Raw genomic sequence first — 111047 nt, 5'->3', positions numbered from 1 at the left:
GGGCACGGGGATCGTTCCCCGTGCCCGACGACGCGTGGCGGTCAGGAACCGATCGCGCCCTGGATGTCGGCGATCATCTTGTCCCACGTCGCGACGGGGTCGGCCCCGCTGACGATCGCGGCCTCGGTCACGCCCCAGAAGCTCCAGACGGACGCCATCTCCGGGATGGACGGCATCGGCAGCGCCTCGGCCCCGACCTCGCGGAACCCGGCGACGATCTCGTCCTCCGCCGACGCCGCGTCGGCGGCGGCGGTCAGCGCCGGCGGGCGGTTGCCCGCCTCGTACAGCGCGAGCTGGGCCTCCTCGGTCGACAGGAAGTTGACGAGGAAGTCGTTCGCGACGATCGCGTTCTCGCTCTCGGCGCTGAGGTAGAAGCCCTGCACGCCCACGAACGGCTGCGCGGGCTCGCCGCCCGCGGTCGGGACCGGGTCGATCGACAGCTCGAGGCCCTCGAACGACTCGATCATCCACGGGCCGCCGACGATGAACGGCGACTGGCCGTTCGCGAACGCCTCGACGGCGATGTCGTACGTCGTGTCCTGGCTGAGGACGCCCGCGGCGCCCTGCGCACCGAGCCACTGCGCGTACGCCTGGCCCTCGGGCCCGCCCATCGCGAGCTCGGACGTGTAGCTGCCGTCCTCGTTCTGCGTGAACACCGGGGCGCCGAACGACGTCTGGAACGGGTAGTGGGTGTACGGGTCGCCCTTGTCGCCGTCCGACTGCACGAGGATGGGGAACTGCGTGCCGGCGGCCTGGCCGGCCGCGACGGCGTCGTCCCAGGTCGCGGGCGCCTCGGGTGCGAGCGCCGTGTTGCGGATGAGGGCGATGTTCTCGATCGCGTACGGCAGGCCGTAGACCTGGCCGTCCTGCGTGAAGGCCTCGATCGAGACCTCCTCGAACTCGCCGGCGGTGTCGCCGAGCTCGAGCGGCGCGACGACGCCGTTGGTCGTCAGCTCGCCCAGCCAGTCGTGCGCGCCGACCGTGATGTCCGGGCCCTCGCCCGTGGGGACCTGGGCGATGAAGTCGGCGCGGATGTCCTCGAAGTTCTTCAGGACGACGTCGACGGCCGTCCCGGTCTCCTCCTCGAAGGACGCCGCGGCGGCGGTGACCGCGTCCTGGCGGGTCTCGTCGACCCAGACGGTGAGCGAGCCGGTGGCCGACGCGCTCTCCTGCGGGTCCGTGGTGGTCTCGTCGCCGCTCTCGCCGGACGAGCAGGCCGTGAGGGCGAGCGTCGTGGTCAGCGCGGCGGCAAGGACGATGCTCCGTCGCATCAGGGGCACTCCAAGCGTGTGAGGTGGATGGCCCGCTCCGGTGCCGGGCCTTGGTGCGACGACCGTAGAGCGGTGGGTGGCGATTGTGCAAGCCGTTGCGGTAACTTTCATGCAACACGTTACGAGGGCGCCCGACGGCGCCCGCTCGCCTCCCCCGGACGGCGTCGTCGTGCGCTGGAGCGCGCACGGCCACCGCCCGGACGACCAGGACGAGGAGGTCCGGTGTCCCCTACGCTTCCCCACGTGCGCACCCGTCTCAGCGATCTCGCCACCCAGGCCGGCGTCTCCACGGCGACGGTCTCGCGCGTCCTCAACGGGAAGCCGGGCGTCGCGAGCGAGACGCGCCAGGCCGTCCTCGCGGCGCTCGACGTGCTGGGCTACGAGCGCCCCTCGACGCTGCGCACCCGCTCGGCCGGCCTCGTGGGCCTCGTCGTGCCGGAGCTGACCAACCCCGTCTTCCCGGCCTTCGCCCAGACCATCGAGTCCATGCTGTCCGAGCACGGGTACACGCCGCTGCTGTGCACGCAGTCCCCGGGCGGCACCACCGAGGACGACTACGTCGAGATGCTCATGGACCACGCGGTCGACGGCATCGTCTTCGTCTCCGGTCTGCACGCCGACACCCAGGCCGACCACGAGCGCTACGAGCGGCTGCGCAGCCGCGGCATCCCGATCGTGCTCGTCAACGGGTACGCCGGGGGCATCGACGCGCCGTTCGTCTCGCCGGACGACGTGGCGAGCGTCGAGCTCTCGGTACGCCACCTCGTCTCTCTCGGGCACCGGAGCATCGGTCTCGCGATCGGTCCCCAGCGCTTCGTCCCGGCCCAGCGCAAGGTCGCCGGCTTCGTCGAGGCGCTCGTGCGGCACGGGCTGGCCGAGGACGCCGCCGCGGCGCGGGAGCACCTGGTGACCACGCTCTACACCGTCGAGGGCGGCCAGGCGGCGGGCGGGGAGCTGCTCGACACCGGCCACACCGCGATCGTGTGCGGCTCCGACCTCATGGCGCTCGGCGCGATCCGCGCGGCGCGCGCCCGCGGCCTGCGCGTGCCCGACGACGTGTCCGTCGTCGGGTACGACGACTCGCCGCTCATCGGCTTCACCGACCCGCCGCTCACGACCGTCCGCCAGCCCGTGGCCGCCATGGCGCACGCGGCGATCAGCGCGCTGCTCACCGAGATCCAGGGTGGCCGGGCGCCCCGTTCGGAGCTGCTGTTCCAGACCGAGCTCATCGTCCGCGACTCGACCGGCGCGGCGCCCGTGCGTCCCGCCGTCGAGCCCGGCTCCCCGGCCGCCTGACCCTCGGGAACCGCCCGCCCGGCCCGCGTGGTCGGGCACCCGGCACACCGCGCGACCGCGCTCCCCGACCGCACCATCCCCCGAAGAACCACGTGAGGACTCCACCCCCGATGTCTCGTACCGACCCCACCCTGCTCGCGACCACGGTCCCCCCGGACCCCGGTGCGCTCCTCGCCTCGGGCGAGCTCGTGCACGCCGGACCGGGCGAGACGCCCGAGTGGTGGCGCGACGCGGTGATCTACCAGGTCTACCCGCGCTCCTTCGCCGACGGCGACGGCGACGGGATCGGCGACCTGCCGGGCATCACGTCGAAGCTCGACCACCTCGCGGAGCTCGGGGTCGACGCCGTGTGGCTCAGCCCGTTCTACCGCTCGCCCCAGAAGGACGCCGGCTACGACGTCGCCGACTACCGCGACGTCGACCCGCTGTTCGGCACGCTCGACGACTTCGACGAGCTGCTCGCCCAGGCGCACGCCCGCGGCATCCGCGTGATCGTCGACCTCGTCCCGAACCACACGTCCGACCAGCACGCGTGGTTCCAGGCCGCGCTCGCCGCACCCGAGGGGTCGGTCGAGCGCGCGCGCTACGTCTTCCGCGAGGGCGAGGGCGAGCACGGCGAGCTGCCCCCGAACAACTGGCAGTCGATCTTCGGCGGACCGGCGTGGACGCGCGTCACCGCCGGCGCGGGCGCCCGTCCCGTCACCGGCGCCGACGGCGAGGTCCCGGGCCAGTGGTACCTGCACCTGTTCGACTCGTCCCAGCCCGACCTCGACTGGGAGAACCCCGAGGTGCGGTCCGAGTTCGAGGACGTGCTGCGCTTCTGGCTCGACAAGGGCGTGGACGGCTTCCGCATCGACGTCGCGCACGGCATGGTCAAGGCGCCCGGCCTGCCCGACTGGGACGGCAAGGTCGCGATGGTCGAGGGCACCGACGCGGGCGCGCCCGAGGACGGCTCGACCGGCGCCGGCAACTCCGGGCCGATGTTCGACCAGGACGGCGTCCACGAGATCTACCGCGCCTGGCACCGGGTACTCGCCGGGTACGACGGCGACCGTGCCCTCGTCGCGGAGGCGTGGGTCGAGCCGCTCTCCCGTCTCGCGCGGTACGTGCGCCCGGACGAGATGCACCAGGCCTTCAACTTCTCGTTCCTCACCACCCCCTGGTCGGCGGAACCCCTGCGCCGGGTCGTCGCCGCGTCGCTGCACGCCAACGACGAGGTCGGCGCGCCGACGACGTGGGTCCTGTCGAACCACGACGTCGTGCGCCACGCGTCGCGCCTCGGCCTGGCCGACCCGGGCCTGCGGCCGAACGGGATCTTCGCCCACGAGCCGCAGCCCGACGAGGAGCTCGGCCTGCGGCGCGCCCGGGCCGCGTCGCTCCTCATGCTGGGCCTGCCGGGGTCGTCGTACCTGTACCAGGGCGAGGAGCTCGGCCTGCCCGAGCACACCGCGCTGCCCGACGACGTCCGCGAGGACCCCGCGTTCTTCCGCACCCAGGGTGCCGAGGCCGGCCGCGACGGCTGCCGCGTCCCGCTCCCCTGGCAGGCCGACGCCCCGGGCTACGGCTTCGGCCCGAGCGGGAGGACGTGGCTGCCGCAGCCGGAGTCCTACGCGCGCTACGCCGCCGACGTCCAGCGGGGCGTCCCCGGGACGACGTACGAGACGTACCGGTCGGCGCTCGCCACGCGCCGGACCGAGCGGCTGGGGAGCGGCACGCTCGCGTGGGTCGACGCGTACGCCGGCTCGCCCGACGTCGTCGCCTTCCGCAACCGCGACGTCGTCGTCCTCGCGAACCTCGGCACGGAGCCGGTCGTCCTGCCCGCGGGGGCCGAGGTGCTCGTCGCGTCCGGCCCGCTCGTCAGCGACCGCTCCACCGAGCCGCAGGTGCGCGTCCCGTCCGACACGACCGTCTGGCTGCGCGCGCTCTGACACCCGCCTCACCATGACGGCCGGGCACCCGCGTGGGTGCCCGGCCGTCCGTCACGCAGCCGGTCGGCGGCGCCTGCCGGCCGTCACGGCTGGATGCCGTAGTGCTCGCGCACCTCGGACATCGCCGGCGTGCCGTTGAACCCGAGGAGCCCGGGGCCGACGGTGACGCTGCCGTCCTCGGTGACGAAGACGAGCACGGGCCCCGACGCGTCGTCGAGCTCCGCCGACGCGGCGTAGGTGCGCAGGACGTCCTCCATGACCGCGACCGCCTCTGCCTCCGTCGTCGCGGTGACCGTGACCTCGCCCTGCTCCCCCGAGTCGCCGAAGCTCCTGCGGCACTCGAACTGCGCCGCGCTCACCCAGTCGACCGACAGCGTCAGCGCCTCCAGGGTCTCCTCGCACGAGCGCTCCGCGCCGGCGCCGGTACCGCAGCCCGCGAGCGTCGCCGCGACCACGAGCACCGCCGCAACGCTCCGGGCCCCGTCCGCGCCCCACCGCATCCGTGCCACCTCGTCAGTCCTCTCGTCCCACGGTGACGTCCACCGCGCTCGTGCTCGGCCGGGTCCCGCCGAGGAACCCGCTGTCGCGCAGCTCCTGCGTGTACGCCGCGAGCGCCGGGTCGGCGCTCTGGCTGATCGACGCGCTGTACTCCTCGTGCGAGTGGTTCGTCGCGGCGTCGTACCACGGCCCGGGGTTCGGCAGCGTGACCGTGGTGTGCTGCGGGCCCGCCTGGTCGGAGAAGCTCGGCAGCCCGGGGAGGACCGGGAGCGCCGGACGCACGGGGTTCGGCACGTAGAGCCCGTCCTCCATGTCGAGCCGCGGCACGACGTCCGTCGCGTGCTGCACCTCGAGCACCGACACGCGCGGGTCGACGTGCTCGCTGTCGATCGGCGAGCCGAACGTCATCGCGTGCGTCACGCCGTAGCGCGAGACGAAGTCCGGGTCGGACGTGAGGTCCGCGACGGTCATGCCGCCCTGCGAGTGCCCGACGAGCATCACCTGGGCGCCGTCGGGGATGCCCGCGGTGCGCATGGCGAGCTCGACGCTCTCGGTCATCGTGGACGTCCCACCACCCGCCGTGACGAGGTTGCCCGTGAGATCCATCGGGTTCGACCCGGCGCTCGGGTTCCACGGCTGGGTCCCCGGGACGCTGACGACGACGCGCGGTCCGTCCGCCGTCTCCACCGTCGTGACGCGCACGACGCCGTCGCCCGCGTCGTAGGCGTCGGTCACGCTCGCCGTGAGGTCGTCGAGAGTTTCGGGGACACGCAGTGGTGGTGTGCCGGCGCGGTTCGCGTCCGTCGGCACGGCGCGGGGGTCGCCCGCGTACGGGTCGCCGTCGTCGAAGAGGTTCGCCTCGTCGCCCGTGACGGTGGTCCACAGCGCACCGCCGAACGCGCCGAGCGTGCGGATCTGCGACGCCACGACCTCCGTCGTGCGCGGCCACTCGCCGTCGAGGAGCGCGCCTCCCGTCGCGTCCCAGAGCTGCTCGGCCGCGTCGCCGACGTTGAGCCAGTCGTCCGACGTCGCGTCCCACCAGCTTCCGACGCCGTCGAGCGCGTCGCCGCTCGCGTCCCACAGCTCCTCGCCACGGTCGCGCAGCCGGTCGGGCCCGTCGCCGTGGTCGGCACGTCCGCCGCCACCCGCACCGCCGCCACCGGCGCTCGGACCTCCCGCACCTGCACCGCCGCCGGCACCGTCGCCCGAGGCGGAGTCCTGCTGGTCGGCGTCGCGCCGGACGTCGCCCGCGGCCGCGCGCAGCGTCGCGCACACGCGCGCGAGCGACGGCGCGAGCTCGCTGCTCCACCGCGCCCGGAACGCGTCCAGGTCGGGGCCCGCGCCGAACGACAGCGTCATGCGCGCGCCGACCTGGTCGCGCGCCGTCTCGAGCTCGTCCGCGGCACGGTCGAGACTGTCGCCGAGCCCGCGCACCGCGGCGACGTCCATGCCCCACATGCTCGTGGTCATCGCGCACCACCCGTGGTGGTCGCGGACCCGTCGGCGACGGGCGCGGTCGTGTCGACCGCCCCGACGAGCGCCCAGCGCAGCTCCGCGGCGACGGACCCCGGCGGCCGCTCGACGAGGTGCACGTCGTCGTCGCGGAGCTGGACGTCGAGGAGACGGCCGCCGGCGACGGACCACCAGCGCGACCACACCACGGTGGGTGTGGCAGGCGTGGGCCACGCCTCGACGAGCACGACGAGCGACGCCTCCTCGTCCTCGGCGACGGCGCGCGCGGCGGCGGGGAGCGCCGCCAGGTCCTCGCCGGCGCGCAGCCGCTCCACGTCCCGCGAGCCGAGGACGGTCCGCGGCAGGTCGGCGGGCCGCGGGCCCGGCCGCGCACCTGCGGTGAGCGGCTCCGACGGCGGGAGGAGGCGGACCAGGGCCGGCCACAGGTCGTCGACGCGCACGAGGACGACGTCGACGTGCGCCGAGACGTCCGTCACCTCGAGCTCGCGTGAACCGAGCTCGCCCCGCACCGCGTCGTGCACGAGCAGGACCCGGTCCTCGACGAGCGTCAGCCGGGTCGTCGCACCGGTCTCGCCGGAGCGGGCGCGGAGCGTCGCGCGGACCGGCGCGGCGAGGTGGTCGCGGAGAGCGGCGGCCCACGCCGCGGTCAGCACGCCCGTCTCATCGGCGATCCCGTGCTCGCGGAGCTCGGCCAGCACGGCCTCGTCGGCGCCGGTCCCGTCGACGACGGCGGCACCGGCGTCGACCCGTCCCCCGGCGAGCCCGACGGCACGAGCCCACGCCCCCCTCGTCACACGCAGCGCACGCACGGCGCCCCCTCGTCGTCTGGTCGCGCGTCGTCCCGTCGTGGGCCTGTCACCCGCCCCGCTCGCCGGAGGCTAGCAGCGCGGAGATCCGGAGGACGATGGGGACCGCTCCCCCGCGCACCGCGCCGGGTCGTCAGCCGCCGGAGACGTCGAGCTCCGCCTCGCGGAGGCGCTCGGCGAACTCGCCCTCGAGCTCGCGCGAGTCGAGCCAGCCGTACGGCAGGTGCGGGGTCTTGGGCGACCCGGCCCGCCCGCGCTGCCCCTCGGCCGGCTCGCCCGGGTACGGCGCGTCGAGGTCGAGGGCGTCGAGGAGCGTGCGCAGCTCCTCGAGCGTGGACACCATGGCGAGCGCGCGCCGGGCGTCGCCCCCGACGGGGTAGCCCTTGAGGTACCAGGCCATGTGCTTGCGCAGGTCGCGCATGCCCTTGCCCTCGTCGCCGTCGAAGTACTCGATCATCAGCTCGCCATGGCGGTAGATCGTGTCCGCGACCTCACGCATGCCGGGCCGCACGCGCTCGGGCCGCCCCGCGAACGCGGCGGCGAGGTCGGCGAAGAGCCACGGGCGCCCCTGGCAGCCGCGACCGACGACGACCCCGTCGCACCCGGTCTCGCGCACCATGCGCACGGCGTCCTCGGCGGACCAGATGTCGCCGTTGCCGAGCACCGGGATGCTCGTCACCGTCTCCTTGAGCCGCGCGATCGCCGACCAGTCGGCCGTGCCCGAGTAGTGCTGCGCCGCGGTGCGGGCGTGCAGGGCGACGGCGGCGACGCCGAGGTCCTCCGCGACACGGCCGGCCTCCAGGTACGTGAGGTGGTCGTCGTCGATGCCCTTGCGCATCTTCACCGTGACGGGGACGCCGGACGGGCGCGCGGCCTCGACGGCCTCGCGCACGATCGCGGCGAACAGCTCGCGCTTCCACGGGAGCGCGGCGCCGCCGCCCTTGCGCGTCACCTTGGGCACCGGGCACCCGAAGTTGAGGTCGACGTGGTCGGCCCGGTCCTCGTCGACGATGATGCGCACGGCCTCGCGGACCGTCGTCGGGTCGACGCCGTACACCTGGGCCGAACGCGGCGACTCGCCCTCGTCGAACGTCACGATCCGCAGCGCCTCGGGGTTGCGCTCGACGAGCGCACGGCTGGTGACCATCTCGGCGACGTACAGCCCGGCGCCGTGCTCGCGGCACAGCGTGCGGAAGGCCCGGTTCGTCACCCCGGCCATCGGGGCGAGCACGACCGGGGTGTCGACGGCGTGCGGGCCGATCTGCAGGGGCGGCAGCACACGTCCCGCCGCGGCCGGGACGCCCGCAGCGGTGGCAGCGAGGGTCGAGGTGGAGGCGCTCACGCGCCCCATTCTCCCACCCGCCTCCGGGACGCCCTGCGAGCGGACCGTGCAGACGTCGCGACCGTTCACCGCGCGCGGGCCGTGAACCCGTGGCAAGGTTCTTCCGGTCGGCATACCCGTCGACATCCGGACGAAAGGGAACTTCATGCCTCTCTGGCTGATCCTGGTCATCGTGGGCGCCGTGCTGCTCATCCTGGGCGTGGCGATCGAGGCCGCGAAGGTGCTCCTGTGGATCGGTGTCGCGATCCTCGTCGTGAGCCTCGTGCTCGCGGTGCTGCGCCGGGGCAAGGGCGCGCTGAAGAGCTAGCGCAGCCCCAGGAGGGCGCAGCGCCGCAGGGCGCGCACGACGACGGGGCGGGACCGCGAAGGTCCCGCCCCGTCGTCGTGCCCGGGGTGTCCGCCGTCAGGCGCCGAGCAGGTGCCCGCCCAGGTACTCCGTGACCTTGTCGAGGGCCACGCGCTCCTGGCTCATCGAGTCGCGGTGCCGGATCGTCACCGCCTGGTCGTCGAGCGTGTCGAAGTCGACCGTGATGCAGAACGGCGTGCCGATCTCGTCCTGGCGGCGGTAGCGACGGCCGATCGCCCCGGCGTCGTCGAAGTCGACGTTCCAGTACCTGCGCAGCTCCGTCGCGAGGTTCTTGGCCTTGGGCGAGAGCTGCTCGTTGCGGCTCAGCGGGAGGACGGCGGCCTTCACCGGCGCCAGACGGTGGTCGAGACGCAGGACCGTGCGGGTGTCGACCCCGCCCTTGGCGTTGGGCGCCTCGTCCTCGGTGTACGCCTCGACGAGGAACGCCATGAGGGAGCGCGTCAGGCCGGCGGCCGGCTCGATGACGTACGGGACCCAGCGCTCGTTCTTCGTCTGGTCGAAGTAGGACAGGTCCTTGCCGGAGTGCTCCGCGTGCGTCTTCAGGTCGAAGTCCGTGCGGTTCGCGATGCCCTCGAGCTCGCCCCACTCGGAGCCGGTGAAACCGAAGCGGTACTCGATGTCCACGGTGCGCGTCGAGTAGTGCGACAGCTTCTCCTGCGGGTGCTCGTACTGGCGCAGGTTGTCCCGGGAGATGCCGAGGTCGACGTACCAGTCGGTGCGCGTGTCGATCCAGTACTGGTGCCACTGCGTGTCGGTGCCCGGCTCGACGAAGAACTCCATCTCCATCTGCTCGAACTCGCGCGTGCGGAAGATGAAGTTGCCGGGCGTGATCTCGTTGCGGAACGACTTGCCGATCTGGCCGATGCCGAAGGGCGGCTTCTTGCGGCTCGCGCCCATGACGTTGGCGAAGTTCACGAAGATGCCCTGCGCCGTCTCCGGGCGCAGGTAGTGCAGCCCGGACTCGTCCTCGACCGGGCCGAGGTACGTCTTGAGCATCATGTTGAAGTCGCGCGGCTCGGTCCACTGCCCGCGCGTGCCGCAGTTCGGGCACGCGATCTCGGCGAGACCGCCCTCGGGCGCACGGCCCTTCTTCTCCTCGAACTCCTCGATCATCTGGTCCTCGCGGAACCGCTTGTGGCACGAGAGGCACTCGGTGAGCGGGTCGGTGAAGACGCCGACGTGGCCGGACGCGACCCACACCTGACGCGGCAGGATCACCGACGAGTCGAGGCCGACGACGTCGTCACGGCTCGTGACCATCGCCCGCCACCACTGCTTCTTGATGTTCTCCTTCAGCTCGGTGCCGAGCGGACCGTAGTCCCAGGCGGAGCGCGTTCCTCCGTAGATCTCGCCCGACGGGAAGACGAACCCGCGCCGCTTGGCGAGGGAGACGACGGCGTCGAGGCGGGCGGACGGTGAGGGCGCAGCGGCCACGGTCATCACTCCTGGAGCTCACGGCCCCGCACGTGGCTCGTGGGGGCTGGACGGGGTCGGACGGGCGCTCGCGGGCGCCGACCGACCAGCGTACCCGCCGGTGACGCGAGCCACAGGGTGCAATTTTGACATCGATTCTCACTAAGGCGGACACTGGGTGCCATGACCCGTCCCGCCCCGCGCCGCCGTGCGCTCGTCGCGTCCGCCGCTCTCGCCGCCACGACGCTCGTCGCCGCAGGCTGCTCCTCCCCTGGCGCGGGGGGCGAGGACGACGCCGACGGCCGCGTCCAGGTCCTGGCGTCCTTCTACCCGCTGCAGTACGTCGCCGAGCAGGTGGGCGGCGAGCACGTCCAGGTGTCGAACCTCACCCCGCCCGCGGCCGAGCCGCACGACCTCGAGCTCGCGCCGGCGCAGGTCCGCGAGATCGGCGACGCCGACCTCGTCGTGTACCTGTCCGGCTTCCAGACCGCCGTCGACGAGGGCATCGAGCAGCGCGACCCGGCCCACGTCGTCGACGCGGCCGGCCCGGCAGGCCTCGAGGAGCACCCCGACGGCGCGGGGCACGAGGGCGAGACCGCCGAGGAGCACGCCGCCCACGCGGAGGAGGAGCACGCGGAGGGCGACGACGAGCACGACAGCCACGACCACGGCGCGCTGGACCCGCACTTCTGGCTCGACCCGACACGGCTGGCCGCCGTCGGCGACGAGGTGGCGGACGAGCTGTCCGCCATCGACCCCGACCACGCCGAGGAGTACCGCGCGAACGCCGAGTCGCTCACCGCCGACCTGGACGCGCTCGACGCCGAGTACGCCGAGGCGCTCGCACCGTGCGCCGGCGCCACGCTCGTCACCTCGCACGAGGCGTTCGGCTACCTCGCCGAGCGCTACGACCTCCACCAGGTCGGCATCTCCGGGATCGACCCCGAGGCGGAGCCCTCCCCCGCCCGCCTGCGCGAGGTGCGCGAGGTGGTCCAGGACGCGGGCGTCACCACCCTCTTCTTCGAGACGCTCGTCAGCCCCAAGGTGACGCAGACCCTCGCCGACGACCTCGGCGTCGGCACCGCCGTCCTCGACCCGCTCGAAGGACTTGCGGAAGGTGCCACGGACTACCGTGGGGTGATGGAGTCCAACCTCGAGGCGCTCACGTCCGGTCTGGCGTGCTCATGACGGGCCCGGCACCGCTCGTCGCCGCCCGCGACGTGCACGTGAGCCTCGGGGGCGGCGAGATCCTGCGCGGGATCGACCTCACCGTCGGCGAGGGCGAGGTCGTCGCGCTCCTCGGGGCCAACGGCTCCGGCAAGTCCACGCTCGTGCGGGGTCTCGTGGGTGTCGTGCCGCTCAGCGCGGGGTCCGTCGAGCTGTTCGGCGCGCCGCTCGGTCCGCGCGTCCCGTGGCGGCGCCTGGGCTACGTCCCGCAGCGCCTCGCGGCGCCCTCGGGCATGCCGTCCACCGCCGCGGAGGTCGTCGCCTCCGGTCTGCTGGGCGGCGGCCGGCTGCGGCTGCCGCGCGGCTGGCGCGACCGCGTCGTCGACGCGCTCGACCTCGTCGCCCTCGCCGACCGCGCCGACGACTCCACCGTCGAGCTGTCCGGCGGGCAGCAGCAGCGCGTGCTCATCGCGCGCGCCCTCGTGCGCCGCCCCGACCTCCTCGTCCTCGACGAGCCCGTGGCCGGCGTCGACAAGCCGAGCCAGGAGGCCTTCGCCACGACCATGGCGCGGCTCGTCGGCCAGGGCCTGACCGTGCTCGTGGTGCTCCACGAGCTCGGCGCGCTCGCCCCGCTCATCCGCCGCGCGGTGGTGCTGCGGCACGGGCGTGTCGTGCACGACGGCGCCCCGCCGCAGCCCGCCGCGACGCACGCCGGCGCGACGCACCAGCACCAGCACCCGCACGAGCCCGCGAGCGCCGAGGCGGGCCCCACGACCGGCCTCGTCGGGACCCTGGACGCCGACCTCGCCGCAGGTCACGGACCGAGGACTGCGTCATGACCGACTTCTTCTCCGAGATCGGGGCGATGCTCACCGACCCGCTCATGCAGCGTGCGCTCGTCGCGGCGCTGCTCGTGGGGCTCTCCGCCCCCGTCGTCGGCACGTACCTCGTGCAGCGGCGTCTCGCGCTCCTCGGTGACGGCATCGGGCACGTCGCGCTCACGGGCGTCGCGCTCGGGTGGCTCGTGGGGTCGGCGATGGGGCTCGTGCCGAACGACGCGCTCGCCGTCCCGGGCGCCGTCGTCGCCGCCGTGATCGGCTCGGTCGCGATCGAGATGGTGCGCGAGCGCGGCCGCACGTCGGGAGACCTCGCGCTCGCCCTGCTGTTCTACGGTGGCATCGCGGGCGGCGTCCTGCTCATCGGGCTCGCGGGCGGCTCGTCGGGCAGCCTCATGCAGTACCTCTTCGGCTCCATCTCGACCGTCACGACGGCCGACCTCGTGCTGACGCTGCTGCTGGGCGCCGTCATCCTCGCGGTCGGCCTGGGGCTGCGCGCCGCGCTGTTCTCCGTGAGCCACGACGAGGAGTTCGCCCGCGCCTCGGGGCTGCCGGTGCGCGGGCTGAACATCGCCGTCGCCGTCGTCGCGGCGCTCACCGTGACGGTGTCGATGCGCGTCGTCGGGCTGCTGCTCGTCAGCGCGCTCATGATCGTGCCCGTCGCCGTCGCGCAGCTCGTCACCCGGTCGTTCCGGCGCACGATGCTCGTGGCGTGCGTCGTGGGAGTGCTGGTGTGCGTGGTCGGCCTGTCCATCACGTACTGGAACTTCCTGTCGCCGGGTGCGACGATCGTCGTCCTGGCCGTCGGGACCTACCTCGTGGTCGCGCTGCTCCGCCCGCTGTGGGCGCGTCGCCGCCCGCGGGTCACGCGCGACCCGCACCCCGACATCCCCGACGACGTCGACATCCCCGACGCCGGGCTCGTCCCCGCGGGCGCGGCCGGGGCCCGAACCACTCCCGGAGGTGACCCGTGCAGCGGATGACCCGCCAGCGCGCCGCGGTGTCCGACGCGCTCGAGGACGTCGAGGACTTCCGCAGCGCCCAGCAGCTCCACGAGATCCTGCGTTCGCGCGGCGACGCGGTGGGGCTCGCGACCGTCTACCGGACCCTGCAGAGCCTCGCCGAGGGCGGCGACGTCGACGTGCTGCGGACCGAGGAGGGCGAGAACCTCTATCGCCGCTGCGAGCGCCGCGAGCACCACCACCACCTCGTGTGCCGCTCCTGCGGGCGGACGGTCGAGATCGACGGCCCGACGGTCGAGGCCTGGGCGGCGCAGGTGGGCGGGGCGCACGGCTTCACCGACATCCAGCACACCATCGAGCTCTTCGGCACGTGCGAGCGCTGCACGCAGCGCGCGACGACCGGAGGGTCCGGCCAGGGCTGACCGGTGCCCGACGCGCTGGACGACGCCCCGTTCGCGGCGCTGTTCGCGTTCTTCTTCGCCGTCGTCCTCCTCCGCACGCAGGCCACCTACTGGGTCGCGCGGCTCGTGACGGTCTGGACGCTCGACCGCACCCGGCCCGTGCGCCCGTGGGTCGCGCGCGTGCACGCCTGGCTCTCCGGAGCCTCGACGGCGCGGGGCATCGAGGCGCTGCGCCGCTGGGGCCTCGTCGCCGTGCCGCTGTCGTTCCTCGCCACGGGCACGAAGACGGTGGTCAACGGGGCGGCGGGCGTCGTGCGGATGCCGTTCGGGCGCTACCTGCCCGCGATGCTCCTCGGCTGCGTCCTGCACGCGACGATCTACGCGACCGTCGGCTGGGCGGTGTGGACGGCAGCCCTCGCCGCGGCCACCGGCTCTCCCCGGGGCGTCGCGGTCCTCGTCGCGCTCGGTGCGGCCGGTGTCGTGGCCGTCGTCGTCAGGGCCCGGCGGCGCGCGGCCCGCGCCGCGGCGACGGTCCCGGCCGTGCGGGTCCTGGAGGACGGCGCGCAGGACGGCATCGGCCGTGTCGCCGAGGACGGCGCGCCCGCCGGCCGATGAGTCCGGCGCCGCCGACCGGTCGGGGCTGCATGACGACCTTCCTCCTCGTCCCGGGGGCCGGCGGGCACCCGGGGTACTGGCAGCGCCTCGTGCCCGAGCTCGCCTCGCGCGGGCACGACCCGGTCCCCGTGGACCTCCCCCAGCACGACGAGCGGCTCGGCTGGGACGACCTGACGGACGTCGCGCAGCGCACGCTCGACGCCTCAGCCGCCTCGGACGCGCCCGTCGTCGTCGCGCAGTCCATGGGTGCGTACGTGGGAGGCCTCGTCGCCGGCCGCGTCCCGGTCCGCCTCCTGGTGCTGCTCAACCCGATGGTGCCCCTGCCGGGCGAGAGCGGCGGGGCCTGGTGGGAGGCCACCGGTCACGATGACGCGCGGGCTGCCGCCGGTCTCGGGCCGCTCGACCCGGTGCGGGACTTCTTCCACGACGTCCCCGCCGACGTCGCGGCGCGCGTGCTGGCCGGCGAGGACCGCGCGCCGTCCGCGCGCTCCTTCGCCGAGCCGTGGCCGGCGCCGGCCTGGCCCGACGTGCCGACGGTGGTGCTCCAGGGGCGCGACGACCGGCTCTTCCCGCTCGCCTTCCAGCGGGCCGTCACGCGCGACCGCCTGGGGCTCGACGTCACCGAGATGCCGGGGGGCCACCTCGTGGCGCTGAGCCGCCCGGCCGAGCTCGCCGACCGGCTCGTCGCGCTCGCCGGGGCCGGGACGCCGACTGCGGCGCGGTGAGCGACGCCGCGAGCGAGCCGCCGTCAGCGGCGCTCAGCTGAGCGTCGTCGCGGAATCGTCGGGGGCCCCGACGCAGAACTGGTTGCCCTGCGGGTCGGCCAGGACCGACCACCGGTAGCCCGGGCTGGTGTGCTCGCCCACGAGCGTCGCGCCGTCGTGGAGCAGGACTGCCACGTCCGCCTCGCGGTCGGACGACCCGAGGTCCAGGTGCAGCCGGTTCTTGCCCGGGGTGGGGTCCTCGACCCGCTGGAAGGCGAGGGCGGGTCCCGTGCTCCCCTCCGGGGGGACGACCTCGACGAACCACCCGTCGGACTGGTCGACGACCCGTCCGCCGAGGCGGCGTGCCCACCACTGCGCGAGCGGGAGCGGGTCGGTCGAGTCCACGGTGACCATGCCGATGCTGAGCGTCATGCGCGGCACGCTAGCCGTCGGCACCGACGGCGTCGACCGCGCCCCCGTACCGCCGGTCGCGGCGCGCGTACTCCTCGACGGCGCGCCACAGGTGCCGGCGGTCCACGTCGGGCCACGGCTCGGGGAGGAACACGAGCTCGGCGTACGCGGCCTGCCACAGCATGAAGTTCGACGTGCGCTGCTCGCCCGAGCTGCGCAGGAACAGGTCCACGTCGGGCAGGTCGGGCTCGTCGAGGTACTTCTGCACCGTGCGCTCGGAGACCTTGGCCGGGTCGAGTCGCCCGGCGGCGACCTCGCGCGCGATCGCCGCGGCGGCGTCGGCGATCTCGGCCCGCCCGCCGTAGTTGACGCACATCGTCAGCGTGCAGACGTCGTTGTCCTTCGTCTGCTCCTCGGCGACCTGGAGCTCCTTGACCACCGACGCCCACAGGCGCGGCCGGCGCCCCGCCCAGCGCACGCGCACGCCCCACGAGTCCATCTCGTCGCGGCGGCGCCGGATCACGTCGCGGTTGAACCCCATGAGGAAGCGGACCTCGTCGGGCGAGCGCTTCCAGTTCTCCGTCGAGAACGCGTACGCCGACACGTGCTTGACGCCGATCTCGATCGCTCCCGCGACGACGTCGAGCAGCGCGGCCTCCCCCGCCTCGTGCCCGGCCGTGCGGGGCAGCCCCCGCGCGTTGGCCCACCGGCCGTTGCCGTCCATGACGACCGCGACGTGGTTCGGCACGAACTGGCGCGGGATGGCCGGCGGCCGCGCACCGGACGGGTGCGCGAACGGCGGCACGACGGGACGCGAGCGGGCCATCAGGCGTCCGCCCGCGTGTCGTCCCGCTCCACCATGCGCAGTGATCGCAACGTTCTCTCCAGGTGGTATTGGCCGTAGGCGGCGACGAGGCCGCTCGCCTCCTTGCGGTGCCGCGCGTCGGACGCGTCGGCGACGTCCCACTCCCCCGCGAGCAGCGCGGCGAGCAGCGTGAAGGTCTCGGGTGCGGGCGCCGTCGAGCCCGGAGGGCGGCAGCGCGAGCACACGGCGCCGCCCTGCGCGACGGCGAAGGCGTGGTGCGGCCCCGGCTCGCCGCACCGCGCGCAGTCCGTGAACGTCGGCGCCCACCCCGCGACGGCGAGCGCGCGCAGGAGGTAGGAGTCGAGCACGAGGTTCGGCGCGTGGGCGCGCTCGGACAGCGCCCGCAGCGCACCGGCGAGGAGCCAGTACTGCTGCACCGCGGGCTCGCGCTCGGCGGCCACGAGACGCTCCGCCGTCTCGAGCATGACCGTGCCCGCCGTGTACAGGGCGTAGTCCTCGCAGACGCGCCGGGCGTACGGGCCGATCGTCTCGACCTGCGTCACCGTGTCGAGCGAGCGCCCGGCGTGGAGCTGCACGTCGACGACCATGAACGGCTCGAGGCGCGCGCCGAACCGTGACGACGTGCGCCGGACCCCCTTGCCGACGGCGCGCACCTTGCCGTGCTCACGCGTCAGCAGGGTGACGATGCGGTCCGCCTCGCCCAGCTTCTGGGCGCGCAGGACGATCGCGTCGTCTCGGTAGAGGACCACGTCGTCATTCTCGCGCATCCCACCCACGTGCCCGACCGGGCGGGTGCTCGGGTCCGGGCGTGGGACGGCGAGACCGGGGTGGGGTCGCGGGTCTACCATCCGCGGCCTCGTCCCTCGGCCGCTCCCGCCAGGCCCGCCACGACCCGCCACCCCACCCCGGTCCCGCCTTCGCGTCGACCTCACCGCCGTCGCCCGGCGGACGGTGCACGCACGCGAGGCGGGGCCGGCGGCGCGTCAGGCCGCGCTGCGCTCCGCGCGGTTGACGGCGGAGACGATGGCCTTGAGCGACGCGGTCGTGATCGAGGCGTCGATGCCGACGCCCCACAGGACGTCGTCGCCGACCTGGCACTCGACGTAGGCGGCCGCGAGGGCGTCGCCGCCCTCGGACAGCGCGTGCTCGGCGTAGTCGAGGACGCGGACGTCGACGCCCACCTGCGCGACCGCGTCGACGAACGCCGCCACCGGACCGTTGCCCGTGCCCTCGAGCGTGAGCTCCTCGCCCCGGTCGACGACGTCGATGCTCAGCGTGTCGGGCCCGTCCTCGCTGGACGAGGCGCGCGTGGCGCGCAGCTTGAGGCGACCCCACGGGTCCAGACCCGAGCCGGGCTCGACGGGCAGGTACTCGTCGGAGAAGATCCGCCAGATGTCCTCGCCGGTGACCTCGGTGCCGTGCTCGTCCGTGTGGGCCTGGACGGCCTGGGAGAACTCGATCTGCAGCCGGCGCGGCAGGTCGAGGTGCCGCTCGGTCTTGAGCAGGTAGGAGATGCCGCCCTTGCCCGACTGCGAGTTGACCCGGATGACGGCCTCGTAGGACCGGCCGACGTCCTTGGGGTCGATGGGCAGGTAGGGCACGGCCCACACGAGGTGGTCGACGTCGGTGCCCTCGGACTCCGCGCGCGCCGACATCGCGTCGAAGCCCTTGTTGATCGCGTCCTGGTGCGAGCCCGAGAACGCCGTGAAGACGAGGTCGCCCGCGTACGGGTGTCGCTCCGGCACGGCGAGCTGGTTGCAGTACTCGACGGTCCGGCGCACGTGGTCGATGTCCGAGAAGTCGATCTGCGGGTCGACGCCCTGGCTGAACAGGTTCATGCCGAGGGTCACCAGGCAGACGTTGCCCGTGCGCTCGCCGTTGCCGAACAGGCAGCCCTCGATGCGGTCGGCGCCCGCCTGGTAGCCGAGCTCCGCAGCGGCGACGGCCGTGCCGCGGTCGTTGTGCGGGTGCAGCGACAGCACGACGTTCTCGCGGTGGTTCAGGTGCCGGCTCATCCACTCGATCGAGTCGGCGTAGACGTTGGGCGTCGCCATCTCGACCGTCGCGGGCAGGTTGATGATCACCTTGCGGTCGGGCGTGGGCTCGAAGATCTCGAGCACCTCGTTGCAGATCTGCGCGGCGAACTCGAGCTCCGTGCCGGTGTACGACTCGGGCGAGTACTCGTAGTAGACCGTGGTCCCCGGGACTGTCTCCTCGAACTTCTTGCACAGCCGCGCGCCGTCGGTCGCGATGCCGATGATGCCCTCGGGGTCGGACCGGAACACGACCTCGCGCTGCAGGACGGACGTGGAGTTGTACAGGTGCACGATGGCCTGCTTGGCGCCGCGGATCGCGTCGTACGTGCGGGCGATGAGGTGCTCGCGGGCCTGCGTCAGCACCTGGATGACCACGTCGTCGGGGATGCGGTCCTCCTCGATGAGCATCCGGACGAAGTCGAAGTCGGTCTGCGAGGCGGAGGGGAACCCGACCTCGATCTCCTTGTAGCCCATCTCGACGAGCAGCTCGAACATCCGCAGCTTGCGCTCGGGGTTCATCGGCTCGATCAGCGCCTGGTTGCCGTCGCGCAGGTCGACGGCGCACCAGCGCGGGGCCTCGGTGATGCGGCGGTCGGGCCACGTGCGGTCGGGCAGCGAGACCTCGATCTGCCGGTGGAACGGCAGGTACTTGTGGATCGGCATGCCGGACGGCTGCTGACCGTTGGTCCGGGAGCTGGCCTGCGAGGCGGCGGGAGCGGGGGCAGAGGCGTTCATCGTCGGTCCTTCGGGGTCGTCCTGATCGGTGTCAGCCGGCATACCGACCACCGCGACGAGGGACCGGCTAGAGAGCCTCGCCGCGGCGACGAAGGAGGAGCGGCCGCATCAGGTGCACGCTGTCACTGTACCCCCGCGCCCGGTGTGCGTCGCGGACGTCCGCCGACCGGGCACGGCCGCCCGACGGCACGAGGTGTCTCGCGCCGTCGGGTCGGACCGCTCCCGGCACGGTGCGCCGCCTCAGCCGCGCCGGGACCGCAGCGCGGCGTCGACGGCGGGGTCGCCGAGGTTGCCGAGCCACTCCAGGAGCGCGGGGTACGTCGACGGGTTGGACGCGACCTGCGGCCGCAGGTGCGGCGCGTCCTGGACGATCTGGGCGAGGACCTCGAGCGGCGTCGTCGGGTCGAGCGCCTGCTCGGGGGTGAAACCGGGCTGCTGCGGCGCGTAGCCCCGCGGTGCGGGGTGTGCGGGCGCGTGCTGCTGCTGCGGTGCGTAGGCCTGCATCGGCGCCGTCTGGTCCGGCGAGGCCTGCGCGCCGTACCCCTGCGGGGGCGCGTAGCCCTGCTGGCCGCCGTAACCCTGCTGGCCCCCGTAGCCCTGCTGGCCGCCCTGCTGAACCCCGTACCCCTGCTGGTGAGGCGCCTGCTGGTCGCCCGGGTAGGCCGGCAGGACCGCGGTGGTCTGGGCGTCGACAGGGGTGAGCCCGGGCCGCGCCGCGTACCCGCTGCGCTCGGGCTGCGGCGTCCCGACCGGCACGACGCCCGGGGCGCTCACCGTGCCGACGTGCACCGCGCCGTCCTGACCCGGGTACGTACCGGTGGGTGCCGCCGACGGAGCCGGCCGCGCCGGGCGGGGCGCCTTCGGGGCCGGCGGCTCCCAGACGTAGGCGCGGGTCGCCTGCTCCCCCGCGGCCATCGGCACGGGGCGGTGCTCCGCGAAGTACTCGCGCACCTCGCGGGGGACCGTCAGCGCGTAGGCGACGAGCAGCGGCAGGCCGAACGCGAGCAGCAGGTGCTCGACGCCGCCGCCGAGCCGCACCCGGTTGGCCGTCACCACGAGCAGGACGATGCCGAGGACGGCGACGACCCCGGCCGCGCCGAGCGCGAGCGGCCGACCGGTCGCGGCGTCGCGCGCCAGCGACCGGCGCGCCACGAGCGCGACGCCGACGACGAGGAGGCCCACGACGACGGACAGCACGACGTGCGCACCGCGGCGGCCGTCGGCCAGGTCCAGCACGCCGCCGAGCGCCAGGTAGCCCGCGACGACCACCACGAGGTCGAGGCCGCGCACGGCGACGCCGACCCAGGTCCGCACGGCCGGGACGGACGACATCGCCCGGCGCACCGCCGGGGAGGACGCGACGGCCGCGAGGGCCGGGACCAGCACGAGCCCGAACCGGCCCAGGTGCGTGCTCTCGAACGTGAGGATCCCGTTGTCGCCGGAGCCGAGGACGAAGGCGGACGCCAGGGCGATGCCGAGCCCGACGAGCGTGAGGCGCGCCGCCTCGGAGCGCCGCCACGTGCCCAGCACCGGCAGGCCCGCGAGCGCGAGCACGAACGCCGCGCCCAGCAGCACGAGCAGGACCCCCACCGCACCGATGCCGTCCGTGCCGGTGACCGTCAGCACGACCGTGAGCAACGTCGTCACGGCCAGGACCACCGCGAGCACCTCGAGGACCCGCAGCCACTGGGACGTGACCGCACGGTCGAGGTCCTGCGGTCCCAGCTCCGACTGGCGCGGCTGAGCGGCCAGGAGCGCGCCGGCGAGGCCGAGACCCACCGCGGAGCCGACCCCTCCCCAGCCGTCGGTGAGGTCGCCGCCGCCGCCGACGACGTCCACGACGAGGTAGATGCCGACGAGCAGGACGTAGGGGGCGTTGGCCAGCAGTCGCACGCGCCGCGTCGTGTGGACGGTCCACGTCGTGGGTAGCACGCCGGTGCGCGCCAGGTACGGCAGCGCGAGCGTCAGCAGGGACAGGATCGTCAGGAGGACGACCTCGACCTTGTCCGACGCGCGGTGGGCGACGTCCCACGGGAGGGCGAACGAGACGAGCAGCAGGACCGTCGCGACACCGTCGCGCACGTAGTCGCTGACCGGGATGCCGGCGAAGGGCGAGGCGGCGGCAGGAGGCTCCGGGTCGCCGGACGGGTCCTGCGGCGCCACGTCGGGGCCGTCGCCCGGCTCCTCGCCGGCCCGCGCGGCGGCCGTCGCGCCGCCGGGCTGCGGCGTCTCGCCGGTCCCGGTGTCGGGCGGCGCAGCCTGGGTCTGCGGCTCGCCCGCCGCTCCGGTGTCGTTGGTCATCGTGCACTCCCTACGGTGTCGCACGGTGCGGGGCCGCACACGCGCCGGGCCTGACCGCCCCGACCGTTTCTACCGGTTCATCACGTCCGGCTCAACCGGGCGGTCGGCGGCCGTCACGACACCGCCGTCAGACGGTCGTCGCCGAGCAGGAACAGTCTTCCCCGCGCGGTGAAGACGTGGTACACGCCCTCCGGGACGCGCCACGTCCACTCGACGTCGCCGTCCTCGAGCGCGACGGACACGAGCTCCGGCGGCCGCCCGTGCTCGGCTCGCGTGACGACGAGGGAGCTGCCGTCGGTGAGCGCCGGCCACCGCGCCCGGTCGGGCAGCCGCAGGGCCCAGTGCTGCTCCCCCGTCTCGACGTCGACGGCGTGGTACGAGCTCTCCGTCTCGAGCACCGCGAGCCCGTCGACCCGCGCCACCGCCCGGTACGCCGCGACGGGCAGGGTCCAGACCGTGTCGCCCGTCGCCGCGTCGACCCCTGCGACGCCGCCGAACGTGTTGGCGAGGAGCACGCCCGGCGCCGACCCGTCCGTGAGCGACGCCTCGAGCGCCCGGCCCGCGAACCGGAACGACTCCTCGCCGTCCTCGCCGTAGACGCTCGCCGTGCCGCTCCCGTACGCGGTCCCGACGTAGCGGCCGTCCGTCATCCGCACGACCGTCCAGATCTCGCCGCTCTCGATCGGCTCGCCGTCCTCGGTGAACGTCGCGACGACGCCGGGGGCGACGACGGCCACGACGCCGCGGGACACGTCGAGCGCGACGTCGGACTGCGGGACCCGTGCGGCCAGGCGCGCTCCGGTGGCACGGTCGTGCTCCAGCCGACGCTCCCAGCGCACGTCGCCCGTGGCCGCGTCCTCCCGCACGACGACGACGTCCCGCCCGGACGACCACGCCCGGACGACGTCGGCCTCGCCGACGGGCTCGACCGCGGACCCGGCGACGGCGGCGACGCGCGTGCCGACGGTGCGCCCGGTGTCCGACCGCACGGTCGTGAGCCGGACGTGGCCGCGTGCCGAGGTCGGCCGCAGGCACACGACGACGTCGCGGGCGACCTCCTCCGGCCCGGGCAGGCACGTCGTCCCGTCGCCGAGCGGCTGCGAGCGCCACACCGGTCGCCCGTCCTCGACCGCGTAGGCGGTGAGCCGGTCGCCGACCGTGACGACCGTGCCCGGTGCGACGACCACGCCCCCGTGCGGGTCGACAGGGACGGACCAGGCGGTGCGCGGCGGCGTCTCGAGCGGGTCCAGGCCGCCGGCGAGCGCGGTGAGGTCGACGGTGCGGGCGCCGTCGAGCACGCTCGCGGCGACGACCGAGCCTGCGAGCACGACGGCGACCGCGGCGACCGCCCAGGCGACGCGGTGCGCCGGACGGCCCGTGCCCCGGTCGGGTGCGCCTCGACGCCCGGAGCGCTGGTCGTGCTCCTGGTCGGCGTCGTCGTCGAGCACGGTGAGGTCGATCGTCACCGGCTCCGGCCGCGCGGCGTGCGCGCCCGCGGACCCGCCGGCCCCGCCCCGGGCCCGCGCCCCGTCGTCCCCTGCGAGCCGACGTCGCCTCACCCGTCCACTGTAGGCACGCGGCCTGGCGCACGCCGGTCCGGTCCGACGTCAGATCCCGAGCTGGTACACGCCCCAGTACGCGAGGATCGCCAGGAGGACCGTCGTCCCCACGAGCACGCACCACAGCATCACGCGGGCCGAGGCGCCCTCGGCGAAGAGCACCGAGCCGTCCGCCGCCGCGCCGAGGTGCTGCGTCCGGCCGTCGGGGTCGTCGTCGAGCTCGTCGGGGCGCCGCGCGTGCGCGCCGCGGGGACCGCGCAGCGCCGCCCAGCGGTCGAGGAGCAGCGCCGCGGCGACGAGCGTCGCGAGCCCGACGAGGCGCACGGCGACCCAGCCCCCCTGCACCACCCAGGCGTCCTTCTCGTAGTCGAGGGCCAGGCGCGCCACGGCCAGCAGGTAGACGACGAGCGCGACCGTCGTCGCGATCGCCCCCGCCCCCAGGGCGAGCAACGGTCCGCGCACCCCCGGCGCCAGGCCCGTGGGGCGGACCGTCCGGCCGACGACGCGACGCAGCCGCCCCACCAGCACCACCGCGAGCCGCACCACGGGTCCCAGGAGGAGCAGGCCGACCGCGGCGACGACGAGCGCGACGAGCACGTCGCCGTCGCCGAGCCACCGCGGGGTGGGGACGGGGCCGGCGAGGTACTGCTGGTTCGGCTGGGCGCCCGCGACCTGCGGCGGGGCGTCGGCGCTGGTCGGCAGGGAGAGCACCCACGTCGCGACGTCGCGCGGGAAGGCCGGGACCAGCTCGTCGTCGATCCTGATGCCGTGGTTGGCGCCCTCGTAGTACCGCACGGTCGTGCCCGCGCCGGGCTGGTCGGCCGTCGCCTCCATGATCTGGCGCGCCCCCTGCTCGACCGGCATCGACGGGTCCGCCGTGCCGTACACGACGAGCACGGGCTGGGACAGCTGCTCGAGGTAGGGCTGCACGTCGAAGTCGGCGTACTCGAAGCCGCCGCCCGGGAGCGCCATGCCCACGGCGCGCGGGATGGCCCGGAACACGCCGTGGGGCACGTCGGTGTTGCGCAGGTAGCTGTCGACGGCGAACGCCGCCTGCTGGCGCGGCGGCACCACCGGCGCGGACACCAGCACGGTGAAGGCGATGCGCGGGTCGTCGACCGCCATGATCGGCACGATCCAGGTGCCCTCGGACTCGCCGTAGACGCCCACGGCGTCCGGGTCGACGCCGGGCCGTCCCCGCAGGAGCTCCACCGACCGCGCGTAGTCGTCGGCCATCGCGGCGTAGTCGCGGTGGCGGGTCGTGTACGTGTCGAGGCGCTTGTCGGGCACCAGCGTCACGACGCCGGCGCTCGCCAGCTCGGTCGCGACGTCGACGAACGCCTCCGTGGACCTGCCCGTGCCGGCGCCGTGGACGAACACCATGCCCGGCCGGTCGTCGCCGGCCCCGACGGGCTCGCGGAGGAGGCCGTCGACGCTCGCACCGTCGAGCCGGACGGTCACCTCGGTCTCGCGCACGTCGTACGTGCCGACCTGTGCCACGCCGCCGGGCGGCACCCCGCCGATCGCGGTGTCCGACGTCGCAGGCTCCAGGTGGTCGCCGACGGGCACCGGGTCCCACTGGGGGCCCGTCACGGCACCGACGACCGCCAGCACGACCGCGAGGGCTGCCGTCGTCGCGGCGGTCCGGAACATCACCGACGCATCGTACGTCGCGGCACCCCGGCGCTCCCTGGTGCCGCCCCGACGCCCGCCGGGGGGATGTCCCCCCGGCGGGCGCTCGGGCGTCAGAACCCGAGGCGGTGGAGCTGCTTGGGGTCGCGCTGCCAGTCCTTGGCGACCTTGACGTGCAGGTCGAGGTAGACGCGCGCGCCGAGCAGCGCCTCGATGCCCCGTCGTGCGCGCGTCCCGACGTCGCGCAGGCGCGACCCGCCCCGCCCGATGACGATCGCCTTCTGGCTGTCGCGCTCGACGAACAGGTTGACCCGCACGTCGAGCAGCGGCGGTCGGCCCGTGCGCTCGTCGCCGCCGTCCTCGCGCGGCACGATCTCCTCCACCTGCACGGCGAGCGAGTGCGGGAGCTCGTCGCGCACGCCCTCCAGCGCGGCCTCGCGCACGAGCTCGGCCACCATGACCGCCTCGGGCTCGTCCGTGAGCTCGCCCCCCGGGTACAGCTCGGGGCCCTCGGGCAGGTGGGAGACGAGCACGTCGGTCAGCACGTCCACCTGGTAGCCGTCCTGCGCCGAGACGGGCACGATGTCCGCCCACCCGCCGGCCTGCTCGCCGAGCGCGTCGACCGCGAGCAGGTGCGCGGCGAGGGTGCCGCGGTCCACGAGGTCGGCCTTCGTCACCACGGCGACGACGGGCGTGCGGTGGCGGCCTCGCCGCACCTCGGCGAGCTCGTTCGCGATGAACCGGTCGCCGGGCCCGATCTTCTGGTCCGCCGGCAGGCAGAACGCGATGACGTCGACCTCGGTCAAGGTCTCGCGCACGAGGTCGTTGAGCCGCTCGCCGAGCAGCGTGCGGGGACGGTGGAGACCGGGCGTGTCCACGAGGACGAGCTGTGCGTCCGCGCGGTGGACGATCCCGCGGATCGTGTGGCGCGTCGTCTGGGGCCGCCCGGAGGTGATGGCGACCTTCTGGCCGACGAGCGCGTTCGTGAGCGTCGACTTGCCGGCGTTGGGCCGGCCGACGAGGCAGGCGAAGCCGGACCGGTGCTCGGGCGGGGTGGTGCTCACGGGATGTCCTCCGGGGTCGAGCGCGCGGCGTCGGACGACGCGGCGGGGGCGGATGGGCGACGACGGACGGCGGCCTCGTCGTCGGTGTCCTCGTCCTCGGCGCGGGGACGCGTCGCGCGCGACGCCACGAGCGTCGCGAGCTGCTTGCGGCGACCCTGCACGCGGTCGGCCTCGAGGAGCAGACCGTGCACCTCTGCGGACGAGCCGGGCAGCGGCACCTTGCCGAGCGCCTTGGCGAGCAGGCCGCCCGCGGTGTCGACGTCGTCGTCGTCGAGGCCGAGGTCGAACAGCGCGCCGAGCTCGTCCACGCCCAGGCGGGCGGGCACGCGCAGCCGCCCGTCGCCGAGGTCCTCGACCTCGGGCTCCGGGCGGTCGTGCTCGTCGGTGAGCTCGCCGACGATCTCCTCGAGCGCGTCCTCGATCGTCACGAGCCCGGCGATGCCGCCGTACTCGTCGACGACCATCGCGATGTGGGACGCCGACGCCTGCATCTCGCGCAGGAGGTCGTCGACCGGCTTGGACTCCGGCACGAAGATCGCGGGCCGCGCGACGTCGCCGACGGGGCGGTCGCGGTCCCCGGGCGCGGCGTCGAGCACGCGCACCACGTCCTTGAAGTAGGCGACGCCGACGAGGTCGTCGGCGGACGTCCCCGTGACCGGGACGCGCGAGAACCCGGAGCGCAGGAACAGCGCGAGCACCTTGCGCAGCGGCGTGTCGCGCGGGGTGGTGACCATGTCGGTGCGCGGCACCATCACCTCGCGCGCGAGCGTGCTGCCGAGCTCGAACACCGAGCGGATGAGCTCGCGCTCCTCGTCCTCGATGACCTGCGACTCGTTGACGCGGTCCACCATGTCGCGCAGCTCGCGCTCGTGCGCGCCGGCGTCCGGCGCGGGCGCGAGCCGCGTGAGCCAGCGCGTGGCCCCGACGAGGACCGCCAGCGGCGCGGAGAGCGAGAGCAGGACGCGCACCGCGTGGCGGCGGCCGAGGGAGCGCGGGCTCGCGCGCACCACGACGAGACCGACGACGACGCTCACCACGAGCGCCACGAGGAGCACCTGCCACCACGGGTCGAGCCACGCGGCGACGAGCAGCGTCAGGCACGCGACCGCCGCGACCTCTGCGACGACCCGCACGAAGCCGATCGACCGCGCGGCGGCCGCCGGGTCGGCGAGCAGCGCGAGCGTGCGCCGGGACCGGGCGCCCGCGGAGACGCCCGCGTCGTCCGCGGTCGCCTCGAGCACCGCCGCGCGCGAGACGCGCAGCACCGCCGCCTCGCCCGCGCTGAGCGCCGCGGCGAGCACCGCCGTCACGACGGTCAGCGCCGCGAGGAGCGCGACGGGTCCGCCGCTCACCGGCCTGCGAGGAACGTCAGGAGCAGCTTGCGCTGGAGCGCGAACATCTCCTTCTCCTCCTCGGGCTCCACGTGGTCGTAGCCGAGCAGGTGCAGGATGCCGTGGGTCGTCAGCAGGAGCATCTCCTCCGCCGTCGAGTGGCCCGCCGCGCGCGCCTGCTGCGCCGCGACCTCGGGGCACAGCACGACGTCGCCGAGCTGGCCGGGGCCCGACACCTCGCCGTCGCGCCCGGGGCGCAGCTCGTCCATCGGGAACGACAGGACGTCCGTGGGGCCCGGCTCGTCCATCCAGCGCACGTGGAGCTCGCTCATCACGTCCGTGTCGACGAAGAGGATCGACAGCTCGCTCTGCGGGTGCACGCGCATCGCGTCGAGCACGTAGCGGGCGAGGGCGGCGAACTCCGCCTCGTCGACCTGCGCCTCCGTCTCGTTGTTGACCTCGATGCTCACGTGTCGTTCCTCGTCCGTCGTTCCCTGTCGGCGCCCCGGCCGCGCCGGTCGCCCTCGCGGCCGCGCGCGCCCGCCGCGGCGACGTCCCAGCGCGCGTACGCGTCGATGATGTCGCTCACGAGCCGGTGCCGCACCACGTCCGACGACGTCAGCCGGCAGAACTCGACGTCGTCGACGCCCGTGAGCACGTCCTCGATGACCCGCAGGCCCGACGACGTGCCGCCCGGCAGGTCGACCTGGGTCGCGTCGCCCGTGATGACCATCCGCGAGCCGAACCCGAGCCGCGTGAGGAACATCTTCATCTGCTCGGACGTCGTGTTCTGCGCCTCGTCCAGGATGATGAACGAGTCGTTGAGCGAACGGCCGCGCATGAACGCCAGCGGGGCGACCTCGATGGTCCCGGCCTCGATCAGCTTGGGGATCGAGTCGGGGTCGATCATGTCGTGCAGCGCGTCGTACAGCGGCCGCAGGTACGGGTCGATCTTCTCCGTGAGCGAGCCCGGCAGGAACCCCAGCCGCTCTCCCGCCTCGACGGCGGGGCGCGTGAGGATGATGCGGTTGACCTGCTTGGACTGCAGCGCCTGCACGGCCTTGGCCATGGCGAGGTACGTCTTGCCCGTGCCCGCCGGCCCGATGCCGAACGTGATGGTGTTCGCGTCGATCGCGTCGACGTAGTGCTTCTGGCCCACCGTCTTGGGGCGGATCGTGCGGCCGCGGCTGGACAGGATGTTGAACGTCAGCACCTCGGCGGGGCGGGACGAGGTGGCCGCGGTGAGCATCCCGATCGACCGGCGCACGACGTCGGCGGTGAGCTGCGTCCCGGCCTCGACGACCTCGAGCAGCTCGTCCAGCAGCCGCGACGCGAGCGCCACCTCGCCGGCGGCGCCCGTCACGGAGATCTCGTTGCCGCGCACGTGCACGTCCACGGACGGGAACCCGTCCTCGACGGCGCGGAGCACGGAGTCGCCGCTGCCGAGGAGCGCGACCATCGGCACGTGACCCGGGATGACGATGCGGTGCTCGACCCGGTGCTCGGGAGCACGACCGCCCGCGCGGGCGGCGTCGGGTGCGGTGTCTCGTGGGAGGGATGTCATGAGCCGGCTTGCGCCGTCGCGCTCCTTCGTTCGGGCCGTGGATGCCGTGGGCACCACCATCGTACCGAGCCGCCGGTGGCCGGACACGTCCTTTCACGCAGGGCGCAGACTCGCGCGGTCGGCGGCGCTCAGGCCGGCGACCAGCCCAGCTCGGTGCCGGCGATCACGTGGCCGTGCACGTGGAACACGCTCTGCCCCGCACGGGGCCCGGAGTTGAAGATGAGCCGGAACTGCCCGTCGGCGAGCTCGCCCGCGACCTCGTCCGCGAGCGCCACGACGTCGCTGAGCAGCTCGGGGTCGGCGGCCGCGAGCTGCGCGATGTCGCCGTGGTGGTCGCGCGGCACGACGAGGACGTGCACCGGCGCCTGCGGGTCGATGTCCCGGAACGCGATCGATCGCTCGCTGGTCGCGACGACGTCCGCGGGGAGCTCGCCCGCGACGATGCGGCAGAACAGACAGTCGGTGGAGGCGCCCGTGCTCGTCATGCGCCCGAGGCTAGTGCACGGGCCGCCGCGCCGCCCGGGACCGGGACCTCAGTCGTCGACGCCCCACCGGCCGAGCCGCTGCGCGAGCAGCGCGATCGCGACCGGTCCCGCCGTCGAGGTGCGCAGCACGTGCGGCCCGAGCCGCGCGGCGACGGCACCCGCCCCCGTGAGGGCCTCCAGCTCGCGCTCGGAGATCCCGCCCTCCGGTCCGACGACGACGAGCACCTCCGGCGCGCTGCCCGCCGGTCCGGGTTCCGGCAGCGGCACGTCGGCGAGCGCCGTCGTCGCCTCCTCGTGCAGGACGATCGCCCGCCCGCCCGCGGCGACCACGGCGCCGGTCCGCTCCGCGAGACCCCGCGAGTCCACCGGGAGGTCCACCCGCGGCAGCCGCGCACGGCGCGCCTGCTTCGTCGCCGTCCGCACGGTCCCGAGCCAGCGGGCCCGCGACCTCGCGGCGCGCTCCCCGCGCCACACCACGACCGAGCGCTCCGCCTGCCACGGCACGACGGCGTCGACGCCCACCTCGGTGGCCGCCTCGATCGCCATCTCGTCGCGGTCGCCCTTCGCGAGCGCCTGCACGAGCGTCACGACGACGCCGGGCGCCGGGTCGCGGTCGACCTCCTGGACGAGGAGCGTCACGCGCCCCGCGTCCGCCTCCTCGACGACGCAGCGCAGGCGTAGGCCCTCGCCGTCGACCACGTCCACCCGCTCGCCGCGGCCCCTGCGCTGCACGACGCCCGCGTGGCGCCCCTCGGCGCCGTCGAGCACGTACCGGTCGCCGGCCACGACGTGGTCGACCCCGGTCTCGGCGAGGAAGACGGGCGCGCTCACCGGTGCCACTCCCGCACGGCTGCTCCCCTCAGCGCCCGGACAGCTTGTCGCGCAGGCGCGAGAAGACGCCGGGGTGCGCGGCCGCGAGCCGGGGCTCCGGCCGCTCCTCGCCGCGCAGCGACGCGAGCGAGCGCAGCAGGCCCTCCTGCTCCTCGTCGAGCGCGGTCGGCACCTGGACCTCGATGTGCACGTTGAGGTCGCCGCGCCCACCGGCGTGCAGGTGCCCGACGCCCAGGTTCTTCAGCGTGACGATCTGCCCGGGCTGGGTGCCCGGCCGCAGGTCGATCTCCTGGAGCCCGTCGAGCGTCTCGAGCTCGAGCATGGTGCCGAGCGCCGCAGCCGTCATCGGCACCTGGAGGGTGCAGTGCAGGTCGTCGCCGCGGCGCACGAACGTGTCGTGGCTGCGCTCGCGGATCTCGACGTACAGGTCGCCCGCCGGGCCGCCGGCCGGGCCGACCTCGCCCTGCGCGGTGAGCTTGATGCGCGTCCCCGTGTCGACGCCCGCGGGCACGGTCACGTTGATCGTGCGGCGGCTGCGCACCCGGCCCTCGCCGGAGCACTCGGCGCACGGCTCGGGGATGACGGTCCCGAAGCCCTGGCACGCGGCGCACGGGGCGCTCGTCATGACCTGGCCGAGGAAGGAGCGGGCGACGCGCTGGACGGTGCCGCGGCCGTGGCAGACGTCGCACGTGCGCGGCGACGTGCCGGGGCGGCAGCAGGTGCCGCCGCACGTGCCGCAGACCACGGCCGTGTCGACCTGGAGCTCGCGACGGGCGCCGAACGTCGCCTCCGCGAGCTCGATGTCGAGGCGCACGAGCGCGTCCTGGCCGCGCCGCGCGCGCGGGATGGGCCCCTGCTGCGCCTGGCCGCCGCCGAAGAACGTCTCGAAGATGTCCTGGAAGCCGAACCCGCCGCCCATGGGGCCGCCCGCGCCGCCGCCCGGGCCGCTCGGGTCGACGCCCAGGTCGTACTGCTGGCGCTTCTCAGGGTTCGACAGCACCTCGTAGGCGCGCGCGACGTCCTTGAACCGGTCGCCCGCGTCCTCCCCCGCGACGTCGGGGTGCAGCTCGCGGGCGAGCTTGCGGTACGCCTTCTTGATCTGCTCCGGGCTGGCGTCGCGGGCCACGCCGAGGATCTCGTAGTAGTCGCTCACACGTCACTCTCTGCTGGTGCCGGACGCCGGGACGCGGTCCCGGCGTGGTCGGTGGTCGTGGGGTCGCTCGCGGGGGCGGGGACGGGACGGCGCGTCACGTGCCGAGGACCCGCGACAGGTACCGGGCGACGGCACGCACCGCGGCGATGGTCCCCGGGTAGTCCATGCGCGTGGGGCCGATCGAGCCGACCAGGGCCACCGTGTCGCCGTCGTTACCGTAGCCCGTCGTCACGACGGACGTCTCCGCCAGCCCCTCGAGCTGGGTCTCGTGGCCGATGCGGACGCTCACGCCGGAGTCCGCGGCCATCTCGGTGAGCAACCCGAGCAGGACGACCTGCTCCTCGAGCGCCTCGAGGACGGGGCGCAGCGCGTGCTCGAACCGCATGCCGGCGCGCGCGAGGTTCGCGGTGCCGGCGAGGACGAGGCGCTCCTCGCTCTCCTCGGCGAGCGTCTGGGCCACGAGGTCGCCCACGGCGCGCACGAGCGGGGCGTCCTCGGGTCGGAAGGCGTCCGCGACGTGGGCGAACCCGGGCGTGAGGTCGGCCAGCCGCTTGCCGGCCGCGGCCGCGTTGAGCCGTGCGCGGACCTGCGCGAGCGTCCCCTCGTCCGGCACGTTCGCGACCTCCAGGGTGCGCTGCTCGACGCGCCCCGTGTCCGTGATGATGACGACGAGCAGGCGCGCGGCGCCGAGCGGGACGAGCTCGAGGTGGCGCAGACCGGAGCGCCGCAGCGACGGGTACTGCACGACGGCGACCTGACCCGTCAGGTGGGCGAGCAGGCGGCCGGCGCGCGCGATGACGTCGTCGAGGTCCAACCCCTCCGAGAGGAAGGTCTCGATGGCGCGCTTCTCCGGCGCCGAGAGCGGCTTGACGCTCGAGAGCCGGTCGACGAACAGGCGGTAGCCCTTGTCCGTCGGGACGCGCCCCGCCGACGTGTGCGGCTGGGCGATGTACCCGGCGTCCTCGAGCGCGGCCATGTCGTTGCGGATGGTCGCGGGCGAGACGCCGAGGTCGTGACGCTCGGTGAGCACGCGCGACCCCACGGGCTCGCGCGTGAGGACGTAGTCCTCCACGATCGCTCGCAGGACCTCGAGCCGCCGTTCGTCGCTCACGTCCACCTCCCGCGTCTGGCGTGCCCGACCTGCGCGCGGCGCCGGCAGCGGTCGGGGCGGGTTCGGCACTCTCGAACCCCGAGTGCTAATCCTACGCGTCCGCCGCGGGCTCGCCGCGTCCCTCCGCTCGCCGCGAACGCAGGTCGACCACGCCGACGACGAGCGCCACCGCGACGAAGCCGATCGTCACGAGCATCGCGCGGCCCGACGCCGCCGCGCCGTCCGCGCCGCTCGCCAGGCCGCCGTAGTAGACGGACAGGATGACCGAGACGCCCACGGCCGAGCCCACGCGCTGCCCCACCTGGATCATGCTGCCCGCCACGCCCGCGCTCCCGACCGGGACGTGCGCCAGGGCGAGGGTCTGGTTCGGGGCGATCACCATGCCGCTGCCCGCGCCGGCGACGAGGAGCGCCCCTGCCAGCGCCGGCCCCACGACCTCCGGCCGGTCGCCGAGCGTGCGCACGAGCACGTCCGCGGCCGCCGTCCCCGCGAGCACGAGGCCGAGACCGAGGACGACGAGCGGGCGCCCCCAGCGCGCCACCGCACGGCCCGACAGCCACGCCGAGACCCCGGAGGCGACCGCGAACGGCGTGCCGACGAGCCCCGCCTGGAGCGGCGAGTAGCCCACGTCGTCCTGCAGGTGCAGCGTGACGACGAGGAAGATGCCCGTGAAGCCCGCGAAGTACGCGGTGCCGAGCAGCGCCCCGTTGCGGAACGACGACAGCCCGAGCACCTGCGGGTCGAGCACAGCGGCGCCGACGCGCCGCTGGTAGCGCCGCTCCCAGACCGCGGCGACGCCCGCGCCCCCGACGCCGAGCGCCAGCCACCACCAGCGCGCCGGGTCGTCGTCGACGCCGGTCGTCGTGACGAACGGGAGCATGAGCCCCACGGTCGCGAGCCCGAGCAGCACGAGGCCCACCACGTCGAGACGGCGCGGCCCGTGCCGGACCACCGGGGCGGGGACGAGCCGCCAGGCGAACGGCAGCAGGACGGCGATCACCGGGATGTTGACGAGGAACACCCAGCGCCATCCGTCCTCCGGCCCCGCGAGCGCGATGATGACGCCGCCGAGGACGGGACCGAGCGCCGTCGAGACGCCGATCGTCGCGCCGAAGAGCCCGAAGGCCCGTCCGCGCTCGGCCCCCGAGAACAGCTGCTGGATGAGGCCGACCACCTGCGGGTTCAGCAGGCCGGCGCTGACGCCCTGGAAGAGGCGCGCGACGCCCAGGAGCGTGCCGTCCGGCGCGACGCCCGACGCGAGGCTGAAGAGCGCGAAACCGACCAGCCCGGCGATGAACAGCCGCCGGCGACCGCCGGCGTCGCCCAGACGTCCGGCCGGCACGAGCGCCAGCCCGAACGCGAGGGTGTACCCGGCGACGACGAGCTGGAGCTCGGTGGGGCCGGCGTCGAGCGACGACTCGATCGAGGGCAGGGCGACGTTGACGATGGAGACGTCGAGGGTGGTCACGAAGCCCACGGCGAGGCACACCCACAGGACGTGCCAGCGCTGCGGTTCTCCGCCCGGGGTGTCCGTCACCGGTCCGTCCTACCACCCGGCGACACCGTGCGCGCGTCGTTGCGGGCGCGTCGTGCGCGGCGAACCTAGGGTGTGGCCGTGTCCCTCGACCGCTACGGCTCCGACGTCCTCGGCGGGCCCGCCGCCGCCCACCACCGCGCCCGCCCCGTCTCCCGCCCGCAGGCGGCGGAGCGCGGCCTCGTCGTCGAGGAGGTGCAGTCCGGGTGGGTGGGCGCCGTCGTGCGCGTGGAGAAGTCCGGCGGCATGCACGTGGTGGTCCTGGAGGACCGGCGCGGCCGCACGCGGTCCTTCCCGCTCGGGCCCGGGTTCTGGGTCGACGGCTCCCCGGTGGAGCTGACGCCGCCGGTGACGTCGCGCGCCCCCGCGGCGCCCGGACGCACCGCGTCCGGGTCGCGGGCCGTCGCCGGGCAGCGGGCACGCGTCGCCCGCGGCAGCCGCATCTGGGTCGAGGGCAAGCACGACGCCGAGCTCGTCGAGAAGGTCTGGGGCGACGACCTGCGCGTCGAGGGGGTCGTCGTCGAGCTCCTCGAGGGTGTCGACAACCTGGCGGACGCCCTCGCCGAGTTCGCCCCGACACCCCAGCGGCGCGTCGGGGTGCTCGTCGACCACCTCGTCCCGGGCAGCAAGGAGCAGCGGATCGCCGACGCGGCGCTGCGGACCGTGCCCGGCGGCACCGTCCTCGTGCTGGGCCACCCGTACGTCGACGTGTGGCAGGCGGTCAAGCCGGCGCGCGTCGGGCTCGACCGGTGGCCCGTCATCGAGCGCGGCACCGAGTGGAAGCGCGGCATCCTGCGCGAGCTCGGGTGGCCCGCCGCGTCGCAGGCCGACGTCGCGCGCGCGTGGCAGCGCATCCTCGGGACCGTGCGGACCTACGCCGACCTCGAGCCGTCGCTGCTCGGGCGTGTCGAGGAGCTCATCGACTTCGTCACCGCCCCGCAGGACTGACGGGCGTCAGGCCGGCACCTCGCCCACGAGGCGCCGGTAGGCGAAGGCGACCGCGACATAGGACAGCGGGATCGTGACGAACAGGCCCAGGCCCAGCGGGATGGCGCCCAGGACGTTGATGCCGAGCAGCGTCAGCAGCAGCAGGAGCACCGCGCCGAAGCTCTTCGCCACCAGCGACCAGCTCGTGCGGATCGCGCTGATCGCGTCCTGCCCGCGGTCGAGCGTGACGTTGTAGACGAACGTGGAGAACACGATCACGGCGAGCCCCGGCACGATGCACAGCAGCAGCCCGACCGTGGTGAGGATCGTGACGAGCACCGCCGCGAGCACCACGTGGAGCACGTTGGAGATGCGGAAGAACGCCGCGAGGTCGGGGCGGCGGCCCGTCGTCTCGTCGAGCGCGCCGCGCGTGAAGAACGCCGTGACGAGGTAGCCGACGACGGCCCCCACGACCGACAGGACCATGCTCGTGAGGGCGAGGCCGGTCACGGCGGCGAGGCTCGCGCCGTTGTCGTCGACGGTCTCGCGGAGCCGGGTGAAGCCGCCCGTCACGAGGTTCCACCCGATGTTGACCGCGAGGAAGACCAGCGCGACGAGGAGCCACGGACCGAGGTTCGACGTCACCTTGCCCCACCCGTAGGACACCGCCTCGCCGACCGCGAACGCGGGCCCCGGCGGGCCACCGGGCGCGGGGCCGCCCGCGCCGTCGTGCCGCGGTGCGCCGTAGGGGCCGGCCGGGCCGGACGCGTCGTAGGTCATGTCGGCCACCTCGTTCCTCGTCCCGAGACGGTGTGCACCTCCTACGATCCCGCGCGCGCCCCCGTCGCGCGCGCCGGACCCCTCCCGGGACCGGCACGCGCGACGGTGCGGTCAGGCGGGCAGCTCGTGGTTGAGCCGGCGGTACACGTACGCCGTCGCGATCTGCGCCACGGGGAGCGCCACGAGCAGGCCGACGTAGCACAGGAGCGTGCCGATGACCTGCGCGACGTAGACCCCGAGGAACAGCACGACGACCGTGCCGAGGTTCTGGCTCACGACCGAGAAGCTGGCCTTGATCGCGTCGAGGACGCCGAGGTTCTTGTCGATGACGTAGAACAGCGTGAACTGGGCGAAGAACGCCAGCACGATCCCGCCGACGACCGTGATGCTGAGGATGCCGACACCGAGGCCGATGAGCAGCGCCGCGAGGATCACGTTGAGCAGGTTCGGCACCCGGAAGAAGTCGGCGAACTCGATCTTCTTGCCCCGGGTGATCAGGAGCGAGACGTTGACGACCACCGCCTGCACGAAGAGCGAGAGCACGACGACGATCGCGATGAAGAGGAACGTCGTGAACCCGAACGCGAAGCCGCCGGACGTCGAGAGCTCGTTCGTCACCGGGTCGATGCTGGTCGAGGCCGTGCCGATGAGCACGAAGAAGAAGATGAGGCTCAGCACGAGGAGGGCGGCCGCCCAGGCGAGCACGCCCCCGATGATCGCGCCCGCGTTCTGGGTGAACCTGTTCCACCCGTAGTTGAACGCCTCGCCGATCTGGACGGGCTGGTCCGCGGCGCCGTAGGGCGAGCCGGGCGGCGGGTAGCCGGCCGCGCCGTACGGCTGGCCCGGGGGCGGGTACCCCGGCTGCCCGTACGGCTGCTGCTGGCCGGGCTGCCCGTACGGCTGCTGCTGGCCGGGCTGGTCGTACGGCGGCTGCTGGGCGCCGGGCGCCGGGGGCGTGCCCGGGGCCTGCTGACGGTAGGGGTCGTTCTCGTGCGGCGATCCGCCGTCGCTCGTGTCGCTCATCGCGTCTCCTCGTGGGGCTGCGGGGACCGCGCTGCGACGGTGGCTCCGTGGACGTGTGGAGGACCTGTGCGAGTCACCCGTTCCGGGGTACACCCTCTCGGGATTCGCGGCCGAGCGCCAGGGGGTTCGCCGCACGACGTCGGGAAGTCACCCGCGCCGGCCCCGTCCGGCGCGGCCCGTCCGCGACGTCCTACTCGTCCGTGAGGTCGCGGACCACCGCGTCGGCGAGCAGCCGCCCGCGCAGCGTGAGCACCCCGCGCCCGGCGAGCGCGGCACGGCCGTCGAGCAGCCCGCGCGCCACGAGCCCCGCGACCGCACGCCGTCCCGCGGGCGTGAGGACCGACAGGTCCAGGCCCTCGCGCAGCCGGACCTGCAGCATGACCCGCTCCAGCGCGCCCTCGTCCGGGGTGAGGAGCTCGCGCCCCGCGGCCGGGCTGGTGCCCGCCTCGAGGAGCGCCGCGTAGCGGCGTGGGTGCTTGACGTTCCACCAGCGCACCCCGACGTGCTCGTCGGGCGTGGACGCCTCCGGCGCACCCGCGTCCGGCGCGGCGGTCTGCGCCCCGGCACGCGGCGCGGCGGCGACGTACGAGTGGGCGCCCGGACCGATGCCCCACCAGTCGTCCCCGCGCCAGTAGGCGAGGTTGTGGTGGCAGCGGTCGGCGTCGGTGCGCGCCCAGTTGCTGACCTCGTACCAGCCGAGCCCGGCGGCCGTGAGCAGCTCGTCCGCGAGCTCGTACTTGGTCGCCTGGTCGTCCTCGCTCGGCAGGGCGACGTCGCCGCGCCGCACCTGGGCGGCCATCTTCGTCCCCGGCTCGACGACGAGCGCGTACGCCGACACGTGGTCGACGCCCGTCGCGAGCGCCGACTCGAGGCTCGTGCGCCAGTCGTCGACGCTCTCCCCCGGCGTGCCGTAGATGAGATCGAGCGAGACCTTCAGCCCCGCGTCGGTGGCCCACCGCACGACGTCGGGGATGCGCCGCGGGTCGTGGGTGCGCTCGAGCGTCGCGAGGACGTGCGGGACGGCCGACTGCATGCCGAACGAGACCCGGGTGAAGCCCGCGGCGGCGAGCTCGGCGAGCGACGCGGGCGTCACCGAGTCGGGGTTGGCCTCCGTGGTCACCTCCGCGCCGGGTGCCAGGCCCCAGGCCGACCGGACGCCGTCGAGCAGGCGCGCGAGGTCGCGCGCCGGGAGCATCGTCGGCGTGCCGCCCCCGACGAAGACCGTGGAGACCGCGCGGTCCGGCACGCGCGCGTCGCGCAGGACGCGCGCGGCGAGGTCGATCTCCCGCAGCGCGGTCGTCGCGTACGCGGCCTGGTCCGCGCCGCCACCGAGCTCGGACGCCGTGTAGGTGTTGAAGTCGCAGTACCCGCAGCGCACCGAGCAGAACGGGACGTGCAGGTAGACCCCGAACGGCCGGTCCGACGCCTCCGGGTGCTCGGCGTCCACGGCGTCGGCGTCCGTGCGCCCCACCCAGGCCGGGAGGGCGCCGTCGGCGGGCACCGGCTCGCCGTCGGGCAGGGCCGGGCTCACGAGGACCTCACTTCTTGGACTTGTCCTTCGCGTCCTTGCCGGCCGCCGAGTCGGAGGAGAGCGCGGCGATGAACGCGTCCTTGGGCACCTCGACCGACCCGATGTTCTTCATGCGCTTCTTGCCCTCCTTCTGCTTCTCGAGCAGCTTGCGCTTGCGGCTGATGTCGCCGCCGTAGCACTTGGCGAGGACGTCCTTGCGGATCGCGCGCACCGTCTCGCGCGCGATCACGCGCGCGCCGACCGCGGCCTGGATCGGCACCTCGAACTGCTGGCGCGGGATGATCTCCTTGAGCTTGGCGGTCATCAGCACGCCGTAGTCGTACGCCTTGTCCTTGTGGACGATCGCGCTGAAGGCGTCGACCTGCTCGCCCTGGAGCAGGATGTCGACCTTGACGAGGTCGGCCACCTGGTCGCCCGACGGCTCGTAGTCGAGCGACGCGTACCCGCGGGTGCGCGACTTGAGCTGGTCGAAGAAGTCGAACACGATCTCGGCGAGCGGCAGCGTGAACCGCAGCTCGACGCGGTCCTCGGACAGGTAGTCCATGCCGAGCATCTGGCCGCGACGGTCGTTGCACAGGCCCATGACGGTGCCCACGAACTCGCTCGGCGCCAGGATCGTCGCGCGCACGACCGGTTCCTGGACCTCCTTGATCTTCCCGGCGGGGAACTCCGACGGGTTCGTCACCTTGACGACCGTGCGGTCCTCGAGCGTGACGTCGTAGACGACGTTGGGCGCCGTCGAGATGAGGTCGAGGTCGAACTCGCGCTCGAGACGCTCGCGCACGATCTCCAGGTGCAGCAGCCCGAGGAACCCGACGCGGAAGCCGAACCCGAGCGCGACCGACGTCTCGGGCTCGTAGTTGAGCGCGGCGTCGTTGAGCTTGAGCTTGTCGAGCGCGTCACGCAGCACCGGGTAGTCGGAGCCGTCGACCGGGTACAGGCCCGAGAACACCATCGGCTTCGGGTCGGAGTAGCCGCCGAGCGCCTCCTCGGCCGGCTTGCCCGCGTTGGTCACCGTGTCGCCGACCTTGGACTGGCGCACGTCCTTCACGCCCGTGATGAGGTAACCCACCTCGCCGACGCCCAGGCCCTTGGTCGGGATCGGCTCGGGCGAGATGACGCCGATCTCGAGCAGCTCGTGCGTCGCGCGCGTCGACATCATCGCGATGCGCTCACGGGGGTTGAGGCTGCCGTCGACGACGCGCACGTACGTCACGACGCCGCGGTACGTGTCGTAGACGGAGTCGAAGATCATGGCGCGGGCGGGCGCGCCGGCGTCCCCGACCGGGGCCGGCACGCGCTCGACGATGCGGTCGAGCAGCGCCTCGACGCCCTCGCCCGTCTTGCCGGAGACCTTGAGGACGTCCGCCGGGTCGCCGCCGACGAGGCCCGCGATCTCCTCGGCGTACTTCTCGGGCTGCGCGGCCGGCAGGTCGATCTTGTTGAGCACGGGGATGATCTCGAGCTCGTTCTCCATCGCGAGGTAGAGGTTCGCGAGGGTCTGCGCCTCGATGCCCTGCGCCGCGTCGACGAGCAGCACCGCGCCCTCGCACGCCGCGAGCGAGCGGGAGACCTCGTACGTGAAGTCGACGTGGCCCGGGGTGTCGATCATGTTGAGCGCGTGCGGGCTCGTGACCCCGTCCTGCTCGACCGCCCAGGGCATGCGCACGGCCTGCGACTTGATGGTGATGCCGCGCTCGCGCTCGATGTCCATCCGGTCGAGGTACTGCGCCCGCATCGCGCGCGGCTCGACGACGCCGGTGAGCTGGAGCATGCGGTCGGCGAGCGTCGACTTGCCGTGGTCGATGTGCGCGATGATGCAGAAGTTCCGGATCAGCTCGGGCGGCGTCGCCGCGGGCTGGATGCGGGCGCTCAGGTCGGCGCTGGGGATCGGGGACAACGCGGGTGCGCTCCTACGACGTGGTGTGCGGGGGTCTGCCGGTCATTCTCCCACGGACGCCCGGCACGGCAGGTGGACTCCTCGCGCTGCGAGGCGACGACGCCCCGCCTAGCGTGGTCGTCACCGCACCGGACCACCCGTCCCGGTGCGCCCCGACGAGAGGAGACCCCGTGCCCGCAACGGACCTCAGCGGCCGCCGCGTGCTGGCGATCGTCACGAACTACGGCGTCGAGCAGGACGAGCTCGTCGTCCCCCTCGAGCACCTGCAGGGCGAGGGGGTCGTGGTGGACGTCGCCGCGACGTCCACGGACGACGTGCAGACGGTCGTCGGCGACAAGGACCCGGGCCGCACCGTCACGCCCACGCGCACCTTCGCCGACACGGACGCCGCGGACTACGACCTGCTGCTCGTCCCCGGCGGGACCGTGAACGCCGACACGCTGCGTCTGCAGGACGAGGCGATGGAGATCGTGCGGTCGTTCACGGCCGCGGGCAAGCCCGTCGCGGCGATCTGCCACGGCCCGTGGGCCCTCGTGGAGACCGCGGCGGTCGAGGGCAAGACGCTCACGAGCTACCCGTCGCTCGAGACGGACGTCCTCAACGCGGGCGGAGCCTGGGTCGACCGCGAGGTCGTGCGCGACGACGAGGGCTACACGCTCGTCACGTCCCGCAACCCCGGCGACCTCGACGCCTTCCTGCGCGAGGTGGACTCCGTCCTCGCCGCCGCCTGAGGCGCTGTCGGGGGCGCGGTGGACGATGCGTCCATGGACGACGCGATCGACCACCGCGCCCTCCTCGGGCGCTTCCAGTCGGCGTTCCTCGCCGACGTGCCCGGCACCGACCCGCGCGCACCGGTCCCGGCGTGCGGTCGGTGGCGCGTGCGGAACCTCGTGGAGCACCTCGGCCGCATCCACCACTGGGCGGCCGGTCAGGCCCGCCGGCGCCAGGAGACCCCGCTCGGCCGGGGCCCTTTCGACCTCCCCGCGTTCTACGCCGAGCAGGCGGCCGAGCTGCGGGCCGCGCTCGACGAGCTGGACCCCGACGCCCGGGCGTGGACGCTGCTCCCCACGGACGACCCTCGGTCGACCGTCCGGTTCTGGCACCGGCGCCAGACGCACGAGACCCTCGTCCACCTGCACGACCTGCGGGCGGCGTCCGGCCGCACCGTGGGCGACGTCCCGCCCACGGTGTGGGCGGACACGGTCGACGAGGTCGTCACCGTCGTGCAGCCGCGGCAGGTCCGGCTGGGCCGCATGACCGCGCTCGAGCGCCCCGTCGCCCTCGTGGCCGACGACGCGGCGACGAGCTGGGTGCTCGGCGCACGCGACGACGTCCTTCCGGCCGTGCGCGTCACCGCACCGGCCCGCACGCTCGCGCTCGTGCTGTGGCGCCGCGTGGCGCCCGACCCGGACGCCGTCGACGGGCTGACCGTCGAGGGCGACGTCTCCGCGCTGGACGCCGCGCTCGGCGCGCGCCTGACGCCCTGAGCACCGCGCGGCACCCGCGCCGTCGCCCCACCGCGCGGGCGTCAGCGGGCCGCCCGACGGGCGCGGTCCGCCCGACCGGTACATTGCCCGCGTGGCACGCAACCGATGGCTCGGAGTCCTCGCCGGCGCGGCGCGCGCGGTCGCGCGCCAGGTGGCCCGCCCCTCCGGCGCCCGGCGCCCCTCCCCTGCCCCGCGCAGCCGGGGGGCGTCCGCGTACCCCGGCGACTACACGGGCCGCGTCCGCGCGCAGTACGCGCCGCGGCTCGACGGCGCGGCGGACCCCGGGGAGATCGTCTGGACCTGGGTCCCCTACGAGGAGGACCACGGCCGCGGCAAGGACCGCCCGGTGCTGCTCGTCGGCACGGACGGGCCGTGGCTCCTCGGCGTGATGCTCACGAGCAAGGACCACTCGCGCGACGCGCGCGACGAGGCTCGCTGGGGCCGGTACTGGCTCGACATCGGTTCCGGCCCGTGGGACGCCCGGGGACGCGACAGCGAGGTGCGCCTGGACCGCGTGGTGCGCGTCGACCGGGGCGCGGTGCGGCGCGAGGGCGCGGTCGTCGGGCGCGCCGTCTTCGACCGGGTCGTGGCCGGGATCGCCGCGCACCGCTGAGCCCGCGCGACTGGATGGATCTGCCCCCCGGCTGGTAGTCTCGATGGTCGCGTGTCCGCCCAGGTCGGCGGGCACAGCTCCAGCACCTCTCCACGGGTTCCCCACCCCAGTCCCGGAGCTGGAGCCGCCCTCTACGACCTATCCGCTCGCTTCGGCGAACACACCAGAAAGTCCTCACGTGGCCAACATCAAGTCCCAGATCAAGCGCATCCGTACGAACGAGAAGGCTCGCCTGCGCAACAAGGCGGTCAAGTCCGAGCTCAAGACGTACGTGCGCCGCGTGCGCGAGGCCGTCGCCGCGGGCGACAAGGACGCGGCGACCACCGCGCTCCACGCCGCGTCGCGCAAGCTCGACAAGGCCGTCTCCAAGGGCGTCATCCACGCGAACCAGGCGGCGAACCGCAAGTCCGCCATCGCGAAGTCGGTCAACGCGCTCTGAGCGACACGCCGCCCCTGAGGCGGTCCAGGCTCTCCACGAGGGGCGCCGACCCGGACGGGTCGGCGCCCCTCGTGCGTGCCCGCGGGCGCGTCGGCCGCCGGGCCGCGCGCAGGAACCGCGCCGACGCGGTCAGTGAGCGTGCGGACGCGGTCAGCGGCCGTGCGAGCGTGCGATGGTCAGGACCGCGCGCTCGACCGCGAACACGGGGTCCCGGCCCGCGCCCTTGACCTCGGCGTCCGCCTGCGCGACCGCGATGATGGCCGTCGCCAGCCCCTCGGGGGTCCACCCCGCGAGCTCGCGCCGCGCACGGTCCACCTGCCACGGCGCCATCCCGAGGTCCTTGGCCGACGCGCCCCCTCGGCCGCGCATCGCGCCGACCTTGGCCAGCGCGCGCAGCTTCATCGCGAGCGCCGCGACGAGCGGGACGGGGTCGGCTCCCGTCGCGAGGGCGTGGCGCAGGAGCGCGACCGCCTCGCCGGCGCGCCCGGCCACGGCCGCGTCGGCGACGCGGAAGCCCGTCGCCTCGACGCGTCCGCCGTAGTAGCGGTCGACGACCTGCTCGGTGACCGTGCCGTCCGTGTCGGTGACGAGCTGGGAGCACGCCGCGGCGAGCTCGCGCAGGTCGTTGCCGAGCGCCTCGACGAGCGCCCGCACCCCGCCCGCGTCGATGCGGCGCCGTGCCCGGCGGAACTCGGCGGTGACGAACGCGGACTTGTCCGAGTCCTTCTTGATCGCCTCCACGGCGACGAGCGGCGCGCCGCTGCCCTTGATCGCGTCGAGCATGCGCTTGCCGCGCACCCCGCCGCCGTGCACGACGACGACCGTCGTCGCCGGGTCCGCCACCGGCACGTAGTCCACGACGTCCGCCACGAGCGCGTCGGTCGCCGCCTCCGCGCCCGTGACCACGATGACCTTCGCCTCGCCGAACAGCGAGGGGCTCGCCGCGACCGTGAGCATGCCGGCCTGGTACGTCGCCGCCTCGAGCTCGACCTTCTCGACCTCGGGGTCGCGCTCGCGCGCGAGGTCTACGAGGGCGTCGACCGCGCGCTCCGCCAGCAACGACTCCGGGCCCTGGACGAGCACGACCGGGGCGAGCCGGACGTCGTCCCACGCGGTCGCGGCGGACGATCGGGAGGAGGACCGGGTCGGCGCGGGCATGCGCCCAAGCCTGCCACGACCCGCCGACCCCGAGCCCCACCGGCACCGACACCGGCACCGGCACCGGCACGGGTCGCACCGCGGCGGCTCACCCCCGGTCGGGGTCGTGGCACCCGGCGGCGGCGAGCGTCCGCTCGCGGACGACGAGCGCGAACGTCCCGCACGTGTCGGTCCGCAGGACCGCGGCACCCGTGCCGCGGTAGAGGTCGAGCGCGCGGTCCGTGGGATGGCCGTAGGTGTTCTCGCCCGAGCTCACGAGCGCGACCGTCGGGGACAGGGCCTCGGCCAGCGCCGTCGACTGCGTGCTCGAGCCGTGGTGCGCCATCTTCACGACGTCCACCGGACCGGTCCCGCGCCGGTCCAGCTCGTCGAGGAGCGCCTCCTGCCCCTCGTCCTCCAGGTCGCCGAGGGTGATCACCTGCGTCCCGCGCACGTCGGCGAGCAGGACGACGCTCGCGTCGTTGGCCCCGCCCTCCGCGCCTGCGCCGTCGGTCGCCGGCGGGCCGGCCTGGAGCACCTCCCAGCGCACGGCGTCCGCGCCCTCCCCCGCGGTCGCGGTGTCGCCGGGGCGTGCGACGTCGACGGGCACCCCGGCGGCGTCGAGGAGATGCAGCGTCCGCTCCGCCTGGGCGGCCGGGTCGCGCGTGCCGGTCACGAGCGCTCTCGTCACCTCTCGTCCGCGCAGCGCCTCCTCGAGCCCGCCCACGTGGTCGGCGTGGAAGTGGCTCAGCACGAGGAGGTCGACGCGGGTCACGCCCAGCTGGTCCAGGCACCGGTCCGCGGCCGGGCCGGAAGGGCCGACGTCGACCACGACCGCCGAGGACCCGCCCGTGCGCAGCACGAGGGCGTCGCCCTGGCCGACGTCGCAAGCCACGACCAGCCAGTCGGCCGGGACGGGGCTGCCCGTCGGACCGAGGGGCCGGGCGAGCAGCACCACGACGACGGTCACCGCGGTGACCACGACGGCCGCGACGACGCCTCTGCTCACTCCGCGTCCCGGCCACGGGCGACGCGGCCGGCGCGGGTGGCGCACGCCCGTACCGGCCGGCGGGTGCACCGCGGCACGTCGCGACCTGGCCGCACGGACGAGCGCACGGCGGACGGCCGCCACCGCGGCGGTCCCCGGCTCGTGCCCACCGCGGCGGAGCACCCGTCGCTCCCCCATCGCCTCGAGCCGGCGCCAGCGCAGGAGGACGGCCGTCGCCAGCGCGGAGACCACGGCGAGCAGGAGCAGCCCGCCCGGGCCCCCGGGCCACGGGACGCGGGCGGCGGGCAGGGCCGCGAAGACCTGGGCGACAGCGGCGAGCCACCACGTGCACGCACCGGCCAGCGTCGCGACCGCGGTGGCGCCGGCGGGCCACACCGGCGCGAGCAGCGTGGCGAGGACGCCGAGCACCGTGGCCGGGCCGAGCGCCGGTGCGGCCACGAGGTTGGCGGGCACGGCGTACAGGCTCACGCTCGGGTCGAGCAGGACGACGATCGGCGCGCACGCGAGCTGGGCCGCCATCGGCACCGCCACGACGTGCGCGGCGGCCCGTCCGCACCACGGGGCGAGGCGGCGGGCGATCGGTGCCGTGCCGAGCGCGAGGCCGGCCGTGGCCGCGACGGACAGGACGAACCCGTACGACCGGGCGAGCCACGGGTCGAGCACGAGGAGCACGACGACGGCCGCCGCGAGGGCCGCGGCGGCGCGCGACGGCCGTCCGAGCAGTGCCCCCGCGAGCCCGACGGCGCCCATGGCCGCCGCGCGGATCACGCTCGGCTCGGGGTGCACGAGCGCGACGAAGCCGACCATGGCGGCCGCCGTCACGAGCACCCGCACGGCACGCGGGGTGCGCAGGGCGACGCACGCGGCGGCGACCGTCGCGACGATGATCGCGAAGTGGCCGCCCGAGACGGCCGTGACGTGCGTGAGGGACGTCGTGCGCATCGCCTCGTCGAGCTCGGGCTCGAGGCGCGATGTGTCGCCCACCGCGACCCCCGGCACGAGCCCGCGGGCCTGCGAGCCGAGGTCGTCGGTGACGTCGAGGATGCCCTGGCGCATGGCGTGGACCGCGCGCAGCGGCGCCGCCGGCGGGTGCAGCACGCGCGGTGCGGTGTCGGCGCGCAGGAACGTCCGGTCGCCGTCCACGGCGAGCTGCCCGACCGCCTCGACCTGCGCGCCGTAGGCGAGGTCGTCCCATCCCTCCCCCGGCCCCGAGACGACCAGCGGACCGGTCGTCGTCGCCGAGACGCCGCGGGCCTCGACCACGACCGCCTCGACCCGCACCTCGTGCCGGTCCGTCGCGCCCGTCCACGGGTTCGTGCGCGGTTCGACCGCCGAGCGCACCGTCGCCGTCACGCGCGCGGTGGCGCCGTCCCGGGCGAGCTCCTCCAGCCCCCCGGCCGCGCGCGCGGCGAGCTGCGTGCCGCTCGACAGCAGGACGGCGGCGGCGCACGCCGCGACGAGCACGAGCTGTCCGAGCGCGACCGACGTCCCTGGGAGCGCGCGTCCTGCCACCACCACGGCCGCGGCGACGATCGCGGCGGCGCACGCCACGAGGAGGACGGGCCCCGGACGCGCTCCGACGGCGAGCGCGGCGGCGGCCCACGCCGCGAGCGCGGCCGGGACGAGACGCAGGTCGGTCACACGCGGACCATGTCGCGCAGGTCGTCGAGCGTCGACGGACCGATCCCGCTCACCTCGCCCAGCTCGTCGACGGACGTGAACCGGCCGTGCTCCGCGCGCCACGCGACGATCCGCTCGGCGAGGACCGGCCCGATGCCCGGCAGAGCGTCGAGCGCCGCCGCGTCGGCCGCGTTGAGGTCCACGACGCCGCTCACCGCGCCGGCGCCGCCGGCCGGTGCTGCACCCGCGACCGTCCCCGGGGCGGACCCGGCGGGCGGCAGCGCTTCGCCGGGTCGCGGGACGACGACCTGCTCGCCGTCGACCACGGTGCGCGCGAGGTTGAGCGCCGCCACGTCGGCGTCGGGAAGGGTGCCGCCGGCCGCGGCGAGAGCGTCGGCGACGCGCGCGCCCTCGACGACGCTCACGAGCCCGGGCGACGCGACCTGCCCGACGACGTGGACGACCACCAGGCCCGCCGCGGGAGCGCTCGCCGCGTGCTCGTCCGTCGCGCCCTCGGCCGCGTCGCTCCCGGCACCCGGAGCCTCGTCGCTCGTGCCCTCCGTGGCGGGACCCGCCCCGGCGTCGCTCGGCGCGACGTCCTCCCCGGCGGGCTCCACGGTCGCGGCGGGATCCTGCGCGCCCGCGGCGGCGTCGACCGGACCGAGGGCGGCGACCGGGTCCGGTCGCAGCGTGACGAAGCCGGTGACCGAGGCCACGGCGAGCACGACGACGGCCGCGGCCACGGCGACGCGCGACCGGACCGCCGTGCGCGGACGCGCCCCGTCCGCACCGGGCGGCTCGTCCAGCCCTTCGAAGCCGGAGTGCGCCGTCGGGTGGCCGTGCGCCGCGGCGTAGGCCTGGGCGACCGTCGTCGCCGCACGCCGGCGGGCGCGCAGGGCCAGCTCGTCCGACGTCGCAGGGCTCCCGTCCGCGTCGTCGCTGCGCGACCCGTCGGGCCGCTCGGGGAGCCAGCCGGTGCCCGACGGCGCGAGCACCGGCAGTGCGGCCGTGCGCGCGTCGGACGCGACGTCCGGTGCCGCTGCTGGTGCCGGTGCCGGTGCCGGTGCGGGTGCGGGTGCGGGTGCTGGTGCTGGTGTCACTGCGTCGAGCCGTGCCGGCGCGTCGGGTGCGAGCGCTGCGGCGGCGACCGCGCCGGTCTCCGGCTGCCAGGCGAGCGACGGTCGTCCACCGCCCGCCACGGCCCGCAGTCGCTGGCGCACGACGGCGTCGCTGCGCCGCGGCTCGTGGCCGGTCCGGGAGCGGGGCGCGCTGTCGTGCGGCGCGTGCCGTGCTGAGGTCATGCGCGCACGCTAGGGGCGGCCTCCCTGCGCGCGTCCGGGGCACTGACGCCCGGTGTGGACGGGACGGCGCGCCGGGACGACTGTGCACGGCCAGGACGCGCGCCCCGGCCCCGACCGTCAGCCCTGCCCGGCCCGGTCAGCCCCGGGGCGGCCGTGCGGAGGACGCGAGGTCGGCGACGACGACGGCGAGCACGCCGGGCCCGACGTGGGCGCCGAGGACCGCGCTCACGGGCGTCACGACGACGCCAAGGCCGGTGCGGTCCGTGAGGTCCCGCGCGAGGCGGCCGGCGCCGTCCTCGTCGCCCAGGTGGTGCACCGCGAGGACGGGTTCGCGGCGTCGTCCCGCCGACTCCGCCGCGACCGCGGCGAGGCGGTCCACGGCGGCCGCGCGCGTGCGCACCTTCTGGACCACCTGGATCCGCCCGTCGCGCACCGCGAGCAGCGGCCGCACCCCGAGGACGGTGCCGAAGGCCGCCGACGCCGCGCTCAGGCGGCCGCCGCGCCGCAGGTGGTCGAGCGACTCCACGAGGAAGACCGCTCGGCTCGAGTCCGCGACGGCGAGCGCCCGGCGGGCGACGGTGTCGACGTCGGCACCGTCGAGGGCCGTCTCGGCGGCCGCCCGGGCGGCGAACCCCAGTCCTGCCGCGACCGTGCGCGAGTCGACCACGCGCACCGGGAGCGGGGCGTCGGCCGCGGCGAGGGCCGCGGCGTGCACCGTCCCGGACAGCTCGCCGGACAGGTGCACGGACACGACGGCGCGGGCGCCGGCGTCCGCCGCCGCGCGGTAGGCGGCGGCGAACGCCGCGGGCGACGGCTGCGACGTCGTGACGCGGCGGCCTGCCGCCAGGTGCGCGGCGACGTCGTCGGCCGAGATCCCCACGCCCTCCAGGGTCGACTCGTCGCCGACCGTCACGTGGAGCGGGACCGCGTGCAGGCGGACTTGCTCGTCGGACGGCAGGGAGGCCGTCGAGTCGGTGACGACGTGCACGGAGTCGTGGGTCATGGCCGCGCCACCCTACGGCGCGACCCTGGGCGACGCACCCGCACCCCCGGCACCGTCAGACGACGACGTTGACCAGCTTCGGCGCGCGGACGACGACCTTGCGCACCACGGCGCCGTCGATCGCACGCACGACGTTCGGCTCGGCGAGCGCGGCCGCCTCGAGCTCCTTCTCGGAGATCGACGGCGAGACCTCGAGCCGACCGCGCACCTTGCCCTTGACCTGCACGACGCACGTCACGGTGTCCTCGACGAGGTACTGCTCGTCCGCGGTCGGGAACGGCTCGTGCGCGAGCGAGCGGTCGTGGCCCAGGCGCTGCCACAGCTCCTCGGCGAGGTGCGGCGCGACGGGTGCCGTCATGAGCACGAGCGGCTCGACGGCCTCGCGCGGCACGCGGTCCAGCGACGTGAGGTGGTTGTTGAGCGTGATGAGCTTCGCGATCGCCGTGTTGGGCCGCATGTGCTCCATCTCGACGCGCACGTCGGCGATGGCGCGGTGCACGGCACGCAGCGTCTCGGGGGACGCGGGCTCGTCGACGACCGTCACCTCGCCCGTCTCCTCGTCCACGACGTTGCGCCACAGGCGCTGCAGGAAGCGCTGCGACCCGACGACGGCGCGCGTCTCCCACGGCCGCGACAGGTCGAGCGGCCCCATCGACATCTCGTAGACGCGGAACGTGTCGGCACCGTACTCGGCGTACATGTCGTCGGGCGTGACGACGTTCTTCAGGGACTTGCCCATCTTCCCGTACTCGCGCTGCACGACCTCGCCGTTCCAGCGGTACACGACCTCGCCCGAGCCGTCGGCGGCGGGCTCCTCCGTGACCTCGGCGGCGGGGACGTACTGACCGCGCGCGTCGGTGAAGGCGTAGGCCTGGACGTAGCCCTGGTTGAACAGCTGGTGGAAGGGCTCGATGCTCGACACGTGGCCCAGGTCGTAGAGCACCTTGTGCCAGAAGCGCGCGTAGAGCAGGTGCAGGACGGCGTGCTCGACACCGCCGACGTAGAGGTCGACGCCGCCGGCGCGGCCCGCGGAGGCGTTGTGCTCCGGGCCCATCCAGTAGCGCTCGAGCTCCGGGTCCACCACGGTCGCGTCCCCGCCCTGGCCGCCGGTCGCGGCGTCGTCCGCGGCCGCACCGGTCCACGACGGGTCGAGGTAGCGCAGGTAGTACCAGCACGACCCGGCCCAGTTGGGCATGGTGTTGGTGTCGCGGCGGTACTGCTTCGGCCCGTCGCCGAGGTCGAGCGTGACGTTCACCCAGTCGTCGTTGCGTCCGAGCGGCGCCTCGGGCGAGCTCTCGGCGTCGTCGGCCTCGAACGTGCGCGGGGCGTAGTCGGGCACGTCGGGCAGCTCGACGGGCAGCAGGGAGTCCGGCACGGCGACGGGCCGGTCGTCGGAGTCCCACACGATCGGGAACGGCTCGCCCCAGTAGCGCTGCCGGCTGAACAGCCAGTCGCGCAGGCGGTACGTCGTCGTGGCCTCGCCCAGGCCCTTCGCGACGAGCCAGTCCGTGATCGCGCGCTTGGCGGCGGGCACGTCGAGCCCGTCGAGCGACAGCTCGTCGTTCGACGACGCGACGACGACCCCGTCGCCCGTGTACGCGCCGGTGAAGTCGTCCGGCAGCCCGCCCTCGGGCTCGACCGTGCGCACGACGGGCAGGCCGAACGCCTCCGCGAACGCGTGGTCGCGCTCGTCGCCGCCGGGCACGGCCATGATCGCGCCGGTGCCGTAGCCCATGAGGACGTAGTCCGCGGTGAAGACGGGGAGCGTCGTGCCGTTGACGGGGTTCACTGCGAGGTGCCCGGTGAACACGCCGGTCTTCTTGCCGGCGTCGGCCTGGCGCTCGACCGCGGTCTTCGCCGCGGCCTCGCGGCGGTAGGCGGCGACCGCCTCGACGGGCGACCCGTGGCCGCCAGTCCATGCGCTCGACGTCCCGTCGGGCCAGTGCGCGGGCACTTCGTCGAGGAGCGGGTGCTCGGGCGAGACCACCATGAACGTCGCACCGAACAGCGTGTCGGGACGCGTCGTGAACACCTCGACCTGCGTCCCGGCCTCGGCGGCGGCGTCGTTCGCGCCGTCGCCCGTCCCGAGCACGGCGAACCGCACGAGCGCGCCCGAGCTGCGGCCGATCCAGTTGCGCTGCATCGCGGTGACCTTCTCGGGCCAGTCGATGAGGTCGAGGTCGTCCGCGAGCCGGTCTGCGTACGCGGTGATGCGCATCTTCCACTGGCGCAGGCTGCGCTGGAACACCGGGAAGTTGCCGCGCTCGGAGCGGCCGTCCGCGGTGACCTCCTCGTTCGCGAGCACCGTGCCGAGGCCAGGCGCCCAGTTCACGGGCGACTCGTCGACGTAGGCGAGGCGCTGCGCGTCGACGACGGCGCGGCGCTGCTCGGGCGTGAGCGTCGCCCAGTCCGCGCCCTCCTCGACGCCCTCGACGCCGCCGGGCACCGGGCGCGAGCCGTCGGCGTACTCGGCCTCGAGCTCGGCGATGCGCCGGGCCCGCCCGCGCCCTCCGTCCGGGCGCGGAGCCTCGGCGTCGTACCAGGAGTCGAAGATCTGCAGGAAGATCCACTGCGTCCAGCGGACGTAGTCGGGGTCGATCGTCGCGAACGTGCGGCGGGAGTCGTGCGCAAGGCCCAGACGGCGCAGCTGGCGGCGCATGTTCGCGATGTTGGCCTCGGTCGTCGTGCGCGGGTGCTGGCCCGTCTGCACCGCGTACTGCTCGGCAGGCAGCCCGAACGCGTCGTAGCCGAGCGCGTGCAGCACGTTGTCGCCGCACATGCGCCGGAAGCGCCCGACGACGTCGGTCGCGATGTACCCCAGGGGGTGCCCGACGTGCAGGCCCGCGCCCGAGGGGTAGGGGAACATGTCCATGATGAAGTACGGGCTCGCGCCCTGCGGGCCCTCGCCCTCGCCGTCGGTGAGCGGCCCCTGCGGGTTCGCGGCGAAGAACGTGCCGCGCTGCTCCCACAGGTCCTGCCACTTGAGCTCGATCTGCTCCGCGAGCGCCGGCGTGTAGCGGTGGGCGGGCTCGCCCGGCCGGGAGGACTGGCCGGGGGCGTGCGTGATCTCGGTGGCGTCAGGGGTGGTCACCCGTCCGATCCTACCGACCTGCCGGGCGCCCGACGGCGTCCCACGGCGCCCGCTCGGACGGTGCGTGACAGGATGGCGCCGTGATCGTCGTGACGACCAACGAGGTCCCCGGGTACCGCGTCGACGCCGTGCTCGGCGAGGTGATGGGGCTGACGGTGCGCGCGGCGAACCTCGGCGCGAACGTCGTCGCGAGCTTCCGCTCGCTCGGCGGGGGCGAGGTCAAGGAGTACACGCGCCTCGTGCACGAGTCGCGCCAGGAGGTCATGCACCGCATGGTCGAGGAGGCCCGCCGTCGGGGCGCGAACGCGGTCGTCGGGATGCGGTTCGACACCGGCGAGATCGCGGCGTCGTTCTCGGAGGTGTGCGCCTACGGCACCGCGGTCGTCGTCTCGCCGATCCCGGCGGGGCAGCCCGGCGCGACGGCGCAGTCGGCCCACCTCGCCGCGGCGGGAGCGGCGCCCCAGGACGCGCCGGCCGCGCCCACCGCCTGAGCGGGCTCGGTCAGAGGCTCAGAAGCTCGCGAGCAGGTGCGGGCCCATGACGAGGAAGACCCACGCGACGAGCGCGACGTAGCCGATCGCGAGGAACAGGTGGCGGTTGGCGACGATCGTGCGCCGTGCCCCCTCGCCCGCGGGGAGGTGTCCCTCCTGCACCGCGTGGACCACCTGGTACCAGAACAGCGGGAGCATCGCGGCCCACACGACCATGCAGTACGGGCACAGCGCGACGAGCGCGTACAGGCTGGTCCAGACGAGGAACACGATGAGGCCCATCCCCACCGTCGTGGCGCCCAGGAGCGCGAGCCAGTACCAGCGCGGCAGCCGCGCACCGGCGAGGACCACCACGCCGGTCGTGATCACCACCGGGAACGCCGCGACCCCGATGAGGGGGTTGGGGAACCCGAGGAGCGAGCCCTGCCACGAGTCGATCGCCTTGCCGCAGTCGACGAAGACGTTGAGGCTGCACGACAGCGCGTGGTCCGGGTTCATCAGCTTGAGGATGCGCTCGACGGCGAGCGTCGCGGACGCGGCGAGGCCGACCGCGCCGAGCACGACGAGGAGCCAGCCGAGGGCGCGCGGGCCGAGCGGTCGGAGGCCATCGACGCCCGCCGGCTCGAGCTGGTCGGCGTCGGTGCCGACACCGGCGGCGGTGGCGCTCTTGCTCACGGGACGCTCCTCGTGGGTCGCCGGCTCGTCACCGGTCTGCCTCGGCGCGCACCGGTGTGCGCGGTGCGGACCAACCTACCGCGACTGGCTGGGACCCGGCTGTCAGCGCGGTGCCGGTGGTCAGGCCTCCGCGGTGGCCGCGCGCTCCTCGTGGCGCGGTGCGCGGTCGTCGAGCGTCCCGACCACGACGCCTGCGGGACGTCGTCCGAGGAGCAGGATGATCGCGAGCCCGGCGAGCGTGAGCACGACGCCCGTCCACGCCGGGGCGAGGTAGCCCCACCCGGCGGCGATGACGAGCCCGCCCAGGTAGGCGCCGCTCGCGTTGCCGACGTTGAGCGCGGAGTGGCACAGCGCCGCGCCGAGCGACGGCGTCTGCGGCGACAGGTCCATGAGTCGCGTCTGGAGCGCGAGGCCCAGCACCTGCGAGGTGACGCCGAGGAGGAACAGGGCGAGCACCGCGGGCACCGGGTGCTGCCCGGTGAGCGCGAAGAGGACGAGCGACGCGGCGGTGGAGCCGAAGCCGAGGTAGACGGTCCGCTGCACGGACCGGTCGGCGAGCCGGCCCCCGACGAGCGTGCCGACCGTCATGCCGACGCCGAACACGGCCAGCACGACGGGGACGGCGGCGGACGCGAGCCCGGTGACGCGCGTGACCGTCGGCTCGACGTAGGAGTAGACGGCGAACATGCCGCCGAAGCCGATCGCCGCGCCGACGAACGCCGTCCACAGCGGTCCGTTGCGCAGCGCCCGCAGCTCGCGCCGCGCGCTCGACACCGCGTGCCCCGCGCCGGCCGGCACGAGCCACCACAGCGCTGCGAGCGTCACGAGCCCGAGCGCGCCGACGAGCACGAACGCCGCGCGCCACCCGAGCTGCTGGCCGACGAACGTCGACAGCGGCACGCCGACGACGTTGGCGACCGTGAGGCCCGTCATCATCATCGCGACCGCGTGGCCACGCCGTCCCGGCCCGGCGACCGCGGCACCGACGGCGGCCCCGACGCCGAAGAACGCACCGTGCGGCAGGCCGGCGAGGAAGCGGCCGGCGACGAGCGTCTCGATGCTCCCCGCCGTCGCGGACAGCACGTTGGCCAGCGTGTAGGCGGCCATGAGCACCAGGAGGAGCGTCTTGCGGGGCAGCCGGGCGGCCAGCACCGTGAGCAGGGGCGCACCGACCACCACGCCGACGGCGTACGCGGTGATCGCGTGCCCGGCGGTCGGGATCGAGACGCCGAGGTCGTCGGCGACGTAGGACAGCAGCCCCATCGTCGCGAACTCCGTCGTCCCGATGGTGAAGCCCCCCATCGCGAGCGCGAGCAGCGCGGGCCCGGAGCGCGTCGTCGGCGCGTCCTGCGGTGCGGTCATGGCTCCTCCGAGGTCGGGATCGTCGGCTCTCGAATCGATTCGAGGGCGGTGTCGGCGTCGTCGGCGACGAAGGTGGGGTGGTGGATCCGCGGTGCGGACCCCGGACCGGGCCGTCGTGTCGGCCCCGGCTGCGGACAGTCTAGGCGGACGCCGGGTCGTCGCGCACGACCCACACGTGCTCGGCCGCGCGCAGGCCCAGCTGGGACGGCGCGCCCAGGTCCCCCCCGCCCGTCCCGGTCCAGACGACGGTGAGCGTGCCCGCGTACTCGCGGCGCCCCGTCACGGCGACGCGGGTGTCGAGTCCCACGCCCAGCTCGGCGAGGTAGCGCAGCACGTCCGGGTCGGCGTCGGAGATGCGCGCGACGGTCCCGCGATCCCCGGCGAGCAGCTCCGCGAGCGGGACGGCCGGCGGGCGCACGACGATCCCGTCCGCGCCCGGGATGGGGTCGCCGTGAGGGTCGCGCGTCGGCCGGCCGAGGCGGGCGTCGATGCGCTCGACCATGAGGTCCGAGACCGCGTGCTCGAGCACCTCGGCCTCGTCGTGCACCTCGTCCCAGCCGTAGCCCAGCTCGGACACGAGGTAGGTCTCGATGAGACGGTGCCGGCGCACCATCGCGAGCGCGAGCGCCCGGCCGCGCTCCGTAAGCGCGATCGCCCCGTACGGCGCATGCTCGAGCAGGCCCTGGGAGCTGAGCCGACGCACGGTCTCCGACACCGTGGAGGCGCCGACGCCCATGCGCTCGGCCAGGAGCTTGGTGGTGACGCGCTCGTCGGACCACTCCTGGGCCGACCAGACCACCTTGAGGTAGTCCTGCGCCACAGGGGTGAGGTCGTCGGGACGGTCCACGCCGACCACCCTAGGGCACCGTGCCGCTCAGCCCTCCGAGCGGGTGAGCACGAGCCGCATCTCGACCGTGCCCTGGTCCTCCACCTGCACGGGCGCCGACGGCGGGACGACGACGCCGTAGTCGGAGAACCGCACGGCGATCGCGCCGCGCACCTGGACGCCCTCCCCCGAGCGCTGCGCCTCGAGCGCGACGGTCACCGGCTGCGTCTCGTCGAGGATGGTCAGCGTCCCGCGCACCTCGAGCTCGACCGGCTCGTCCGTGCGCTCGACCTCCGAGACGTCGAGCGGTGCGGTGAGCGTGAAGACCGACTCCGGGGACACGTCGGCCTCGAGCGCCTCGCGCAGCACGCGGTCCTGCGCAGGGTTCCCCGTCTCGAGCGTCGCGGTGCCGACCTCGACGCGCGCGGCCGTCGCCTCGCCGGACTCCACCTCGACCCAGCCGGTGACGTCGTCGGTGCTGCCGACGACCGTGCGCTCGTCGTCGGTGGCGTCCTCGAGCGTCGCGCGGAAGCCTGCCGCGGACGCGGGGGCGACGGTCCACCGACCGTCCACCTCGAAGGGGCCCGCGCTCGGCTCCTGGACGTCGGGCGACGGGTCCGTGGACGTCTCGAGGCCGAGCGGGGGCGGGGTCCGTCCCTCGGACAGCTCGGTCCAGACGAACGGCGCGAGGAGCACCACGACGAGCGCGAGGACCGCCGACACGGCGATCCAGCGTTTGGTGCGGCTCATGCTCCCATCCTCCCGCGCGCGCCGTCGGTCGCCGGACGGCGACGCGCTCGTCGGCTACGGTCTCACCCGTTCCCGGCGGGTGATTCGGTCTCCTGCGGCGCCCCCGGCGACGACGGTGCCCCCGGCGCACCCGGGGCGACCGGTGCGCCGCCCGGGGCCAGGACGCCGGGTGCCGGCGCCGGGGCGGGCGCGGGCCACGGCAGGCGCGGCCAGACGGTGGCTGCCGCGTCCGTGCCGACCTGCACGAGCTGCCAGTCCACGATCCGCCGCTGCTGCGGGTCGAAGCGCAGGACCGTCATCTCGGCGGTGCCCTTGAGCGGCCCGATGCGCAGCTCGTCCTTCACGGCGCCGGCGGTGCTGCCGCTGACGTAGCGGACGCCCTGCCCCATCCGGTCGGGACCCGACCGGGTGTGCATGTGCCCCGAGATCTGGGCGGGCACGCAGCCCGACTCGATGGCGTCGTTGCCCACGCGCGGGGTGTGGATGAGCAGGAGGTCGACGCCGTCCGGGTCGGCGCACGCGGTCTCGGTCATGCGCGCGGCGTACTCCTCGGGCGTCTCCTCGCGGGGCGGCTTGGGGCCCAGGTCTCCGAGGCGCGAGTCGAGCGGGTCGCGGTCGCCGAGGATGCGCAGGCCCGCGACCTCGACCACCTCGCCGTCGAGCACCGTCTGGCCGTTGGCGCGCTCCTGCGCCGACGTCTCCACGCTGTCGTGGTTCCCGTCCGCGACGACCACCGGGACGTCGTCGGGCACGGCTCCCGCGAACGCGTCGACGCAGTACGACTCGACGGACGTGCCGTTCATCGTCGTGTCGCCCGCGTTGAGCACGACGTCCGCGTCCGACCGCTCGGCGACCGTGCGGATGAGCGGGGCCATGCCGATGTTGCAGTGCAGGTCGGAGATGAGCAGGAGGGTGACGAGGTCCTCCTCGGCGGCCGGTTCCGGTGCGGTCGCCTCGTCGGCGGGCTCCACGACGGCGTCGTCGGTGGCGTCCTGCGTGCTCTCCGCGCCGTCCTCGTCGTCCGTGCCGGCCGCCGACGGCGGCGCGTCGGCGCCCGCCACCGCGCCGCCGGGCTCCGCGGCCCCGTCGGAGGCTTCGGGGCCCTGGTCGGCGTCGGCGGCCTCGTCGTCGTCCCCGCCGGGGGCGGCGGTCGCAGGGGCCGCGCTCCCGGCCTCGACGGTGCGCGGCGCCGTGAGCCGCTGGATCCTCTCGCGGCGCTCCCACGCCTCGACCAGGTCGTCGTTCGCCCGCTCGTAGAACTCCTCGTTCTCGCGGTACAGGTCGATGAGCATGCCGCCGTACGTGTCGACGACCCCCGACAGGCGCCCCGTGATGCGCGCGCCCTCGAGCGGCGTGCCGGCGAAGACCGCCGACGCCGGGCGTGACGGCTTACCTGTGCTCGCCGGGTCGCTCGCGGACAACGAGGCCCCCACGAGGGCGACGAGCACGACGCTCGCGGTGATCTCGTACGTGCGGGGGGCGACCGCCCGAGTCAGCTCGCGGCGGCGCGCGGCGCCCAGCAGCGCGTACATCCCCGCACCGGCCGCCGCGACGACGAGGATCGCGAAGCCGGTACGGAGCAGGGCGTCGATGACGAGGGCGCGCGCGACGGCCCCGATGGTCTCCTGGGGGCCGCCGAAGAACCGCAGATAGTCCTCGAGGTCCTGCTCCAGGCCCGCGAGCGAGTCGGCCTGCCCGACGACGGTGAAGTCGGCGGGGATCTCCTGGACGGTGACGTCGACGCCGAGGTCGAGCGGCAGCGGCGAGTCGATCCGCAGCGTGCCGAGCGGGCCGAGGTCGACCACGACGACGCCGTCGGTCGACACCTCGTAGCGGGCCTCGTGCGGCCCGAGGCTGTTCTCGGTCGTCGCCGTGGTGACGCCCCACACGACGCACGGCACGAGCGCCGCGAGTACGCCGAGCGTCCAGCGGAGCCAGCGCGGTGGGGTGCGGTGGGGTTTCGTCATCGAGCATCAGCCTTGCTGATCGTACCGCTCGCCGCCAATCGCCCCGCCGGTCAGGAGCGGGCCGAACGCAGCGTGACGAGCGCCGTGCCGGCGGCGACCAGCATGAGCACGACGCCGATGAGCGACGTCGTGCCCACACCGCTGCCGAACGCCGCGTGCGCGGAGTCGAGCAGCGCCTGCGCGGTCCCGGCGGGCAGCGACTCCGCGACCTGCGTCGCCCCGCCGAGCGTCTCGGCCGCCGCGGCCGCGTCGGCGCGGGGCACGCCGTCGGGCACGACGACGTTCGCGTGGTACGACGCGGTGAGGATGCTGCCGAGCACGGCGGTGCCGAGCACCGCGCCCACCTCGTACGCCGTCTCGGAGATCGCGGACGCGGCTCCCGCCTTCGCGGCCGGGACCGAGGAGACGATGAGGTCGTTGGACACGGTCTCCGCGGCGCCGACGCCGAGGGACAGGACGACGAACGCGGCCATCAGCAGCACCAGGATGCTCTCCCCCGCGCCCACGGCGACGATCGCGTAGCCGGCCGCGGAGAACAGCAGCGCGACGGCGACCACGCGCGCCGGGCGCACGTGCCGCACGACGCGGACGACGAGCAGCCCGGCGGCGACCATGACGGCGAGCCCCGGCAGGAGCGCGAGCCCGGCCTCCATGGGCGAGAGCCCGAGCACGAGCTGGACGTCCTGGGACACGAAGAAGAGGAAACCGACGAGCGAGAACACCGACAGCAGGTTGACGAGCACCGCGCCGCTGAACGCCGGGCGCGTGAACAGCCGGACGTCGAGCATGGGGTCCGGGCGGCGCAGCTGGCGCCGGACGAACGCGACGCCTGCGGCGAGCCCGACGGCGAGGCTCACCAGGGCGAGCGTGCCCGGCCCGGACTTCGCGAGCGTCTTGATGCCGTAGACGACGGGCGTCATGGTCGCCATGACGAGGACGATCGAGAGCGGGTCGATGCGCCCGGGCGCGGGGTCGCGCGACTCGGGCACGAACGCCGGGGCGAGGACGAGCAGCACGACGAGGACGGGCACGGCGAGGAGGAACACCGAGCCCCACCAGAAGTGCTCGAGGAGGAACCCGCCGACGATCGGCCCGAGCGCGGAGCCGGCCGCGAACCCGGACGCCCAGATGGCGATGGCGAGGCGCCGCTCCTCGCGGTCGGTGAAGACGTTGCGCAGCAGGGACAGCGTCGACGGCATGAGCATCGCGCCGAAGAACCCGAGGCCCGCGCGCGTGACGACGAGCGCCTCGGCGGACGGGGCGTAGGCGGCCACGGCCGAGACGGCGGCGAACCCGAGAGCTCCGGTCAGGAGGAGGCGGCGGCGCCCGATGCGGTCGGCGAACGACCCCATCGGCACGAGCAGGCCGGCGAGCACGAGCGGGTAGACGTCGATGATCCACAGCAGCTGCGTACCCGTGGGCCGCAGCGCTTCCGAGATCTGCGGCAGCGCGAAGCTCAGCACGGTGTTGTCGATCGACACGAGCAGCACCGGCAGCATGAGCACCGCGAGCGCGAGCCAGCGCCGGCGCGCGCCGGGGGCGGCCGGAGCGCCGGTGCGGGCGTCGGTGGTGTGCGTCGAGATGTGGGTCGCCGTCACGACGAGGTCCTTCCACGTGCGTCGGACGGCTGGGGCGGCGCGGCGGCGCCGAGCTTCCAAACCGTCCAGACGGTATAGTAACGATGCTGAGGCGCTGCCCTCATCCCAGGAACGCTGTGACATCGCGCACCGCCCGTCCGTCGCCATCCACGTCGCGACGAGCCCACTACCCTCGAAGCCATGCCGCCACCCCCCGCCGCCCGCGCCAAGGTGCTGCACGCGTTCGCCGCGCTGCTCGTCGAGAACGGTGAGCGGGCCGCGACGATCGAGGCCGTCGCCGAGCGGGCCGGGGTGTCGAAGGGCGGGCTGCTCTACCACTTCGGGTCGCGGGACGCGCTCGTCGACGGGCTGATGGAGCACCTGCACGAGCTCACGGACGCCGACGTCGAGGCGATGCGAGCAGCGCCCGCCGGTCCGGTCGACTACCTGCTGCGCACGTCGACGGTCGTGGACAGCGAGTTCGAGCTCGTCTACCTCGCCGTCACGCGCCTCGCGCAAGGCGCGTACCCGCACGCGCGCGCCGCGCTCGACGCCGCGCACGACGCCTGGACTCGCACGGTCCTCGACGAGGTCGGCGACCCCATCGTCGCGCGCGCCGTCGTGCTCATCAGCGACGGCCTGTACGCGCACGCCGCGCTGAGCGGGTCCCCGCTCGCGGCCAGCGCCGGCACCGGTGACGGCCCGACGTCGGGCGCCGTACAGAAGGACGCGGTCGCCTTCCGCGCGCCCCGGCCGAGCGATGACGTGGACGATCTGCTCGCACTCGTTCGCGAAATCGTTGCGATGCGGCACATCGGGACGCCCGACGAGGCGTAACACCGAGCACTCAGGTGTCTACTTCCGATGCCATGCCTACCCTCAAGCCGCGGTACGCGATCACAGAGGCCGAGCCCGGCGCTCATGGTGTGTCCCATGTGCCGTGGAGTCGGATTGCTGAATGCTTGTGCACCTGACCCTGGAGGAGGGGCCTCGTGGGACGTCGTGGGTATCCGCCGGAGTTCCGACGCGGGGTGTTGGACCTGCGCGAGACGGGTCGCAAGGTCGCGGACGTGGCTCGCGATTTGGAGATCAGCGACCAGACGATCTACGCCTGGCGCCGCCAGGAGCGCATCGACAAGGACCTCGAGCGTGGACTGACCAGCAGTGAGAGGGCCGAGCTGACCGTCGCGAAGAAGCGGATCGCCGAACTGGAGACCGAGCTGGCGATTTGAGTCACCCCGGCGTGTCCGGGGACCTGATTCCTTGGAAGGATGAAGGTCATGGCACGTCCCTCGAAGTACCCGCCGGAGATGCGGGAGCGTGCGGTGCGGATGGTCGCCGAGGTGCGACCGAACTACGGCACGGAGTACGAGGCGATCCGTGAGGTCGCGCGCAAACTCGGGATCGGTTCGGCTGAGACGCTGCGGCAGTGGGTGCGCCGCGGGCAGGTCGACGCCGGCCAACGCCCCGGGATCACGTCCGAGGAGTCGGCGGAGATCAAGCGGTTGCGGCGCGAGAACGCCGAGCTGCGGCGGGCGAACGAGATCTTGAAAACGGCATCGGCTTTCTTCGCGGCCGAGCTCGACCGGCCACAGACCAGGTAGTGGCGTTCATCGAGGCGCACAAGGATCACGCCGTGGGTGGTCTGCGTTGGGGAGTCGAGCCGATCATCGCTGTCCTGCGCGAGCAGGGCATCCAGATCGCCCCGTCCACGTACTACGAGGCTCGAGGCCGTGCCCCCTCGCGCCGGGCGGTGCGTGACAAACGGCTGCGCAAGGTCGTGTTTGAGGCGTGGTCCGAGCGCCGGGTCCTGGGCGCCGGGAAGCTGTGGCTGAGACTGCGCAGGGACGGGCACGACATCGCCCGGTGCACCGTGGAGCGTCTCATGGGCGAGCTCTGCGTCACCGGGGTGGTGCGGGGCAAGGCCCGACGTGTGAGGTCACCGGGGCCGTCGGCGGTCCGTGCAGCCGATCTGGTCGACCGGCACTTCGCCGCCCTGGCGCCCAACACGTTGTGGGTCGCGGACTTCACCTACGTCCCGACCTGGTCGGGCATGGTCTACGTCGCGTTCGTGTTCGACGTCCACTCCCGCCGGATCCTGGGCTGGCGGGCAGCGACCTCGATGCGGACCAGCCTGGTGCTGGACTGCCTGGAGATGGCGCTGTGGACCCGGCGCACCGAGGGCGTAGTCGACCTGTCCGGGCTGGTCCACCACACAGACGCCGGCAGCCAGTACACCTCGATCGCGTTCACCGACCGTCTCATCGACCACGGCATCGACGCATCGGTCGGGTCCGTCGGGGACGCGTACGACAACGCCCTGGCCGAGTCCCAGATCGGGCTCTACAAGACCGAGCTCATCCGCCCCCGAAGGCCCCTGGAAGGGCCTCGACGACGTCGAAGCCGCCACCCTGGACTGGGTCCACTGGTTCAAATACCGAGCGCACCCACGGATCGATCGACGACCTCACCCCGGTCGAAGCCGAAGCGGCCTACTACAGTCACCATCAACGCCAAGCCGGCGCGGCTTGACGCACGAAACCCAGTCCCCGGACACGCCGGGGTGAACCGTCACGGGTTTCGTGCCGTCTTCATGCTGGCTGCGGCTCCGGTCGGAGGGCAGGGTTCGTAGCGTAGTGTGCTGCTTCGGCCTCGGTCGGGGTGAGCATCGCGAGGCTGGAGTGCAGTCGGCGGTGGTTCCACCAGTCGACCCAAGCCATGGTCGCCATCTCGACGTCGGTCAGGTTCTTCAAAGGGCCGGTCGTGAACGGGCCGGGCTTGATGCACTCGTTCTTGAACAGCCCGATGATCGACTCCATCAGACAGTTGTCGTACGCATCCCCGACGGTGCCGATCGACGCGGCGATGCCCTGCAGTGCCAGGTGCTCGGTGTAGCGCACGGACACGTATTGAGACCCGGCGTCCGAGTGTGCCGTGAGTTCGCCCGCCACGATCGGGTGCTGCTGCTGGTCACGGGCCCAGCACGCCATCCGCAGCGGGACCAGGACGAGGTCGGTCGGGCGGGTGCTCATCGCGTGCCACCCAACGATGCGCTGGGCGAACACGTCGACGACGAACGCGACGTAGACGAACCCGGCCCAGGTGCGCACATAGGTGAAGTCGGCCACCCAGACCCGGTTCGGCGCGCCGGCGTGGAAGTCGCGGTTGAGCAGGTCGCCGGCCCGCACCCCGTCCTTGGCCGGGATCGTGGTGCGGTGCGCCCGGCCGCGTCGCAGCCCGTTCCACCCGTGCGCACGCATCAAGCGGTCCACGGTGCAGTGCGCCACGACCAGGCCCCGGCGACGCAGCAGCGCGGTCATCTTCCGGCGCCCGTACAACGACTCCGGGGACGGGCGCCCGTGGACGTCGGTGCGCAGCGAACGGATCGCGTCGACCACGACCGCATCACTGAGGGTCCGGGCCGACACTGGTGCCGCCGACCAGGACCGGTAGGTCCTCGCGGCGACCTGCACGCCCTGCTCACGCAGGACGGCACAGATCGACTCGACCGCGAAGCCCTGGAGTCTCATCTGGTCGATGAACCCCATGATCAGCGGCCGCGGGAGTCGAGCTCTCCCGCGAAGAAAATCGAGGCCGCACGCAGAATCGCGTTCGCCTCCGCCAGACGCTTGTTCTCCGCCCGCAGCCGGCGGATCTCCTCCGACTCCGCCGTCGTGACCCCGGACCGGGCGCCGTCATCGACGTCGGCCTGCGCGACCCACCTGCGCAACGACTCCCGCGCGATCCCGAGCTGGGCACCGACCGCGACCGACGCCGCCGTCACCGACCCGTAGTCCGCCACGTGCTCACGCACCATCCGCACCGCCCGAGCCTTGACCTCGGGGTCATACTTCTTCGGCATCTCGCCATCCTTCATCACAAGGAAGCGGCAGAGAACCCGTGACGGTTCAGGGTGACTCAGAACCCGGGGCGGTTCAGTTCCGGGCAACCCTGACGACGTCCTCACGAAACTCACGGGGATAGGGCTTGGGCACAGCAACATCCTTCCAGCCTGCTCGACGAGCAAGCGATCTGAGATGTCACAGATTCGTGCAGCAGCCCCGACGCCGCAGGAAACCGCGCCGGCCGCCCACGCGACGCCACCGGCAACAACGGCTCCAGCACCGCCCACGCCGTATCACTCAGATCACCACGCGCCACAACCCCAGATCATGGCGAATCAGACACACCGTGCGGAACGGACTTCCGAAACAAGCCCTAGCTGTCCAGGCCTCAGAGGTTGGTCAAGGTGTCCGGGAAAGCGGGTCAGGCCCCATGCGCTCAACTGCGAGCTGTCGAACTCGCAACACCGTACTGAGCCAGCCACACTGCGATACCCACGACCAGCACCGCGATCGTTTCGAGCGTGAAAGCAACGGCCGTCACCGCAACAAGTGAGAATATGAGCACCGCTACCCAAGAGGCCGGCCCGCCACCTGGCGTCCCTCTCAACCGAGGCCATCGATTGATTATGGCCCTGAACGTCACGATTCCGCCGGGCACGCCCGCCCAGTATCCGATTACCGCCCCCTCCGGGGAGTCGAAGATTGCGCCAACGACGACGATCGCAATGGCAAGCAAGAAGTTGCCGACCCACCCGACCCTCCGCACGCGTTTGAGCTCTTCTCGACCCTCTTCCATGCGCCGCGTGGCCCCCAAGGCGCCCCCGTCGTTCTTCATCATGGCCCCCGCCATCCGATACTCCGCGTCACGAGCCCACTCCCGTCCCGATAATCCAACCCGTCGTCTCGATCATAACGGTGTTCAGGTACGGCAAATCACGCCCCGCCATGTTGGCTAGCGCGGTCGCACCCGTACCTGCACCGTTCGTCGCCGCTCCAACCCCAGCACTTGCTAGTGAGCGCAATGCCGCGTCGTTGTCTCCAAGCCGATAATTGGCCGCGGCGTTGACGAGCGATAGACCAGTTGACATCCACCCGAACGTCGCTGTAATCCTCGCTCCATTGACTATCAGAGCTACGCCCGTGGGCGCCGTTACTGGGCACGTCGAGCCGATTGAAGCCAGGCACGTGCCCCCGAGTGCAACACCCGCGCCTTGTAGCGCAACTCCACCGAGTGCAACGAAGCCAGTGGCGGTAGCGCCGTGCCCGCTCCAGCGCTCTATGCCCTGAGCGGTCAGTAGGTTCCGGTGCAACGATGCGCCGAATGACGGCCCTCCGGATCCCTCACTCGGGCCGACACTGCTGGGAACCCACGTTTGAGGCGAGTAGGAGGGAGGCTCCCAAACACTGTCTGCATTCGTCTTCCACTGAGGAGTCCCATTGCGAGACTGAGGGTATGTGGACTCGCGCTTCACTCCGGCAATGGGGTCGGCGGTGTTCTGCCGGAAGAACTTCGCCGCTCTTGCGATCTTGACCTTATCGGAAGCTCTCGTCGTACCGTTAGGCGCTACATAGCCGCCCGCCGCCCCACCATCAATAATATAGGGCTTGAGCCCGGTTGGATCGGACCATGTGGTTGGATTGTTATTCGAATAGCTGTATGCCTGCCACTGCTGGGGGTCCTTCAGGTCCATGATCGGGTCGACGGTGATGAACCGGCCGATCTGGGGGTCGTAGTACCGGGCTCCGACGTGGGTGAGGCCCGTGGTGTCGGTGGGCTTACCGAGGAACCCCTTGTCGTCGACCCAGGGGTCCTCTTGTCCGCGCGGATTGCCGTACGGGTCCTGGTAGCGGCGCGTGGTCTGCTGATCGCTGTTACGCACGGCCAGCTGTGCGGTGCCGTGGTGGTCATTGATCAGCGTCTGGGTGCTGGCGGTGTCGCTTCCCGTACGGACGGCGACAGTCGTGCCGTTGAACGTGTAGTAGCGCGCCGCTGTGACCGTGGAGCCGGTGAGAGCCAGTTCCTGTCCGCCGGGCAAGTAGGCGGTGGTGGTGCCGTTCTCGCGGCGGATGAGACGGTCGCCGTCTGCGGTGTAGAGGTACTCCCCCGCAACCTCGGCGTTCTCGGTGATCGTGTCGAGCTTGCCCTCGGCGTCCCAGGTCAGCGCCTGCGGGCTCTCGCCCGCGACGTGACGCGTCGTGGTATTGCCCGCGGCGTCATAGTCGTAGCTGCTGACCGCGGCATCGGTCCCCGCCGTGCTGACCTCGGTGACGGCGTGCGGACGAGCAGAACCGGCAGCCGGGTAGGCGTATGTGCTGGTGGTGTCAGCAGCGGTGGTGTGCTGCGTCGTGCTCGTGCGGTTCCCGACGAGGTCGTGCGTGTAGCTGGTCCAGTACGGCGCGGCACCCTCGAGGTTGGCGACCGTGCGCCCGCTGGCAGCACAGTCAGCAGAATTCGGTGTCCATGCCTCGGTCAGGCGGCGCAGGCCGTCGTAGGTGAAGCACTGGGTGTCGGTCGAGTTGCCCGCGGGACGGTCGGAGATGCTGGTGATGTTGCCGGCGTCGTCGTAGGTGTAGGCCAGGTCGACGTCGAGATTGGCGACGTTCTCCCGCGAGACCTTCAGGGTCGCGGGACGACGGGTGCCGTGCTCGTAGGTGTAATTGAGGAAGGTGCCGTACAGCGCGCCGAGGTCCTGCGCCTGGACCTCGCCATACGGCGAGTACTGGGTGCTCGCGACGATCACCATCCCGGTCGACAGCCGGTTCGGCAGGGACAAGGAGTCGTAGACGATGCCCTGGGTCTCAGCGGACAAGTTCCCCGCCGCGGGAAGCCTGGTCGTCTTCAACTGCCCATTCGCGGTGTACGTGTAGCCGGTGGTGTACGTCCCCGCGAGTTCCCTTTCGGCGGTGGGGAGAGTGACCGACTGGCCGAGGGGGCGGTATCCGTCGTCGTACCCCGTGACGGCGGTGGTGTAGGCGTTGGCACCATCGTGGCGAGTGGACGCGGTGAGCTGTCCCTTGGCGAGCGTGTCGTAGGTCCACGAGGCACGCAGTGCACCGGTCGCAGTGCCCTCGCGCAGCTGTGTCTTGCGGCCGAGGTTGTCGTAGACGGTGGCGAGGGTGATCCCGCGGGCGTCGGTGGACGTGAGCTGCTGGCCGGCGTCGTCGAAGGTCGAGGACGTTGCGCCCTTGTCCGGGTCCGAAGCCGACGTCTGGCGACCCAGGAGGTCGTAGCCGTAGGTCCAGGCGTTGCCAGCGGGGTCGGTGACCTTGGCGAGCCGCCCGGCCTTGTCCCACGTGTAGGTGGTGTCCTGGTGGTTGCCGCTTGGGCTAGGGCCGGTGTACTGGCGCAGCGCGGTGGTCTGGCCGCGGGCGTCACTGACGGTCGTGGTCGGGGTGCCGCCGGTGGGCGGGTCGACGCTGACGCGGTCGCCGCCATACGTGGTGGTGGTTCGCCAGCGTTCCTGCTCGTGGACCTGGAGGATCTCCGCGGTGATGCGCCCCGCGCCGTCGTACTCGGTCAGGGTGCGCCCCGGCACCGCGGACGTCGGCACGACCGTCGTGGTGGCAGGGTCACCGGCGGTGAACCACGGCGCGTTCGACCGTGTGACCAGGCCACGGGAGTCGTAGATCGTGTCGGTGACAACACGGCCCGGCGTGTCCCGGTCGGCGGACGGCACCTGGGTCTGGCGGGCGCGCAGCAGCCCGTCGTACAGAGCGGTGGTGGTCCGGTAGCTGGTTCCGTCCTGCATCAGCGTCTTGGTGACCACGGCGTTCGGGTCGGTCGTGGAGACGGTGTACGCGTAGGTCGTGTTCGCGCTCTTGGACGTGGCCCGCCCGGGCAGCCAGACGGCGGTGAGCCGCCCGAGGGCGTCGAAGGTGCCTTGCGTAACCTTGCCGTTGGGGTCGGTGACCTTGGTCGTGGCGCCCCATGCCGGGTCGAGCTCAGTCGTGGTGACGTGCGCCGTCAAGGGCCCAGTGCCGTCCGGGTCCGGGCTCGTGGTGACGGTCTTGGTAACCGCACCTGCACCGGCCGGGGTGTAGGCGGTGGTGCTGGCGCGTCCGAGCGCATCGGTGACCTTGGTGGGCCGCCCGAGTGCGTCGTACGTCGTCGTGGCCGTCGTCAGGTAGCTCGGGGTCGCACCCGTGTAGGCCTTGACCTGCTCGGTCCTGGTGACGAGCCCCTTGGTCGGGGCGGTGCCTACAGCTGCGCCGTCGTAGGCGTACCGTTCGTCGCTGATGACGTGGCCTGGGCGGGTAGGCGTGGTGGCGCAGTTGACCCCGACGGTCTCGCTGCGCGACACAGCGCCAAGGATGTTCGCCGCGGTGTTGCGCGCGTAGGTGATCCGGGTGCACTGGTCGTCGGCCGCGGTGGCGATGTCGCCGAGGTCCTCCACCTGGGAAGCCATGCCGTAGGCGTCGAACGTCGTCGTGACCCGGGTGGTGCGCTTGCCGCCCGGTAGCGCCGGGGCGGTGGTGTCGGTCTCGGAGGCGCTGATGCCCGTGCGGTGTGCAGTCGTGCCGTCCGCTGCGGTCGCCGTGGCAGCCGAGCGCCACGGCGTGCTGCGGGTGGTCGCCACGACCGTGGAGCGGTCGTACGTAATCTCTTCGCGGGCGAACCCGTTGAACTGGTCGTGGTCGGTGATGCCGTCGACGGCGCTGGTCTTGGTCCCGCCCGCCGGGTTCGCGCGGTCTCCGTGCATGCCACGGAAGTACCGGTAGCGGGTCTTCAGCTGCGGCTGGTCGCCGCTCGGAGCACCGGTCAGGACGTCGACTGTCGCGTATCCGCGCCACTGACCCCAGGTGCGGTACTTGGCGGGGACGAGCTCGTTGTCGTCGTAGTGCCATGCTCCGTCCCCGACATAGGAGTAGTGCGTCTCCGTGGCCCGCGATTCTCCGTCGCGCCCGTCGGCCGCGACCGACGTGACGACGTATTTGTGGAAGTACTCCATCGTCAGCCCGATCGAGCCTTCCGGGTCCCAGTACACCGGGAAGCACCGACGCGTGTTGGACTCCGGGCTGGCGGGCAGGCTCGTGGTGCTGCAGTCCTGTGGGCTGTAGTTGACGCTGATCGTCGCCCCGGACTCGGTGTTGATGCCGTGGACCCGGAGTCGGTTCATCGCCGGGCCGAGATCGCCGAGGGTGTCGACACGGTTGGCCATCTGCGTGCCGAGGAACGTGACCTTCGGCAGCGCCACAGCAGTGCTTCCCGCCAGGCCCGTGTGCTCGATCGACGCCAGCCACAGGACCTTGTTGGTCCCGTCGCCGGGGTCGGGGAACTGATGTCCAAGCGTCCAGGAGTCGACGCTGCGGTACGCCGCGCCGGTCAGGACCTTGGTCGTCACCGTCGTCAGCCGTTTGCGCGTGAAGAACGACGGGGAGAACTTTCCCGGGCACGAGGTCGCCGAGGTGCAGATGAGGTCGAACGGCACGTCGGGCCACTTCGCCGCGTTGGCAGTGGTCAGATCTCCGGGAGCGCACGCGAACGTGCTCGTCTGCACGCACCGCTCCGCGACGGTGAGGTCCACACGCCCCGGCGCCGTGACGCCGGCCTCAGCGCCGGCGCGCGTGCCGTACTCGATGCGCGAGAGGTGGCCCCCGCGCACGTAGGACGAGACCGCCTGGCCGAGGTTGCGCCCGTAGGAGTTCGTCTCCTTGGCGTACACGTACGTCAGCGAGTTCCCGGAGGTGTCGATGACGTAGTCGAGGTTCCACCGCCACACCTGGTTGCAAGAGGAGTCAGCGAACGCCGCCTCGTAGCACGGCTCCCCGGGATGGTTGCCGTAGACGGGGACTGTCCACGCCGAGTTCAGTGCGAGGGTGTCCGTAGCGGACCGCTTGTCACGGCCGAAGAAGTACTGCGTGCCGTCCGGGGTCGTGACCTTCCAGTGCTCCCCTGCCTGCCCAGAGTTCCACGCGCCGGTGAGCTTCTCGACCTTCGTCCCGTCGTCACGCTTGGGCCTCCACGTCCCGGTGGCCGCGTCCTTGATGAGCTCGGTCGCGCTGCCGCTGAGCATCAACGTCGCGTTGTCCGACTTCCAGCACAGGTCCCCGGTGTCCCGGGTCGCGTTGTTGGCTCCGCCGCTCTGGTCGTCGGTGCACGCGGCGTACTTGCGCTCCACGAACCCGGTGGCCAGGTCCCAGCCGTCCCCGATCCACGAGGACTGGTTGTTGGTCGATGCGACCCGCCCGTCCAGGGATCCAGAGTTGTAGGAGATCGCCAGCGCCGGCTCGAGCCCGCCGCCGACCGGCGGCACGCGCAACGGGTAGGACCAGGCGAAGTCACCCGTCTGCTCCGACACCTGCCAGGTCGCCGACGCGGCGAGGGGCGTCGCCGTCCAGTCCCCGGTCGGCCCGGTCGGTGCGGCGGCCAAGGCGACCACGCCGCTCGATCCAGCCGCCAGCGTCGTGGTGGCTGCCCGGCCAGTGTTCACCGTCTCCAGCTCAGTCGTCCGCTGGCATCGTGCTGCGTCGGGGTCGGTCAACGCGCATTCAGGCAGCTCGACGAACCGCGCCCGCGACGCCCAGTCCCCACCGAACGCACCGCCGACCTCAGTGAAGTCAACCTCGACCTCGACCTGCTCCCCGAGCGGGCCACCATCGGCGTCCTCGAGCTCGAGCACCGTCCCGGTCAGACCGACCGCGGCGGCTGCCTCAGCACCCGCCGACTCCACGAGCACCTCGCCGTCGCCCGCGTTCCGCGTTTCCGTCACGGAGAGAGCGACGTCGAGCCCACCGACCTCGACCGGCTTCGCGGTTGAGCGCCCAAGATCGACGCGGGCCCGGTCCGCTCCCGGCAGCTTCGCGCCGACGGACACGGCCTCCTGGCGAGAGGCCGCGCCGACTCGTGCACGCAGCGAAGACTCCTCGGCTGGGATCGGGGCTTCCTGATCCACCGTGGGAGCCACCTGCTGGCCGTGGGCGGCACGCTCCTCCAGCGTCCACGATTCCCGCTCGGCGAGCTCGTCCTCCCCCGCCGCAGGCGGCGCGACGAGCAACGTCACGACCAGCGCCGAACCCACCGACGCCGCAACGGCCGCGCGCAGCCGCCCTCCCCTTCTCGCGGACATTCGAGCCTTCCTCGTCGTCGAGATCTTCACGGGTCAGCTCCCGAGGGGATTGCAGTCGCGGTAGCGCTGCTCGTCGGTGGGTACGGAGGCGTAGGCCCGCACGCTGGAGACCACACCGTCCCAGCGCTGGGTGGGCTGGCCGGCGGCTTGTGCTTGCCCGAGGGCGAAGGCGCCCGTCGCCACCCAGGGCGTTCCGGCACTCACGGCACCGGCCGGAGCAGGCTCTTCGAACTGCAGGGGCCGGCACACCCACAGCTGTGCCGTGCCGGTCGTGGCGTCGTAGACACCGGTCAGCGAAACCCACTGGTCCGCGACCACGGGAACGGCCGACGCCGACACCACCCGCGCCGGAGCCGACGCGTCCTCGCCATTGAGCCAGAACGCCCAGCACGACAAGCCCGCCTCTGCGGGGCACTCGTCTCCCGTGCTGACGCCCAGGCCGAACCGTGACGCGTGCTGCCCGTCCTGACTCACCGCCGTTCGCGGCTGACCGTCCACGACGTCGGTGCGCACCATCGCGTTCACCGCGAACGTCTTGTCCGTGGCCACGACCGGCCCGCTCGATGTAGCCGCCGCCGTGGAACCGTCGAACGACAAGCCCTTGTCCGGTGAGCCCGGGTCGAATTCGACACCTGCGCCGGGCACCCACGACGCACCACCGGACACCGTCAACGGGTGCGGGGTCATGCCTGCGCCTGGCTGGTCACCGGCGACCGAACCCGACCCTTCGTCCAACGACCAGTACCCAACCTTCGCCGGCACCGACGGGCGGATCAGGTAGTCCACCCGGTCGCTGGTGTTGCCCGCCCGGTCCACCGACTGCACGGACAGCGTCACCGGCACCACGCTCGTCGGGGTGAACGACACCGTCGTCGACCCGCCCAACGCGACCGACGCCGTCCTGTCCAACGCGTCCGAACCGAACGAGTACTTGTACGCCACCACGTCCGACGAACCACCAGGCCCGAACGAGAACGACCCCGCCGTCCCCACATCCGCACCCGGCACCCCGTCCGGGAAGACCGACGAGCTCACCACGGGCCGAGCTGGACGAGTCACGTCTACCGTGAACTCGCAGAAGCCAGGATGTTCGGAACGTCCGTTCTGGTCTGTTCCGGACGCGACCCAACGATAGGTCGTGCCATCCACGAGTCTTCCAGAGGGGACAGGCATCGCATGTGTGCCGCCCGATGCCAAATAGGTCGTTGTCGACTGGCGGAACACGAGTGCATAGTCCGAGAGCCGGTGCACGTCGAAGTTCCCGCGGATCGTCCCTCCGTCGGGGTCGGACAACGTCACCCGCAGTGTCGGCGTGGTGGACCTGATGAACGGACGCTCAGGCCCCATGACGCACTTCGACACCGGGTCGGAAGTGCTCATGCCCAGCGGCGCGTTCGGCGCCCTGTTATACGTCACGGACAGCCGGGCATCGCCGCGGTACCGCTTCCAACTCCCGGCCATCGAGCCCTCGTTCGATGCTTTGAGTCCGATCGCGAGTGTCCTCCAGTCCTCACGTGCTTGGAGCTTGGCTCCCTCGATAACGTTGAACTCGACATCGCGCCGGTTCCCGCAGGACTCCCGGTGAGCCAGGTTCTGCGAGGTGATCCATGTGCCCCAGCTTGAGACATGGTTGTTCCACGTCGTCGCCGACGTGACGGGTCCCGTGGCGTACGCCTGAACGCCGGTCGGCGAACAACTCCAGGAGTGCTCACCAAAGACGGTGAATGTCGCTGAGGCGATGTCGAGCGGCCCCATGCTCCCGATCACGTCCAGCCCGTAGAAGTGCCAGACCAGGCGGTGAACATCATTGGACCGTGTGCACGCCGAGGTCGCCCCTGGATCGCACAATCCGAGTCCCGCACTACCCGAGAACTTGTAGCCGGCCACGGTGTTCGGCACAGCTGAGCGAATCAGGGTCCAGGCGTTGCGGCTGCCGGAGACGCTGGGGTCGATGAAGACGGGCCATGTGGTGTCAGGGTCGTCCAGCATCGCCTGATCTGGCGTGATGGTGACCGAGCCTCGGCCCTGGTTGTGATCCCACGGTCGCAGGCATCGGCGCGACGTCATCGCTCACCAACGGAGCGGCTGCCCGGTCCGCCGCCGTGACCTCACCTGCCACGGCCGCGTGTTCGGCCGAAGCGGTCGTGCCGGCCAGCGAGCGGAAGGCCGAGAGAGGGCTGAGCCCACCGGACGGCGGGGCCGACGACGTGGGCGTGGCCGAGTCCCACATCAACGGCGTCGGCGAGGTGAATACCTTGTCCCCCGCGGCGTCTGACGCCTCGAACCCGCCGTCGTGCGAGGACACCGACAGCCCCTCGCTGGTGGTCACGGGGAAGGACAGCTGCGCGAGCTCCGGATTCGCCGCGGCTTCGGGCGTAGCCACGCGCAGCACCTCGGAGAACCCCGTGCCGTCCTCGTCGACGGTCACGATCAGATCGACGTCCTCCAGCACCTCGGGATACGTGACCTGCGCCCCGTCCACCGCCGGGTCGGTGAGCTCGAACGGCACGTCGAACGTCAGCTCATGACCGTCCTTGACGATCCGCGCCAACGGTTCCGCCGGGTCCGTCCCGTCCGAGAACCGCATCTCGAACGTGGGCGCCACGACTTCCAACCCCGCCGCACTCTCGACGACGGTGGTGTCGATCTGCTCCCAGGCACCATTGACGTCCGTACGCACCGCCGTCGCCGACGTCTCCACACGCGTCAAACCGTCCGGCGTCGCGAACACCGTGTCCCACGGCGTGCGCTCCGAGACGACCTCGACCTCGACGTCGCACGTCTCTGCGACGCGCACTGCCGTCGACGCGTCGGCGGCCTGCTCTGCGCAGACTTCCTCGACGTCAGTCTGCATCTCCGCGTCACCTGCCGCAGCCGGTACCGCCCCGGCCACGACAAGGGCCGCGCCGGTACAGGCTGTCACACCGGAGAACCACCATGGGCGTGCAAAGTCAGAACGGCTCGCCACGAGTCACCGCTTCCGTACGCAGCGCCCGGCGACAGCGCCGGACGGAGACCGAAGCCAAACGCCCCCTGCGGACTTGGCCCCATGCGCGACTCTCAGGTTGTTCTCAGCCGAGGATGGTGACGCCGAACATAGTGTGACGAACCGACCACGTGCAAGGGTCAGTCAAGAATTGGCGTTCAGTTAACCCAGGCGCAACGGCCATCGGCGGGCATGCCGCGCGCTGCTACTCCGCGTTTGCGCGGTACGCCGCCCGCAGCGGTCCGAGGTCGAGCTTGGTCTGCGTCATCATGACGTCGACGACGCGCTGGACCTTGGCGGCGTCCGGGTCCTGCAGCATGGCGAGGAACTCGAGGGGCACGACCTGCCACGACAGGCCGAACTTGTCCTTGAGCCACCCGCACTGCGACTCCTGCCCGCCGTCGGCGGTGAGCACGGACCAGTAGTGGTCCACCTCGTCCTGCGACTCGCACTCGATCACGAACGAGACGGCCTCGGTGAACGAGAACTCCGGGCCGCCGTTGATGGCGTCGAACCGCTGGCCGGCGATCTCGAAGTTCGCGGAGACGGGCGTGCCGTCGGGCTGGCGGAACACGTCGCCCACCTTCGCGTCCGGGAACACGCTCGTGTAGAACTCGACGGCCTCCTCGAGGTTCCCGTCGAACCACAGGCTCGGGATGATCGCGCGCATCGTGCTCTCCTCGTCGTCGGCGACGACCCGTGCGGCCGTCACTGCTCCGACGCCGCGTGCGCGGCGAACTCATCGGGCCTGCGACGACGCGGTCGCTAGGCGGAGGCCTTCTTCCGCGACGTCGACCGCGTGGTCTTCTTCTCGGAGTCCTTCGAGGAGTCCTTCGAGGACGACTTCGACGACGAGCTCCTCGACCGGGACGAGGCGGTGCTCTTCCCGTCCCCGGAGTCCGACGTCGAGGCGGACTTGCGCGACGACCCGCCCTTCGCCCTCGTGCCCGAGCTGCTGGACGACCCGCCCGACGAGCCGCCCGACGAGCTTCGCGAGCCCGACCCGCCGGAGGCGGTCTTCTTCGCGCTCTTCGACGACTCCACGGACTTGCGCAGCGCCTCCATGAGGTCGATGACCTCGGCGCCCTCGGCCTCGGCGGGCTTCTCGCCGAACGTCTCGGACACGTCGACGCCCTCGCCCTGCTCGATCTTCGCGTCGATGAGCTGGCGCAGCTGGGCCTGGTACTCGTCCTCGTACTCCTCGGGCGCGAAGTCGGCCTCGAAGCTCGACACGAGCTGCGACGACATCGCGAGCTCCTTGTCGGTGACCTTCGCCGGCTCGTCGAGCGACGGGAACGCGGCCTCGCGCACCTCGTCGGCCCACAGCAGCGTCTGGAGCACGAGCACGTCGTCGCGCACACGCAGCGCGGCGAGGCGCGTGCGCTGGCGCAGCGCGAACTTCACGATCGCGGTGCGGTCGGTCTCCTCGAGCGTGCGGCGCATGAGCACGTACGCCTTGTTCGACTTCGAGTCCGGCTCGAGGTAGTAGCTGCGGTCGAGCAGGAGCGGGTCGATCTGCTCGCTCGGCACGAACTCGACGACCTCGATCTCGCGGCTGCGCTCGGCGGGCAGGGCGTCGAAGTCCTCGTCCGTGAGCATCACGGTCTGCTCGCCGTCGGTGTACGCCTTCGCGATGTTCTCGTACGGCACGACCTCACCGTCGATCTCGCACACGCGTCGGTAGCGGATCCGGCCGCCGTCCTTGTCGTGCACCTGGTGCAGCGGCACGTCGTGGTCCTCCGTCGCGGAGTAGACCTTGACGGGCACGTTGACCAGGCCGAACGTGATCGCACCCTTCCAGATGGCCCTCATCCGTCCATGGTGGCGCGCCCGGTGCCCTCGCGCGACCCCTCGCCCCGGTCGTCACCCGGAGCCCCTGTCGCAGAAAGAGGGGGACGGTGTCGGAGCCCCGCGCCATGATGGTCCAGGACGGGCGGTTCGCGGGCAAGCGCAGAGGTGAGCACGGTGACGGGTACGGGCGAGAGCACGGCGGCGGGCACACGGTTCGAGTTCGAGGCGGAGCTGTGGCGCTGGCAGGCGCGCACGGACAGCTGGGTCTTCCTCGCCCTCCCCGAGCAGGTGAGCGACGAGATCGCCGACCTGCCGCTGCCACCGGCCGGCTTCGGGTCCGTCAAGGTCGAGGTGACGCTCGGCGGGTCCCGCTGGTCGACGTCGATCTTCCCGGACGCGGGCCGCAAGACGTACGTGCTGCCCGTGAAGGCGGCCGTGCGGCGCGCGGAGAAGGTCGACGTCGGCGACGTCGTCCGCGTCGGCGTCGAGACCGTGGCCTGACGTCCGGGCGGGGTCGCGCCCGTCACGCCCCCGGCCGCACGAGCCCCGTCTCGTAAGCGAGGACGACGAGCGCCGCCCGGTCGCGCGCGTCGAGCTTGGTGAGCAGCCGGCTGACGTAGGTCCGCGCGGTCGCAGGGCTGAGGAACAGCGTGCGGGCGATCTCGTCGTTCGTGAGCCCGCGCCCCACCTGTTCCAGCACCTCGCGCTCGCGCGCGGTCAGGCCCGCGAGCCTCGCCTCGTCCACCACCACGGGCGCGCCGCCGGCCGCCGCGCGCATGACCGTGGCCGCGACCGACGGGGACAGCAGCGAGCCACCCCGTGCGACGACCCGCACCGCCTCGCGCAGCTCGCCGGGTGAGACGTCCTTGAGCAGGTAGCCCGCGGCGCCCGCACGGACGGCCGCCACCACGTCCTCGTCCTCGTCGAAGGTCGTGAGCATCAGCACCCGCACGTCCGCGAGCGCGGCGTCGGCGACGATCGCGCGCGTCGCCTCCAGCCCGTCCATCTCGGGCATGCGGACGTCCATGAGCACGACGTCGGGCCGAAGCTCCCGGACGCGCGCGAGCCCTTCGCAGCCCGTCCGGGCCTCGGCGACGACCTCGATGTCGCCGTCGTGCACGGCGAGCGCCCGCAGCCCGGCGCGCACGAGCTCCTGGTCGTCGACGATCACGACGCGGATCACGTCGTCAGCCTCGCGGGCAGCTCGGCCTCGACGACGAAGCCGCCCTCCGGTGCGTCGCGCGCCTCCAGACGGCCGTCGAGGAGCGTGGCGCGCTCCCTCATCCCCGCGACGCCCTGCCCGTGCCCGGGTCCGGGTTCGGGCCCGTCCGCGCGGCCAGCGGTACCCACGCCGTCGTCGGCGACCCGGACCACGAGCCGGCCGTCGACGACGTGCGCGCTCACCGTCGCGCGCCGCGCGCTCGCGTGCCGCAGCACGTTCGTGAGCGACTCCTGGACGATCCGGTACGCCGCGGCGTCGATCGCACCGTCCAGGGCGTCGGGCGGGACGTGGACGTCGAGCACGACGTCGAGTCCCGCGGCCCGCGCGGTGCGCGCGAGCGCGTCGAGCCCCGTCAGCGACGTCGCGCCGCGCGGGGCGTCGGCCGGGACCGCCCCGCGCAGCACCTTGACGGTCGCGCGCAGCTCGCGCAGCGCTGCCGACGTCGCGTCGCCCACCTGGGCGAGCGCCGCGCGCGCCGCCACGTCGTCGCGGCCCAACGCCTCGGCGGCGACGTTGCCGTGCAGGGAGACGACCGCGAGGTGGTGGCCGAGGACGTCGTGGAGGTCGCGCGCCACACGCACGCGCTCGGCCTCGAGCCGCCGGTCGGCGGCCTGAGCCTGCTCGGCGGCGGTGAGCAGTCGCACGCGCTCGGCCTGCTCGCGCGCGGCGCGCGTGAGCCGCACGACGACGCCGAGCGCGATCGACGCCGCGACGAGGGCCACGTTCGTCACGAGCTCGTACCCGTACAAATAGGTCAGCGGCTGCCCCTCCTCGACGCGGAAGTACGCGGACACCGCCACGAGCACGGTGCCCGACCCGACGGCCCAGGCCGTCAGCCCGAGCTCCGCCGCCGAGTAGAGCGCCGCGACGGCGGGCAGGGCGGTGCCGATGACGGGCAGGCCGAGCGCGTAATAGGCGAAGACGCCGAGCACCGTGAGGACGAGCATCGTGCGCGGCACGCGACGACGGATCGCGACGAGCACGCCGAACCCGACGGCGAACGCGTACGCGACCGGTCCGGACGACCCCCGACCGCCGAAGTCGGCCGCGATGACGACGGCGATCGCGAGGGTCATGGCGACCGCGAGCACGGCGTCGGTCAGCCGCGGGTCTCCCCCGGCCCGCGGACCACCCGGGGCCGGCACCCGGACCGCCTCGGGGTGCTGTCGCGCTGCCATGCCGCCAGCGTACGAAGAGCGGACCCCGAGGGCATCGGCCCGAGGGACCAGGGTCATGTCGCCCCCGGGCGACACGAGACGTCGCCGCCCTGCGAGGTCGACCGACGCCCCGGGTCCGATGTGCCGGAGGGTGCGCGCTCGGCATCGTCGACGCATGACCTCCCACGAGCCTGTCCCCCGCCCTTCCCGCCCGACCGACCCGGCACCCCCGGCGCGGCTGTCCTGGCCCACCGTGCTGGGCCTCGGCTCCCTCGCGCTCCTGTGGCCGCTCGCCGCCCTGCTCGCGCCCGACGCCGGAGGCCCGGGCCGCGCGCTGACGATCGTCGGCGTCACCGCGCTCGTGTGGGTGGGCGTCGTCGGCCTCGGCCGCGTCCCCCGTCCCGTCCTCACGCTCACGCTGGCCGGGCTCGTCTTCGGTGTGGTCGCGGCCGGCGTCTCCGCGCTCGTCGGCGTCGACGGCGACCGGGCCGCCTGGACCGTCCTGCCGGCGCTCGTCCTCGACACGGCGTGGGGAGCCGTGGCCGGCGTCGTCGCCGCGGCCGTGCAGCGTGCGCGCGGCGGAGCCGAGCGATGAGGCGCCCCGTCGACCGCCCGACCCGCCCCCACGCTCGTGCGACCCGCAGCGCCCGTGCGACCACGGTGGCGGTCGCAGGTCTCCTCGCGGCGCTCCTCGCCGGCTGCACCCTCGCACCGTCGGTGCACCCGGTCCAGGAGCAGGACTTCGCGACGCCGCTCGCGATCCCGCCGCTCGCGCCGTCGCGCGTCGTCGACGGCACGCGCGTCTTCTCCCTCACCGCCCAGGAAGGGACGACGTCGTTCGAGCCGGGGCTCGAGACGCCCACGTGGGGCTTCGACGGCTCCTACCTCGGCCCGACGCTGCGCGCCGCGCGCGGCGAGCGCGTGGCCGTGGAGGTGACGAACGCGCTCGACGAGACCACGAGCGTGCACTGGCACGGCATGCACCTGCCCGCCGCGATGGACGGCGGACCGCACCAGGAGATCGCACCGGGCGACACCTGGCGCCCGACCTGGGAGGTCGACCAGCCGGCCGCCACGCTCTGGTACCACCCGCACCCGCACGGCGCGACGGAGGAGCACGTGTACCGCGGCCTCGCGGGTCTGTTCCTCCTCGACGACGACGCGTCGGCGGCGGCCTCGCTGCCGTCGGCGTACGGCGTGGACGACGTGCCCGTCGTCGTGCAGGACAAGTCCTTCGACGACGCGGGCGGGCTCGAGCTGCCCGACGACGGCGGCGAGCCCGGGTTCCTCGGCGACGTCGTCATGACCAACGGGACCGTCGGCGCGTACCACGAGGTGACGACCGAGCGCGTGCGGCTCCGGCTGCTCAACGGGTCGACGGCGCGGACGTACGCGCTCGGGTTCCGCGATCGCGAGATGGACCTCGTCGCGACCGACGGCGGGCTCCTCGACGGCCCGGTGCGCACCGACCGCGTGCGCCTCGCGCCGGGCGAGCGCGCCGAGGTCGTCGTCGAGATGGCGCCGGGCGAGACGACGCGCCTCCACTCGTTCGCCGCCGACCTGGGCCGCGTCTCGGCCTCGTTCGCGATGGGCGGCAAGGAGGCGTTCGACGTGCTCGAGCTGCGCGCCGCCGACGATCTCGCGGCCTCGCCCGCGCCGTCGTGGGGGCCGTCGGTCCATGCCGCCGACGACGCCCTGGACGCCGACGACGTGACCGTCGAGCGCACGTTCGAGCTCGCGGACCGGGAGATCAACGGCCGGCGCATGGACATGGACCGCATCGACGAGGTCGTCACGGTCGGCGAGACGGAGGTCTGGAGCGTCCGCAACGCGCACCCCGTGCCGCACAGCTTCCACGTCCACGACGTGCAGTTCCGCGTGCTCGACGTCGACGGCGAGCCGCCACCCCCACAGCTCGCCGGGCCCAAGGACACGATCTACCTGGAGCCGGGCCGCACGTACCGCCTCGTGCTGCGGTTCGACGACTACACCGACCCGGACGTGCCGTACATGTTCCACTGCCACATGCTCCGCCACGAGGACGAGGGGATGATGGGCCAGCTCGTCGTCGTGGAACCCGGCGGGACCGCGGGAGAGATCACGACGCCGGAGGGGTCGCACGACGAGGCGCCCGGGTTCGAGCCCGGGAGCGGGCCGCGCGTCGGCCGGGACGCCGGGCACGGCGCCCACGGCTGACGGTCAGCCGTCGTGCCGGCGCTCGTGCAGCGCGTCGTCCATGACGACCGCCGTCCGCAGGAACGACTCGATCATCTCCCGCGGGGTCGCGAGCGTGTCGCTCGCCTCGGGCGCCGTCGAGCGGCCGCCGTCGAGCCCGCGCACCTCGTCGTGGATGCGCTCCATGGTGGTGTCGAGCGTCGCGGCGACGTCGGCCGCGAGCTTGAGCGCGTCGGTGAGGTGGCTGGGCACCTCGCGCTCGTACTTGTAGTAGATCTTGTGCTCGAGGCTCGCCCAGAAGTCCATGGCGATCGTGCGCAGCTGGATCTCGACGACGACGTCCTCGACGCCGTCCGAGAGGAACACCGGGACCTCGACGATGAGGTGCAGGCTCTTGTACCCGTTCGCCTTGGGGTACGCGATGTAGTCGCGCTCCTCGACGACGGTGATGTCGCGCTGCCCGACGAGCATGTCGCGCACCCGGTAGATGTCCGAGACGAAGCTGCACGTCACACGCACGCCCGCGATGTCGCACAGGTTGTCACGCACCGCCTCCGGGGTGAGCGGCACGCCCTTGCGCCGCGCCTTCGCCACGATCGACTCGAACGACTTCAGCCGCGAGCCGAGGTGCTCGATCGGGTTGTCGTCGTGGACGTGGCGGAACTCGTCGCGCAGGACGGTGATCTTCGTCATCACCTCGTCGATCGCGAACTTGTACGTCATCATCAGGCGGCGGAACTCCTGGACCTGCGCCCGCACGTCGGGCGGCAGCGGCCGGTCGGCCGTCGTGTGCGTCACGTCGTTCCCTCTCGTCCGCCAGGCCCTCGCCTGCGGCGCGTCCGTCGTCCGCGCCTCCTCACTGTCCCACGAGCAGCACGGCCGCGAAGTTCCCGGCGCGCGGACGCCCGTCGCGCGCGCCACGATGGCCCCATGCCCGCCGCCCGGTCCTCGACGACGTCCCGCCCGCCCGGCGGGTCGTCGGGCCAGACGGTGAGCGTCGAGGGCCACCGGCTCAAGCTGACGAACCTCGACAAGGTCCTCTACCCCGCGACCGGTACGACGAAGGGCGACGTGCTCGCCTACCTCGCCGCCGTCGCCGAGGTCATGCTGCCGCACTGCGCGAACCGGCCCGCGACGCGCAAGCGGTGGCCGGACGGTACGGACGGGCAGGTCTTCTTCCAGAAGAACGCCGGCCAGGGCGTGCCGTCGTGGGTGCGCACGCGGCGCATCCAGCACAAGAGCAGCGCGAACGACTACGTGCTCGTCAACGACCTCGCGACCCTGACCTGGCTCGGGCAGACGGGCTCGCTCGAGCTGCACGTGCCGCAGTGGCAGTTCGGTCGCACGGGCGTGCACCTGAACCCCGACCGGCTCGTGCTCGACCTCGACCCCGGTCCCGGCGCGGGGCTCGCCGAGTGCGCCGAGGTCGCGCGGCTCGCGCGCCGCATCCTGCTCGGCATGGGCCTGGACCCGCTCCCGGTGACGAGCGGCTCCAAGGGCATCCACCTGTACGCCGCGCTCGACGGCAAGCAGGACTCGGCCGCCGTGTCCGCCGTCGCGCACGAGCTCGCGCGCTACCTCGAGTCGGAGCACCCGGACCTCGTCGTCAGCGACATGAAGAAGTCGCTGCGCGGCGGCAAGGTGCTCGTCGACTGGAGCCAGAACAACGCCAACAAGACGACGATCGCGCCGTACTCGCTGCGCGGCCGCGAGCGCCCCATGGTCGCGGCGCCGCGCACCTGGGACGAGCTCGACGACCGGGACCTGCGCCACCTCGACGCCGACGAGGTGCTCGAGCGGGTGCGGACGATCGGCGACCCGCTCGCCGCCCTGACCGCGGGCCACCTCGCGGCGCTCGAACCCACCCCGGAGCGGATGGCGACGTTCGACCGGCTCGCCACGTACCGGTCCATGCGGGACGCCGCGAAGACGCCCGAGCCCGTGCCGGACGACGCTCCCCCGCCCAGCGACGGCATGAGCTTCGTCATCCAGGAGCACCACGCCCGGCGCCTGCACTGGGACTTCCGGCTCGAGCACGACGGCGTCCTCGTCAGCTGGGCGCTGCCGCGCGGCGAGCCGACGGACCCGAAGAAGAACCACCTCGCCGTCCAGACGGAGGACCACCCCCTCGCCTACGGCTCGTTCGAGGGCACCATCCCGCAGGGCGAGTACGGCGCGGGCGAGGTGACCATCTGGGACGCCGGCACGTACGAGCTGGAGAAGTGGCGCGACGACGAGGAGGTCATCGTCACGCTGCACGGCGAGAAGCACGGCACCCGCCGCCTCGCGCTCATCCACACGCGCGGCCGCGGCGGCTCCGGCGAGGAGAACAACTGGCTGATCCACCTCATGGCGCCTGCGGGGTCGGGTCGGCCGCATCGTGGTCGGGACGCGGAGGCCGAGGAGGGGGCGCCGGGTCTACCATCCGCGACGCGCGCCCGCACGGACTGGCGGCCGATGCTCGCGTCCGCGGGGCGGCCGTCGGACTTCGCGGGCGGCGACGACGCGTGGGCGTTCGAGATGAAGTGGGACGGGTTCCGCACGCTCGCGGAGGTGTCGGCGGGCTCGGTGCGGCTGGTGAGCCGGTCGGGCAAGGACATGACGGTGACGTACCCGGAGCTGCAGGCCGTCGCCGAGCAGGTGCCCGACGACGCGCTGCCGCTCGTGCTCGACGGGGAGATCGTCGCCCTCGACGCGCGGGGGCGCCCCAGCTTCCGGCGGTTGCAGCAGCGGGCGAACATCGCCAAGCCGGCGGACGTCGCGGCGGCGCGGCGCAAGGTCCAGGTCGACCTCATGGTGTTCGACGTGCTCGAGACGGGCGGCCGGTCGCTCGCGCGGCGGACCTACGACGAACGGCGGGAGGTCCTCGAGGAGATCCTCGGCGGCGCGCGGGCCCCGCTGCACGTGCCGCCCGCGTTCGACGGCGACCTCGACGCGGCGATGTCGACGTCGCGGCAGCTGGGGCTCGAGGGCGTCGTGGCGAAGCGGCGCGACAGCACGTACCTCGCCGGCCGCCGGTCGCAGCAGTGGCTCAAGCTCAAGCACGCGCAGTCGCAGGAGGTCGTCGTCGTGGGCTGGAGGCCGGGGCACGGGGAGCGCACGCACCTCGTGGGGTCCCTGCTGCTGGCCGTGCCCGACGGCGACCGGCTGCTGTACGTGGGACGCGTCGGGTCGGGCTTCAGCGACGCGGAGCGGCGCGACCTCGTCGCCGAGCTGGGCCGGATCGAGCGCTCGACGCCGGCCGCGGTCGGCGTGCCGCGCGAGGACGCGGCGGACGCGCGGTGGGTGTCGCCGCGCCGCGTGGCCGAGGTGGCGTACGGCGAGTGGACGGGACCGCCGGACGACGGCGACGACGACGGGCCCGGCGACACCCCGCTCGGCAAGCTGCGCCACCCGGTGTGGAAGGGCTGGCGGCGGGACAAGTCACCCGGCGAGGTGGTCGTCGAGCAGCCCGCCGGGTGACGTCCGGTCAGGCGGCGGGTGCCTGCGGCGCCCTCGCGTGCGCGAGCGCCCACTCGAGCGCGCGGTCCGCCACGGCCTCCCAGCCCGGGGCGGCGCACGTCCAGTGGTCGCGGCCGGGCAGCTCGACGTACTCGGTCAGCGCCGGCGACCTCTCCCAGTGCTTCGCGTTCGAGCGGTTCACCGCCGGCGGCATGATGTGGTCCTTCTCCCCGGCGATGAACAGCAGCGGCGCACGGTCGACGGAGAAGTCCACCCACGTCTCCTGACGGCCCGGCGTGAAGTTCGCGAGCAGACCGTAGTCCCAGATCCACGCGCCGGGTGCCGGGATCGCGTACCGCTCCCACACCGCGCGCGAGTCCTCCGCGGAGAGCGTGTTGGTGAACGCGTAGTGGAACTCGTCGGGCGTGAAGCCCACGGCGCGGTGCCGGTTCGCCGGGTTGCGCAGCGCGGGGAGCAGCGAGCGGGCCTGCGACGGCGGGGTCACCCGCACGCCCTCGGGCGGTGCCGAGTCGATGGCGACCCCCGCGGCCCCGAGACCGCGCGCGAGGAGCAGCTGCGTGAGCGTGCCGCCGAACGAGTGGCCGATGATGACCGGCGGCGCGTCGAGGGCCTCGACCACGCCCGCGAGGTGGTCGACCGTCTCGGGGACCGTGAGGTCGGCGATGACCTGCGGGTTCTCGCGCAGCGCCTCCACCTCGATCTCGAAGCCCGGGTAGCCGGGCGTGAGCACCCGCATCCCCTTCGCCTCGAGGTACGGGACCCAGGCCTCCCAGCTGCGGGGGGTCATCCACAGCCCGTGGACGAGGACGACGGTGTCGGGCGCCGCGCCGCCGGGCGCGCCGATGGGTGTCGCGGGGCGTTCGGTGTCGGTCATGGCGCTTCCCTTTCCGCCGGTGCTGGACCCTCGCAGGGTCCTCGACGAAGGGGTGCGCCCGAACCACGCGTCGCGCGTAGTCCCTCAGGGCGTGCCGTCCGCGAGGCGCTCGCGGAGCTGGCGCCGCGACGAGACGTCGAGCTTGTGGAACACCTTGCGCAGGTGGTAGTCGACCGTGTGCGCGCTGATGAAGAGCGTCGCGCCGATCTCGACGTTCGTGCCGCCGTCGGCCGCGAGGCGCGCCACGGTCTCCTCGCGCGCGGTGAGCGGCGAGCGGCGGGACGCCCGCGCGTCGCCCGGTCCAGCCCCGGTCGCCGTGAGCTCCGCGCGGGCCCGCCGGCCGAACGCCGTCGCGCCCGCCGCGTCGAACACGTCCTCGGCGGCGCGGAGCAGCTCGCGCGCCTCAGCGCGACGACGTCGACGGCGCAGCAGCTCGCCGTGCAGGAGCCGCGAGCGCGCGGCGTCCACGACGGCGCCCGCCTCGTCGAGGGCGCGCGCCGACGCCGCGAAGCGCTCCCCTGCCTCCTCGCCCTCGCTCAGGAGCGCCCGGCAGCGCAGCGCCGTCCCGCGGGCCCACGGTGACCCGTTGGCCCGCGCGACCGCCTCGAGCCGGTCGACGTGCCGCCCCGTCTCCTGGGCGCGCCCGGACCGCACCGCCGCCTCGACGAGGTCCGGCACCTGCAGCGGCGTGAGCCGGAGGGACGGCTCGTCGACGAGCGGCGCGAGCGTCGCGTACGCGTCGCGGTAGCGTCCCTCGGCGAGGTCGTGGACGGCGAGCGCCGCGAGCGCGGACGCCTCCACCCCGCCGAAGCCTGCGCGCCGCGCGTCCGCCGCCGCCCGCAGCACCTGGTCCCGCGGCGCGTCCGCCCACGCGAGACGGGCGACGTCGACGACGTGCTCGCCGTCGTGGCCGATGGCGTGCCGCAGCTCGCGCACCTGCTGGAGATGCTGGGCGGCGCGTCGCGGCGTCCCGCCCGTGAGCTCCGCGAGCGACGAGACCCACAGGCACGTGTCCAGGGCCTGCAACGAGCCCGCGTCGCGCGCGGCGCGCGTCACCCGCGCGAGCCACGCGTCCCGCCCGCGCAGGTCCCACAGCGCGGTCGCGACGGCGGCGCCGGCGATGACGTACGCGAGCACGTGCTGGTCGTCCAGCGCGTCGAGGGCCGCCATGCCGCGCCGCAGCGCCGGGACCGCGGCGGCCTGGTCCTGCAGCACCAGGGAGCCGAGGGCGCGCAGCACGTCGGACGTCGGCCCGGGCCGGACCGCGGCGCCCGCCTCGAGGCGCCGGCCGAGCTCGGGCAGCGAGGTGCCGCGCAACGCACGGTCCGCCGCGACGGCGTGCTCGAACGCCCGCACGAGCGCGTGCTGCTCGCGCGCCGGGTCGGTGCCGTGCAGGAGCGCGGCCGCGTCGAGCATGTCCGCGGCCGCGCGGGTGACGACGTCCGGGTCGCTCGTGAACAGGCCGAGCGCGACCCGGACGGCGACGACGCGCGCCCGCAGCACCCGGTCGGCGGCACCCTCCGTGCCGGCCGCCTCCCCGTTCCCGTCCTCCGGGGCCGCGACGTCGGCGTCGGCGTCGTTCCGGGCCAGGCCGCTCGGCAGGTCGTCGAGGAGCGACGCCCCGATCCGGGCGGCCCCTGCCGCCACGGCCGCCTCGGCCGCCGCGACCCGTCGGCGGTCGCGCTGCGACCCCGGAGGTGTCAGCTCGGCCGCGCGGCCCAGCACGCGGGCGCGGGAGACGAATCCGCCGCGCGCGCCGGCCGCGTCGGCCACCGCCTCGAGACGGTCCGCCACGTCGGCGTCCACGCCCACCGTCGCCCGCGCGGCGTGCCAGGCGGCGAGCTCCGCGCTGCCGTCGGCGTGCGCGGCGGCCGCGAGCGCCGCGTGCACCCGGCGTCGCTGACCGCCCGGCGCCGCCCCGTACGCGGCGGCGCGCACGAGCGGGTGGCGGAACGTCGCCGTCGTGCCGAGCTCCACGAGCCCGAGCTCCTCCGCGGTCTCCGCGGCCCCGGGCGCGACGCCCAGCCCCGTGCACGCCCGACGCACGAGGTCGAGGTTGCCGGTCGAGTCCGCGGCGGCGACGAGCAGCCAGGTGCGTACGTCCGGGGCTGCGCCGCGGACCTGTGCCAGGTAGTGCGCCTGGAGGTGGCGCCCGACGGGCACCGGCTCCTCGGCGAGGCCGGACTCGTGGAGCTCGCGCGCCGTGAGGTCGTGCGCGAGGTCGACGAGCGCGAGCGGGTTGCCTCCGGTGGCCCGCACGACGCGCGCCACGACGAGCGGGTCCACGTGCTCGTCGAACCGGGAGACCAGGAGCCGCGCGGCGGACTCGGCGTCGAGACCCTGGAGGAGCAGCGTGGGGATGCCGGCGGTCGTCGCGTCGAGCCGGGGGTCGTCACGGCACGCGAGGAGCACCGCCACGGGTTCGGCGCCCAGGCGCCGGGCGACGAACGCGAGGACCGCGGCGGACTCGGCGTCGACCCGGTGCAGGTCGTCGACCACGACGACGAGCGGCCCGTCGCGCCCCAACGCCGCGAGGAGCTCGAGGACGCCGAGCCCGACGCCGAAGCGGTCGGGGGCCCGCCCGGCGTCGAGCCCGAGGACGGTCCGCAGGGCCTGGCGGTGCGGTGCCGGCAGGCGGTCGGTCGCGTCGCGCCAGGGAGCGACCAGCCGGTGCAGGGCGGCGTACGCGATCGACGACTCCGCCTCGTACCCGTCGGCGCGCACGAGCCGCACCCCGCGCAGGGACCGCGTGGCCTCGGCGAGCAGCGCGGTCTTGCCGATGCCGGGTTCGCCGCGCACCACGACCGCACGGCCGGAGCCCGTCCGCGCCTCGTCCACGACCGCGCGGAGCCGCTCCAGCTCGTCGCCCCGCCCGAGGAGACCGACCGTCATGCCGCCAGCCCTTCCGCCAGGAGCGCGCCGGGGCGCGGCAGCCGTCGACCGCGCCTGCGCCGGAGGCTACCGGTCATGACCTGCGCGTGGACACCCCTCGACCGGATCCGCACGCACCGATGAGTCCGGCCGTGTCCCCCCGTCTACCCCGCGACACCGCACGAGGTCGCGACGCACCGCCGCGCGGCCGGGACCGGACACCGGAGGACCACCATGAGCACGCAGATCTTCGTCAACCTGCCCGTCAAGGACCTCGACGCCTCGAAGGCGTTCTACACCGCGATCGGGTACTCGGTCGACGAGCAGTTCACGGACGAGAACGCGTCGTGCGTGGTGATCAGCGACAGCATCTACGTCATGCTCCTCACGGAGCCCTTCGCGAAGCAGTTCACGACGAAGGCGATCGCCGACGCGACGACCACCACCGAGGTGATCAACGCCCTGTCGGCCGACAGCCGGGCCGCCGTCGACCGCCTCGCCGACGCCGCGCTCACCGCGGGCGCGTCCCCTGTCAAGGATCCGCAGGACGAGGGCTTCATGTACTCGCGCAGCTTCGCCGACCCGGACGGCCACCAGTGGGAGGTGCTCCACATGGACGCGAGCGCGCTCGAGGGCTGACGGGCGGCCGGCGAGCGGGCGGGCGGGCGGGCGGGCTGGTCGACGGCCCGGGAATCGTGCGCCCACCCGAGCGGTTGCCGCCCGTATGCGAGCCATCACCTACTCCCGCCACGGCGGCCCCGAGGTCCTCAAGCTCACCGAGCTCCCCACGCCCAGGGTCGGCCCGGACGCGGTGCTCGTGCGCGTGCGCGCCGCGAGCGTCAACCCGGTCGACTGGAAGGTCCGCGAGGGCTACCTCGACCCGCTGATGGACACCGTCTTCCCGGTCGTCCCCGGCTGGGACGTCGCAGGCGTCGTCGAGCAGGTCGGGCTGGACACGCCCGAGCTCCAGGTCGGCGACGAGGTGTTCGGGTACGTGCGCAAGGACGTCGTCGGCGGTGCCGTCGCCGGGGGGACGTTCGCCGAGCTCGTCGCGGCTCCCGTGCGGACGCTGGCGCGCAAGCCCGCGGCGTGGTCGTTCGAGGAGGCCGCCGCCGTGCCGCTCGCCGGCCTGACGGCCTACCAGACGATCCGGCGCTCCGGCGTCTCGGCCGGGCAGACGGTCCTCGTCCAGGCCGCGGCCGGCGGCGTGGGGTCGTTCGCCGTGCAGATCGCGCGCTCGCTCGGCGCCCGCGTGATCGGTACCGCGTCGGAGTCGAACCACGAGTTCCTGCGGTCGCTCGGCGCCGAGCCCGTCGCGTACGGCGACGGGCTCGCCGGCCGGGTGCGGGATCTCGCTCCCGAGGGTGTCGACGTCGTCCTCGACTACGTGGGCGGCGACGCGCTCGACGTCGTCCCGGACGTCCTGCGCGACGGCGGCACGGTGGCCTCCGTCACGGACCCGCGGGCCCGCGACGAGCTCGGCGGCCACTACGTGTGGGTCCGGCCGGACACCGCCGACCTCGCCGAGCTCGCCCGGCTCGGCGACGCGGGCGAGCTCCGCCCCGAGATCGCCGAGGTCTTCGACCTCGCCGACACGGCCGCAGCGCACGAGCTGAGCGCGTCCGGTCACGTGCGGGGCAAGGTCGTCGTCCGCGTCTGACGACCCGCGGGCTCCCGTCTCCGTCCCGGCGCGTCCCGGTCACCCGGGCGGGAGCTCGCGCAGCGCCGACGTGAGGTCGCCCCCGGCGTCACCCGTGTTCACCGTCCCCTGGCGTTCGACGATCACCGCCGCCGTCTCGACGTCGGCGCGCGGGCAGTGCTCGACGCCCCGCGGGACGACGAACAGGTCCTGAGGACCGAGCACGACGTCTCGCCGGCCGTCGTCGTCACGGAGCTGGATCGTCAGCTCGCCCGAGAGCACGAGGAACAGCTCGTCGGTGTCCGGGTGCGTGTGCCACACGAACTCGCCGAGCACCTTGACCACCTTGACGTCGTGGTCGTTCGCGCTCGCGACACGATGCGGCTGCCAGTGGCCGTCGAACGCGTCGAGGGCGGCGAGGAGGTTGCGCGCGTCGGTCATGGCGCCCACTGTGCCAGGAGTCGATGCCGGCCGTCGGTGGTGGGACGCTGGAGGCGTGAGCAGCGACGACAGCACGACGGCGTCCGCGAGCGCCGCCTTCGGACCCGACGTCTACGCCGGGCGGCGCGCCCGGGCCGCGGCGCAGGCGCGCGACGCCGGGCTGGCCGGCCTCCTCGTGTCTCCCGGGCCGGACCTCGCGTACTTCACCGGCTACACGCCGACGGCGGTCACCGAGCGCCTGACGCTCCTCGCGATCCCGGCCGCCGACGCGGGCCGGACCGCCGTCGTCGTGCCGCTCCTCGAGCGCGGCGACCTCCTGCGCGGGGCGGGCACGGGCGGCCTCGAGATCGTGCCGTGGCGCGACGGCGAGGACGAGCACGCGGTGGCCGCTCGGCTGCTCGGGCCCGACGGCGCGTGGGCCGTCTCGGACGCGACGTGGGCCCTGCACGTCCTCGGGCTGCAGCGTGCCCTGCCCGGCTCCCGGCTCGTCGCGTTCACCGACGCGCTGCCGATGCTGCGCGCCGTGAAGGACGCCGCCGAGGTGGAGCGCCTCGCCGCCGCGGGCGAGGCCGCCGACGCCGCGTTCGCCGACGTGCTGGGCGTGCCGTTCGCCGGGCGCCGCGAGCGGGAGGTCGCGGCCGACCTCGACCGGTTCCTGCGGGCGCACGGGCACGAGCAGGTCGACTTCACGCTCGTGTGCTCGGGGCCGAACGGCGCGGACCCGCACCACGAGGCCGGGGACAGGGTCATCGAGCCGGGCGATCTCGTGGTGCTCGACTTCGGCGGGCTGCGCGCGGGCTACGGCTCCGACACGAGCCGCACCGTGCTCGTCGACGGCGGGGCGGACCCTGCCGTCCTCGCCGAGCAGCGCGCGGTCCACGACGTGGTGCGCCGTGCGCAGCAGGCCGGGGTGGACGCCGTGCGACCCGGCGCGACGTGCCAGGACGTCGACCGCGCGGCGCGCGCCGTCATCGCCGACGCCGGGTACGGCGAGCAGTTCGTGCACCGCACCGGTCACGGCATCGGCACCACGACGCACGAGCCCCCGTACATGGTCGAGGGCGAGGATCGTCCGATCGAGCCGGGCATGTGCTTCTCCATCGAGCCGGGCGTCTACGTCCCGGGGCGCTTCGGCGTGCGGATCGAGGACATCGTCGTCGCGTTCCCGCCGGACGTGCCCGACGGCGCGCGACGGCTCAACACGTCGACGCGCGACCTGCAGGTGGTCGGCTGACGAGGGTCACACGGTGGTCTGCGCGTCGGACGTGCCCGGCGCACCGGTGCGCACGTGCTCGTCGCGGATCCCGACCCAGCTCAGGACACCGCCGAGGACGAGGAGCGCCGCGGTGACGAGCAGCGAGCGGTGGAAGCCGTCGAGGTCGAGCGCTCCCCCGGCGATCACGCCGGCGAACGCGATGACGACCAGGCCCGCGACGCGCGAGACGGCGTTGTTCACCGCCGAGCCGATCCCGGCGTCCGTCGCGGGGATCGATCCGAGGATCGCGGACGTCAGCGGCGCGACCGTCATCGCGAGGCCGAGGCCGAAGACCGTGAGTCCGGGCAGCACCTGCGTGACGTACACCGCGTCCTGCGACGTCGTGAGCAGGAGCAGGTACCCCACGCCGCCCACGATCGGGCCGAGGGTCATGAAGATGCGCGGTCCGTACCGGCCCGCGAGCGCCCCGAACCGGGTCGAGAGGGCGATCAGGAGGAGCGTGATCGGGACCTGGGCGAGCCCGGCCGCCGTCGCGCTGTACCCGCCGACCTGCTGGAGGAACAGGGTCACGACGAAGCCGCCGAAGTACAGCGCGCCGTAGATCGCCGCGGTCGCGAGGTTCCCCCACGCGAAGTTGCGGACGGTGAACAGGCGCGGCGGGAGCATCGGGTCGGGTGCGCGGCGCTCCCACAGGACGAACGCGACGAGGCAGAGCGCGCCGCCGGCGAACGTGCCCCACACGAGCGGGCTGGCCCAGCCGTAGCGGCCCTGCTCGATGAGCGCGAACACGGTGCCGGCGAGCCCGACGGCGGCCAGGACGGCACCGCGCACGTCGATCCGCCGGGCGTCGGCGGCACCCTCCTCCTCCGCGACCGCGCCCGGGATGCCGCGGAGCAGCCAGAGCGTGACCGCGACGGGCACGACGTTGATCCAGAACACCCACCGCCACGAGATGGCGTCGACGAGCACGCCGCCGAGCAGCGGCCCGATGATCGACGCCGTGCTCGTCCAGGCGGTCCACGACCCGATGGCGCGCGACTGCCGCTCGCCGTCGAACGTCGAGATGATCATCGCGAGCGAGCTCGGCACCAGGAGGGCGCCGGCGACGCCCTGGAGCGCCCGGGCCACGACGAGGAACAGCCCGTCGGGGGCCACCGCGCACGCGACGGACGTCACCGCGAAGCCGACGAGCCCGACGCCCATGACGCGGCGGCGCCCGTGGACGTCCGAGAGCGAGCCCGCGAGCAGGATGAGCGCGCCGAGCGTGATCATGTACGCGTCGACGACCCACTGCTGCAGCGCGAGGCCGGTCACCGGCCCCGTCGTGAGCTCGTCGGAGATCGCCGGCAGGGCGACGTTCACCACGGACCCGTCGAGGAACGACACGAACGAGGCGAGGATCGCGACCACGAGCACGCGCTGCGGCACCGTCACGCGATCACAGTACGACCGCAGGCCGCGCACGACCACGGCACGGTCGGACCGTGGCATGCTCGGCGCCGAGGACGACGAGGGAGATGGCGTGGACGAGACCCCTGACCGCACCGACCGGCCCACGACGCTGCGCGAGCGGCTGCGCACCCTGCCCGTGCTCGACGCCGAGCGCCCGGGGCTGGACGTCGCCGGCGCGCCCGAGGACCCCGTCGACCTGTTCGTCGCGTGGCTGGAGGACGCGATCGACGCCGGCGTGCCGATGCCGCACGCGGCGACGCTCTCGACCGCCGACGCGAGCGGCCGCGTCGACGCGCGCACGCTCCTGCTCAAGGACGTCGGCCCCGGCGGCTGGGTGTTCGCGACGCGCTCCGACTCGCCCAAGGGGCGGGCGATCGCCGAGAACCCGAACGCCGCGCTCACGTTCCTGTGGCGCGAGCGGAGCCGCCAGGTGCGCGTGCGCGGCCCCGTCGTGCCGCTGGACCCGCGGGAGTCGGCCGACGACTTCCGCGCGCGGTCGGAGCAGTCGCGCGCGACGGCTCTCGCCGGCACGCAGAGCGCCCCGCTCGCGTCGGCGGACGCGTACCGGGAGGCGTGGGACGCGGCGCTCGCACGCGTGCGCGTCGAGCCCGACGTCGTCCTCGGCACCTGGACCGCCTACGCGCTCGAGGCCACGAGCGTGGAGTTCTGGGCGTCGGTCCCCTCGGGCGGCCAGGCGCGGCTGCGCTACGACGCCGGCAGCGCCGGTCCGGGCTGGTCACGGCAGCTGCTGTGGCCATGACGCGGGACCTTCGTCCTGCGAGAGTGTGACCCACGCCCGTGACGCACCGCACAGTTAGTGCACTCTTTCACAAGCGTAGAATCGAGGGGTGTCGAGTCGAGCGAGCAACCCCGCAAGCACCGCAGACCAGATCGACGTAGCCCTCATCGGCGGCGGCATCATGAGTGCCACGCTGGGCGCCCTCATCAACGTCCTGGAGCCCTCCTGGACAGTGCGCGTCTACGAGCGCCTGGACGCCGTCGCGCAGGAGTCGTCGAACCCCTGGAACAACGCCGGGACGGGCCACGCCGCCCTGTGCGAGCTCAACTACACGCCCGAGAGGGCGGACGGCTCGATCGACATCACCAAGGCGGTGAAGATCAACGAGCAGTTCGAGATGTCGCGCGAGTTCTGGCACCACCTGCTGACGACGGGCGCGCTCCCCCAGCCGGCGAGCTTCCTGTCCCGCACGCCGCACATGACGTTCGTGCGCGGCGCGGAGAACGTCGACTACCTGCGCCGCCGCTTCGAGACGCTGCGCTCCCACCCCCTGTTCGGCGAGCTCGAGTTCTCGGACGACCCGGCGGTCATCGCCGAGTGGGCGCCTCTGCTCGTCGCCGAGCGCGAGGGCGACGAGCCGGTCGCCGCGACGCGCGCGACGAGCGGCACCGACGTCGACTTCGGCGCGCTCACGGAGCAGCTCGTCGACCACCTCGTCGCCAACGGCACGCAGCTGCACCTCGAGCACGAGGTCAAGAACCTGCGCCGCACGAAGGACGGCCGCTGGCGCCTGACGGTCAAGGACCGCTCGTGGAACGCGCCGAAGCGCCGTTCGACCGTCGAGGCCCGCTTCGTGTTCGTCGGCGCCGGCGGCGGGGCGCTGCCGCTGCTCCAGGCCGCCGGCATCCCCGAGGCCAAGGGCTACGGCGGCTTCCCGATCAGCGGCGAGTTCCTGCGCACCGACGACCCGGAGCTCGTCGCCCGGCACCAGGCCAAGGTGTACGGCAAGGCCGACGTCGGCTCCCCGCCCATGTCCGTGCCCCACCTCGACACCCGCGTGGTCGACGGCAAGAGCTACCTCATGTTCGGCCCGTACGCCGGGTTCAGCCCCAAGTACCTCAAGAAGGGCAAGTACCTGGGCCTGTTCACCTCGCTGCGGCTGCACAACCTCGGCTCGATGGTCGGCGCCGGGCTGAAGAACATGGACCTCACCCAGTACCTCGTGGGCCAGCTCCTCGCGAGCCCCGAGACCAAGTTCACCGCGCTCCAGGGGTTCATGCCCTCGGCGCACCCGAAGGACTGGGAGACCATCACCGCCGGCCAGCGCGTCCAGGTGATCAAGAAGGACGCGGACGGCAAGGGCGTCCTCGAGTTCGGCACCGAGGTCATCGCGGCGGCCGACGGCTCCATCGCCGGCCTGCTCGGCGCCTCGCCGGGCGCGTCGACCGCCGTGCCGGCGATGATCGACGTGCTCGAGCGCTGCTTCCCGCAGCGCTTCGCGGCGTGGCGCCCGCAGCTCGCCACCATGATCCCGAGCCTCGGTCAGGCCCCGTGGGCTCCCGAGGAGCTTCAGAGCCTCGCCGGCGACGCCGACCTCGACTCCGTCTCCTCGCGCGCCTGAGCGCTCCGCACGACGACGGCCCGGACCTCGACGAGGTCCGGGCCGTCGTGCGTCCGACGGCCTCGCGCCCGGGCGGCGGCGAGCTCGACGGCCGCGCGCGCCGCGTCCCGGTCGGCGAGGAGGAGCCGTTCGGGGTCCTCCGGGCGGCGTGACCACGCACCGTCGGACCCTGCGGCGCGCCACGGCCGCGCCGGGTCCGCACGACGCACCGCGAGCGCGGCGGCGGTGGAGCCGACGACGGCGAGCAACCCGATCACACCCCAGACGATGTCCATGGCCACCACCCTCGTCCCGGGCCGCGCCGACAACCAGTGGCAGCACCGACACCCATCGACAACTTCCTGCCACCGGGTCTAGTCTCGAGCACATGCTGCGCACCGTCGCCGCCGTCGTGAGCGACGGCCTGGCCCCGTTCGAGTTCGGCGTCGTGTGCGAGGTCTTCGGCCTCGACCGCCGCGAGGACGGCGTCCCGCCGTTCGACTTCCGCGTCTGCGGGCCGGTCGCGGGACAGCCCGTGTCCACGTCCGTCGGCGCGCAGATCGTGCCCGAGCACGGCCTGGAAGCCGCCGACGACGCGGACCTCCTCGTCGTGCCGGCGATCCGCATCGGGTCCGACTACCCCGAGGCCGTGCTCGACACGGTCCGGCGCGCGTCCGCCCGGGGCGCGACGCTGCTCAGCGTCTGCTCGGGCGTGTTCGTCCTGGCGGCCGCGGGCGTGATCGACGGCAGGCGCGTCACGACGCACTGGCTGCACGCGGCCGAGCTGCAGCGCCGGCACCCGAGCCTCGACATCGACCCGGACGTGCTGTTCGTGGACGACGGCGACGTCGTCACGAGCGCGGGCACCGCCGCGGGCATCGACGCGTGCCTGCACCTGGTGCGGCGCGAGCTCGGCTCGCGCGTCGCGAACGCCATCGCCCGTCGCATGGTGGTGCCGCCGCAGCGCGAGGGCGGCCAGCGCCAGTTCGTCCGCAAGCCGGTCCCGGAGGCCGAGGAGGACTCGTTCGCGGAGCTCCTCGACTGGATGACCGAGCACCTCGACGAGCCGCTGACCGTGCGCGACCTCGCGCGTCGCGCGCACTCGTCCGAGCGCACGTTCGCGCGCACGTTCGTGGCGCAGACGGGCACGACGCCGCTCGCATGGCTCACCGCGCAGCGCGTCGCGCACGCGCAGGGCCTGCTCGAGGAGACGCGCCTGGACCTCGAGGAGGTGGCTCGGCGCTGCGGGTTCGGATCCGCCGCCCTCCTGCGCCACCACTTCCGTCGCGTCGTGGGCGTGACGCCGACGGAGTACCGCGCCACGTTCCGCCACGCGGCCTGACCTGCAGTGGGGCGCGGACGCGGGATCCGGCCGACGGCGAACCTGCGGCGACCCTCCGTCGGTCCTTCACGAGCTGAGGCCGCACCGGAACCTACGGACCCGTAGGGTAGGGGCATCCGCACGACGAGCGTCCCGCTCACCTCCGCGCTGGGAAGCCGCCACACCGACTGCGAGGACCTGTGACCTCTGCTGCAGTAAGCCCGGGTTTCCGGGCCACCCGCCCCCGTACCGACGACCCCGGTGCCGTGACGAGCACGTACAGCGCACTGTCGCGCACCGTGCGCGAGGCCGGGCTGCTCGAGCGAGCGAGCGGCTACTACCTGTGGACCCTCGGGCTCCTCACGCTCGCGCTGGGCGGGGTGGCGACCGGGTTCGTCCTGCTGGGCGACTCCTGGTTCCAGCTCCTCATGGCCGGTGCGCTCGGCCTGATCCTCACGCAGTTCGCCTTCGTGGCGCACGAGGCGTCGCACCGCCAGGTGTTCGCGTCGGGCCCTGTCAACGACCGCGTCGGCAAGATCCTCGCCAACGGCGTCGTCGGGATCAGCTACTCGTGGTGGATGAACAAGCACACGCGCCACCACGCGAACCCCAACCGTCGCGGCAAGGACCCGGACATCGAGCCGGACGTCGTCGTCTTCGTGGACGAGGACGCGGCCCGTGCCAAGGGCTTCAAGTCGGTGATCAACCGCTACCAGGGCTATCTCTTCTTCCCGCTCCTGACGCTGGAGGGTCTCAACCTGCACGTCACGGCGTACCGCAGCCTCCTCTCCGGTGCCGGGGTCCGCGCCGACCTGCGCACGCGGGTCACCGAGCTCGCGATCATCACCGTGCGCCTCGCCGCGTACGTCACCGTGGTCTTCTGGGCCCTGCCGCTCGGACTGGCGTTCGCGTTCCTCGGGGTGCAGCTCGCCGTGTTCGGCGTCTACATGGGCGCGTCGTTCGCGCCGAACCACAAGGGCATGGCGGTCATCCCCGAGGACAGCAAGATCGACTTCCTGTCCAAGCAGGTGCTCACCTCGCGCAACATCCGGGGCGGGGCGTTCATGAACGTGCTCATGGGCGGTCTGAACTTCCAGATCGAGCACCACCTCTTCCCGAGCATGCCGCGGCCGCACCTCGCCCGGGCGCGCGAGATCGTGCGCGAGCACTGCGCGCACCTCGGGCTGCCCTACACCGAGACGAGCCTCGTGCAGTCGTACGCCATCGTGGTGCGCTACCTGAACCGCGTCGGCCTGTCCGCGCGGGACCCGTTCGACTGCCCGATGTTCCGCCAGCTGCGCAAGGTCTGACGCTCCGGCCGCGGTCGGTGAGCGCCCGTCACGACGACGCCGCGTGGCCGTGGCGCCAGTACCCCACGAAGTCGACGTTCGCCTTCGGCACGCCGCGGTCGTCGACGCGGTGCCGTCGCACCCCTGTCGCGAGCGACGACTCCCCGACCGCGTAGGCGTAGACCGGCCCGTCCGGCAGCTCCGCGGCACGGACCGCCTCGAGGGCGAGGCGGCCGGGGACGGCGTCGCACCCGGCCGCGGCGTCGCCCCCCGTGCCGGAGCGCGGGAGCCAGCGCACCTCGACGCCCTCGGGGACGCGGAAGTCCTGGACGTCGGCCGCGTCCGGCACCTCCACGACCGCGAGGCCGCGCGCGTCGTCGGGCAGGGACCCGCAGACGCCCGCCACCGCGGGCAGGCCGGTCTCGTCGGCGACGACGAGCGTCCAGTCGTGCTCCACGCGCGGGTTGTACCCGACGCCCTGGTCGAGCAGGCCGACCCGGTCACCGGGCTGCGCGGTCAGCGCGAACCGCGACGCCGGCCCCTCGTCGCCGTGGACGACGAAGTCGACGTCGAGCTCGCGCAGCTCCGGGCGCACGGCGCGCACCGTGTAGCAGCGCACGAAGGGGCGCTTCGGCCGTGGCGTGGCGAGGTACTGGACGTACCAGAGCCCGGACGACCGGGTCGGCAGCCGCAGCGACTCCTGGTCGGGGCGTGCGAGGAAGAGGCGGAACCACTGGTCGAACCCCATGGGCGTGAAGTGGTCCATGCCCTCGCCGCCGAGCGTCACGCGCACCATGCTCGGCGTCACGCGCTCGGTGGCGACGACATCCAGCGTCAGGACGTGCGCGTCGGCCGGCTTGACCATCCGGTAGCTGCCCACGGGGTCTCCTCGTTCTCGCGGGCACGGCATTGGCGCCGTCCCGGCCCTGCCGACGGCCGGTCGACCGCCAGACGCAGGTGAGGCTACCCTCACCATCGCCTCGGACGGGCGACGTGGTCGGACCGCGGCCGGCGACCTGGCATGCTCGACCCGTGGACCTCCCCCTTCCCTGGTCGATCGTGCTGATCGCCACCGCGTTGTGGAACCTGCTCATCTGGCCGCGCTTCTGGCAGCGCATCGCCAAGGACCCGCGGTCGCGCGACGCCGACGGCCGTGCCACCCGGTTCCTCACGGTGCACGCCGTCCTCATCGGGGTCTCGCTCGTGCTGGGCCTCGCCGTCGGCGTGCTCGGGGTGCTCACCCTGCTCTGATCGACATACTGGGAACCGTGCGCCCCGACCTGGCCGAGATCCGCGAGCTGCTCGTCGCGGACCGCGAGCGCACGGCGGACGTCGTCGCGTCCCTCGGGCGGAGCTTCACGACGATCGTCGAGGCGACACGGGACACCGCGACCGACGACGAGCACGACCCGGAGGGGTCGACGATCGCGTTCGAGCGCTCCCAGACGTCCGCGCTGCTCGCCGCCGCGACGGAGCACCTGGCCGACGTGGACGCGGCGCTCGCGCGCATCGAGACCGGCGGCTACGGGCGGTGCGAGCGCTGCGGCGCACCGATCCCCCGCGAACGGCTGCTCGCGCGGCCGGCGGCGCGCACGTGCGTGGCGTGCGCGTCCCGCGGACGGCGCTGACGCGTCACCGCCGCCGCACGCGCATGCGGCCGGTGAGGTCGGCCAGCGCGGAGTACCGCGGCACCCAGCGGGCCAGCGCCCCGGTGGACGCCACCCCGAGCGCCGACGCCGCCCAGATCCCTGCCGCGAGCGAGCCGAGCGCCGTGCCCGCGGCGAGCACGAGCGGCCCCACGGCGTCGCCCGTGTCCTGGAACAGCCGCCACACGCTGAGGAACGTGGGGCGCACGTCGGCGGGCGCGACGTCGGCCCCGAGCGTCATCACGATCCCGGATCCCATCCCGTTGCCGACACCCAGCAGCGCGGCGACCACCGCGACGGCGGGCACCGTCTGGGCGAGGGGCAGCACGGCGAGCGCGGCGGCCATCGTCAGCATGGAGGGGATCGCCACCCACAGGCGGCCGAACCGGTCCATGACCTTGCCCGCCGGGTAGAACAGCAGCATGTCGAGCGCGCCGGCGACGCCGAAGAGCACCGACGTGACCTCGGCGTCGAGCCCGAGGTGCTCGCCCCAGAGTGGGATCACGGTCTGCCGCGCGCCGCGCACGGCCGCGATGAGCAGGATCGCCACGCCGAGCGTGCCGAAGAGCCGCCGGTGGGCGCGGGCGACGTCGACGATGCGCACGCGCGGACGCGCCGCCCCGCCCGCGGGCACCGCGCCCGCACCGGCGTGAGGGGCGTGCTCGCGCTCGGGCGGCACGACGGCGATGATCGCCACCGACAGCAGGGCGGCGCCGGCACCGAACCAGAAGGCGCCGCGCACCGACGTCGCCGCGATGACGGCCGCCCCGGCGAACGGGCCGAGGAACAGGCCGATCCGGTGCACTCCGGCGAGCGTGGACAGGACGCGGGCGCGTCGCAGCGGGGGCGTGATCTCGGTGAGGTACGCCTGGCGAGCGAGGTTGAACACCGCGGACGACGCGCCGAGGGCGAGCACACCGGCGGCGAGGCCCCACAGCCCGGTCGTGAGCGCGACCGTCGTGAACGCGGCGACGGCGACGGCGCCGGCCAGCAGCATCGCCGTGCGGTCGCCGAGCCGGGTGGCGAGCGAGCCCGCGGGGAGGTCGAAGAGGATCTTGCCGATCGGCACGAGCGCGGCGACGAGGCCGGCGACGGTCAGGCTCGCGCCCCGGTCCGTCGCGGTCACCGCCACGACGGGGAGCATCGCGCCCATCCCGGTCTCCAGGACGAGCGTCGGGACGAACGCGCCCAGGACGACGCTGCGGAGCGGGAAGAGCGGTGCGGCGTCCCGGGACCCGGCCGTCACCGGCCCGCCGCCGGCACGGGCTCGTCGGCGAGGAGCTCGAGGAGCCGGGGCGCCGCCGAGACGCCGTGGTCGCGGCGTCCGGTGACGGCGGAGACCACCCAGCTCGGCGCGCCGTCCTGCGGCAGCGCGACCGCGGCGAGGCGCGCCGCCTGCGGCTTGGCGGCCACGTGCTGCGGGACGAGCGCGACGCCGAGCCCGCGGTCGACGAGGTCGAGGAGCGTGTGCACGTCGTTCACGGTGAACCGCACGCGCCGGTGCGCACCGTGCGCGGCGCACGTCGCGTCGTTGACGGGCCGCGCGCCCCACGACGGGTCGAAGTCGACGAAGTCCTCCCCCACGAGGTCGGACCAGTCGAGGCGCCCACGCTGGGCGAGGCGGTGCTCGGGCGGGCACACGAGCACGAGCGGCTCGCTGCCGAGCACGGTGTGGGGCAGCGCCCCGAGCCCGTCCGTGGTCGCCACGAACGCGACGTCGAGGTCGCCGTCGCGCACGCGCGCGAGGAGCTCGTGCGACCCTGCCTGGACGAAGTGGATCTCGACGAGCGGGTGGCGCCGGTGGAACCGCTCGAGGAGGGCTGCGACGTCGACGACGCCGAGGCACTGCTCGGACCCGACGCGCAGCGAGCCCGACACCTGGTGGGTCGCCTGCACGACGGCGTCACGCGCCGCTGCCTGCTGCGCGAGCATCGCGCGGGCGTGCGGCAGCAGGGCGAGGCCGGCCTCCGTCGGCTCGACGCGGCGGGTGGTGCGCGTGAACAGGCTCGCGCCGAGCTCCTCCTCGAGGCCGCGGATCGCCGCCGACAGCCCCGACTGGGACACGCCGCTGAGGGCGGCGGCCCGCGTGAACTGCCGCGCGTCCGCGAGCGCGACGAGGTACTCCATCTGGCGCAGGTCCATTGATCACTCGCAGTTCTGGATCGCACAACCGTCAATCGTTGGACTTCTAGGTTAGCGCTTCCTAGGCTCGCGACGGCGACGGTGACCGCCGCGCCCGCCGACGCGAGAGGACTCTCCATGCAGCAGCGCACGATCGGACAGCAGCACGTCTCGGCGATCGGTCTCGGCGGCATGCCGATGTCGATCGAGGGCCGCCCCGACGAGGAGCGCTCCGTCGCGACGGTCCACGCCGCGCTCGACGCCGGCGTCACCCTGATCGACACCGCGGACGCCTACCACCTGCACGCCGACGAGGTCGGCCACAACGAGGCGCTGATCGCGCGGGCGCTGCGCTCGTACGGCGGCGACACCTCGGGCGTCCTCGTCGCCACCAAGGGCGGCCACCTGCGCCCGGGCGACGGGACGTGGACGAAGAACGGCGACCCGGCGTACCTCAAGCAGGCGGCGAAGGCCTCGGCCCAGCGGCTCGGCGTCGACGCGATCGGCCTCTACCAGTTCCACCGTCCCGACCCCGCGGTCCCCTACGCCGAGTCCGTGGGTGCGCTCGCCGAGCTCCTCGACGAGGGCGTCATCCGCATGGCGGGCATCTCGAACGCCGACGTCGCGCAGATCGACGAGGCGAACGAGGTGCTCGGCGGCCGTCTCGTGTCGGTGCAGAACCAGTTCTCGCCCCGGTTCCGCTCGAGCCTGGGCGAGCTCGAGCACTGCGCGTCGCTCGGCGTCGCGTTCCTGCCGTGGAGCCCCCTCGGCGGCATCGCGAACGCCTCCGAGCTCGGCTCGGCGCACGCGGCGTTCCAGGACGTCGCCGACGCGCACGGCGTGAGCGTCTACCAGGTGACGCTCGCGTGGGAGCTCGCCCTCGCACCGGTCGTGGTGCCGATCCCGGGCGCCTCGCGCCCGGCGAGCGTCCGCGACTCGGCCGGCGCGGCCGACCTCGAGCTCAGCGCCGAGGAGGTCGCGCGCCTCTCGGCCGCGTGACCCCGGGCAGCCCGCACCACGCCGGGGCGACGACCGTCGCCCCGGCCCGCGCCCGCGCGTCGGGCACCACCACCCGAGGAGGGGACCGGTGAAGACGTTCACGCTGACCGGCACGGACCTCGTGGTCCCGGAGGTCGTGCTCGGCCTCATGCGGATCCAGGACAAGACCGACGACGAGGTGCGCACCCTCGTGCGCACCGCCCGCGACGCGGGGATCACGTTCCTCGACCACGCCGACGTGTACGGCGACGACCTGCACGGCTGCGAGCGCCGCTTCGCCGAGGCGATGGACCTCTCCCCCGCCGAGCGGGACGAGTGGGTGATCCAGTCCAAGGCCGGCATCGTCCCCGAGGGGCCGTACTTCGACTTCTCGTACGAGCACCTCGTGGCGTCCGTGGACGCCTCGCTCGAGGCGCTGCGCACCGACCACCTCGACGTGCTGCTCCTGCACCGTCCCGACGCGCTCGTCGAGCCGGAGGAGGTGGCCCGCGCCTTCTCCGACCTGCACGCCGCGGGCAAGGTCCGGGCGTTCGGCGTCTCGAACCACACGCCCGGGCAGATCGACCTGCTGCGCCGCTACGTCGACCAGCCGATCGTCGCGAACCAGCTGCAGCTGTCGATCACGCACGCGCCGCTCGTCGCGCAGGGCGTCGCGTCGAACATGGCCGCCCTCGACCAGTCGGTGAGCCGCGACGTCGGCACGCTCGACCACTGCCGCCTGCACGACATCGCCGTGCAGGCGTGGTCGCCCTTCCAGGCAGGCTTCTTCACCGGGACGTTCCTCGGTTCGCCGGAGCACCCCGAGCTCAACGCGGTGATCGACCGGCTCGCGGACGCGTACGACGTGCCGGCGGTCGCGATCGCGACCGCGTGGATCACGCGGCTGCCCGGGCGGACCCAGGTGGTGCTCGGCACGACGACGCCCGAGCGCGTCGCGGGCGCGGCCCGCGGCTCGGACGTGTCGCTCACGCGCGCCGAGTGGTACGAGCTCTTCCGCGCCGCGGGCCACACCGTGCCCTGACGCGCGGTACCCGTCAGGCGGGCAGCCGCGTGATCCGGACGTGGACCTGCCGGGCGACCGCTCGAGGTAGCCGATCTCGACGGGCATCATCGCCTGGGCCTGCTGGAGCAGGGGCAGCGGGTCGTGCGGGACGACGAGCACGAGCGACCCGCCGGGCGGGGTCGAGCCGAGCGGGACCCGGACCTCGTCGTGTTCGACGGGTACGCCGAGCAGTACCGGTTCTCCCCGCACGAGGCCCGCGTCGGCGAGACCGTGCGGTTCTGGGTGCTCGACGCCGGACCGGACCGACCGAGCTCGTTCCACGTCGTCGGCGGCCAGTTCGACACGGTCTTCGCCGTGACGCGCGCCCTCCTCACCTCCCGGCCGGCAGCCGCACGGCGACCGTCGTCCCCGTCGGGCCGGGCTCGTCGTCGGTGCGCGACGTCACGGTGATCGCCCCGCCGTGCGCCGCCACGATCGCGTCGACGATCGCGAGGCCGAGGCCGGTCGAGCCGCCGGTGCGGTCGCGCGCGTCGTCGCCGCGCGCGAAGCGACGGAACAGCACCGGACGCAGCGCCGGGGCGATGCCCGGTCCCGCGTCCGCCACCTCGAGCACGACGGCGTCGTCCTCGGCATGCAGGCGCACGTCGACGCGGGTCCCCGCCGGGGTGTGGGTCCGGGCGTTGCCGAGCAGGTTCGCGAGCACCTGCCGCAGGCTCGCCTCGTCCCCGGTGACGACGAGGTCGACGCCGTCCGCGCCCTCGTCCGTACCGTCCCCGAAGCCGTGCTCGGTCCCCTCCGCGGGGCCCTCCGCGGGGCCGTCGTGCCCCGGTGCCGTGTCGCCGCCGGGGAGCTCGAGCCCCCAGTCGTGGTCCGGACCCGCCGCGTGGGCGTCGGTGATCGCGTCCACGGCGAGCACCGCGAGGTCGACCGGCTCGCGCTCGAGGGGCCGGCCGGCGTCGAGGCGCGCGAGCAGCAGCAGGTCCTCCACCAGCCCCGACATCCGCACGGCCTCGGACTCGATGCGCCCGAGCGCCCGCGCCGTGTCGGGCGGCACGACGTCGGGCGACCGGCGCACGAGCTCGGCGTAGCCGCGGATGGACGCGAGCGGGGTGCGCAGCTCGTGGCTCGCGTCGGCGACGAACCGGCGCACCTGCGTCTCGGACTCGTGGCGCGCGACGAGCGACGTCTCGACGTTCTCGAGCATGCGGTTGAGCGCCGCACCGACCTGGCCGACCTCGGTGCGCTCGTCCGTGAGGTCCGGCGGCACGCGCGGGATCGCGTCGATCTCCCCGCGCGCGAGCTCGAGCTCCGAGACCCGGCCGGCCGCGGTCGCGACGTCGTCGAGCGGGCGCAGCGAGCGCCGCACGAGCCACGTCCCGAGCGCCGCCGCCCCGAGGAGCCCCACGACGCCGAGCACCACCTCCACGACGACGTACCGCTGCACCGTGTCGTCGACCTCGGCCGTGCTCTGCGCGACGACGCCGAGGAGACCGTCCTCGCGCTCCGTGGCGACCGCGCGGTAGCCGCCGAGGCCCGGCACGTCGACGTCGCGGACCGCGCCGTCCACCGGCACGGCGGTGAGCGCCTCGACCTGGTCGTCGTCGAGCGCCGCGTAAGCCCCGGCCGACGTCACGTACCCCGCGAGCACGACGTCGTCCCCGTCCGCCCGCACGACCACGCTGCCCGGTCCGACGCCGAACGGGAACCGGGCGGGGTCGTCGAGACCCTGCGGGCCGTCGGCCCCGGCGGGGGCGTCCGGGCCCGTGGTCGCGGAGGGATCAGGGGCGTCCGACCCGGGCGGACGGTCGTCGGGCGGGGGCTGCTGCTCGCGGCGGGCGGCCTCGACGAGCGACTGGTCGAGCTCGGCGAGGAGCTGGCCCCGCAGCGCGAGCGCGGACGTCGCGGCGAGGGCGGTGATCACGAGCAGGAGCACGCCGACGACCACGACGACGAGGCGGCGTCGCAGCGCGGTCGGCCGACGCCCGGGCACGGCGGGCACGGCGGGGCGGTCAGCCACGGCCCGCCTCGCCGGCGTCGGCGCCCGGCTTGAGCACGTACCCGACGCCGCGCAGCGTGTGGATCATCGGCGCCCGGCCCTTGTCGATCTTGCGCCGCAGGTACGACACGTAGAGCTCGACGATGTTGGCCTGGCCGCCGAAGTCGTAGCTCCAGACGCGGTCGAGGATCTGCGCCTTCGACAGGACCCGGCGCGGGTTGCGCATGAGGAACCGCAGCAGCTCGAACTCCGTCGCGGTGAGCCGCACCTCCTCGCCCGCGCGGCGCACCTCGTGCGAGTCCTCGTCGAGCTCGAGGTCGCCGACGACGAGCACCGCGTCCGTCCGCGCCGCCGAGGCCCCGCCGCGGCGCAGCAGCCCGCGCAGGCGCGCGACGACCTCCTCGAGGCTGAACGGCTTCGTCACGTAGTCGTCGCCGCCCGCGGTCAGCCCGGCGACCCGGTCCTCGACGGCGTCGCGCGCGGTGAGGAAGAGGACGGGCACGTCGGCGTCGCGCTCGCGCAGCCGCCGCAGTACGGTCAGCCCGTCCATGTCGGGGAGCATGACGTCGAGCACCACGACGTCGGGCCCCGTCTCCCGCGCGGTGCGCAGGGCGCTGCGCCCGTCGAGCGCCGTCGAGACGTCCCACCCCTCGTACCGCAGCGCGGAGGTCAGGAGCTCGGCGAGGTTGGGCTCGTCGTCGACCACCAGCACGCGCACGGGCGAGCCGTCGGCACGGGTGAGCAGCGGGCGCTCGGGAGGCGGGGCGGGCAGCGGGGCGGGGGCCATGCGTCCCAGCGTGACGCGACGGGGAGGGCCGCGCCTGTGGTGACCCTGTGCGCCCGCTGTGCCCGTCCCGCCGCGACGTGCTGCCCGCGCCGGACGCCGTGCCGTCCGGTCAGCGGGCGAGGAGCGCGCGCAGCTCGGCAGCCACCGTGCCGGGCGACTCCTCGGCCATGAAGTGGCCGACAGCGAGGGTGCGGTGCACGAGGTCGGTCGCCCACGCGCCCCACAGCGCCTGCGCGTCGTAGCCGAGCCGTGCGCCCCAGTCCTGCTGGATCACGAGCGTCGGCATGTCGAGCGTCCGTCCCTGCGCCCGGTCGGCGCGGTCGTGCTCGAGGTCGATCCCCGCCGACGCGCGGTAGTCCGCGACGATCGACGGCACCGCCTCGCGCGACGCCCGCAGGTACTCGGCGCGCACGTCCGGCACGATCGCGTCCGGGCGGCCGGTCCAGCCGTCGAGGAACGACGCGAAGAACGTGTCCGCGGTCGCGGCGATCATCGCCTCGGGCAGGCCCGCGGGCTGCGCCATGAGGTAGAGGTGCCAGGCGACCTGGGCGTCCGCGCCGTGCAGGACGTCCCACATGTCGAGGGTGGGCAGCACGTCGAGCGTCGCGAGGTGCGTGACGGCGTCCGCGTGGTCCAGCGCGGTGCGGAACGCGACGAGCGCGCCGCGGTCGTGGCCGGCGAGCGCGAAGCGCTCGAACCCGAGCGCGCGGGCGAGCGCGACGACGTCGGCGCCCATCGTGCGCTTGGCGTACGTCTCGGGCCCGGTCGCGGGGGGCTTGTCGCTCGCGCCGTAGCCGCGCAGGTCCGGGCAGATCACGGTGCGGTCGCGCGCGAGGTCGGCGGCGACGTGGCGCCACATGAGGTGCGTCTGCGGGAAGCCGTGCAGCAGCACGAGCGGCTCGCCCTGCCCGCCGACCGCGGCGTGGAGCGAGACGCCGTCGGCGACGGGCACCCGTCGCGTGGTGAAGCCGGGGATCTCGAGGGTCATGGGTTCTTCCTTCCGTGGGGACGGCTCCAGCCTCGACCGTCCGGATCAGCGATCGATCAGTGACCGGCCTAGGCTGACGACGTGCAGGGGGACGGGCGGGACGACGGCGGAGCGCCCGCGGTCCGCGTCCACGTCCTCGGTCCCACCGCGGCCTGGTCCGCCGACGGCACCCGGGTCGACCTGCGCGGCCCGCGCCACCGCGAGCTCCTGGCGCGGCTGGTCGCCGCGCGAGGGCGCAGCGTCTCCGTCGCGACGCTCGTCGACGACCTGTGGGACGGCGCGCCGCCGCCGCGGGCCGTGGGTACGGTCCGCACGTTCGTCGCGGACCTCCGCGCCGCGCTCGAGCCGGGCCGCGCGCCACGGTCGCCGGCGCGCGTCCTCGTGACCGAGGGCACCGGGTACGCGCTCCACCTCCCCGACGACGCCGTCGACGCGTGGCGGGCCGAGGCGGCGGTGCGGGACGTGACCCACGCGCCCGCCGAGCAGGTCGTCCGCACGCTCGGGCCCCTCGTCGCGGACTGGCCCGACGACGCCTACCCGGACCAGGCCCACCGCCCGTGGGCGGCCGCGGAGCGTGTGCGTCTCGGCGCCGTGCGCGCCGGCGCGGTGGAACGGCTCGTCGGGGCGCTGACGGACACCGGGAGGGCGGACGAGGCGGTGGCGCTCGCCGCGCCGCACACCGGGGCGCACCCGTGGCGGGAGGAGGGCTGGCGGCTGCTCGCCCTGTCCCTCTACCGCGCGGGCCGCCAGGCCGAGGCGCTCGAGGCGCTGCGACGCGCCCGCGCCGCGCTGCGCGGCGAGCTCGGCCTCGACCCCTCCCCCGCGCTCGCCGCGCTCGAGACGGACCTGCTGCGCCACGACCCGCGGGTCGCCGCACCGGACGACGCCTTCCGGCGCGTCGCGCAGGACTCGGTGCGCGCTCTCGGCCCCGGTTCGCAGGCGCGGCTCGAGACGACCGTCAGCATGCTCGGCCGCCTCGCGGTGTTCGCCCCCGCGCCGTCCGCACCGCACGAGGACCTCCTCGCCGTGGCACGGGCGGCCGAGGCGCACGGCGACGCGAGTGTGACCGCCCGGGTCCTCGGCGCCTACGACGTGCCGAGCGTGTGGCCGCGCAGCGACGACCCCGAGCGCTCCCGGCTGCTCGCCGACGTGGCCCTGCGCACGCTCGAGGCGATCCCCGGTTCCGCTCCCGCCGCCGCCCGCGCCCGGCTGCACGCGCTCGTCGGCGTGGAGACGCGCGGGCAGCACGGTGCGCTGGGCCGCGGGCACGCCGAGGCGGCCGTGCGCACCGCCCGGGAGCTGCAGGACCCCGCGCTCCTGTGCTCGGCCCTCGGAGCCCTCGCCCTGCACGTGTGCGACCGTCCCGGGCTCGCCGCGGAGCGCAACCGGATCGGCGCCGAGATCGTCGACGTCGCACGCCGCCACGACCTCCCCTCGGCCGAGGTGCAGGGACTGCTGCTCCGCCTCCAGGCCTCGGGAGCCCTCGGCCGTCCCGACGACGGCGACGCGCTCGCCGACGAGCTGGAGGCGGTCTCCGCGCGGCACGAGCGGCCGCGCGCCCCGGTCCTGGTGGCCGGGTACCGCGCGATGCGTGCGACGCAGGCCGGGGCGCCCGACGCCGCCGAACGTCTCGCGCGCGCCGCGCACGCGATCGAGGACGCCGGCATGCCCGGGGTCGCGGACGGCTTGCTCCCGCTCGCGCTGCTGGGCCTGGACCTCGTCCGCGACGACGCGCGGCCGCTCCCCGAGGACGGCTGGGGCCCGTACGCCCCGTGGGTGCGCCCCCTCGTGCTCGCTCGCTCCGGAGATCGCGACGGCGCGGTCACCGCCCTGGGCGCGCTCGTCGCACCGCCTCCCGGACTGCTCCTCGAGGCGCTGTGGTGCGTCGTCGCGCAGGCCGCGCTCGAGACCGGCCACCAGCCGTCCCTCGACCGCGCCCGGAAGGCGCTCGGCCCCGCGCGCGACGAGGTCGCCGGCGCGGGGAGCGGGCTCCTGACGTACGGCCCGGTCGCGGCATGGCTCGACCGGCTCGGGGACTGACCGGCTCGACGTCTGACCGGCCCGACGTCCGGCGGAGCCTCGTGCGCCGGCCCCCCGTGCACCACGAGGAAGACGTGCACGAGGAAGCCGGTGACGGTGCGCGACCCAGGACACATCCCCGCCATGTCACTCCCCCCGCCGGGCGTCGGTGGCACCGGGCCGCGCGGCGAAGATCGCGAGGAGCTCGTCGACGTCGCGCTCTCGGGTCTGCGGGTGCCGGAAGGGGCGGTGCTCGAGCACCGTGTAGTGCGTGCGACGGCCGACGCGCTCGCGCCGCAGGTACCCGGCATCCTCGAGGTCGCGCAGGATCGACAGGGCAGCTCGCTCGCTGATGCCGACGGTGGCTGCGACGTCCGCCACGCGTACGTCCGGCTCGCCCGCCACCGCGAGCAGGACGTGCGCGTGGTTCGTGAGGAAGGTCCAGGCGGGGGGTACCGATCGCGACGTCATCGTGTCCTCGCTCTCGCACGGCGGCGCAGCAACGGCTCGAGCCGCGCGGTCTCCTCGTCGGTGGCGAGCCGGAACGGCGGGTCCTGCGGCGCGGGCAGGGACCGCCGGCCCTGCCCCCGCGTGGCGACGAGGCTCGCGACGACCGACGTCGCGAGGATCGTCGCGACCACGGCCAGGGACAGCGCGGTCGGCACGTAGTACAGGTCGATCTTGACGAGCATCTTCAGCCCCACCCAGACGAGCACGAGCGCCAGGCCGATCTTGAGGTAGACGAAGCGGTGGATCAGGTCGGCGAGCAGGAAGTACATCGCGCGCAGCCCGAGCAGCGCGAACGCGTTGGCGGTGAAGACCAGGAACGGCTCGTCCGTCACCGCGAAGATCGCCGGGATGGAGTCGACCGCGAACACGAGGTCCGTCACCTCGACGAGCACGAGCACCGCGAGCAGCGGCGTGGCGAGCACGACGCCACGGCTGCGCACGAGCAGGCGCTGGCCGTGGAAGGCGTCGGTCATGGGCACGTAGCGGCGGAAGAGGCGCAGCGCACGGGACCGCTCGGGGTCGAGGTGCTCGTCGCGCTGCCGCAGCATCCGGTACCCCGTGAACAGGAGGAACGCGGCGAAGACGTACAGGATCCAGCTGAAGCGCTCGATGAGCACGGCCCCGGCGGCGATGAACCCTCCGCGCAGCACGAGCGCGCCGAGGACGCCGAGGAACAGCACCCGGTGCTGGTACTGCCGGGGCACGGCGAAGTAGCTGAAGATGATCGCCCACACGAAGACGTTGTCGACGGCGAGCGACTTCTCGATGAGATAGCCGGCGAAGTAGGCCTGGCCCGCGGTGGCGCCGTAGACCTGCCAGACCACGACGCCGAACGTCACGCCGATCGCGATCCACGCCGCCGACCACGCCGCCGCCTCGCGCACGCCGATGACGTGCGCGCGCCGGTGGGCGACCAGGTCGACCAGCAGCATGGCCACGATGGCGCCGATCGACGCCGTCCAGACTCCCAGGGTGACGTCCATGAGCGAACCTCCGTCGGTGGTGCCGACCGAAGGTCTCTCCCGGCCCGCCGGCCCGACGCGCCGGGCCGTTGCCGAACCGCCGGACTGACGACGCGTCGCCGAGGGATACTCCCCTTCGCGTGGACCAAGCATGAAGAGAACTTCAGGTGTCTGTCAACCGGACGACGGCGACAGCTCGCCGTGGGCACCTGCGCCCAGGCACCGCACCTGGCGCCCCGCACCTCGTACGGCCGGCTCGCGTACGCCCTGCCGCGAACGGCCGGCCCGGGCAGACCGTCTGCGCCGTCCGACCCGCGGACGACTTCGGGACCCGTCACCCGGCTCCGGGGCTCGACGACTCCGCGCCGCTCGACGAGGGGACGACGCGGCCGACCGCGCGGCGCCGGGAGGCGCTGCCGCAGCCGTGGCGGCCGGGTGCGGGTCGGCACGGGTTGGACTTTGTAGATAACAGTTTGGTTACACTGGCGCGTCCTGCACACCGATCTTCGGAGCGCACCATGTCCCACGGCCGCCACCGCGCCGTGCTCACCGCCCCTGCGCGCTCGCTGCGCCTCCCGGCCCTCGCGCTGGTCACGCTGCTCGGAGCCGGCGCGCTCGGCTCCGGTCCGCAGCCGACGGCCGACGGCGTCGAGCCCGTCGCGTCGAGCGCGTCGCCGTCCGCCGAGCGCAGCAGCTCCGCCGCCAGCCGCTCGACCGAGCGCGAGGCGCTGAGCCCCGAGCGCGACGCACCCCCCGCGCCGACGCCCATGCCGACCCCCACCGTCGTCCCGGCCCCGGAACCCGCCGCCCAGCCCGCCGTCGAGCCCGCGCCCGAGCCGGTCCCCGCCGTCACGGGTCAGCTCTGGACGACTGCCGCCGTCAACGTGCGGACCGGGCCCTCGGTCGACGCCGCCCAGGTGACCACCGCGGCCGCCGCGACGGTCGTCGACGTGACCGGCGCCACGCAGGACGGCTGGAGCCAGGTCGTCTGGGAGGGCGCCGCCGCCTGGGTGAGCTCCCGCTACCTCTCCGAGACCGAGCCGGCGCCCGCCCCGGTCTCGGCGCCCGCGTCGGCGTCCGCGTCCGCGTCGGCGGGTGCCGCCGGGACGTCGAGCGCCGCGTGCGGCGTCAGCTCCGGCATCGAGTCAGGGCTGCAGAGCAACGCGATCGCCGTCTACCGATCGGTGTGCGCGGCGTTCCCCCAGGTCTCCTCCTACGGCGGCCTGCGCCCCGGCGACGGTGGCGACCACGGCACGGGCCGCGCGGTCGACGTCATGGTCTCCGGCGAGACCGGCTGGGACATCGCCCGCTACCTGCAGGCCAACGCCGGCTCCCTCGGGATCAGCTACATCATCTACGAGCAGCAGATCTGGATGGCCGGCGATCCCGCCGGCGCGTGGGCAGGCATGGAGGACCGCGGCGGAGCGACCGCGAACCACTTCGACCACGTGCACGTCAGCACGAGCTAGCCTGCCCCGGTCCTCCGGACCGCGAGGCGTACGTCACAGCGCGGTCCCGCGCGACGAAGGGCCCGGCCGACCGGCCGGGCCCTTCGCACGTCCTGGCTCGACGGCCCGGGAACGCTGTACGACGAAAAGCGGCGAGGGGGGGCCGACGGCGGGGGTGCCCCCTCCCCCGCCCGGGGGGGGGGGGGGGCGCGCCCCCCAGGCCCCCAGCAAGGCCATGACGTGCGGGACCCCCCGCCCCA

At 73.9% G+C, this 111047-nt stretch carries 94 protein-coding genes and 1 pseudogene; 35 read left to right on the top strand and 60 right to left on the bottom strand.

Annotated features, from left to right (window positions below):
- Positions 1–41: 41 nt before the first annotated feature.
- Positions 42–1271: an extracellular solute-binding protein gene (locus tag ACFTZA_RS14120; RefSeq protein WP_378195970.1), complete on the bottom strand. Its 1230-nt coding sequence runs from the start codon at positions 1269–1271 to the stop codon at positions 42–44.
- Positions 1272–1514: 243 nt separating this feature from the next.
- Here ACFTZA_RS14120 and ACFTZA_RS14115 point away from each other — a divergent pair, with 243 nt between their 5' ends.
- Together ACFTZA_RS14115 and ACFTZA_RS14110 are read left to right on the top strand one after the other, a co-directional pair.
- Positions 1515–2567, top strand: a complete 1053-nt coding sequence (locus ACFTZA_RS14115) for a LacI family DNA-binding transcriptional regulator (RefSeq protein WP_378195967.1) — start codon at positions 1515–1517, stop codon at positions 2565–2567.
- A gap of 110 nt (positions 2568–2677) precedes the next feature.
- Complete coding sequence (locus tag ACFTZA_RS14110; protein WP_378195964.1) at positions 2678–4495, top strand: glycoside hydrolase family 13 protein; 1818 nt, start codon at positions 2678–2680, stop codon at positions 4493–4495.
- 83 nt (positions 4496–4578) lie between these two features.
- Here the strand turns inward: ACFTZA_RS14110 and ACFTZA_RS14105 are convergent, their stop codons facing one another.
- The 4 genes from ACFTZA_RS14105 to dusB form a co-directional block, all read right to left on the bottom strand.
- On the bottom strand, positions 4579–4995 hold the full coding sequence (locus ACFTZA_RS14105; RefSeq protein ID WP_378195961.1) for a hypothetical protein: 417 nt from the start codon (positions 4993–4995) through the stop codon (positions 4579–4581).
- A gap of 13 nt (positions 4996–5008) precedes the next feature.
- The gene (locus ACFTZA_RS14100; RefSeq protein ID WP_378195959.1) at positions 5009–6463 is read right to left on the bottom strand and encodes a hypothetical protein; all 1455 of its coding nucleotides are present in this window, start codon (positions 6461–6463) and stop codon (positions 5009–5011) included.
- Entirely contained in the window at positions 6460–7275 is an 816-nt protein-coding gene (locus ACFTZA_RS14095) for a hypothetical protein (RefSeq protein ID WP_378195956.1), read from the bottom strand. Before ACFTZA_RS14095 ends, ACFTZA_RS14100 begins: the two co-directional genes overlap by 4 nt.
- 130 nt (positions 7276–7405) lie before the next feature.
- Positions 7406–8623, bottom strand: coding sequence for a tRNA dihydrouridine synthase DusB (gene dusB / locus ACFTZA_RS14090; RefSeq protein WP_378195953.1), 1218 nt, complete (start codon positions 8621–8623; stop codon positions 7406–7408).
- Between the two features lie 136 nt (positions 8624–8759).
- Between dusB and ACFTZA_RS14085 the strand changes: the two genes are divergently transcribed.
- On the top strand, positions 8760–8921 hold the full coding sequence (locus ACFTZA_RS14085; RefSeq protein ID WP_187346195.1) for a hypothetical protein: 162 nt from the start codon (positions 8760–8762) through the stop codon (positions 8919–8921).
- Between the two features lie 96 nt (positions 8922–9017).
- Here ACFTZA_RS14085 and ACFTZA_RS14080 read toward each other — a convergent pair whose 3' ends face one another.
- Positions 9018–10421 (bottom strand): glycine--tRNA ligase, encoded by a 1404-nt coding sequence (locus ACFTZA_RS14080; RefSeq protein WP_378195949.1) that lies wholly within the window; start codon positions 10419–10421, stop codon positions 9018–9020.
- A 156-nt stretch (positions 10422–10577) separates the two neighbouring features.
- Between ACFTZA_RS14080 and ACFTZA_RS14075 the strand changes: the two genes are divergently transcribed.
- Genes ACFTZA_RS14075 through ACFTZA_RS14050 form a run of 6 tightly spaced genes read left to right on the top strand, consistent with a single transcriptional unit; the run spans position 10578 to position 15100 of the window.
- On the top strand, positions 10578–11582 hold the full coding sequence (locus ACFTZA_RS14075; protein WP_378195947.1) for a metal ABC transporter substrate-binding protein: 1005 nt from the start codon (positions 10578–10580) through the stop codon (positions 11580–11582).
- The gene (locus ACFTZA_RS14070; protein WP_378195944.1) at positions 11579–12400 is read left to right on the top strand and encodes a metal ABC transporter ATP-binding protein; all 822 of its coding nucleotides are present in this window, start codon (positions 11579–11581) and stop codon (positions 12398–12400) included. Before ACFTZA_RS14075 ends, ACFTZA_RS14070 begins: the two co-directional genes overlap by 4 nt.
- Positions 12397–13380: a metal ABC transporter permease gene (locus ACFTZA_RS14065; protein WP_378195941.1), complete on the top strand. Its 984-nt coding sequence runs from the start codon at positions 12397–12399 to the stop codon at positions 13378–13380. Before ACFTZA_RS14070 ends, ACFTZA_RS14065 begins: the two co-directional genes overlap by 4 nt.
- The gene (locus ACFTZA_RS14060; RefSeq protein WP_378195983.1) at positions 13377–13781 is read left to right on the top strand and encodes a Fur family transcriptional regulator; all 405 of its coding nucleotides are present in this window, start codon (positions 13377–13379) and stop codon (positions 13779–13781) included. Before ACFTZA_RS14065 ends, ACFTZA_RS14060 begins: the two co-directional genes overlap by 4 nt.
- 3 nt (positions 13782–13784) lie before the next feature.
- Positions 13785–14375 (top strand): hypothetical protein, encoded by a 591-nt coding sequence (locus tag ACFTZA_RS14055; RefSeq protein WP_378195938.1) that lies wholly within the window; start codon positions 13785–13787, stop codon positions 14373–14375.
- 29 nt (positions 14376–14404) lie between these two features.
- Complete coding sequence (locus ACFTZA_RS14050; protein WP_378195935.1) at positions 14405–15100, top strand: alpha/beta fold hydrolase; 696 nt, start codon at positions 14405–14407, stop codon at positions 15098–15100.
- 33 nt (positions 15101–15133) lie between these two features.
- On the opposite strand, the gene ACFTZA_RS14045 is transcribed toward ACFTZA_RS14050, so the two are convergent.
- The 16 genes from ACFTZA_RS14045 to ACFTZA_RS13970 all read right to left on the bottom strand — a co-directional run bounded on the left by ACFTZA_RS14045 (position 15134) and on the right by ACFTZA_RS13970 (position 33655).
- On the bottom strand, positions 15134–15511 hold the full coding sequence (locus ACFTZA_RS14045) for a VOC family protein (protein WP_378195932.1): 378 nt from the start codon (positions 15509–15511) through the stop codon (positions 15134–15136).
- Positions 15512–15521: 10 nt separating this feature from the next.
- The gene (locus tag ACFTZA_RS14040) at positions 15522–16316 is read right to left on the bottom strand and encodes an isoprenyl transferase (RefSeq protein ID WP_378195929.1); all 795 of its coding nucleotides are present in this window, start codon (positions 16314–16316) and stop codon (positions 15522–15524) included.
- Positions 16316–17065 (bottom strand): DNA repair protein RecO, encoded by a 750-nt coding sequence (gene recO, locus ACFTZA_RS14035; RefSeq protein ID WP_378195927.1) that lies wholly within the window; start codon positions 17063–17065, stop codon positions 16316–16318. The genes ACFTZA_RS14040 and recO overlap by 1 nt, the downstream gene beginning before the upstream one ends.
- A 234-nt stretch (positions 17066–17299) precedes the next feature.
- Complete coding sequence (gene leuA / locus ACFTZA_RS14030) at positions 17300–19087, bottom strand: 2-isopropylmalate synthase (RefSeq protein ID WP_378195923.1); 1788 nt, start codon at positions 19085–19087, stop codon at positions 17300–17302.
- 240 nt (positions 19088–19327) lie between these two features.
- Positions 19328–21388, bottom strand: coding sequence for a hypothetical protein (locus ACFTZA_RS14025; RefSeq protein WP_378195920.1), 2061 nt, complete (start codon positions 21386–21388; stop codon positions 19328–19330).
- Between the two features lie 113 nt (positions 21389–21501).
- On the bottom strand, positions 21502–22947 hold the full coding sequence (locus tag ACFTZA_RS14020) for a PQQ-binding-like beta-propeller repeat protein (RefSeq protein WP_378195917.1): 1446 nt from the start codon (positions 22945–22947) through the stop codon (positions 21502–21504).
- 48 nt (positions 22948–22995) lie between these two features.
- Positions 22996–24600, bottom strand: coding sequence for an alpha/beta hydrolase family protein (locus ACFTZA_RS14015; protein WP_378195980.1), 1605 nt, complete (start codon positions 24598–24600; stop codon positions 22996–22998).
- A gap of 92 nt (positions 24601–24692) precedes the next feature.
- Entirely contained in the window at positions 24693–25643 is a 951-nt protein-coding gene (gene era / locus ACFTZA_RS14010) for a GTPase Era (RefSeq protein WP_378195915.1), read from the bottom strand.
- The gene (locus tag ACFTZA_RS14005) at positions 25640–26995 is read right to left on the bottom strand and encodes a hemolysin family protein (protein ID WP_378195911.1); all 1356 of its coding nucleotides are present in this window, start codon (positions 26993–26995) and stop codon (positions 25640–25642) included. The genes era and ACFTZA_RS14005 overlap by 4 nt, the downstream gene beginning before the upstream one ends.
- The gene (gene ybeY / locus ACFTZA_RS14000) at positions 26992–27444 is read right to left on the bottom strand and encodes an rRNA maturation RNase YbeY (RefSeq protein ID WP_378195909.1); all 453 of its coding nucleotides are present in this window, start codon (positions 27442–27444) and stop codon (positions 26992–26994) included. The genes ACFTZA_RS14005 and ybeY overlap by 4 nt, the downstream gene beginning before the upstream one ends.
- Positions 27441–28538: a PhoH family protein gene (locus ACFTZA_RS13995; RefSeq protein ID WP_378195906.1), complete on the bottom strand. Its 1098-nt coding sequence runs from the start codon at positions 28536–28538 to the stop codon at positions 27441–27443. Before ACFTZA_RS13995 ends, ybeY begins: the two co-directional genes overlap by 4 nt.
- A gap of 128 nt (positions 28539–28666) precedes the next feature.
- Positions 28667–29023 carry an HIT domain-containing protein gene (locus ACFTZA_RS13990; RefSeq protein ID WP_378195903.1) on the bottom strand — a complete coding sequence of 119 codons (357 nt, stop codon included), beginning with the start codon at positions 29021–29023 and terminating at the stop codon, positions 28667–28669.
- Between the two features lie 48 nt (positions 29024–29071).
- Positions 29072–29854: a 16S rRNA (uracil(1498)-N(3))-methyltransferase gene (locus ACFTZA_RS13985; RefSeq protein ID WP_378195900.1), complete on the bottom strand. Its 783-nt coding sequence runs from the start codon at positions 29852–29854 to the stop codon at positions 29072–29074.
- Positions 29855–29882: 28 nt separating this feature from the next.
- Positions 29883–31007, bottom strand: a complete 1125-nt coding sequence (gene dnaJ, locus ACFTZA_RS13980; RefSeq protein WP_378195897.1) for a molecular chaperone DnaJ — start codon at positions 31005–31007, stop codon at positions 29883–29885.
- 94 nt (positions 31008–31101) lie between these two features.
- Positions 31102–32118 carry a heat-inducible transcriptional repressor HrcA gene (gene hrcA, locus ACFTZA_RS13975; protein WP_378195894.1) on the bottom strand — a complete coding sequence of 339 codons (1017 nt, stop codon included), beginning with the start codon at positions 32116–32118 and terminating at the stop codon, positions 31102–31104.
- A gap of 91 nt (positions 32119–32209) precedes the next feature.
- Positions 32210–33655 carry an MFS transporter gene (locus ACFTZA_RS13970; RefSeq protein WP_378195891.1) on the bottom strand — a complete coding sequence of 482 codons (1446 nt, stop codon included), beginning with the start codon at positions 33653–33655 and terminating at the stop codon, positions 32210–32212.
- 78 nt (positions 33656–33733) lie between these two features.
- On the opposite strand from ACFTZA_RS13970, the gene ACFTZA_RS13965 reads away from it, so the two are divergent.
- Entirely contained in the window at positions 33734–34600 is an 867-nt protein-coding gene (locus ACFTZA_RS13965; protein WP_378195888.1) for a DUF3097 domain-containing protein, read from the top strand.
- 6 nt (positions 34601–34606) lie between these two features.
- Here ACFTZA_RS13965 and ACFTZA_RS13960 read toward each other — a convergent pair whose 3' ends face one another.
- From ACFTZA_RS13960 to lepA, 4 genes are all read right to left on the bottom strand, one after another.
- The gene (locus ACFTZA_RS13960) at positions 34607–35359 is read right to left on the bottom strand and encodes a hypothetical protein (protein ID WP_378195885.1); all 753 of its coding nucleotides are present in this window, start codon (positions 35357–35359) and stop codon (positions 34607–34609) included.
- A 111-nt stretch (positions 35360–35470) separates the two neighbouring features.
- Positions 35471–36382, bottom strand: coding sequence for a hypothetical protein (locus tag ACFTZA_RS13955; protein ID WP_378195882.1), 912 nt, complete (start codon positions 36380–36382; stop codon positions 35471–35473).
- Positions 36383–36572: 190 nt separating this feature from the next.
- Positions 36573–37913, bottom strand: coding sequence for a radical SAM family heme chaperone HemW (gene hemW / locus ACFTZA_RS13950; RefSeq protein WP_378195879.1), 1341 nt, complete (start codon positions 37911–37913; stop codon positions 36573–36575).
- 7 nt (positions 37914–37920) lie between these two features.
- Positions 37921–39813 carry a translation elongation factor 4 gene (lepA, locus tag ACFTZA_RS13945; protein WP_378195876.1) on the bottom strand — a complete coding sequence of 631 codons (1893 nt, stop codon included), beginning with the start codon at positions 39811–39813 and terminating at the stop codon, positions 37921–37923.
- A gap of 170 nt (positions 39814–39983) precedes the next feature.
- Here lepA and ACFTZA_RS13940 point away from each other — a divergent pair, with 170 nt between their 5' ends.
- The 4 genes from ACFTZA_RS13940 to rpsT all read left to right on the top strand — a co-directional run bounded on the left by ACFTZA_RS13940 (position 39984) and on the right by rpsT (position 42352).
- The gene (locus ACFTZA_RS13940; RefSeq protein ID WP_378195872.1) at positions 39984–40544 is read left to right on the top strand and encodes a type 1 glutamine amidotransferase domain-containing protein; all 561 of its coding nucleotides are present in this window, start codon (positions 39984–39986) and stop codon (positions 40542–40544) included.
- 33 nt (positions 40545–40577) lie between these two features.
- On the top strand, positions 40578–41300 hold the full coding sequence (locus ACFTZA_RS13935; protein ID WP_378195869.1) for a maleylpyruvate isomerase N-terminal domain-containing protein: 723 nt from the start codon (positions 40578–40580) through the stop codon (positions 41298–41300).
- Between the two features lie 91 nt (positions 41301–41391).
- Positions 41392–41913, top strand: coding sequence for a type II toxin-antitoxin system PemK/MazF family toxin (locus tag ACFTZA_RS13930; RefSeq protein ID WP_378195866.1), 522 nt, complete (start codon positions 41392–41394; stop codon positions 41911–41913).
- 178 nt (positions 41914–42091) lie between these two features.
- Positions 42092–42352 (top strand): 30S ribosomal protein S20, encoded by a 261-nt coding sequence (rpsT, locus tag ACFTZA_RS13925; protein ID WP_378195863.1) that lies wholly within the window; start codon positions 42092–42094, stop codon positions 42350–42352.
- 150 nt (positions 42353–42502) lie between these two features.
- On the opposite strand, the gene holA is transcribed toward rpsT, so the two are convergent.
- The 5 genes from holA to leuS form a co-directional block, all read right to left on the bottom strand.
- Entirely contained in the window at positions 42503–43510 is a 1008-nt protein-coding gene (gene holA / locus ACFTZA_RS13920; RefSeq protein WP_378195859.1) for a DNA polymerase III subunit delta, read from the bottom strand.
- Between the two features lie 88 nt (positions 43511–43598).
- Positions 43599–46139 (bottom strand): ComEC/Rec2 family competence protein, encoded by a 2541-nt coding sequence (locus tag ACFTZA_RS13915; protein WP_378195857.1) that lies wholly within the window; start codon positions 46137–46139, stop codon positions 43599–43601.
- On the bottom strand, positions 46136–47419 hold the full coding sequence (locus ACFTZA_RS13910; RefSeq protein WP_378195854.1) for a ComEA family DNA-binding protein: 1284 nt from the start codon (positions 47417–47419) through the stop codon (positions 46136–46138). The genes ACFTZA_RS13915 and ACFTZA_RS13910 overlap by 4 nt, the downstream gene beginning before the upstream one ends.
- A 136-nt stretch (positions 47420–47555) precedes the next feature.
- A complete protein-coding gene (locus ACFTZA_RS13905; RefSeq protein WP_378195851.1) occupies positions 47556–48422 on the bottom strand; it encodes a DegV family protein in 867 nt (288 codons plus the stop codon).
- 55 nt (positions 48423–48477) lie between these two features.
- Complete coding sequence (gene leuS / locus ACFTZA_RS13900; RefSeq protein ID WP_378195848.1) at positions 48478–51513, bottom strand: leucine--tRNA ligase; 3036 nt, start codon at positions 51511–51513, stop codon at positions 48478–48480.
- Positions 51514–51593: 80 nt separating this feature from the next.
- Between leuS and ACFTZA_RS13895 the strand changes: the two genes are divergently transcribed.
- Positions 51594–52004, top strand: coding sequence for a YbjQ family protein (locus ACFTZA_RS13895; RefSeq protein WP_378195844.1), 411 nt, complete (start codon positions 51594–51596; stop codon positions 52002–52004).
- Between the two features lie 18 nt (positions 52005–52022).
- Here the strand turns inward: ACFTZA_RS13895 and ACFTZA_RS13890 are convergent, their stop codons facing one another.
- From ACFTZA_RS13890 to ACFTZA_RS13865, 6 genes are all read right to left on the bottom strand, one after another.
- Positions 52023–52679 carry a vitamin K epoxide reductase family protein gene (locus tag ACFTZA_RS13890; protein ID WP_378195841.1) on the bottom strand — a complete coding sequence of 219 codons (657 nt, stop codon included), beginning with the start codon at positions 52677–52679 and terminating at the stop codon, positions 52023–52025.
- A gap of 120 nt (positions 52680–52799) precedes the next feature.
- Positions 52800–54041: an MFS transporter gene (locus ACFTZA_RS13885; RefSeq protein WP_378195838.1), complete on the bottom strand. Its 1242-nt coding sequence runs from the start codon at positions 54039–54041 to the stop codon at positions 52800–52802.
- A gap of 139 nt (positions 54042–54180) precedes the next feature.
- Positions 54181–54888, bottom strand: a complete 708-nt coding sequence (locus ACFTZA_RS13880; RefSeq protein ID WP_378195835.1) for a metal-dependent transcriptional regulator — start codon at positions 54886–54888, stop codon at positions 54181–54183.
- A gap of 27 nt (positions 54889–54915) precedes the next feature.
- A complete protein-coding gene (locus ACFTZA_RS13875; protein ID WP_378195832.1) occupies positions 54916–55617 on the bottom strand; it encodes a YceI family protein in 702 nt (233 codons plus the stop codon).
- 62 nt (positions 55618–55679) lie between these two features.
- On the bottom strand, positions 55680–57584 hold the full coding sequence (locus tag ACFTZA_RS13870) for a metallophosphoesterase (protein WP_378195830.1): 1905 nt from the start codon (positions 57582–57584) through the stop codon (positions 55680–55682).
- 50 nt (positions 57585–57634) lie between these two features.
- Positions 57635–59083 carry an MFS transporter gene (locus tag ACFTZA_RS13865; RefSeq protein ID WP_378195976.1) on the bottom strand — a complete coding sequence of 483 codons (1449 nt, stop codon included), beginning with the start codon at positions 59081–59083 and terminating at the stop codon, positions 57635–57637.
- Positions 59084–59362: 279 nt separating this feature from the next.
- Here ACFTZA_RS13865 and ACFTZA_RS13860 point away from each other — a divergent pair, with 279 nt between their 5' ends.
- From ACFTZA_RS13860 to ACFTZA_RS13850, 3 genes and pseudogenes are all read left to right on the top strand, one after another.
- Complete coding sequence (locus ACFTZA_RS13860; protein ID WP_378195827.1) at positions 59363–59998, top strand: TetR/AcrR family transcriptional regulator; 636 nt, start codon at positions 59363–59365, stop codon at positions 59996–59998.
- A 155-nt stretch (positions 59999–60153) separates the two neighbouring features.
- Positions 60154–60393, top strand: a complete 240-nt coding sequence (locus ACFTZA_RS13855) for a transposase (RefSeq protein WP_378195824.1) — start codon at positions 60154–60156, stop codon at positions 60391–60393.
- A 48-nt stretch (positions 60394–60441) separates the two neighbouring features.
- Positions 60442–61693: pseudogene (locus ACFTZA_RS13850) on the top strand (IS3 family transposase).
- A gap of 59 nt (positions 61694–61752) precedes the next feature.
- Here ACFTZA_RS13850 and ACFTZA_RS13845 read toward each other — a convergent pair.
- The 7 genes from ACFTZA_RS13845 to ACFTZA_RS13815 all read right to left on the bottom strand — a co-directional run bounded on the left by ACFTZA_RS13845 (position 61753) and on the right by ACFTZA_RS13815 (position 74871).
- A protein-coding gene (locus ACFTZA_RS13845; RefSeq protein ID WP_378195821.1) for an IS3 family transposase occupies positions 61753–63023 on the bottom strand; the annotation gives its coding sequence in 2 pieces (ribosomal slippage) (positions 61753–62750 and positions 62750–63023; 1272 coding nt in all).
- Between the two features lie 419 nt (positions 63024–63442).
- Positions 63443–63844, bottom strand: coding sequence for a hypothetical protein (locus ACFTZA_RS13840; protein ID WP_378195818.1), 402 nt, complete (start codon positions 63842–63844; stop codon positions 63443–63445).
- A gap of 25 nt (positions 63845–63869) precedes the next feature.
- Entirely contained in the window at positions 63870–70103 is a 6234-nt protein-coding gene (locus ACFTZA_RS13835; RefSeq protein WP_378195816.1) for an RHS repeat domain-containing protein, read from the bottom strand.
- 3 nt (positions 70104–70106) lie between these two features.
- The gene (locus ACFTZA_RS13830; RefSeq protein WP_378195813.1) at positions 70107–72062 is read right to left on the bottom strand and encodes a LamG-like jellyroll fold domain-containing protein; all 1956 of its coding nucleotides are present in this window, start codon (positions 72060–72062) and stop codon (positions 70107–70109) included.
- A complete protein-coding gene (locus ACFTZA_RS13825; protein WP_378195810.1) occupies positions 72046–72927 on the bottom strand; it encodes a hypothetical protein in 882 nt (293 codons plus the stop codon). Before ACFTZA_RS13825 ends, ACFTZA_RS13830 begins: the two co-directional genes overlap by 17 nt.
- 337 nt (positions 72928–73264) lie before the next feature.
- Positions 73265–73771, bottom strand: coding sequence for a VOC family protein (locus ACFTZA_RS13820; RefSeq protein WP_378195807.1), 507 nt, complete (start codon positions 73769–73771; stop codon positions 73265–73267).
- A gap of 53 nt (positions 73772–73824) precedes the next feature.
- On the bottom strand, positions 73825–74871 hold the full coding sequence (locus ACFTZA_RS13815; protein WP_378195804.1) for a Ku protein: 1047 nt from the start codon (positions 74869–74871) through the stop codon (positions 73825–73827).
- Between the two features lie 153 nt (positions 74872–75024).
- Between ACFTZA_RS13815 and ACFTZA_RS13810 the strand changes: the two genes are divergently transcribed.
- Complete coding sequence (locus ACFTZA_RS13810; RefSeq protein WP_378195801.1) at positions 75025–75351, top strand: DUF1905 domain-containing protein; 327 nt, start codon at positions 75025–75027, stop codon at positions 75349–75351.
- A 22-nt stretch (positions 75352–75373) separates the two neighbouring features.
- Here ACFTZA_RS13810 and ACFTZA_RS13805 read toward each other — a convergent pair whose 3' ends face one another.
- Complete coding sequence (locus tag ACFTZA_RS13805) at positions 75374–76033, bottom strand: response regulator (RefSeq protein ID WP_378195798.1); 660 nt, start codon at positions 76031–76033, stop codon at positions 75374–75376.
- Entirely contained in the window at positions 76030–77250 is a 1221-nt protein-coding gene (locus ACFTZA_RS13800) for a sensor histidine kinase (RefSeq protein ID WP_378195795.1), read from the bottom strand. Before ACFTZA_RS13800 ends, ACFTZA_RS13805 begins: the two co-directional genes overlap by 4 nt.
- A 154-nt stretch (positions 77251–77404) precedes the next feature.
- On the opposite strand from ACFTZA_RS13800, the gene ACFTZA_RS13795 reads away from it, so the two are divergent.
- Positions 77405–77824 (top strand): hypothetical protein, encoded by a 420-nt coding sequence (locus ACFTZA_RS13795; protein ID WP_378195792.1) that lies wholly within the window; start codon positions 77405–77407, stop codon positions 77822–77824.
- 65 nt (positions 77825–77889) lie between these two features.
- Positions 77890–79425, top strand: coding sequence for a multicopper oxidase family protein (locus ACFTZA_RS13790; protein WP_378195789.1), 1536 nt, complete (start codon positions 77890–77892; stop codon positions 79423–79425).
- A gap of 3 nt (positions 79426–79428) precedes the next feature.
- On the opposite strand, the gene ACFTZA_RS13785 is transcribed toward ACFTZA_RS13790, so the two are convergent.
- On the bottom strand, positions 79429–80130 hold the full coding sequence (locus ACFTZA_RS13785) for a GTP pyrophosphokinase family protein (RefSeq protein ID WP_378195973.1): 702 nt from the start codon (positions 80128–80130) through the stop codon (positions 79429–79431).
- Between the two features lie 204 nt (positions 80131–80334).
- Here ACFTZA_RS13785 and ACFTZA_RS13780 point away from each other — a divergent pair, with 204 nt between their 5' ends.
- Positions 80335–82866 (top strand): ATP-dependent DNA ligase, encoded by a 2532-nt coding sequence (locus tag ACFTZA_RS13780; protein ID WP_378195786.1) that lies wholly within the window; start codon positions 80335–80337, stop codon positions 82864–82866.
- 7 nt (positions 82867–82873) lie between these two features.
- Here ACFTZA_RS13780 and ACFTZA_RS13775 read toward each other — a convergent pair whose 3' ends face one another.
- Positions 82874–83740 (bottom strand): alpha/beta hydrolase, encoded by an 867-nt coding sequence (locus tag ACFTZA_RS13775; protein ID WP_378195783.1) that lies wholly within the window; start codon positions 83738–83740, stop codon positions 82874–82876.
- Positions 83741–83824: 84 nt separating this feature from the next.
- Complete coding sequence (locus ACFTZA_RS13770; RefSeq protein ID WP_378195780.1) at positions 83825–86632, bottom strand: AAA family ATPase; 2808 nt, start codon at positions 86630–86632, stop codon at positions 83825–83827.
- A 213-nt stretch (positions 86633–86845) separates the two neighbouring features.
- Between ACFTZA_RS13770 and ACFTZA_RS13765 the strand changes: the two genes are divergently transcribed.
- Positions 86846–87250, top strand: coding sequence for a VOC family protein (locus ACFTZA_RS13765; RefSeq protein ID WP_378195777.1), 405 nt, complete (start codon positions 86846–86848; stop codon positions 87248–87250).
- Positions 87251–87335: 85 nt separating this feature from the next.
- A complete protein-coding gene (locus ACFTZA_RS13760; protein WP_378195774.1) occupies positions 87336–88271 on the top strand; it encodes an NADP-dependent oxidoreductase in 936 nt (311 codons plus the stop codon).
- 39 nt (positions 88272–88310) lie between these two features.
- On the opposite strand, the gene ACFTZA_RS13755 is transcribed toward ACFTZA_RS13760, so the two are convergent.
- Positions 88311–88691: a cupin domain-containing protein gene (locus ACFTZA_RS13755; RefSeq protein ID WP_378195771.1), complete on the bottom strand. Its 381-nt coding sequence runs from the start codon at positions 88689–88691 to the stop codon at positions 88311–88313.
- A gap of 55 nt (positions 88692–88746) precedes the next feature.
- On the opposite strand from ACFTZA_RS13755, the gene ACFTZA_RS13750 reads away from it, so the two are divergent.
- Entirely contained in the window at positions 88747–89925 is a 1179-nt protein-coding gene (locus ACFTZA_RS13750) for a M24 family metallopeptidase (protein ID WP_378195768.1), read from the top strand.
- Between the two features lie 6 nt (positions 89926–89931).
- Here the strand turns inward: ACFTZA_RS13750 and ACFTZA_RS13745 are convergent, their stop codons facing one another.
- The gene (locus ACFTZA_RS13745; protein WP_378195765.1) at positions 89932–91341 is read right to left on the bottom strand and encodes an MFS transporter; all 1410 of its coding nucleotides are present in this window, start codon (positions 91339–91341) and stop codon (positions 89932–89934) included.
- 88 nt (positions 91342–91429) lie between these two features.
- On the opposite strand from ACFTZA_RS13745, the gene ACFTZA_RS13740 reads away from it, so the two are divergent.
- Both ACFTZA_RS13740 and mqo read left to right on the top strand, forming a co-directional pair.
- Complete coding sequence (locus ACFTZA_RS13740) at positions 91430–92119, top strand: pyridoxal 5'-phosphate synthase (protein WP_378195762.1); 690 nt, start codon at positions 91430–91432, stop codon at positions 92117–92119.
- Between the two features lie 88 nt (positions 92120–92207).
- On the top strand, positions 92208–93719 hold the full coding sequence (gene mqo, locus ACFTZA_RS13735; protein WP_378195759.1) for a malate dehydrogenase (quinone): 1512 nt from the start codon (positions 92208–92210) through the stop codon (positions 93717–93719).
- Here the strand turns inward: mqo and ACFTZA_RS13730 are convergent.
- Positions 93668–93994, bottom strand: coding sequence for a hypothetical protein (locus ACFTZA_RS13730; RefSeq protein ID WP_378195756.1), 327 nt, complete (start codon positions 93992–93994; stop codon positions 93668–93670). The genes mqo and ACFTZA_RS13730 overlap by 52 nt on opposite strands.
- Before the next feature lie 92 nt (positions 93995–94086).
- Between ACFTZA_RS13730 and ACFTZA_RS13725 the strand changes: the two genes are divergently transcribed.
- Both ACFTZA_RS13725 and ACFTZA_RS13720 read left to right on the top strand, forming a co-directional pair.
- The gene (locus ACFTZA_RS13725; RefSeq protein WP_378195753.1) at positions 94087–95040 is read left to right on the top strand and encodes a helix-turn-helix domain-containing protein; all 954 of its coding nucleotides are present in this window, start codon (positions 94087–94089) and stop codon (positions 95038–95040) included.
- A 245-nt stretch (positions 95041–95285) separates the two neighbouring features.
- Positions 95286–96329 carry a fatty acid desaturase family protein gene (locus tag ACFTZA_RS13720; protein ID WP_378195749.1) on the top strand — a complete coding sequence of 348 codons (1044 nt, stop codon included), beginning with the start codon at positions 95286–95288 and terminating at the stop codon, positions 96327–96329.
- 28 nt (positions 96330–96357) lie between these two features.
- On the opposite strand, the gene ACFTZA_RS13715 is transcribed toward ACFTZA_RS13720, so the two are convergent.
- Positions 96358–97188, bottom strand: coding sequence for a siderophore-interacting protein (locus tag ACFTZA_RS13715; RefSeq protein ID WP_378195746.1), 831 nt, complete (start codon positions 97186–97188; stop codon positions 96358–96360).
- A 152-nt stretch (positions 97189–97340) separates the two neighbouring features.
- Between ACFTZA_RS13715 and ACFTZA_RS13710 the strand changes: the two genes are divergently transcribed.
- Positions 97341–97559, top strand: coding sequence for an SCO4848 family membrane protein (locus tag ACFTZA_RS13710; RefSeq protein WP_378195743.1), 219 nt, complete (start codon positions 97341–97343; stop codon positions 97557–97559).
- Between the two features lie 17 nt (positions 97560–97576).
- A complete protein-coding gene (locus ACFTZA_RS13705; RefSeq protein WP_378195740.1) occupies positions 97577–97936 on the top strand; it encodes a TraR/DksA family transcriptional regulator in 360 nt (119 codons plus the stop codon).
- Between the two features lie 4 nt (positions 97937–97940).
- Here the strand turns inward: ACFTZA_RS13705 and ACFTZA_RS13700 are convergent, their stop codons facing one another.
- Complete coding sequence (locus ACFTZA_RS13700; protein WP_378195738.1) at positions 97941–99200, bottom strand: MFS transporter; 1260 nt, start codon at positions 99198–99200, stop codon at positions 97941–97943.
- Positions 99197–100096: a LysR family transcriptional regulator gene (locus tag ACFTZA_RS13695; RefSeq protein WP_378195735.1), complete on the bottom strand. Its 900-nt coding sequence runs from the start codon at positions 100094–100096 to the stop codon at positions 99197–99199. The genes ACFTZA_RS13700 and ACFTZA_RS13695 overlap by 4 nt, the downstream gene beginning before the upstream one ends.
- A gap of 117 nt (positions 100097–100213) precedes the next feature.
- On the opposite strand from ACFTZA_RS13695, the gene ACFTZA_RS13690 reads away from it, so the two are divergent.
- Positions 100214–101074 carry an aldo/keto reductase gene (locus ACFTZA_RS13690; protein ID WP_378195732.1) on the top strand — a complete coding sequence of 287 codons (861 nt, stop codon included), beginning with the start codon at positions 100214–100216 and terminating at the stop codon, positions 101072–101074.
- 88 nt (positions 101075–101162) lie between these two features.
- Positions 101163–102095, top strand: coding sequence for an aldo/keto reductase family oxidoreductase (locus ACFTZA_RS13685; protein ID WP_378195729.1), 933 nt, complete (start codon positions 101163–101165; stop codon positions 102093–102095).
- 352 nt (positions 102096–102447) lie between these two features.
- Here the strand turns inward: ACFTZA_RS13685 and ACFTZA_RS13680 are convergent, their stop codons facing one another.
- The 3 genes from ACFTZA_RS13680 to ACFTZA_RS13670 form a co-directional block, all read right to left on the bottom strand.
- Positions 102448–104094: a sensor histidine kinase gene (locus tag ACFTZA_RS13680; RefSeq protein WP_378195727.1), complete on the bottom strand. Its 1647-nt coding sequence runs from the start codon at positions 104092–104094 to the stop codon at positions 102448–102450.
- Positions 104087–104860, bottom strand: coding sequence for a response regulator transcription factor (locus ACFTZA_RS13675; protein ID WP_378195724.1), 774 nt, complete (start codon positions 104858–104860; stop codon positions 104087–104089). The genes ACFTZA_RS13680 and ACFTZA_RS13675 overlap by 8 nt, the downstream gene beginning before the upstream one ends.
- A 109-nt stretch (positions 104861–104969) precedes the next feature.
- Positions 104970–105848 (bottom strand): alpha/beta fold hydrolase, encoded by an 879-nt coding sequence (locus tag ACFTZA_RS13670; protein WP_378195720.1) that lies wholly within the window; start codon positions 105846–105848, stop codon positions 104970–104972.
- 81 nt (positions 105849–105929) lie between these two features.
- Here ACFTZA_RS13670 and ACFTZA_RS13665 point away from each other — a divergent pair, with 81 nt between their 5' ends.
- Positions 105930–107888 carry a BTAD domain-containing putative transcriptional regulator gene (locus ACFTZA_RS13665; protein WP_378195717.1) on the top strand — a complete coding sequence of 653 codons (1959 nt, stop codon included), beginning with the start codon at positions 105930–105932 and terminating at the stop codon, positions 107886–107888.
- A gap of 126 nt (positions 107889–108014) precedes the next feature.
- On the opposite strand, the gene ACFTZA_RS13660 is transcribed toward ACFTZA_RS13665, so the two are convergent.
- Positions 108015–108338: a helix-turn-helix transcriptional regulator gene (locus ACFTZA_RS13660; RefSeq protein ID WP_378195715.1), complete on the bottom strand. Its 324-nt coding sequence runs from the start codon at positions 108336–108338 to the stop codon at positions 108015–108017.
- On the bottom strand, positions 108335–109360 hold the full coding sequence (locus ACFTZA_RS13655; protein ID WP_378195712.1) for a TerC family protein: 1026 nt from the start codon (positions 109358–109360) through the stop codon (positions 108335–108337). Before ACFTZA_RS13655 ends, ACFTZA_RS13660 begins: the two co-directional genes overlap by 4 nt.
- 497 nt (positions 109361–109857) lie before the next feature.
- On the opposite strand from ACFTZA_RS13655, the gene ACFTZA_RS13650 reads away from it, so the two are divergent.
- Positions 109858–110808, top strand: a complete 951-nt coding sequence (locus ACFTZA_RS13650; RefSeq protein WP_378195709.1) for an SH3 domain-containing protein — start codon at positions 109858–109860, stop codon at positions 110806–110808.
- The last annotated feature ends 239 nt before the right edge of the window (positions 110809–111047 follow it).

This window comes from Cellulosimicrobium sp. NPDC057127 (assembly GCF_042670945.1).
In the GTDB taxonomy this organism is placed as follows: domain Bacteria; phylum Actinomycetota; class Actinomycetes; order Actinomycetales; family Cellulomonadaceae; genus Cellulosimicrobium.
This window is presented reverse-complemented; position numbering and strand designations above follow the sequence as displayed.

Bases quoted from the DNA above. Each gene is read 5' to 3' on its own strand.
- ACFTZA_RS14120 (WP_378195970.1), bottom strand. From the start codon at position 1,271: ATGCGACGGAGCATCGTCCTTGCCGCCGCGCTGACCACGACGCTCGCC.
- ACFTZA_RS14110 (WP_378195964.1), top strand. From the start codon at position 2,678: ATGTCTCGTACCGACCCCACCCTGCTCGCGACCACGGTCCCCCCGGAC.
- ACFTZA_RS14105 (WP_378195961.1), bottom strand. From the start codon at position 4,995: ATGCGGTGGGGCGCGGACGGGGCCCGGAGCGTTGCGGCGGTGCTCGTG.
- ACFTZA_RS14100 (WP_378195959.1), bottom strand. From the start codon at position 6,463: ATGACCACGAGCATGTGGGGCATGGACGTCGCCGCGGTGCGCGGGCTC.
- dusB (WP_378195953.1), bottom strand. From the start codon at position 8,623: ATGGGGCGCGTGAGCGCCTCCACCTCGACCCTCGCTGCCACCGCTGCG.
- ACFTZA_RS14085 (WP_187346195.1), top strand. From the start codon at position 8,760: ATGCCTCTCTGGCTGATCCTGGTCATCGTGGGCGCCGTGCTGCTCATC.
- ACFTZA_RS14080 (WP_378195949.1), bottom strand. From the start codon at position 10,421: ATGACCGTGGCCGCTGCGCCCTCACCGTCCGCCCGCCTCGACGCCGTC.
- ACFTZA_RS14075 (WP_378195947.1), top strand. From the start codon at position 10,578: ATGACCCGTCCCGCCCCGCGCCGCCGTGCGCTCGTCGCGTCCGCCGCT.
- ACFTZA_RS14070 (WP_378195944.1), top strand. From the start codon at position 11,579: ATGACGGGCCCGGCACCGCTCGTCGCCGCCCGCGACGTGCACGTGAGC.
- ACFTZA_RS14065 (WP_378195941.1), top strand. From the start codon at position 12,397: ATGACCGACTTCTTCTCCGAGATCGGGGCGATGCTCACCGACCCGCTC.
- ACFTZA_RS14060 (WP_378195983.1), top strand. From the start codon at position 13,377: ATGACCCGCCAGCGCGCCGCGGTGTCCGACGCGCTCGAGGACGTCGAG.
- ACFTZA_RS14050 (WP_378195935.1), top strand. From the start codon at position 14,405: ATGACGACCTTCCTCCTCGTCCCGGGGGCCGGCGGGCACCCGGGGTAC.
- ACFTZA_RS14045 (WP_378195932.1), bottom strand. From the start codon at position 15,511: ATGACGCTCAGCATCGGCATGGTCACCGTGGACTCGACCGACCCGCTC.
- ACFTZA_RS14040 (WP_378195929.1), bottom strand. From the start codon at position 16,316: ATGGCCCGCTCGCGTCCCGTCGTGCCGCCGTTCGCGCACCCGTCCGGT.
- leuA (WP_378195923.1), bottom strand. From the start codon at position 19,087: ATGAACGCCTCTGCCCCCGCTCCCGCCGCCTCGCAGGCCAGCTCCCGG.
- ACFTZA_RS14025 (WP_378195920.1), bottom strand. From the start codon at position 21,388: ATGACCAACGACACCGGAGCGGCGGGCGAGCCGCAGACCCAGGCTGCG.
- ACFTZA_RS14015 (WP_378195980.1), bottom strand. From the start codon at position 24,600: ATGTTCCGGACCGCCGCGACGACGGCAGCCCTCGCGGTCGTGCTGGCG.
- ACFTZA_RS13995 (WP_378195906.1), bottom strand. From the start codon at position 28,538: ATGACATCCCTCCCACGAGACACCGCACCCGACGCCGCCCGCGCGGGC.
- ACFTZA_RS13990 (WP_378195903.1), bottom strand. From the start codon at position 29,023: ATGACGAGCACGGGCGCCTCCACCGACTGTCTGTTCTGCCGCATCGTC.
- ACFTZA_RS13960 (WP_378195885.1), bottom strand. From the start codon at position 35,359: ATGACCTACGACGCGTCCGGCCCGGCCGGCCCCTACGGCGCACCGCGG.
- ACFTZA_RS13955 (WP_378195882.1), bottom strand. From the start codon at position 36,382: ATGAGCGACACGAGCGACGGCGGATCGCCGCACGAGAACGACCCCTAC.
- ACFTZA_RS13935 (WP_378195869.1), top strand. From the start codon at position 40,578: ATGGACGACGCGATCGACCACCGCGCCCTCCTCGGGCGCTTCCAGTCG.
- holA (WP_378195859.1), bottom strand. From the start codon at position 43,510: ATGCCCGCGCCGACCCGGTCCTCCTCCCGATCGTCCGCCGCGACCGCG.
- ACFTZA_RS13910 (WP_378195854.1), bottom strand. From the start codon at position 47,419: ATGACCTCAGCACGGCACGCGCCGCACGACAGCGCGCCCCGCTCCCGG.
- ACFTZA_RS13905 (WP_378195851.1), bottom strand. From the start codon at position 48,422: ATGACCCACGACTCCGTGCACGTCGTCACCGACTCGACGGCCTCCCTG.
- ACFTZA_RS13885 (WP_378195838.1), bottom strand. From the start codon at position 54,041: ATGACCGCACCGCAGGACGCGCCGACGACGCGCTCCGGGCCCGCGCTG.
- ACFTZA_RS13875 (WP_378195832.1), bottom strand. From the start codon at position 55,617: ATGAGCCGCACCAAACGCTGGATCGCCGTGTCGGCGGTCCTCGCGCTC.
- ACFTZA_RS13870 (WP_378195830.1), bottom strand. From the start codon at position 57,584: ATGACGAAACCCCACCGCACCCCACCGCGCTGGCTCCGCTGGACGCTC.
- ACFTZA_RS13865 (WP_378195976.1), bottom strand. From the start codon at position 59,083: ATGCTGCCGGTGCTGCTCGTGTCGATCGACAACACCGTGCTGAGCTTC.
- ACFTZA_RS13860 (WP_378195827.1), top strand. From the start codon at position 59,363: ATGCCGCCACCCCCCGCCGCCCGCGCCAAGGTGCTGCACGCGTTCGCC.
- ACFTZA_RS13840 (WP_378195818.1), bottom strand. From the start codon at position 63,844: ATGATGAAGAACGACGGGGGCGCCTTGGGGGCCACGCGGCGCATGGAA.
- ACFTZA_RS13830 (WP_378195813.1), bottom strand. From the start codon at position 72,062: ATGCTGGACGACCCTGACACCACATGGCCCGTCTTCATCGACCCCAGC.
- ACFTZA_RS13825 (WP_378195810.1), bottom strand. From the start codon at position 72,927: ATGCAGACTGACGTCGAGGAAGTCTGCGCAGAGCAGGCCGCCGACGCG.
- ACFTZA_RS13815 (WP_378195804.1), bottom strand. From the start codon at position 74,871: ATGAGGGCCATCTGGAAGGGTGCGATCACGTTCGGCCTGGTCAACGTG.
- ACFTZA_RS13800 (WP_378195795.1), bottom strand. From the start codon at position 77,250: ATGGCAGCGCGACAGCACCCCGAGGCGGTCCGGGTGCCGGCCCCGGGT.
- ACFTZA_RS13795 (WP_378195792.1), top strand. From the start codon at position 77,405: ATGACCTCCCACGAGCCTGTCCCCCGCCCTTCCCGCCCGACCGACCCG.
- ACFTZA_RS13785 (WP_378195973.1), bottom strand. From the start codon at position 80,130: ATGATGACGTACAAGTTCGCGATCGACGAGGTGATGACGAAGATCACC.
- ACFTZA_RS13780 (WP_378195786.1), top strand. From the start codon at position 80,335: ATGCCCGCCGCCCGGTCCTCGACGACGTCCCGCCCGCCCGGCGGGTCG.
- ACFTZA_RS13775 (WP_378195783.1), bottom strand. From the start codon at position 83,740: ATGACCGACACCGAACGCCCCGCGACACCCATCGGCGCGCCCGGCGGC.
- ACFTZA_RS13770 (WP_378195780.1), bottom strand. From the start codon at position 86,632: ATGACGGTCGGTCTCCTCGGGCGGGGCGACGAGCTGGAGCGGCTCCGC.
- ACFTZA_RS13765 (WP_378195777.1), top strand. From the start codon at position 86,846: ATGAGCACGCAGATCTTCGTCAACCTGCCCGTCAAGGACCTCGACGCC.
- ACFTZA_RS13760 (WP_378195774.1), top strand. From the start codon at position 87,336: ATGCGAGCCATCACCTACTCCCGCCACGGCGGCCCCGAGGTCCTCAAG.
- ACFTZA_RS13755 (WP_378195771.1), bottom strand. From the start codon at position 88,691: ATGACCGACGCGCGCAACCTCCTCGCCGCCCTCGACGCGTTCGACGGC.
- ACFTZA_RS13730 (WP_378195756.1), bottom strand. From the start codon at position 93,994: ATGGACATCGTCTGGGGTGTGATCGGGTTGCTCGCCGTCGTCGGCTCC.
- ACFTZA_RS13725 (WP_378195753.1), top strand. From the start codon at position 94,087: ATGCTGCGCACCGTCGCCGCCGTCGTGAGCGACGGCCTGGCCCCGTTC.
- ACFTZA_RS13695 (WP_378195735.1), bottom strand. From the start codon at position 100,096: ATGGACCTGCGCCAGATGGAGTACCTCGTCGCGCTCGCGGACGCGCGG.
- ACFTZA_RS13690 (WP_378195732.1), top strand. From the start codon at position 100,214: ATGCAGCAGCGCACGATCGGACAGCAGCACGTCTCGGCGATCGGTCTC.
- ACFTZA_RS13675 (WP_378195724.1), bottom strand. From the start codon at position 104,860: ATGGCCCCCGCCCCGCTGCCCGCCCCGCCTCCCGAGCGCCCGCTGCTC.
- ACFTZA_RS13670 (WP_378195720.1), bottom strand. From the start codon at position 105,848: ATGACCCTCGAGATCCCCGGCTTCACCACGCGACGGGTGCCCGTCGCC.
- ACFTZA_RS13660 (WP_378195715.1), bottom strand. From the start codon at position 108,338: ATGACGTCGCGATCGGTACCCCCCGCCTGGACCTTCCTCACGAACCAC.
- ACFTZA_RS13655 (WP_378195712.1), bottom strand. From the start codon at position 109,360: ATGGACGTCACCCTGGGAGTCTGGACGGCGTCGATCGGCGCCATCGTG.
- ACFTZA_RS13650 (WP_378195709.1), top strand. From the start codon at position 109,858: ATGTCCCACGGCCGCCACCGCGCCGTGCTCACCGCCCCTGCGCGCTCG.